We start from the raw sequence: 115,343 nt of genomic DNA, 5'->3' as shown, positions 1-115,343 counted from the left end.
CGCGGTCCGCGCTCCGCTCCGCGGACTGGCGCGCCTCCTCGGCCTTCCGGTAGAGGTAGGCGTTGTCGAGCGCCAGCGCCACGCGGTGCGCGAGCTCTGCCGCGAGCACGAGGTCGTCCGCGGAGTAGATGCGGTTCGACTCGGAGACGCCGAACGAGAGCACGCCGAGCTTGCGGCCGCGCGCGATGAGCGGCACCGCCATGGCCGAGCGCGTGCCGAGCTGCTCCAGCGCGGCGGCGCGCTCGGCGGCCTCCTCGCCCCGCTCGCCGTCGAGCTCGTGCAGGAGCTCGGACTCGCCGCTGTGCAGCACCTTGGCGATGCCGAGGCGCTCCTCGGCGTCGGGCGAGATCGCGCGGAGGAGCCCCTCGCGCTCGGGGTTCACGTGCTTGGCCGCGACCCGGCAGAACCGGTTCTTCGGCGCGCCCGCCTGCCCCGCGCGCCCTTCGCCCGCCGCCTCGGCCGCGGCGCGCTGGCGGCGCTGCGCGTAGATCCCCGGCGCGGGCGTGACGTCGAGCGCGCTCACCCCCGGCGCGAACGGCGGCCCGTCGGCCTCGGAGACCGGCGACGGCGGCGGCGGCGGCACGGAGCTGACCAGGCCCATCGCGTCGGCGGCGCCGCGCTCGATCAGATCGACCGTGCACCAGTCCGCGAGGAAGGGGACCGACAGACGCGCGAGACGCTCCAGGATCGTGTGCGGATCTAGCGATCCGGTGAGCTGCTCGCTCGCGTCCGCCAGGAACATCAGCTCATTATGGATCGCCCCGCCGCGGGGCTGCTTGAGGACCTGCCACGCCATGGCGGTCTCGGTGGGGTGGCCTTCACGCTCCATGATGGTCGCCGGCGGCCCGCATCGTAGCGAGGGCCGATCGCAGAAGCCAGCGGCGCAGGACCGGGGCCAGGCGCCTATACGTCGGCGCCGAGCCGCGCGCGGGCGCGGTGGACGAGCGCCTGGACGGCCCGATGCGACTCGTCGCGGACCGCGCCGACGTCCTGGCCTGCCGTGGCGATGGGCGCGCCGACCTCGATCGCCGCGGGGATACGTCGCGTACGGCTTACCCGGGCCATGTGCGCCGCGAACGACTCGTCGGCGTAGGACGATTCCGCGCCGCCGTACGCGAGCCCGACAGGGACGATCTCGGCGCCGACGCGGCAGGCCGCGGTGAAGCCGCCCGCGCGGAACGGCCGCACCTCATCCCCGGCGAACGTGGTCCCCTCGGGGTAAACCATCACACCACGGCCGCTCTTGAGCGCGGTGCACATCGCATGCACGACCGCGGAGCCGCTGCGCTTGCTCGATCGGTCGACGAAGAGCGTTCCGACGCGGCGCGCCGCCATGCCGATGACCGGCCAGCCGGCGAGGTCGGCGCGGCTCACGACGGTCGCCTCGAAGAACGCGAGCGTGACCATGATGTCGAGCGCGGAGCGGTGGTTCATCACGAAAAGCCGCCCGATTCCCCGCGGATCGCGCCCGGGGTAGTACGCCCCGCTCGCCACGGCCGGGTCGGCCGCGCCGCCGGCGGGGCCGCGCGTGGGCTCCGCCTGGACGAGACCCCCGGCGCGCACGTCGAGGCCGTACAACTTCAGGAGCGCGCGCCCGTAACGGCGCATCCATGTATGGAGGACCACCTCGCGATCGGCGTCGCTGGAGAGCGCGGTGTCGATCTCCAGCAGGCCGTACATGCCGAAGGTGAGGCCGACGAAGCCGGCGGTGCGGAGCGGAAAGCGGAGGGCGTCGAGGGGAAGAGCGCTGACCATGGTTCGGGTGTCCTGGTCGTCGGGCGGTTCAGGTGGCGCGGCGATCCTTGGCGCGGAGCTGCACGGAGAGGAAGCCTCGGCGCGACCGGGCGCCGCAGGCGACCGCATACGGGATGCAGATGACCGCGGCGAGACCGCCGCTCGCCAAGTTCGTGGCGAGCGCCCGGCGGGACGAAGGCCCGCGCGACGCCCGCGGCGGCAGCTCCCTCACGCGCCGGCGGCGGGGGCGCCCTCGAGCAGCCGCTTGAGGACGTCGTTCACGACGGCCGGGTTCGCGCTGCCCCCCGTCTTCTTCATGATCTGCCCGACGAAGAAGCCGAGCAGCGCGGTCTTGCCGGCGCGGTACGCCGCCGCCTGCTTCTCGTTCGCGGCGATGATCGAGGCGGCGATCGCCTCGATCGCGCCGGCGTCGCTCATCACGGCCATCCCTTTGTCGCGGACGATGTCGCCGGGCGCCCGGTCGGTGCCGGCCATCTCCATGTACACCTCCTTGGCCTGCTTGCCGCTGATCGCGCCCTCGTCCACGAGGCGGAGCAGCCCGGCCACCTGCGCCGGGGAGACCGGGAACGTCGCCGACAGGCCCGCCGTGCGGGTGTCGCGCAGCACCTCGCCCTGGACGAAGTTCGCGACCTTGACCGCGTCGCCGTGGAGGCGCGCCGCCTCCTCGAAGAACGCCGCGATCTGCGGGTGGCCGGTCAGCACCTGCGCCGCGTACGGCGTCAGCCCGAGCGACTCGGTCAAGCGGCGGCGCTTGTCGGCCGGCGGCTCCGGGAGCGCGGCGCGCACGTCGGCGAGGAACGCCTCGTCCACGACGAGCGGCGGCAGGTCCGGCTCGGGGAAGTAGCGGTAGCCGGACTCGTTCTCCTTGTCGCGGAGCAGGTACGTCTCCTTCTTCTCGGCGTTGTACCCGCGGGTCTGCTGCCGCACCCGGCCGCCCTGCTCGATGAGCGCGATCTGCCGCCGGATCTCGAGGTCGATCGCCTCGGCGACGAAGCGGAACGAGTTGATGTTCTTGAGCTCGGTCCGCGTGCCGAGCTTCGCCTCCCCGGCCGGGCGGACCGAGACGTTGGCGTCGCAGCGGAAGCTGCCCTGCTCGAGGTTGCCGTCGTTGACGCCGATGAACATCAGGATCTCGCGCAGCCGCTTCAGGTACTCGGCGGCCTCGGCGCCCGAGCGGAGGTCGGGCTCGCCGACGATCTCGATGAGCGGCGTGCCGGCGCGGTTGAGATCGACGACCGACAGGCCGCCGATGCCGTGGAGGTTCTTGCCGGCGTCCTCCTCCATGTGGACGCGCGTGATCCCCGCCCGCCGCTTGCCGGCCTCGGTCTCGATCTCGAGGGCGCCGCGCAGCGCGAGCGGCCGATCGTACTGGCTGAGCTGAAAGCCCTTCGGGAGGTCCGGGTAGAAGTAGTTCTTCCTCGCGAAGATGCTGCTCTCCTGGATCTCGCAGCCGAGCGCGAGCGCGGCGCTCACCGCCATCCGGACCGCCTCGCGGTTCAGCACCGGGAGCGCGCCCGGGAGGCCGAGGCAGACCGGGCACGTGTGCGTGTTCGGCGGGTCGCCGAAGCTGGTCGCGCAGCCGCAGAACGCCTTGGTGCGGGTGAGGAGCTGCGCGTGGACCTCGAGCCCGATGACCGCCTCGAAGGAGCCGTACGTCGTCGCCATGGCTCGCCGTTCTAGCAGAACCTCGCGCGGGCGAGGGGCCTCCGGCTTTACCTGTCGTGGTTCATCGCCCGGCGGGCAGGAGCCCGCCGTCTCATCGCCCGGCGGGCAGGAGCCCGCCGGGTGGGCGCGGCTCAGTGATCCGCGGCTTCGCGCGTGAGGCCGGGGTGCGTCGGGTCGCCCGGCTCGTGGCGCTTGTTCGCCGTCAGCCGCGAGCCCGAGCGATCGGTGAGGCTCATGAGGAGATCGCGCCGGTAGATGAACTGCTCGCGCGAGTCGTAGGGCACCGCGTGGAGGCCGGTGTCCATGCGGATGGCGTCGACGGGGCACGCCTCGACGCAGTAGCCGCAGAAGACGCAGCGGAGCTCGTCGATGACGAAGCTGCTCGGGTAGCGCTCGTAGCCGTGCCGCCGATCCCCCTCGGGGTACTCGGCCGGATCGATCGCGATGCACTGCGCCGGGCACGCGGTCGAGCAGCAGAGGCACGCGACGCAGCGGGGCGAGCCGTCCTCGCGCAGCGTGAGCCGGTGGATGCCCCGGAAGCGCTCCGGGTAGGGGCGCTTCTCCTCGGGGTAGCTGATCGTCGTGACCCCCGGCTCGAGCGCGTTGAGCACCGGGTCCGGCTTCTGGCCGAGCACCATCTCCTTCGTGTTCTTGAAGAAGTGCTTCATCGTGAGCCCCAGCCCCTTCACCATCTCGGGGATGTAGGCCTGCACGTCGGCGCTCCGGGAGGGGCGCGGGATCGGCTTGCCGGCGACGGGCCTGCCGGCCGGCTTCGTCCAGGGGTTGCTCGGGGTAGCCTTCGCCATGGGATCCTCCTCTACGCCTGCTGCGGCGTCGCCTTGGTGCCCCCCGCCGCGGCGGCGAACCGGGCCGAGGTGGAGACGATGATGCGCTGGCGCTCGACCGGCTCGAGGAGGCCGGCGATCATCGCCACGACCGCCGCGAAGCCGCCCACGGCGACGAGCGCGTGGGTGATGTCGGCGGCGACCTGGAGGCCGCCGCGGAGCCCCGCCGGCGCCGAGTCGACGGCCAGGATCACGATGCCCGTCACCATCATGTTGACGAGCGTGAGCGGCAGGAGCTTCGTCCACCCGAGCCGCATCACCTGGTCGTAACGGAAGCGCGGCAGCGTCCAGCGGAAGAAGACCTGGACCCACGACATGAGGATCGTCTTGCCGAAGAAGGCGATCACGTACGTCAGGCTCACGGCCCAGTGGGTCATCTTGTACTGGAACAGCGTCGCGTCGCCGAGGACGACGTTGATGCCGTCGCGGTCCAGGAAGGGCAGGTGGTAGCCGCCGAAGAAGAGCGTGACGAGGAGCGCGCTCGACGTGATGAGCTCCACGTACTCGCCCGTCATGAACATGCCGAACTTCATCCCGGAGTACTCGACGAAGTAGCCGGCGACGATCTCGCTCTCGCCCTCGGGCTGGTCGAACGGGATGCGCTTCGTCTCGGCCGCGAGGGCCGCGAGGAACAGGATGAACGCGAACGGCTGGACGAAGATCCCCCACGCGTGCTCGGCCTGCCACTGCACCATGTCGCCGAGCCGGACGCTGCCGTAGATCATGAAGAGCCCGACGACGCTGAGGCCCATGGCGACCTCGTAGCTGACCATCTGGCTCGCCGCGCGCAGGCCGCCGAGCAGCGAGAACTTGTTGTCGCTCGCCCAGCCGGCGAGCGCGGCGCCGATGATGCCGGTGCCCGCCATCGCGAAGATGTAGAGGATGCCGACGTTGAGGTCGGCGACCTGGAGGTTCACGACGTGGCCGGAGCACGTGAACGACTGGTCGACGGTCCGCTGGAGGAGCGGGAGGTCCGCGAAGCCGAAGATCCCGTCGCCGTTGTCCGCGAAGCAGAGCTTGTCGCCGAAGGGGATGACCGCGAACGTCACCAGCGCCGGGAACATCGCGAGCAGCGGCGCGAGCGAGTGGAGGAGCCGGTCGGCGTTCTTCGGGATGAAGTCCTCCTTCCAGATCATCTTGATCGCGTCGGCGGCCGCGTGGAGCGTGCCGAGCAGGCGCAGCGGGATCTTGCCCTCGGGCACGCGCAGCGCCGTGTACGCGCCCGTCACGACGAGCAGCGCGCCGAGCAGCACGCACACGACCCGCGCGGCCGTGGGCGCCGCCGCGACCGGGATCGCCTGCGTGACGAAGAAGGCCAGCACGTGGCCCAGGACGCCGGCGTAGAAGATGTTGCGCGGGTCGACGCGGGCGAGCGCCTCCTCGGCCCCGTTGATCGGGCCGCCCCGGCGGGCCGACGCGCAGAACACGAGCAGGCCGAGCCAGGTCACGAGCACCGCGAGCTGCGCGCCGATCACCAGCGTCTCGACGCCGGTCGGCCCGGTCATCTCGCGCGTCGCCGTGAACACGGCGAGCGCCCCGAGCAGCGCCGGCGGGAAGAACACGATGCCGCGCACGAGCATCGACGGCAGGTAGACGACCGCGCGGTTCGGGCCGACGCGGTCCTGCACCATCGCGCCCTGGCGCCGGTCGGCCCAGGTGGCGATCGCCGCCATGTTCAGCAGGAACAGGACGACGATGAGAATCTTCACGATCGCGAGAACGACCTCGACGAGAGTCATGCCGTGGCCTCCGTCTTCTTCGGCTCAACCCGCGCGCCGTCGGCGACGGCGGTCGCCGCCGCGGTGTGCGCAGGGGGCGCCGCGCCGAGCACCGCGGCGGGCGCCCCCGCCCCCGCGACCGCGCCGGGCGGCATGGCGCGGCGCAGCTCGGCGAGGGTCTTCCACCCGGTCTCGTACCCGAGCGCGCGCCCGAGCCGGCCGATGAGCTCCCAGGCCGGACGCGCGTCGCCGTGCGGGAGCAGCGCCCGCTCGCTCCGCTGCGCGAGGCCCTTCCGGTTCACGTACGTCCCCTCGGCCTCGGCCCAGGAGCACGCCGGCAGCGCGACGCGCGCCGCCTTCGCCAGCGGCCCCTCGTGGGCGGCGATCGTCACCACCCCCTTGAGCCGCGAGAGCGCCCGCTGCGCCTCGCCCGCGTCGACCTCGAGGTCCGACCCGAGGGCGACGACGTACGCGTACTGCCCCGACGCGATCCCCTGGAGCAGCTCCGCGACCGGGCGCGGCGGGGTCGCCGCCGCGATCTGCACGGCGCCGCGGGTGTTCGGGTTCTTGTCCTCGCTGATCAGGATGTCGTCGCCCTGACCGAGCGGCCTGCCCGACACGAAGAAGTCGGTCGCGCCGAGGTACGTCGTGGCGAGGTGGTAGAGCGCGAAGTTGTCCTCGTTCGAGTGCTGGGCCGACAGGACGATCGCGACCCGCGACGGGTCGTCGGCGTGGCCGCTGAGCTGCTCCTTGGCCGCGGCCAGGGCGTCCTCGACGCTCGCGTCGTCGTTGCCGACGAGCGCCGTGAGCAGCCGCCCCTCGACCGCGTGCCGGTACGACAGCATGCCGTCGTCGCACATCCAGTACGTGTTGACCGCCATGTTCTCGCGCGGGCGGTGCCGGTACGGCGTGTTGTTGCGCGGATCGTAGTCGAGGTAGGCGTTGCAGCCCGTCGCGCAGCCCTGGCAGACGGTCCGGGCGCTGCGGAGGAACCAGACCCGCGCCTTGAACCGGAAGTCGCGCGACGTGAGGGCGCCGACCGGGCAGACGTGCTCGGTCATCAGCGTGTAGTTGTGGTCGAGCTCGCGCCCGGGCGAGACCGTGATCTCCCCGAGGTTGCCGCGCTCGCGGACCGAGAGCACCGGATCGCGGGCGAGCTCGTTGCAGACGCGGATGCACCGCGTGCAGACGATGCAGCGCTCGGCGTCGTAGACGATGGTCGGCCCGAAGGTCACCGCCTTCGGCTTGTGCACCGGCTCCTGGTGCATCCGCTTGCCCTTGCGCTGGTGCTCGAGCCAGTAGTCCTGGAGGCGGCACTCGCCGGCCTGATCGCAGATCGGGCAGTCGACCGGGTGGTTCAGGAGCAGGAGCTCCTGCACCGCCGAGCGCGCCTCGGCCACGTGATCGCTGCCCTCGGACAGCACCTCCATGCCGTTCGCGCAGGCCATCTGGCAGGCCGGCTGGAGCTTCGGCTTCGCGGCCGGCACGTAGTCCTGCTTGGCCGGGTCCCAGCGGAGGATGTCGAGGCTCATCGCCGGGCGCCCGGGCGGCGGCAGCACCTCGACGAGGCACATCCGGCAGTTGGCGGCGACGCTGAGGCCCGGGTGCCAGCAGTAATGGGGGATGTCGATCCCGGCGCGGTGCGCCGCCCGGATGATCGTGTCACCGCTCTCGAAGGGGATCTCCCTTCCGTCGATCTTGATCGTAGGCATCGTGCTCTCGGTTCCCGGCGGGGCCGCGCGGCCCCAGCTTCCTTAGGTCGATGACGGGAGCGCCGTCGCTAGTGGTCGCACTCCCCGCCGATCATGTTGAGCGAGCCGAAGGTCGGCACGACGTCGGGGATCATCAGCCCGGTGATGAGCTGCGAGAGCCCCTGCGTCGTGGCGAAGCACGGCGGCCGGATGCGGACGCGGTAGGGCGTGCCGCTGCCGTCGGACACCAGGTAGAAGCCGAGCTCGCCGTTGCCGGCCTCGGTGTACGAGTAGCACTCGCCGGCGGGCACCTTGATGCCCTCCATGACGATCTTGAAGTGCTGGATGGTCGCCTCGATGGTCGTGTAGACCTCCTCCTTCGGCGGCAGCACGATGCGCGGATCGTCGATGTTGACCGGCCCCTCGTCGGGCATCTGGTCGAGCGCCTGCTCGATGATCCGCGCCGACTGGCGGATCTCCTCCTGGCGGCACATGAACCGGTCGTAGTTGTCGCCCCGCGTGCCGACCGGCACGTCGAACTCGAAGCGGTCGTAGACCATGTACGGGTTCGCGCGGCGCACGTCGTACGCCAGGCCGGTCGCCCGGAGCACGACGCCCGTCCAGCCGAGCGCGAGCGCGTCCTCCTGCGAGATCTGCCCGACGCCGTCGAGGCGATCGAGGAAGATGCGGTTCTTCAGGATGAGCTTCTCGGCGTCGTTGACGAGCGCGAGCACGCGCGCGAGGCCCACCCGCACCATCGACTTGAAGTCGGGCGTGGGCGGCCGCGCCATGCCGCCGACGCGGCCGAAGCTGTGCGTCAGGCGCGCCCCCGTCTCCTCCTCGAAGATCTCCCAGAAGATCTCGCGCGCGCGGCACAGGTAGAGGAACGGCGTGAAGGCGCCGAGCTCCATGCTCATGGCGCCGCTGCAGATCATGTGATCGCAGATGCGCGCCATCTCGCCGAGGATCACGCGGTAGTACTGGCAGCGCTCGGGCACCGTGACGCCGAGCATCTTCTCGACCGCCAGCGCGAAGCCGACGTTGTTGAGCATCGGCGAGACGTAGTTGAGCCGGTCGACGTACGGGAAGACCTGCGTCCACGTGCCGCGCTCGCACATCTTCTCGAAGCCGCGGTGCAGGTAGCCGATCTGCACGTCGGCCTTGTTGATCGTCTCGCCCGAGAGCTCGAGCACGATCCGCACCGTGCCGTGCATCGCCGGGTGGGACGGCCCCATGTTGAGGAGCATCGGCTCGCTCGGGAGATCGAGGTGGGCCTCGTCCAGGTCGCGATCCAGCGGTTCCATCGTTCAGCTTCGCTCCTGCAGCGCACCCACGCCGATGCCCTGCGGTTTGCCCTTGTCCGAGGCCTCGTCCCCGCCGGTCGACTCGAGCGACGCGCCCGCGTTCAGCAGCGCGAAGTCGTGCGTCTGGCGGCCGAAGCTCATGCCCTCGTCGGGGCCGAACGGCGGCAGCTTGCCGATGTTCGGCACCTCCCGGAACGGGATGAGCGGCTGGATGCGGTTGGCCGGGTAGTCCTTGCGCAGCGGGTGCCCCTCGAACTCCGGGTACATCAGGATGCGCCGGAGGTCGGGGTGCCCGCGGAAGACGATGCCGAGCAGGTCGTAGCACTCGCGCTCGAACCAGTTCGCGCCCTTCCACACCGGCACGATCGAGTCGATCTCGGCGCCGTTGCCCTCCTCGTCGCCCACGCGCGCCTTGATCCGGATGCGGTGGTTCTTCTCGAAGGAGCGCAGGTGGCAGACCACCTCGAAGCGGGGCACGTCGCCGCGCCAGAGGTAGTCGACCGCCGTGAGGTCGACGAACATGTTCATCAGCGTCCGCGGGTCGTTGCGGAGGAAGAGCGCGACGTCGCGCCACACCGCCGGGTCGACCACCGCGGTGTCGTCGCCGAACTGCGAGTGCGTCTCCAGGACGGCGCCCGGGAACTGGGCCGTCAGGATCTCGAGGACCTTCTTGCTCACGGCTGGCTCCTCTCCTTGCGCTGGAGGGTGACGAGGCGCTCCGCGGTCTGGGCCGGGTCCTCGCGCGGCTTCACGATCGCCGGCGTGCGGTCGCCGCGCGCGATCTTGTCCTGGAGGAGCATGAGGCCGTCGAGCACCGCCTCGGGGCGCGGCGGGCACCCGGGCACGTAGACGTCGCAGGGGATGATCTTGTCGATGCCGGCGACGGTCGTGTAGTTGTCGTAGAAGCCGCCGCACGAGGCGCACGTGCCGAAGGCGAGCACCCACTTCGGGTCGGCCATCTGCTCGTAGATGCGCCGGAGCGCGGGCGCCTGGCGCTGGCTGATGGTCCCCACCACCCAGAGCAGGTCCGCCTGGCGCGGCGAGAAGCGCGGCACCTCGGCGCCGAACCGCGCCATGTCGTAGCGCGGGCTCGCCATCGCCATGTACTCCATCCCGCAGCACGCGGTCACGAACGGGTACTGGAACAGGGAGTACTTCTTCGCCCAGTTGAGCAGCGCGTCCACGCGCGTCGTCGCGAACCCGTGCTCGGAGCCCTCCATCACCCGCGTCGAGGGCCCTCCACCCTTCATTTCTCCCATTCCAGAGCTCCCTTCTTCCACACGTACACGAGCACGACGACGAGCATCGCGATGAACGAGCTCATCGTTGCGAGGCCCGTCCACCCCAGGGAGCGGAACTGGACCGTCCACGGGTAGATGAGCACCGCCTCGATGTCGAACACGACAAAGAGGATCGCCGTCAGGTAGAACTTCACGCTCGGCTTGACGAATCGCCCGCCCGTCGAGTCGCTGCCGCACTCGTACGGGATCATCTTCTCGGGCGTCGGGTTCTTCGGGCCGAGGAGCGACGTCAGCGTGAACATCGCGAGCGCGATGACCGCGGCGACGAGAAACAGCAGGAACAAGGGGATGTAGGTGGCCATCGAGAGAGCACTCCTACGGGTCGGTCCCGGGAGGGTCGACCGCCTCGCCGCAGCGCGCGGCGCCTCGGGCGAGACCTCAGGGCCCGCGGCCCCGAACCATGCAGTCCAAAAGGTGAGAGCGACGCGGCGATTGCTGCCTGAAACAGCAAAAATCCGAGCGATCCCGGCTTAATCCGCGCCGGATCTAGTCGGCCGCCGCGGGGGTGTCAATGGAGGCGGCGGTCAACCTGCCCAGAGCCGGCGGGCCGCAATCCTAGGAGCGGCTCGCCACGAGGACCAGCCCTCTCCATGCGGTCAGGGCCGTTCCCAGGGTCGCCTCGATCTCCCGGATCTCCTCGACCATCTCGGCGTCCGGCACGCCGACGCTCCGCGCCTCGCGGACGCAGGCGAGGGCGGCGACGAACTTCTTGCGCTGCACGAACGCCCGCGCGAGGAGCGGCCAGATCTGCTTCGGCGGGGCGCCGAGGTTCGCGGCGCGCCGGAGGGGGCCGATGGCCTCGCCCGCCCGGCCGTCGTCGAGCATGGCCTCGCCCAGCCGGCGGAAGATGTCGCCGGCCGCGGCCCCGTCGTGCGCGTACTGGACCGCCAGGCGCATGACCTCCTCGCCCTGGTGCTCCTCGCCGAGCTTGACGCACGCGGTGCCGAGCAGGCCGAGCCCCTTGGCGATCAGGCTGCGGGCGTCCGGGGTGAGCATCTGCCCCTCGGGCGTGCGCAGGAAGATCGCGAGCGGCGCCGGCCAGGTGCCGAGCAGCTGGATCACCTTCGGGTAGTCGCCGCGCTGGGACGCGACCTCGGCCTCCGCGACCTTGGTGAGGTCGATGGCGGAGCGCGCGCCGGCCGAGGCGCGCTCGAGCTCGTCGCGCACGTGCGAGCGGATGCGGGCGCGGAACTCGTTCAGCTCGTGCGTCTCCTCGATGCCGTCGCGCAGGAGGAGGAGGCGCGAGGTCTTCCCCTCGACGGACAGCTTGCGGAGGCTGTAGCCGTAGAGGGGGGCGAGGAGCAGGTAGCGGACGCCGATGTGGAGCTGGATGCCCTCGAGGTCGGTGTCCCGCTCGGGGGCCTGCGGCGTCGTGTCCTCCGTGAGGAGGGCGCCGACGAGGCGGTGGCGGAAGTCGGCGAGCGTGAGCCGCTGGACGTCGCCGTCGATCTCCTCCTCGCCCGGCGGCGCGATCACGAAATCGACCAGCGTGTTGTCCGGGTTGCGGCGGTCGACGGTGAGCGCCGTGATGCGGGCGCCCGTAATCATCGAGAAGGCAAAGAACGCCTCGCCCACGATCTCGCAGAGCGCCTGGAAGCTGCCGATGCCGTCGCCTATGCGCTCGAACCAGCCGTCGGTCCGAACGGCATCGAGGGAGAACACGCGTTCCTTTGGCATGGTTCGACCCGGATCCGAAGGGCGCGTCCCGGATGGCGGACGCAAATCCCAGGGGGGCGAGACTCGCACGGTCGCGCGCGGCTCTCAAGAAAACTCCTAGGGATCGCGCGCATCGCCGTCGGCCTCGAGCGCGCCGCCGCCGTTCGCCATCGCCATCCATCGCGGCACGCCGGGCCACCTGCCCCCACCGCGCTCCGGGGGCCGCCCCTGCCCGCTCGTCCCCCCCGTCGACGAGGCGCAGCGGCCGGCCCGACCCAGCCCCGTGCCTCACGCCCCGCGCGAGCCGTCCGAGGGCGCCGCTGCCGTCGCCCATCGCACGAGCCTCCCCCCTGGCTCTACGCCACGCGGGCCAGAAGCGGCTCTCCGAGGCGAGGAAAAACAGACCGCCAAGGCATCGAGGACGCCATGAAGAGAATTTTTTGGCTCTCTTGCTTCCTGGCGTCCTTGGCGCCTTGGCGGCGTCTCCTTCGGGTCGACGCAGGCGGCCCGCCGGGCCTGGTCTACGGCTCGGGATCGGTCCCCGCATCCGGATCGGTCCCCGCATCCGGATCGGTCCCCGGGTCCGGATCGGTCCCCGCATCCGGATCGGTCCCCGGGTCGGGATCGGTCCCCGCATCCGGATCGGGATCGGGCGCGGGCGCGGCGCTGATGTGCAGCACGAGGTTGCCAGAGGAGGAGGGCCGGCTGTCGCCGACGATCGTGATCACCTGGCCCGCGGTGAGGGTGACCTCCACCCGCGAGGCGACCCCGCTCGCGTTGTCGTTGCACGCGAGCTCGGCGCCGGTGCAGCTGTCGCCGTCGTGCACGTGAAGGATGGTGTCGAAGGTCGAGGTCAGCGTGTCGATGATGTAGGTCCCGGCCACCGGCGCGGTGAAGCGGTAGACCCGGTCGTTGCCGCTCGACGTCGTGCAGCCCGGCGCGGCCGAGTTCGGCTGCAGCAAGGTCGAGCCAGTCACCCGCTGCGGGACCGTCGAGCCGAGGTTGATCGGGTTCGCGCAGGTGCCCTCGCCGTTCGACAGGGAGACGTTGAGCTTGAACGCCCCCGTGGCGGACGGCCCGGAGCCGTCGACCACGACGACCGTCGCCTGCCGGGCGACGAGCGGCACCGCGACCCGCGACTGGGGGCCGGCCGTGTTGTCGTTGCAGCCGAGCGACGGGCCGCCGCACGCGCCGTCGTGCACGTGGAGGACCGTGTCGAAGCTCGAGCCGAACGTGTCGAAGACATAGACGCCATCCTCCGGGGCGACGAACGCGTACGTCGCCTCGGCGCCGCCGGGCGCGCCGCACGGCGCGCTCACGAAGTCGCCGAGGCCGACGGTCGTCCCGTTCACGGTCTGCGGGACGGCCGACTCCAGCTCGTTCGCCGGGCACGGGGGCGCCGGGATGCCGCTCACGTTGAGCTTGTAGGCGCCGGCGTCGTCGTACGCGCCGTCGACGACCACGTACGCGGTCTGTCCCGCCGAGAGCGGCGTGGACACCACCGAGTGGGACGAGGAGGACGACGCGTCGTTGTTGCAGCCCAGCGTGGGGCCCGCGCAGCTGCCGTCGTGGACGTGCAGCACCGTGTCGAGGCTCGACCCGATCGTATCGAAGGTATAACGCCCGTCGACGGGCGCCGTGAAGCTGTACGTCGCCTCGGGGCTGTCGCTCGAGGCGCAGGGCGACTCGAGGACGTGGTCGAGGCCCGACGTGTTGCCCGTGACCGACTGCGGGTAGATCGAGCCGAGATCGATCATGGGGCACGAGGGCGGCTCCCACGCGGCGACGTTCAGCGTATAGCGCCCGCCCGCGGCCTCGAATCCATCGACGACCGCCACGATCGTCTGACCGGCCTCGAGCTCCACGACGGCGCGCGACTGCGACCCTCCTAGCGAGTCGTCGTTGCAGACGAGCACCTCACCGTCGCACTCGCCGTCCTGCAGCTCCAGGATGGTGTTGAACTCGGAGCCGAACGTATCGAATACATACTTCCCGTCCGCCGGCGCCGTGAAGGTATAGCTCACGTCGGGGCCGCCCGGGTGGCCGCAGGTCGGCGTGATGGCGTCGCCGAGCAGCTCGGTGTCGCCGGTGAACGTCTTCGGGAGCGTGTCGCCGACGTCCTCTGAAGGGCAGATCGGCGGGCCTGCCTTCGACAGGTGAAGCCTGAACTCGCCCTCCGATCCGTCGAAGCCGGTCACGACGATCAAGACCGGCTCGCCCGCGCCGATGACCGCGCGGACCTTGGACTGGAAGATGGTAGGGCTGATGTCATCGTTGCACGCGAGCTGAGCGCAGCTGGTCGCCGACACCACGCCAAGGGCCGTATCGAAGCCGGACCCCGAAGTGTCCAGCGTGTACGTCCCGGCCTCGGCGGGCGTGAAGAGGTAGACCCGCTCCGACGAGCCGGCCGCCACGCACGCGAGCCCGTAGTTCGTCTCTCCCGCGATGGTGGTCCCCGTCACCGTCTGCGGGAACGTGTCTCCGATCACGTCGTAGGTGCCGATGGCGCAGGTGCACGCGCCCTCCTGGCAGATGGCCCCGCGCTCGCACGCGACCTCGCAGGAGCCGCAGTGCAGCTCGCTCGTCTGCAGGTCGGCGCACGAGCCGTCGCAGTCCGTGAGGCCTTCGGAGCAGGAGCAGGCGCCCTCGACGCACAGCTGGGTCGGCGAGCAGCGGGTCTCGCAGTCGCCGCAGTGGGTCCCGTCGGTCAGCGCGTCCACGCAGGCGCCGTCGCACGCCGTGAGGCCCTCGGGGCAGGCGCACTCGCCGTCCGCGCAGACCTGCCCCTCCTCGCACGCGACGTCGCAATCGCCGCAGTTCCGCGGGTCGGACTCGAGGTTCACGCAGCGGCCGTCGCACTCGGTATGCTCCTCGCTGCACGCGCCGTCGGCCCCCCCTTGGCCCGGAGCGTCGATGCCGCCCTCGCCGCCCTCGCCGCCCCCGCCCTCACCGGGGTCTTCGCCATCGACGCAGGTGCCCGCCGCGCAGCGACGCCCCGCCGCGCAGGCGTTGCCGCATTCGCCGCAATGGTCGACGCTCGCCTGGGTATCGACGCATTCGCCGCCGCACTGCGACTGCCCGTCCGTGCACGGGTTCAGCGAGTTGGCGCTCTCGGCGCAGGACGACGCGAGGACAACCCCGGCGACCAGGAGCAACGCAGCGGACGAGAGGGTGGGCCTGAGGCGCAATCCGGATCGTTTCATATGCATCCTTGGGGGTACCTGGCCGTTGGGGCGGAGCGGATAACACGATACGCCCACGCCCGAGGTATCCGCAACCGGCGGGGGCGCTCATGGAGCGAGAAGTTCGCCTGGCCACGCGCGGCGCGAGCCGCGACCTGGACCGCGCTCGCGGCGCCTCGCGGAGGCGCCGCGGCGAGCTCAGCGCGACGGGCGGCGGCGCCGCCGGATCGGCGAGAGGGCGAGCGCGGCGTCCTCACGGAGCGGGGTTGATGTTCAGCGTGAAGCTTCCCGACAACGAGCCGTATCCGTCGACGACCACGGTGATGACCTCACCGGCGGTGAGCGTCAGCCTCACCCTCGACCGCGAGGTGCCGCCCCAATCGTCGTTGCATTTGAGCGTCTCGCCGCCGCAGCCGTCGCTGTGCACGTGAAGCACGGTGTCGTACGACGATCCGATCGTGTCGATGACGTAGTCGCCGTCGGCCGGCGCGGTGTAAGTGAACACCATGTCCGCGGCGGTCGAGCTGTACGTGCAGGAGGAGACGGGCGTCGCCGAGTTGGGCTGGCCCGACGTGGTGCCGGTCCTCGTGAGCGGCAGCTCCGAGCCGAGGTCGATCGCCGTCGAGCAGGTCCCCGGGCCGGTGAAGCGGTCCACCTGGAGCACGTAGTCGCCGGCGCTGGTGCCGCGGCCGTCGACGACGATGAAGACGGTCTGACCCGCGGCGAGGACGGTGGAGACGCGCGACTGCCGGCCGCCCGAAGAGTCGTCGTTGCACCCGAGCGACGCGCCCCTGCAGCTTCCATTCAAGACCTGGAGGACCGTATCGAAGCTCGAGCCGAGCGTATCGAAGATGAAGGTCCCGTTCTCCGGCGCGGTGAAGCTGTAGACCATGTCCGGAGCGGTCGAGGAGCCGCAGCTCGGGGTGACCGACCTGGGCTGATCCACGGTGCTCCCCGTGACGACCTGCGGGTAGCTGGACCCGAGCTCGATGGGCGTCGAGCAGGTGCCGCCGCCGTCGAACCGCTCGATATTGAGCGTGAAATCGCCCGACGCGCCCGCCGAATCGCCGTCGATGAGCAGGATGATCGTCTGCCCCTCCTCGAGATCCAGCGTGAGCTGCGACTGCTGGCTCCCTGCCGCGTCGGCGTTGCACGCGATCGCGGTCCCGGAGCAGGAGCCGTCGAGCGCGGCGAGGGTCGTGTTGAAGCTCGATCCGAACGTATCGATGAGGTACGTCCCGGCCTCGGGCGCGGTGAAGCTGTACGTCGTCTCGCGGCCGCCGGCGCCGCCGCAGGTCGGGCGCAGCAGGTCCACCGCGTCCGCGGTCGTCCCGGTCACCGTCTGAGGCACCGTCGTCCCGAGATCGATCAGCGGGCACGGGGGGACGAAGGTCTGGCTCACGTTGAGCGTGTAGGCGCCGGTGGCCGAGCTGCTGTAGCCGTCCACGACGACGATGACCGTCTGCCCCTCGTCGAGCAGCACCTTCACCTGCGATTGGAGGACGCCGGTGGCCACGTCGTCGTTGCACCCGAGGCTCGGCCCGCTGCACGTGCCGTCGTGGATGTGGAGGGCCGTGTCGAAGCCGGTGCCGATGGTGTCGAAGGTGTAGAGCGCGTCCGCCGGCGCGGTGAACGCATAGGTGGCCTCGGGGCCGGCGCCGGTGCCGCAGGGCGCCGAGAGGGCGCTCTCGCGATCCACGATCGCGGTGGTGCCCGTCACCCGCTGCGGAAACGTGGCGGCGTCGAGGACGAACTCCGGGCACGGCGGCGGCACGTACTCGCTGACGTTGAGCGTGAACGGCCCGTACTCTCCCTCGGCGCCGTCGACGATCGCCACCACCGTCTGGCCCGCGGTGAGGTTCGCGACGACGCGCGACGTCTTCTCCGATGCGTTGTTGTTGTTGCAGGAGATCATCGAGCCTGTGCAGGTCCCGCTGCGCAGCTCGAGGACGGTGTCGAACGAGGAGCCGGTCGTGTCGAAGATGAACCTCCCGGCGTGGGGCGCGGTGAACGCGTAGCTCGCGTCGGGGGTGTCGAGCGAGCCGCAGCTCGCCACGAGGGCGTCGCCGAGCGCCCAGGTGTCGCCGTGGACCGACTGCGGGAGGGTCGGCTCGAGGGTGCCCACCGGGCAGGCCGGCGGCGCCGCCCGGTCGATGCGGAGCACGAAGTCGCCTTGCGCGCCGTTGTACCCCGAGACGACGACGAGGACCTCCTCCCCTCCCTCGAGGATCACCGAGGCGGCCGCCTCGGGCCCCGCGCGATCGTCGTTGCACGCGAGCTCGCCGCAGACCGCGCGATCGAGCACGGCGATCGCGGTGTCGTAGCTCGACCCGGCCGTATCGAACCTGTACGTGCCGGGCTCGTCCGCCGTGAATGCGTAGACGACCTCGGACGAGCCGGCGGCCACGCAGTCCAGCCCGAAATAGGTGTCTGCGCCGAGCGTACTGCCCCTCACGACCTGCGGGGTCGTCGAGCCGAGGACCTCGTGCTCGCCGACGATGCAGGCGCACGTGCCCGCCTGGCAGACCAGCCCCCCGCCGCACGCCGCGCCGCACGCGCCGCAGTGCTGCGGGTGGCTCGCGAGATCGACGCACTTGCCGTCGCAGGCCGTGAGGCCCTCGTCGCAGGCGCACTCCCCGTCCACGCACGTCGCGTTGGGCCCGCACCGGACGTCGCAGCCCCCGCAATGCAGCGGATCTTTCGTCAGATCCGCGCAGCCGCCGCCGCACTCCGCGAGGCCGCCGTCGCAGCGGCAGGCGCCGCCCTCGCACAGCTGCCCGGCCGGGCATTCCTGGCCGCAGCCCCCGCAGTGATGCGGGTTGATGTCGAGATCGACGCAGCCGCCGCTGCACGGCTCGAGGCCGGGCGCGCAGAGCGCGCCGCCGGTCCCGTCCGACTCCCCTGGGGCCTCTATGCCCCCCTGGTCCCCGCCGCCCCCGCCGTTCCCCTTGTCCTCGCCGACGCACTCGCCCGCCTCGCACCGCTGCCCGCTCGCGCAGACGCCGTCGCAGCCGCCGCAGTGGTCGGGATCGACCTGCGTGTCGACGCACTCGGCGCCGCCGCACATCGCGAGGCCGTCATCGCACGTGATGCTCGAGGTGTCTCCCCGCGCGCAAGACGCAGAGCAGACGAGGAGGGCAGCTGCCGTCAGCCAGAGCGCTGTGAACGACAGCTCGAACCTGGAGCGCAATCCGGGTTGACTCATGAACTTCCTTTGGCGGATACGCCGGCCGCCTCGCGGCTCTTGGAGATTTCGCCGTTGAGGATACGCCTCTTCTCTTTCGCTCCGCAATCACGGATCACCGCGCATCGACTCGAGATCGTTCGACCTCCACGCACTCGGACACGCACTCGGACACGCGATCGTGAGATGGAGCGCAGGGACCGGCACGGAGGGGCGGTCCGGCGGAATGCGCGATACGGCCGCGCGGGGCGCACGCGTCACACGGCCGGGTGATCCGGCAGCGGATCGGCCTGGTCGGAGGTGGGTTGACGCGCCTGGACGGCCTCCAGCGCCGGAGCGCCCGTCTCGGGCCCCGGCGCGTCTTCGGGCTGCCGCTCCGGGCCGAGGAAGCGGGCGATCGGCTCGAAGAGCTCGACGCCGGTATAGGCGCCCACGGCGAGGTCGCCGTGGCCGTAATCTTCCCGCGCCCCGAAGTCACGACCGAGCACGAGAAACCGCTTCGGCGTCTCCGGGTGATCGCGCCCCCACGCGTCGAACGCGGCGCGCACCGACGGGACGGGGGCAATCCTGTCGGCGCTGCCCGCGATGAAGAGGGCCGGCGCCGCGACGGACGCGAGGCCGTCGAGGACGCGCTCGCCGTCCACGCGGATCTCTCCGTCGCTCGCCAGCCAGGCGGCGAAGTCCGCGTTCAGCGCAGCGGGGATGTCCTCGATGCAGTTGACGAGCGCGAGCCGCGTGACGCCGGGAGGCACGTTGCGCGGATTGGCGACGGCGTGGTGAATCGGCGTCGGCAGCCACTCCGAGGCGAAGGCGACGCTGCGCGCCATGAAGCGGAGCGGCACGCCCGGGAGCAGCCGCCCCGGCAGAAAGCGCATGAGCCGCGCCGGCGTGGCGAGGCGGCCCGGAGAGCCGACGATGACGACGCGGCGCACCCGATCCTCCGGCACGCTGCGGCCGATCGCGGCATAGAGGAGCATGCCGCCCATCGAGAAGCCGACATAATCGAGCGAGCGGGCGCCGGTGCGCTCCAGGATGGCGTCGAAGGCGCAGGGCAGGTCGTACTGGACCATGGCCGAGAAGCGGACGCTGCGGCGCTCGAGGCGGGTGAGGAGGCGGCCGCTCCGCAACGTCAGCAGCCACACGTCGCGTCCGAGCGTGGCGAGGTGGCGGGCCAGCGAGTAATCGGGGTGAATGTCCTGATTTCTATGGTTCGCGGCAATCCCGTGGACCAGGAGGATCGGTGGCAGATCCGGCTGCGCCTCCGCGCCGGGCGGGACCGGGACGCGGCGGATCTCGATCGGGGCGCCGTCCTCGGTCCGCAGGACCTCTTCGACGCTGTACTCGAGCGGCAGGGTCAGCCGCTTGACCCAGTAGAAGAGGTGCGCCCACAGCCCGATCGCGGCCAGCGCCACGAGAGCCAGCGCGACCAGGAGATAAGCCCCGAATGTCCAGACCATACGCCCAATCTACCTGATGGCGCCGTTTCCGCATGCGAGCGCCCTCGGCAATAGTGGCGCACGGACGGAGCGCGGGCCAGCCGCTCGCTGAGCTCGCTTACCGGCGCTCGGCGCCCGATGATCATGAATCCATGGGAACACGATGTTTCATGATCATTTCTACCAGCGCGCGAGAAAGTCACACAGCGCTGGCCGGTCGACTCCGCCGCTTCCATCCCACAGCGCGCTTCCGCGACTGCTCTCGACGGAAACGGACGTCGCGACGGCTCGCTTTGGGCCGCGTCGCATCGCGCGGTGGTGGCGGCGGGTGTCCGGGGCCACAGGGCTCGACGCGAAACCTTCGCTGCATGCGTGCACAAAGGTTCCATCGTGACCGGCCCGGGACGTGGCATGAGGGTCGCATCACGTCGGGGAGAGGAGAGACGTGGAAAGGGTCCCGTAAGCACCCCGGTGCACGGGGGCACACATCAAGGCGCCGCAGCGGAGCTCGGGGGGGCTCCGCTGCGGCGCGCTTCGTGTCACGCCGGTGGCAGCGCCGGGCGGGCGCCCTCTGGCGACCGTTGAAACAAAATGAAAAAAGCGCCTCGCGGACCTGGGGGGGGAAGGTCTCCGCGACGGCGCTCGCCCACCGATAGAGCAGGCTCTGTGCCGGCCTGTCTACCACCACGTTTCAGGCAGTTATCACGCAGCCCTCTCGCCACCGTTGCATCATTGCAAAACAAAATTGAAATCCGGTTCAAATTCGAAGGATTTCAAGGCGTTCCGCGGCACCACCTGCAGCTGTCCTGGACGAAACGACTGTGCACGGCGTGCTCACTCGTCCCAGTGGCGGCAGACGGGTTTCACGCCGCACCCCTGGCAGCGGACCGGATCGCGTCGCGACGGACACTGCTGGAGCATGCCGAGGTGGCAGAGGGCGAAGTCGTATTTGACCGGGTCGGCGGGATCGAAGCCGCGGAGGGCGGCGGTGATCTCCTCGGCCGTCTTCCAGGTGGCGCCCCTGCGGTCGGTGAGGCCGATGTTGTAGCCGAGCTTCTGGATGTGGGTGTCGACGGGGATCAGGAGGGCGGACGGCGGTATCGGCCACAGGCCGAGATCCACGCCGTCGGCGGGGCGGATCATCCACCGCAAGAGGAGCATGAGCCGCTTTGTGGCGCTGCCCTTCTCGGGGTCGGGGAGGATGTGCGCCGCACCCCGGTCGTCCGGGCGGCGGTCGAGCCCGCCGGCGCGCCGGATCGCCCGCACCCACGCGCCGAGGGCCTGGCGCAGGTCGCGGCTGCGCGAGAGCTCGGCCGCGAAGGCGGCGCCGAGCGAGCCCGAGGCGCGCTGCACCCGACGCGCGCCGACGAGGAGCGCTGCGAGGTCGCGGTCGCGGTAGACGCGGTGCCGGAAGCCGCGGAGGCGCGCCGAGACGGCCCGGGCGTCGTCCGCGGTGAGGGCGATCTGCGGGCCTAGCCGGTCGAGCGCCTCGCCGATCTTGGCGCGCAGCGCCTTCACGTTGCCGAAGGCGAGCGACGCGGCGAGGAGCGCCACGAGCTCCTGATCGGCCGGATCGGTGTAGCGATGGACGAAGGAGACCGGGTCCTGCGCGCGGCGCTCCTCGATGGCGCACCGCGCGCGCACCTCGTCCAGAGCCGCCTGCAAGGCAGCGCTCCGCGCATCGCTCCGCCGGGAGGTCGCATCGCTCCGCCGGGGCGCTGCATCGCTCCGCCGGGGCGCCGCATCGCTCCGCCGGGAGGTCGCATCGCTCCGCCGGGGCGCTGCATCGCTCCGCCGGGGCGCCGTCTCACCGCGCCCGTCACGCGTGCGCGCCGTCACGTCGCCCCCGCGCCGGGCGCCGCGTCGGCCGCGAGCGGCTCGGCCCGCGCGGTCCGCTCCGGCGCCTCGCGGTCGTGCTCGAGCGCGGGGAGCGACACGACGAAGGCGCTGCCCCGCCCGTCCTCGGTGACCGGGCTCTCGACCCGCACGGCGCCGCCGTGGCTCTCGGCGATGTGCTTCACGAGCGCGAGCCCGATGCCGCTGCCGCGCACCTGCCGCTCGCTCGCCCGCCGGCCGCGCGCGAAGCGCTCGAAGATGTGCTTCTGCTCGTCCGGATCGATGCCGGGCCCCCGGTCGCTCACCCGGATGGCGACGCGCCTCGCCGTGCGCGTCAGCGCGGAGAGGCGCCCCCCGCCCCCGCCCTCGACCTCGACCGCGACGGCGACGCGGCCGCCGTCCTTCGCGTACTTGAGCGCGTTGTCGAGCAGGTTCACGATGGCGAGCTCGAGCGCGCGCGCGTCGATGAGCGCCTCGGGCAGCCCGTCGGCGACCGTCAGCTCGACGGTCATCTCCTCGCGCTCGGCGCGGTAGCGGTACATGTCCACGGCGCGCGCGGCCACCTCGGCGACGCTCCCGCGCGCGAACTCGTAGGCGGCCTTGCCCCGCTCGACCCGGGCAAAATCGAGGACGTTCTCGATGAGCGCGGTGAGCCGCTCGCTCTCGCTCACGATGATCTGCAGGTACTGGCGGCGCTTCTCGTCGTTGGGCACCCGGTCGCCGAGGAGGAGCTCGCCGAACATGCGGACCAGCGAGAGCGGCGTCTTGAGCTCGTGGGACACGTTCGCGACGAAGTCGCTCTTCAGCGCCGCGAGCCGCCGCTCGTTCACGGAGGCGAGCACCACGATCGCGAGCCCGGCCAGGGCGACCAGGGCCGAGAAGCCGACCATCAGGATCTCGATGAGGCGCTGCCGCTCCACCTTCTCGCCGAGCTCCTCGGCGGTGGTGAGCGCCATCTGGAGGCGCCAGTTGTAGAGCGTGGTGGGGAACGGGCGCCCGACCGTGAACTCGCCGCCGATGATGGGCGGGCCGAACACGATGCGGCCCTCCTCGTCGATGACGTTCATCCGGCTCTTCTCTCGATCGAGGTCGCGGAAGAGCCGGGGCATCACCTCGTGGACCAGGCGCGGCACCTCGTGCCAGGCGACCACGAGGAACCGGCGCCCCTGGTGCTCGCGCTGCCAGTAGCTCACGAGCAGGCTCTGCTGGTCGATGACGTGGTGGAGGTGGCGCAGCTCGGCCGCGTCGCCGTCGAAGTTCATCTGGGGCAGGAGGCGGGCGAGCAGGAGCTTGCGGAAGGCGTCGTCCTCCCGGCCGGAGGCGCCGCGCGAGGCGAACGCGAGCACGTCGTGGGCCTCGTGGTCCATGTCGAGGACGAGGATGGCGCGCACCGTCGGCGTCTCGCGCGCCGCGGTGGGGAGCCACCTCCGCGCGATGACCGAGAGGTTCGCCACGTCGACGTGCGCGGCGACGACGTTGTCCTGCGCGATGATCAGCTTGTCGAGGCGGTCGACGCGCTCGTCGGCGAGGGTGAGGGTCGCGTCGAAGACGGTCTGCTGGCGGGCCTTCTCGATCTGCAGCGTGGTGCGCAGGGCGATCCCGCCGAGGACGAGCACGGCGACGACGATGGCGGGGACGAGGGCGAAGTACGGGACGCGATGGCGCTTCCCGACCGAGGGGAGGAGGTCCATCGCTGAGCTCCGCTAGCGGGCGGCCCTCTTCGCCCCCGCGGTCACGAGGCCGGGGTCGAGGACCACGCCGCGGGCCCCGACGAACTCCGCGAACTGCTGGCCGATGTAGGTGAGCGCGTTGCCGTCGCTCTCGGAGAACGGCTTGCCGTCGAGGGGGTTGCCGATCTCGAGGAGGCCGAGGTAGCGGCCCGCGAGCTCCACCGGCGCGCAGATGACGCTCCGGAGCTCGACGCCGATCGCCTTCCACCGGTCGTCCATGACGCGCTCGTCCCTGGACGCGTCGGGCACCACGACGGCGCGCCTGGACCGCATGGCGGCGATGGCGAGCGGCGCGCGCTCGGACAGCCTGGCGAGGAGCGCGCTCTTGCCGCCGTACTGCCGGACGACGACGAACTCGCGCCGGTTGATGTCGAACAGCGACACGAGCCCGAGGGCGCACGGGATCTTGTCGAGCGTGAGCGCGAGGATGAAGTCGGCGCCCGCGAGCGTGTCCTGGAGGAAGTGCAGGTCGCTGCACGCCTCGAACAGCTCGGCGATGAGGTCGTCGCCGGAGAGGCGCCCGTTCCTCGGCGGGAAGGAGGAGCGCCGCCGCGGCGGCTGGCTCGGCCTGGGCGCGGGGATCTCGCCCGACGCAAGAGCGCCTTCGGGCCGAGGCAGCGCGCTCGGCGCGCCGGGCGGCGCAGCGGCCGAGGGCGATGCGTCGGCCAGCGGCGCGGCGGCCGAGGGCGACGCGTCGGCAGGAGGCGCCGCGGCCGAGGGCGATGCGTCGGCAGGAGGCGCCGCGGCCGAGGGCGACGCGTCGGCAGGAGGCGCGGCGGCCGAGGGCGATGCGTCGGCAGGAGGCGCGGCGGCCGAGGGCGATGCGTCGGCCGGCGGCGCGGCGGCCGAGGGCGATGCGTCGGCCGGCGGCGCGGCGGCCGAGGGCGATGCGTCGGCAGGAGGCGCGGCGGCCGAGGGCGATGCGTCGGCAGGAGGCGCGACGGCCGAGGGCGATGCGTCGGCAGGAGGCGCGGCGGCCGGCGCGGAACCGTCGACCGACGGCGTGGCGGCCGGCAGCGCATCGACCGGCGGCGTGGCGGCCGGCGACGCATCGACCGGCGGCGCAGCGACCGGCGGCGCGGCGGCCGGCGGCGCAGCGGCCGCCGATGCGACGTCGGCCGCAGGCGACCCTTCGGCGGACGGCGCAACGAGCAGGAGAGCCCCCTCGGCCGGCAGCGCGGCGGCCAGAAGAGCTCCCCCGGTCGGCAGCGCGGCGGCCGGCGGCGCGGCGGCCGGCGGCGGCGAGGTGGCGCCGGTGCGCGGGCGAAACTGAATCTCGGGCTCCGCCGAGCGCCAGTCCTTCCAGGCGAGGGTCGCGAGCGGGCCGCGCTGAGGCCGGCCGCGGAAGACGTGATCGAACACCGCGATATGGATGAACTTGCCCGGGCGCGCGTCGTCGATGAGCTGCCGTGCCTTCTCGAGCCGGTCGAGCAGCAACGCGCTGACGAGATCGCGCGGGGTGCCCGTCGGGACCGCATAGACGAGCTCTCGGTACGTGAGCGGCGAGCGCTCGGACGGGTTCTCCTCGCGCTGCGACACGAACTCGAACGGCGGCAGCGCGCTCGGCTCAGGCGCGGCGCCCCGCTCCGGCGTGGCGTCCCGCTCCGGCGTGGCGTCCCGCTCCGGCGTGGCGTCCCGCTCCGGCGTGGCGTCCCGCTCCGGCGTGGCGTCCCGCTCCGCCGCGGCGCCGCCCTTGGCCGCCTGCGCGGCGGCGGCGGGCTCCGGCACGAGGAGCGCGGTCCCCATCGAGATGAACGGGACCGTGGCCGCCACCGGCCGTTTCCCCGGCAGACGAGCCCCCGGGTCGGCGGGCCTGGGAGACGCTGCGCCGGCCGGCGGCGCGCCCGCCGGAGGGTCCGCCCCGTCCGTCAGCGCCGCGTCGTCCGGCGCGCGCTGCACGACATACCGCACGCGCGTCGCCGGATCGATCGCTCGGTAGCCGCTCTCGAGCAGGTCCACGGAGAAATTGTTGAGCGGCCCGCCATCGCCGCGGAGCGCCCGGGCCTTCTGCAGCGCGGGCTGCCACTGCGGGGCCTCGACGCACACCTTCCTGGTCGGCGGCGCGTTCTGGCCCAATGACGAGATCTCGACGAACCAACGCATCGTTTGCGGTTCCAATCCGCGCTGGCGCTGACTGGGTCGCGCGCTCTGGCGCGAACATCGTTCTACTCGACGCGCGCGAGAGGGGTCAACGCGCAGACCGCACGGAGCGCGCGCGGGCTCCTTTGGCGCAGGGCCCGAAATATTCTCAACCGCGGACCGGAAGGGAAACTCCGCCCTGTCCTGAAGTCGCACCGCGCGCGGCGCGACGCCGCAGCCCAATCCGCTCGGTCACTGAACGGCCGCCGGGTATTCCTGTAGAGGCGGGAGATCCCGGCTGTCGCGCCGCCGGCGGTGTCGTGCGATGGGTCGCGCCGCCGGCGGTGTCGTGCGATGGAAGGGGCCACTCGGCCAGGTCGCCTCCAGGTCATCCGCCGCGCTGTCCGGTCACCCGCTGTGCTGTCCGGCAGCGAGAACCGCGTCGCGCATCCGCTCGCGAGAGGCGGAGCGCGGCGCCGGCCGTGCCGCGCCGGCGCCTGCGGCCCCTCGGGGCGGGCTCAGGCCGTCCAGCCGAGCAGCCGTTCGCCGAGGGTGAGCAGGCCGAGCCACACGGCCGCCGAAATCAACGGGGTCGCCGCTGTCAGCCACGGTCGGCTGCGCCGCACCCGAATGGCCATCACGAGCAGCGCAATCCAGATCGCCCAGAGCGTCGCGACCGCCCAAGGCGGCGCGAGGAGACCGGCGAACGCGTAAGCCGGACCGATCACGAGGTGGACGGCGATCCCGACCCAGGGGACGATCGGTGATGCTCGACGCTGCAACTTCACTCGTGCGCTGATCTACCCCGGAGGGCCCGCCGCTCGCTATCGCGTCCGCAGGATGATGTGAAAGCCGAACGCCGTCTCCACGACCCCGCGCAGCGAGCCGGCAGCTGCCCTGGTCCCCCGGGAGGCCGGTGGTGGCCCCATTTGCTCCGGAGTGGTTCACATGAAGGCGGGAAGGCAGGAAGATCATTGATCTTTTCTTCCCGCCTTCCCGCCTTCATGTTCAAATCTGGCCACCACCGGGAGGCTGGGCCGCAGCAGGCTGGGCCACCGCCATCGGCCCGCGCTGCAACCCCGATCCGGCGCATCGGTCCGCGTCGCGCCGGGGGTCACCAGCACAAAAAAAACAGAGCGCCCATTCGACGGCGGGGGGGGAGACCGTCACGGGCGCTCTGGCCTCTGTCCTGAGCAGGAGGCGGGCCAAGGTACATCTTTCCCGCTTTCGGGCACTTTCCCTACGAAAACGGCGTACGCCTTTCAATCCTGAAGCGGCCGCTTGCAAACGTGCTGGACAGAGCCGTCGGCCGCGGGCGTTCACCCGTCTGCCGGCCCCTCCCCCGCGCCAGCGCCCCTCGCGGACCGGGCTCCGCGGGCTCGGGCCGCGCGAAAGTCGTGTAAAAGAGCCGCGTGTCACCGTCCAGCGCCGAACCCGTGTCCTCCGCGCCGCCCGGAGGAGCTGCGCCTCCGTCTCGGCCGAGCATCGTCTCCCCTGGCGACACGGACGCCGCGGCCTCGCCGGGCGCCGGTCCGGCAGCGCCCCCCGGCCGGCTCGATTGCGTGGTCGCCGCATGGCCGCGCCTCGATCCGTTCCTGTTCGCCGTCTACGCGGGCGCGTGCGTCCTCTACGCCGCCACCGCGTTCTACCGCGCGATGCACGAGCAGACGGGCGGCATGTGGTCGGCGCCGCTCGATGACGTGTTCATCCACTTCGACTACGCCCGCGCCACGGCGCGCGGATACCCGTTCGAGTGGTCCGAGGGCAACGGCTTCTCGAGCGGGAACACCAGCCTGAGCTACCCGTTCGTCCTCGCGCTCGGCTACCTCATCGGCTTCCGCGGCCTCCTGCTGATGCAGTGGGCGGCGATTGTCGCCTGCGCCTCGACGCTGGGCTTCCTGCTCGTCGGCGCGCGGCTCTTCGAGCCGATCGGGCGCTGGGCGAAGTACCTGCTGCCCCCCGTGGCGCTCTCCATCGGCGCGCTCGACTGGTCGCTGTTCAGCGGGATGGAGAACGCCTTCCACCTCGGCGTCTGGGCCCTCGCCACCCTCGCCGCGCTCTCGGTCGCCGGCGCGGCCGGCGCGCCGCCGGAGCGCCTCGCCCGCCTCGGTTGGCTCGCCGGCCTCGCCGGGGCGCTCCTCTACGCCACCCGGCCGGAGTCGGTCGTCTGCGTCGCGGCCCTGAGCGTGTACGCGGCCGCCGCCGTGGGGCAGGCCCGCGGCCCGCGCGCCGCGATCGCGACCCTGCTCCGGACGTCGGTGCCCGGCGCGATCGCGTGCGTCGCCCAGGCGGTCGCCAACCGCGTGTTCACCGGGGAGTGGTCCGCGAGCGGCGCCATCGCCAAGCTCGCGCTGAACAACCCGTACATGACGTCGCAGGAAAAGTGGGACACCTACGAGTTCCTCGTCCGCTACGTCATCGCCCGCAACGCCAACCACCACTTCTCGGACGCCCTCCCCTGGGGTTGGCTCGTCCCCGCCCTCGCGCTCGTCCCCCTCGCCTCGCGCAGGACGCGCGGGATCGCGGCGATGCTCTGGGTCCAGGTCGTCGGCTGGCTCGCGCTCGTCGCCCTGAACGGCCAGGTGCGCTGGCAGAATGAACGCTACACCATGCCCGCGGTCGCCTGGCTGCTGGTGCTCGCGGCGATGGGGCTCGCGCTGCTCGTCGCGCGCGCCGCGTGGGCCGCGCCGGACGGCGGCGCTCCCGGCGGCCTCGCGGCCCGCGTCGGCCTCGCGGGCCGCTTCGACCTCGCGGGCCGCGGACTCTGGGCCGCCCGCGTCGCGCTCGCCCTCGCCCTCGCCGCGCTCTTCTGGGTCCACCAGCTGCCCAGGATGCGCGACCAGATCTGGTTCTTCGGCCGCGCGAGCCGCAACATCCGCGATCAGCACCTCGTCGCCGGCAAGGTCCTCGCGCAGCTCGACGTGCGCCGCGTCCTCGTCGGCGACGCGGGCGCGCTCCTCTACGCCTCGGACCGGCCCGGGCTCGACCTCATCGGGCTCGGCGGCTACCACGACCTCCCGTTCGCGCGCGCGGGCGTCCACGGCCTCGGCGCCTCGCTGGAGCTCATCGAGCGCATCCCCGCCGACGAGCGGCCCGACGCGCTGGCCATCTATCCGACCTGGTGGGGCGAGCTCCCGGCCATCTTCGGCAAGCGGATCGTCGGGATCCCCGTCGTCGGGAACGTCATCTGCGGCGGCGCCGAGAAGGTCATCTACCAGGCCGACTGGAGCCCGCTCGCGCACGGCGAGCCGCCCGCGTCGATGCGCGCCGGCGAGCAGGTGCTCGACGAGCTCGACGTCGCCGACCTCGTGAGCGAGCGGGCGCACGGCTACGCCTTCCCGCGGCCGCAGGCCGGCTTCGTCAGCTTCAGCGTGCTGCCGGACCCGCGCGGGTCCGGGCGCGATCGGTTCGACGCGGGGCGCGTCATCCCGGGCGGCAAGAGCGAGACGGCCCGCCTGCGGGCCCCGCGCTCGGGCCCGGGCCGGCTCGTGGTCCGCACCGCCGCGACCCGCCCCGCCAGGATCCGCGTGACCGCGGACGACCGCGAGCTCGGCCACCTCGCCATCCGCGAGAGCAGCGGCTGGACCGAGGCGTCGATCGACCTGCCCGAAGGGCTGCCCGAGACGTTCACGCTCGCGCTCACGCCGGTCGAGGGCGAGTGGGTGGATCACCACGTCTGGGTCCTCGAGCGCGCCGCGCGCTTCGAGGCGCGGCCGCTCGCCGGGCCGTGACGTGCGCGCCGGCCTGCCCCGCGACCCCGCGCAGTGGATCGCGCTCGCGCTCTCCCTCGCCGCGCTGCTCGCCGGCGCCTGGCTCCTCCGCCGCGGCCGCTCGCCCGCTGCCGCGCGGCCCGGCCCGGCGCCCCTGCGCCCCGGCGCCGCGGGCCTCGATCCCGCGCCGCGCTCCGGCGCGCCCCGCGGCGTCGCCGTGGCGGCGGCCCTCGGGCTCGCCGCGGCGCTGATCTCGGCCGCGTACGTCGCGGTCTACCTGCGGGGCGGCCCCCGGATCATCGACGCGACGAGCTACTGGCTCGAGGCCCGCGCCATGGCCGCCGGGCACCTCGCGTGGCCCCTCGGCGAGCCCGAGGCCTCCGTGCTCGGCCGCTTCCTCGTCCGCAGCGACGCCGCAGGCGACGCGGCTCGGCGCGGCGCGGCCGAGGTCGCGGTCATCTTCCCCCCGGGCTACCCGGCCCTCCTCGCGCTCGGCTTCCTCGCGGGCGCGCCGCTCGCGATCGGTCCCCTGCTCGCCGCGGCGCTCACCGTCGCCACGTACGACCTCGCCGCGCGGTTCGCGGAAGGAGCCCCGGCCTCCGCCGGGAGCGGCGCGCGGATCCCCCTCGCGCCGCTCCTCGCCGCGCTCTTCTCGGCGCTCTGCGCCGCGCTCCGCTACCACACGGCCGACACGATGTCGCACGGGCTCGCGGCCCTCTGCTTCACCGTCGCGCTCGCGTCGGCGCGCCGCGCGCTCGACGAGGCCCCCGCCGCCGCGGCGGGCGCGCCGCGCTGGTGGCGCGATCCCGCCGTCCGCGCCGCCGCGCTCGCGGGCGTCGCGGCCGGCTGGCTCGCGGCCACGCGCCCGCCGAGCGCGCTCGCCCTCGCCGCGGCGCTCCTCGTGGCGCTGCGGCCGGAGCGCCCGCCGGGCACCGCCGCGGCCGGCCCTCGCGACGGCGACGCCGCGCCGCGCCCCTCGCCGCGGCTCGGGCGGCTCGCCGCGGCGCTCGCGATCGGCGCCGTCCCTGGCCTCGCGCTGCTCGCCGCGCACCAGCGCGCCGCGACCGGCGCCTTCGCGTCGTCGCAGAGCGCCTACTACGCCGCCTCCGACGGCCCGCCCGGCTGCTTCCGCTACGGCTTCGGCGAAGGCGTCGGCTGCCTCTTCGAGCACGGCGACTTCGTCCGGCATAACCTCGCGGAAGGATACGGTTTTCTTGCCGCCGCCGGCACGACGCTGCGCCGCCTGAAGCTCCACCTGGTCGACGCGCTCAACGCCGAGCCGCTCGCGCTGCTCGTGATCGCCGGCGCCGCGATCGCCTTCCGGCGGCCGCGCTCGCGCGCCCTCGCGCTCGCGCCGCTCCTCCAGATCGCCGCCTACGCCCCCTTCTATTTCGACGGCAACTACCCCGGCGGCGGCGCTCGCTTCTTCGCCGACGTGCTGCCGGTGGAGCACGCCCTCGCCGCCCTGGCCTGCGCCGCGATCGCGGAGCGCGCGGGATCGACGGCCGCGCGCGGCGGCCTCGCGGGACGGCTCCGCGCGCTCTTTCCGGCGCCGCTCTTTCCGGCGCCGTTCGTCCCGGCGGCGCTCTTCGCGGCGGCGCTCCCCCTCGCCGGCTTCGCCTTCCGCGCGGGCTTCGACCACGCCGCGCTCCGCGATCGCGAGGGCGGCCTGCCGATGTTCGATCCCGCCGTCGTCGCGCGCGCGGGCGTCGCGCGCGGCCTCGTGTTCGTCGACACGGACCACGGCTTCAACCTCGGCTTCGACCCCGCTGCGGGCGACGTCGCGGTGCTGCGCTACCGCGGCGACGCGATCGACCGGATGGCGTGGGAGGCCCGCGGCCGCCCCCCGGCCTACCGCTACGGCTTCGCGATCCCGGACGGCGGCGGCCTGGCCTCGGTCTCGATCGCGCCGCTCGCCTTCGACGCCGCGCCGCCCCGCGAGGCGCTCATCGAGGGCGAGTCGCTGTGGCCGCCGCGCGCCCAGCGCGGCGCCTGGGCAGCGCCCGAGCACGCCGGCGGCACGTGCGCGTCCGGGGGGCGCCTCCTCGCGGTGCACGCGGCGGCGAGCGGCGAGGCCGTCGTCCGGGTCGGCCTGCCCGCCCCGTGGCTCCGCGGCTCCCGGATCAGCCCGCGCGTGGCGGTCTCGGGCGACGGCGCGGGCGAGGTGGTCCTCGCCGTCGACGGCGCCCCCATCCACGTCTGGCGGGTCGAGCCCGCCGCGTCGGGCGCCCCCGGCGCGCCGCTCACCTGCGTCGAGCTCCCGCCCTGCCCCATCCCCGAGGACGCCGTCGGAATCGAGCTCTCCATCGCGCGCGCGAATGCGCGCCAGCACGGAAAGTTGCGGCGAGACGCGCGCGACGAGGCCCGCGCCGCCACGCCGACGGCCGCGAATGCCGCCCGGATCCGCGTCGAGGCCGCCGCCGGGAGCGCTCCGGGAGGCCCGGGCGGCCCCGCGCCCGGAGGCCTCTTTGCGCTCGACGCGGTCGCGGTCGCTGGCGGGAATTCGGTTGACCGCTAGTCCCGTAACATGCGAGCTTTTCATAGGATTCTGTTGTCATGCGGCTCCTGGACCGGCGCATCTCCCGGGGCTCTGCGGTGGAAAGCGGCAAGTCGGGCGCCGGCGGCGGTCCGCTCGGGTGGGGGAGGTGGACCAATGACGAAAAGCGAGCTCATCGACGCGATCGCGGGACGGGGGGAGCTCACCAAGGCTCGAGCCGAGCTCGTGGTGAACTGCGTCTTCGACGCGATGACGCAGGCGCTCCAGCGCAACGAGGGCATCGAGATCCGCGGGTTCGGCAGCTTCACGGTCAGGCCGTACAAGCCGTACAGCGGCAGGAACCCCCGCACGGGCCAGCCGGTGCCCGTGCCCGCCAAGCGGCTCCCGTTCTTCAAGGTCGGCAAGGAGCTCAAGGAGCTCGTCAACGCGAGCCGCGCGTACGCGATCTCGGGCGATGACGACGACGAGGACGACGAGGACGAGGACACCGACGACGAATGAGGCGACGCGCCAGCGCACGCCCATAACGTCGTCGACGGCGCGACGCGCCCGCGCGCCTCGAGGCGCGCTCGCCCCCCTGGCGGGCAGTTCCGCTGCGCGGTAGAAGCGGGGCCCCATGGTCCCCGCCGAACGTCAGCTCGAGATTCTCTGCAAGGGTGCCGTCGACCTCCATGTGCGCGCCGAGCTCGAGGAGCGGCTCCGCGAGGGCAAGCCGCTGCGCGTCAAGGCCGGCTTCGACCCGACCCGCCCCGACCTCCACCTCGGCCACACCGTGGTCATGCAGAAGATGCGGGAGTTCCAGGACTTCGGGCACACCGTCATCTTCGTGGTCGGCGACTTCACGGCGATGGTCGGCGATCCGACCGGCAAGAACGAGCTGCGCCCGCGGCTCTCGCGCGAGGAGGTCGTCGCCGCGGCCGAGACCTACCAGGCGCAGGCGTTCAAGGTCCTCGACCGGAACAAGACCGAGGTCCGCTACAACTCCGAGTGGCTGAACAAGCTCGATCCGGCGCAGATGATCGAGCTCTGCGCGAAGTACACCGTGGCCCGCATGCTCGAGCGTGACGATTTCAAGAAGCGCTACGAGGAGGCGCGGCCCATCTACGTGCACGAGTTCATGTACCCGCTCCTCCAGGCCTACGACTCGGTCGAGCTCGAGGCCGACATCGAGCTCGGCGGCACCGATCAGCTCTTCAACCTGCTCGTGGCGCGCGACCTCATGCCCCGCTACGGCAAGCGCGCCCAGATGGTGATGACGATGCCGCTCCTCGAGGGCACGAACGCGCGGATCGAGGACGGCAAGGTCGTGGGCCCGAAGATGTCGAAGAGCGCGGACAACTACGTCGGCATCACCGAGCCGCCGTTCGACATGCTGCAAAAGCTGATGCTCGTCGATGACGGCGTCATCTGGCGCTACATGGAGCTCCTGTCGTCCCGCCCGCCCGAGGAGGTCGCCCGGCTGCGGGAGGCGGTCCTGCGCGGCGAGGAGAGCGTCATCGCGGTGAAGGAGCTCTTCGCGCAGGAGGTCGTCACCCGCTTCCACTCGGCCGACGACGCGCGCGCCGCCCTCGAGCGGCGCCGCAGCGTCGCGGCCGGCGGCCTGCCCGAGGTCATCGAGGAGCTCCACGTCGCGAGCGACCGCGACGCGATCCCCATCGGCAAGGCGCTCGCGCTGGCCGGGCTCGCCAAGTCGACCTCCGAGGCGCTCCGCCTCGTGAAGGGCGGCGCGGTGCACCTCGACGGCGAGGTGATCAAGGACGACCAGCTCAAGCTCGAGCGTGGGAAGCGATTTCTGGTCCGCGTCGGCTCGAAGAACCGCCGCTTCGCCTACCTCGTCGTTGGCTGACGCGCCCGGGCGGGGGCTCCGCCGCCGCGGCGCGCTCGGCGGCGTCCTGGGCTGCGTCCTCGGCCTCGCGCTGCCGTCGTGCGGCGGCGCGCCGCGGCCGCCCGCTCGGCCGGGCCCGCCGCTGCCGCCGCTCGACACGGCGGACCTCACGCGCCTCTTGCCGCAGGCGGGGCTCCGGTGGCTCGTCCTGGTCCGGCCCCGCGAGATCGCGACCGTGCCGTGGCTCATCCCCTCGATCGCGCTCGTGGCGCCCGAGGAGAACCTGGCCCGGCACGCGCGCGCGACCGGCGTCGACCTGCGGCAGGTGCGCGAGGCCGCGATCGCGTCGTACGCGGGGGCGTCGGGCGAGGCCAGGTTCTACGTGGCGCGTCACAGCGGCGACCCCCGCACCATCGAGCGCCTCTTCCGGCGGCGGCTCACGGGCAAGGAGCGGCGGGCGCTCGATCGCCCGGACGTCGTGCGCGTGATGGGCGACATCGGCACGGCGCCGCACGCGCTGGTGCTCCTCGGCGAGGACGTGGTCGGCGTGCAGGACGGCGGCAGCCCGCAGCGCGGGCCGGCGCGGGTGGCGTCGCTGTACGCGCTCGGCCGCCTCAAGCGCTCGCCGACGGCGCTGTCGGAGGGCCCGCTCGCGGCGCTCGCGGCCCGCTTCGGCCCGGCGCCCGCGCGCGCGTTCGCGCCGGGCCCGTTCGACGGGGAGCTCGCCCGCGGCGCGCGCGGCCTGCTCGCGGCGGCGACGGCCGTGGGCGCGGCCGCGAGGCCGAGCGCGCGCGAGGGCATCGCGCTCGCGATCGCGGTGGCGGGCGATTTCTCGACGAGCGGCGCGGCCGCCTCGGAGGAGCTGCTCGCGGCGTGGGAGGAGCTCGCGCACGGCTCGTTCGGCCACCTGCTCGGGCTCGACGCGCCGGTCGAGCCGCCGCTCGCGACGCACGCGGAGGACGCGGTGGCCGTCGCCGTCGAGCTGGACCCGCGCGCGCTCGCCCGGGGGCTCGCCGCGGCGACGGGCGAGAGGGTCGAGGAGATGCTTCGGTAGGCGCGGCCGCGCCGCGCCGGTAAACCTCATCGGAGCCATGCCCACCACGACCAGCGGCTACTTCCTGCAATGCGCCTCGCGCGGCACGCTCGAGCTCGTCGTGCCCGCCGCCGGGGCGCCGTTCGGCGTCGAGCACCACCGCCGCGAGGACGCCGCCGGGCCGTGGCGCCACGCGGCGACGTTCGCCGCGGACCTCGGCCCGGTCGGCGCGGTGGCGCTCATCCAGAGCAACTTCGGCGATCCGGGCCACCTCGAGGCGGTGGTGCGCGCCGGGGATCGGCTGGCCGCGTTCTGGTGCGCGCCCGCCCGCGAGCCGTCGTGGAGCGCGCCGCGCTTCTTCGCGGAGGGCGTGGCGGGCGACCCCGCGCTGATCCAGGGCGCCTTCGGCGGCCGGGGCAACTTCGAGCTCGTGGTGCCGCACGCGGGCGGCGGGATCGCGCACTACCACCGCGACAACGACACCGCGGAGCTCGGATGGCACGGCCCGGCGATCTTCGGCGCGGAGCTCGGGCGGTTCGAGGCGGTCGCGATGGTCCAGCGCGGCGCGGACGCGCCCGGCGCGCCGGGCGCTCTCGAGGTGGTCGCGCGCGCCGGCGATCGCCTGGTGATGTTCCGGCGCCCTGCCGGGGCCGCGTGGCAAGGCCCGGAGGAGGTGGTCTCCGGGGTCCGGGGGACGCCGGCGCTCTTCCGGAGCGCGTCCGGCGGAGAAGGCGCGCTCGAGCTGTTCGCGCCGCTCGCGGGCGTGGGGCTCGCGTGGTGGCGTCGCGTCGACGGCGCCCGGGGCGCGCGCTTCCGCGGGCCGACGGTGTTCGCCACCGCGCTGGGCCGGTGTGAGGCGGTGTCCGTCATCGAGAGCGGTCCGCTCGCGCGGATCGAGCTCGCCGTGCGCGCCGAGGGGCAGGTCGTCCACCTGGTGCGCGACGGCGAGCTCTGGTCGCGGCGCGCGGTGCTCCGCAGCGGGCTCGCTGCGGCGGACGCGGCCTCTCCGGCTGGGCCGCAGCCGCCCGCGTCCGCGGCGCAGCAGCCGCCCGCGTCCGCGGCGCAGCAGCCGCCCTCGCCCGCCCCTGCAGCGCCGCCCCCGACCGCGCCGCGCCCCGCCAGCGCTGCGCTGCAGCTGCGCGCCGGACCGCACCGAGCGGGGTTCCGGCGCATCGACGCGCTCTCGCTGTCGGAGGACGCCCGCTACCCCGATACCTGGCCGTTCCAGGGCACCCTCTACCGCTGCCCCGCGCAGGGCGCCGCGCTGCTCTATTACCCGGCGTCGGCGGACGGCGAGGAGGCGCCGCTCTCGCCGGGAGGCCCGTTCCCGGTCATCGCGATCGCCCACGATCGACGCCTCCTCACGAGCGCCGTCACGGGTGGGTCGCCCGCCGGCATCGGCCAGGACTATCGCCAGCTCGCGGGCGTCATGGCGCACCTCGCGCGCTGGGGCTTCGCCGTCATCGCGCCCGATCTCTCGTGGCTCACCCCGGACGACGCGCCGCTGCGCCGCGCCGCGGTCCTCCGGGACGCGCTCTCTTACCTCAGGGCCGGCTCGCGGGGCCCGCTCCTGGCCGACTTCGATCGCGTGGGCGCCCTCGGCCACGGGCTCGGCGCGCAGGCCGCCCTCGCGCTGGCGCTCGATCCCGCCGGCCCGTTCCACGTCCGCGCCCTCGCGCTGCTCGCGCCGGCGGGCGAGCCGGATCGAGCCCCGCCCATCGACGCGCTCGAGCCTCGCCCGGTGCTCGTCGTCCGCGGCACCGCGGACCCGATCTCCGCCTCGGTCCCGGCGGCGCTCTACGGCCGTGCGCGCGCGCCCAAGCACCTCGTGACCCTGCCGGGCGCGAGCCACTTCGGCTACACGACGTCGCTCGGCCTCGCCGAGCCGCTCGACGGCCCTGCCGAGCTCCCGCGCCGCGAGCAGCAGGCGATCGCGATGGGCTACCTCGCCGCGTTCTTCAACGGCTATCTCCGGGACGCCCACAGGTGCCTCGGCGCGCTCTCCGGCAAGGAGTCGCTCGAGGGGCTCGAAGCGAGGGAGATCCCGGTGAGCGCGGAGACGGTTGGCCGCGGCGCTGGGCTCTAGTCTCGACCTGGGCTGGCCGCGCGGCGCGCCGCCGGCGCCGCCGCTCCTCGTGGAGACTCCGCTCGCTCGTCCGGCGCCGGCGGCCGGACGGGCGAGCGGCGCGATGCTACTTTCGAGCGCGTGTTCCAGCTCGGCGGCCTCGTCGTCACGCTCGTCAACGCGCTCCTCGGCCTGCTCGTCTGGCGGCGGCTCCGCGCGGCGTTCCCGCGGCGCGGAGCGCTGATCGACGGGCTGTGCGCCGCGGGGCTGCTGCTTGTCGCGCACCCGGCGCTGCTCATGACCGTGGCGAGCTGGTCGGGGCTGCGCGCGATCCAGCGACACGTGCCCGAGCCGGTGTCGCTGGTCGCCATGGGCGCTCAGGTGGCCCTGCTGATGTACGGGCTGCTCCTCGGCATCACCGCGACCGCGACCGCGGCCGTCCGGGCGCTTCGCCGCGATCGAACGGCCCCGAACGCCGGGGCGGTCATGGGCGCTCGGGTCGACACGGACGCTCGGGCCGGTTCTGCCGCTCGGGCTGATTCAGCCGCTCAGGCCGCCGACGCACCAGCCGCTCAGGCCAACAGCGCTCCAGAAGAGGCCGAGACCGCGCCGGAGCCCGTCGACGAGATCCGCCGTCGGCTCGTCGTCGGCGCGTCCTGGGCGCTGCCGGCGGCGGCCGTCGCGGTCTCGATGGGCGGCGTGCTCGCCTCGCGACAGCGGCCGGTCGTGGTGAGGGTCGCGCTGCCCGTGCGGCGCGAGCTGACGAGCCTCCACGGCGTCACCATCGCGCAGCTCAGCGACGTGCACGTCGGCAGCTTCATGGACGCGGAGCGGCTCGACGAGCTCCGCGACGCCATCAACGCGGTCCGCGCCGACATCCACGTCGTCACGGGCGACCTGCTCGATCACCACGTCTCCCAGCTCGAGCTGTCCGCGCGGCTGCTCCGGGGCCTGCGCCCCGCCCGGGGGCAGCTCTTCTTCTGCATGGGCAACCACGAGTACATCGCCGCGCGCTCGGCCAGCATCCCGGCGATCGTGAAGGGCCTCGAAGAAGCGGGCGCCCAGGTGCTCGTCGACGAGGCGCGCGAGGTCCGCCTCGGCGGCGATCGCCTGTGGATGGGCGCGATCGACTACCCGAGCCGCGCGCGCCCTGGAGAGCCCGCCCGGCGCCCGACGGCCGACGGGCTGGCCCGCGCGCTCGGGCAGATGCGGGACGACGGCGCGCCGCGCGTCCTGCTCAGCCACCACCCGGGCACGTTCCGCGCGGCGCGCGAGCTGCCGTTCGACCTGATGCTGTCCGGCCACACGCACGGCGGGCAGATCTCGCTGGGCCGGATCGGCGATTACGCCCTCACGCCGATGCTGCCGGCCGGGCTCTATCACAATGGGCTTTACGAGCACCGCGGCCGGCGCCTCCACGTCAACGCGGGCGCCGGCGGCTGGCTGCCGGTGCGCATCAACTGCCCGCCGGAGATCACGCTCGTCGAGCTCGTGCCCGCCTGACGCGTCGGAGCTCGCCGAGCGCGGGCTCCGTGTGGACGCGCTCGGCGTCCTGGGTGAAGCTGAGGACCATGGCACAAGCCGCTGCGCGCACCGGCCTTTCGCCCCACGAATACCTGGCCTTCGAGCGCTCCTCGCCGCTCCGCCACGAGTATGCGGACGGCGAGATCTTCGCCATGGCAGGCGGCACGCTGGAGCACAGCGCGGTCGCCGCGAACGTCATCGGCGAGCTGCGGAACGCGCTCCAGGGTCGAGGATGCCGAGTGCTCACCTCCGACATGCGCATCAAGATCGCCGCGACGCGCCGCTACGTGTACCCCGACGGCGCGGTCGTGTGCTCGCGCCCCGAGTTCGAGGACGAGCAGCGCGACACGCTCCTGAACCCGCGCCTCGTGGTCGAGGTGTTCTCGGACTCCAGCGAGGCCTACGATCGCGGAGAGAAATTCGCGCAGTACCGGACGCTGCCGTCGCTCGAGGAGTACGTGCTCGCATCGCAGAAGGCGCCGCGAATCGAGGTCTTCACGCGCCAGCCGGACGGGGCCTGGCTGCTCCGGATCCACGGGCCGGGCGAGCGCGCGGCGCTCTCGTCTCTGGACTGCGCGCTCGACGTCGACCGGGTGTACCTGGACGTCTTCGATCGGAGCCCGACCGGCGATGGGCCGCCGGCCGCGCCCTGACCGAGGCGGAGCGCCCTCCGCGCGCTGTAGCCGGCGCGACCGCGCGCGGAGGGCGCGCCCCGGCTACAGCGTCACCTCGAACGGCGCGCGCGCGAGCTCCTCGCCCGTCTCCGACCGCACGACGGCCGTCCACTCCCCCGCCTTGCGCACCCCGCGCGTGAAGGCCCACGTCCGCCACCGCGGCGACGGCCCGACCCCGAGCGTCACGTTGCCGACCGGCGCCCCGCCGTCCGGTGGAACGAACGCCACGGTCACCTCGCCCTCCGCGTCGCCGCGATTCTCGATCTCCAGGAAGGCATAGAGCCGCTCCGTCTCCGGCGCGCGGAACGTCGTCCCCGGCGCCACCGGCTCGCGGTCCTTCACCCCCTCCGCGAGCACGAGCCGCTTCACCTTCAGCTCCGCCGCGCCCCTCCCCTTCTCCCTGCCCGCCTTGCCGCCCTTGTCCGCCGCGGCGCTCGCCTCAGGCGCCGGCGCCGTCATCGCCGCAGCCGGCGGGCTCGCGGGCGGCGCCGCCACGGCGACCGCCGGCTCGGGGCACTGCGTCGCCGCGGCGCTCGCGGCGGCGGCCGCCGCCGGAGGCCGCGCGTCGTGACGCTCACCGCAGCCAGCGAGCGAAACCGCGCAAAGCGCCAGAAACGTCATCCGTCGAGCCATCCTCGTAGCCATCGAAGCACTCCTCCGTGTTCCGGGGCGTCCCCGTCTCGCCGTCGATATGGCAAGCCGCGGACCGCTGCTGATCCATCGGAATCATTGAGGATTTCGTAGGCCCTGTGGGCGCCGGGCCGCGCCCTGTGTGTCCGGTGCGGCGGCGGGCCGCGCCGCCGCCGGAGCCTACGTCGAGGAGCTCACCCGCCCGACTTTCCTCCTCCGGCCGGGTCGATCCCGTCGGCCCGCATTCTCTCCGCGCTGGCCGGCCCCGCCACGGTGCCGGCGGGGTGCGCGTACCAGCCGGAAGGATCTGCCGCGTCCGGCGCGTCGCGGACCTTCAGGATGGTGAACATCCCGCCCATGTCGACGTACGAGAACGGCCCGGCCCCGCCGCGCATCGGCAGGCTGTTCGCGGGCACCGGCATGGGCATCTCGCCCATGCCGCCCATCCCCGTGGTCCCCATCGTCATGTAGTCGGGCATCACGCGGCTCATCCGGCGATCGAGCGCGCGGGTGTCGGCGCCGACCATGTTCGGGAGGCCGTGGCCCATCTGCATCATCGTGTGATGGGTCATGTGGCAGTGCACCGCCCAGTCGCCCGGCTCCTCGGGGACGAACTCGATGACCCGCGTGCTGCCGACCGGGACGAGGACCGTGGTCTCCGGGTACTGGGCGGACTCGGGGACATACCCGCCGTCGGTCGCCGTGACCTGGAACCACAGGCCGTGCAGGTGGATCGGGTGGTGATCCATGGGGCCGAGGTTCCCGAGGCGGATGCGCACGCGCTCGCCGCGGCCGACGAGGAGCGGCGCCGTCGCGGGGAACGCCTTGCCGTTGAACGTGAGGACGTTGAAGTCGTTCATCGCGTTCGGATCGGGCCGGCGCGCCCCGGCGTTGATCTTCCACTCCTGCGTCATCAGCACGAAGTCCCTGTCCACGCGCGGGCCGCGGGGCCTCCGCGGGTGCACGACGAACATCCCCACCGCGCCCAGCGCGATCTGGGTCATCTCGTCGAAATGCGAGTGATACATGTACGTCCCCGGGTGCCGCGCGACGAACTCGTAAACGTACGTCTCCCCGGGCGGGATCGGCCGCTGGTTGAGCCCGGCGACTCCATCCATGCCGTTCGGCACCACGAGCCCGTGCCAGTGGACCGTGGTGGGCTCGGGCAGCCTGTTCGTGACGTAGATGCGCAGGCGATCGCCCTCGACCGCCTCGATGGTCGGGCCGGGCGTGCCGCCGTTGTAGCCCCACACCTCGCTCTTCAGGCCAGGCGCGAACTCGTGCTCGAGGGGGCCCACGACGAGGTGGCCGACCTTCACGCCGTCCACGGCCCGCAGCGGGAGCGTGCTGCCGTTCGGCGTCACCACGGCGGGCTGCCCCCCGGGCGCCGCGATCCGGCGGGGCGCCGGCGCCGCGGCGCCGGGCGGCGCGGCCGGGCGCTCCTGCGCGTGCGCGAGCCCGCGCGTGAGCAAGGCGGCGCCGGCGGCCAAGCCGCCCGCGTGAATGAACGAACGTCGATCCATGTCAGTGCCCTCCTTCGCCCGTGCCCGTGGCCCTCGGCATCGCGGCGGGCGCCTCCGCCCCCGCCGCCTCGACGCGGCGCCCCGAGAGGAGCGCGTCGAACGCCGCCTTCGCCGTCCAGTGCTCGCGCAGCGCCTCGACCGCCGCGAGCTCGGCGTCGAGCTGCTCGCGGCGCGCCGCGAGCAGCTGGAAGACGCCGACCTGCATCGCGTTGTACTGGAGCAGCGTCTGCTCCAGGACCCGCTTGCGCGCGGGGAGGACGACGCGCTCGTAGTGCCGCGCCCGCGCGTGCGCGGACGCGAGCCGGTTCCGGGCGTCGCGGACCGCCGAGCGGACGTCGACGGCGCGCCCGTGGTAGCGCTCGAGCAGGCTGTCGAACTCCGCCGTCTGCGCGGCCTCGGCGCCGCCCCGCCGGTTGAAGATCGGGAGCGCGACGCGGAGCCCGGCGCCGAGGACCCACGGGTGCTCGTCGGCCTCGCCGCGCTCGGGGAGCTCCCGCTCGCCGCGCACGCTGATCGACATGTCCGGTACCCAGCCCTCGGCGCGCAGGGCGCCGGCCCGGCCGGCCGCGGCGTCGAGCCGGCTGCGCAGCTCCGCGAGCTCGAGGCTCGCCCGCACGGCCTGCGTCTCGGCGCGCGCGGGCGTCGCGACCGCCTCGGGCGCCGGCGGGAGCGGGCCGGCGATCGTCCACGCGGTCGCCGCCCCGGAGAGGCCGAGCAGCCGGTGGAGCCGCTCGCGCTGCGTGAGGAGCTCGAGCTCGATCTGCGCCGCCGTGACGCGCGCCTCCTCGTAACCGGCCTCCTGCGTCGCCACGTCGAGCTCCGGGACGTTGCCCGCCGCGAAGAGCGCGCGGGCGGCGTCGCGGGCGGCGGCGAACGCGTCGAGCGCGCGGTTCGCGATGCCGAGGCGCTGCTCCGCCGCCTGCGCGGCGTAGAACGCGGCGCGGACCTGGTAGCCGAGCTCGATGACGGCGCCGGCGGCGCGGAAGCGCGCCGCCTCGTGCTCCGAGCGCGCCGCCCGCGCGCGGAGCGGCGACAGGAGCGCCGAGGTCAGATCGATCTCGACCGCGAGCTCGACGTGCGTGTGCTCGAGCCCCTCCTGCCGCGGCATGACCTCGACCTCGATCTCCGGGTTCGGCAGCGCGCCGGCCTGCTCGAGCTGGCCCCGGGCGACGCCGACCTCTTTGAGCGCGGCGCGCAGCTCGCGGTTGTTGAGCAGGGCGAGCCGCACCGCGGCGTCCGCGGTGAGCGGCCGTCGGGGCGCCTGACCGGCGGAGCGCGCGTCGCCGGCGGGCTCCGGGTCGACGGCGTCGGACGTCGCGCTCGGCGGGAGCTCCGCGCCGGAGAGCGCGCGGATCCGCGCGACGTCGGCGGTGGCCGAGGGGGCGCCGCAGCCGGCCGCGGCCGCAGCGAGGAGGGCGAGGACCGCCGCGCGCGGCGCGAGGCGCGCGGTGAGCGGGCGCGGACGACGGGGTTCAGTGCGCATGGGCGGGCTCCTTGGGCCTGGGCGGGCCGGCCGGCGGCGTCGGCGCCGGCGCGGCGCCGTGGTCGTGGTGCTGGTGACCCCCCGGCGGCGTCGGAGCCGGCGCAGGACCGCTCGGCGGCGTCGAGGCCGGCGCGGCGCCGTGGTCGTGGTGCTGGTGACCGCCCGGCGGCGCCGGGGCCGGCGCGGCGCCGTGGTGATGGTGGTGATGGTGATGCTGGTGAGGATCGGCGCCTGGCGCCGACGCCGGCTCGAGCCCCACCCAGCCAGCGGTGGGCTCTCCGGGCAGCGGAGGGTCCTCCGAGAGGGCAACGCCGATCCGCGGCGCGGGCGCCTCCGCCGCCTGCGGTGAGGCGGCAGACGATGCGGGGAAGCTCGCGGGAACGCTGCGCGGCGCGCAGCCGGCGAGCGCAACGACGAGGATCAGCAGGGCGTTCGGCCCGGCGAGGTGACGTGGTTTCATGGAAGCCGCTCCAGCATCGGCGAGCGCGATCACTTGCGGCGCTCGACGACGATGACGCCCCGTAGCATGTTCATGCCGCATTTGAACTCGATCTCTCCCGGGCTCAGCGCGGGAAGATCGATCACCACCGGCACGTTCGTCGGCAGCTCGCGCCGGATCCCGAGGGAAGCGAACACGACCTCGCGCGAGCAAGGCGAGTAGTCCCGCCGGACCAGCTTCAGGCGGACCCGCTCGCCCTCGGTGACGACGATGCGGCTCGGCTTGTAACCGCCGTCCACCACGATCTCGATCTCGCGGACGGCCTGCGGCGATGGGGCGGGCGCCTCCTCCGCCGCGGCGCTCGGCGGGCGCAGCGAGGGGGCGAGGAGCGAGGCAGCGAACAAACCGGAGACGACAAGGCGACGCGTCATGACCATGGGTACCTTCGTTCGGGGTTGTGCCTGGCGGACGCGCGCGCCCCGGCGGCATTACACGGTGTTCGATCGAATCTCCCTTGGTTGCCGTGCGGGAGGCATGGCTCAGCCTGCCCGGCGGCGTGTTCGGGTGTCCCGTCCGTCGTCGGGCTGGCCAGCGTCGACATCGGCGCTCTCCGCGTGGTGCCCCCGGGGGACTGCCCACGTCGAGGCTAGGCGTGGATGTACACGAGCGTCCCGCCCTTGTCGTTGAACGCGGCGTGCCAGCCCTCGGGGACGGGGGGATCGGTCCACGCGAACAGCCACGCGGCGTCGGCGGGCGCGAGGTTCACGCAACCGCTGCTCCGCACCTTGCCGAACGCGTCGTGCCAGTAGACGCCGTGCAGCGCATAGCTGTTGTGGAAGTACTGGACATAGGGCACGTCGCGCAGATCGACCGACGTCTCGCTGAGATCGTCGCCGTCCATCGTCGCCGTGACGTGCTTCTCGCGGACGAAGAACGTGCCCTGCACGGTCGCGCTCGTGGTCGCCGGGTCGGCGAGCTCGCCCTTGCCCGTCGACACCAGGGTCGCGAAGACGGGGCGCACGCCCTCGTAGGCGACGAGCATCTGGAGCTCGATCGAGATGTCGATCCACTTCCGGCCGCGCGCCGCCTGCCCCCAGAAGTCGCGGCCCAGCCGCGCGACGCGCAGCGCGGACGCGGGGATCCACGCGCCCGCGTCCGTCTCGGCATAGGCGCCGCCGGCGGCCGTCTTGCCCGTGAGCACCCAGCCGGAGCGGTACGGCGCCCAGGCGTCCGGCTTGAGCTCGCCCGAGGCGTCCGGCTTCAGCGTGCGCACCCCGTGGTGCATGACGAACGCCGGGGTCCCCTCGGTCTTCACCTCGACGCCGCGCATCGCCGTGGGGACGACGGCGGAGGTGCGGTCGATCGGGATGAGATCGAGCTCGGTCGTCAGGCCGAAGCGCCGCCCGGTCCACGCGAAGGTCGAGATCAGGCCGAAGGCCGAGTCGGCCCGCGCGCGCCCGCGGTGCGCGGGGAAGCGGACCTTCTCGGCGGCGCCGAACGGCTTCGGCAGGTCGCGGCGGCTCGCGAAGAAGGGCGTGAGCGGCTCCGGCTCGCCGAGGAGCGCCTCGTCGCGGAGCGACCACGCCGGGGTGCCCTGGCTGCGCGAGCGCCCCTCGACGCGCCGCTGCTCCGCCTCGCTCGGCAGGTGGACATAGAGGTGCGGCGGCGGCTTCCGCGACACGACGTAGCGGTAGGGATACGGCTGCCCGCGGCGCGGGCCGGCCGGCGTTGCGGCGACGATCTCGTGGTTCAGGTCGAGCGAGGCGCCCTTGCCGACGCACACGAAGCCGCGGGGGTGCACGGCGTACCACCCGCCGGGGCACCCCGCGTCGCCCGACGGCGCCGCCGCGCGCTCGACGACCGCGCCGGCCCGCAGGTACCCCAGCTTGGCGGCGCCGCGCTCGGGGGACGCGTACACGAACGTGCGCATCGCGATGCTCGCGAGCTTGTCGCCGCGCCCGGGGCGCAACGCCTCCCGGGTCGCCGCGGGCTCGGCCTCGCCGCCGGCGCCCGCGTCGAGCGCGGCGAGCAGCTCGGAGGGGCCGGAGGCGGCCGGCGGCTGCTCGGGGGCGGCCTGCAGCGCGGCGGCCGAGCGCCCCGGCGGCTCCTCGCCCGGGCCGCAGGCGGCCGCGAGGGCGGACGCCGCGAGCGCCACGGCGCGGAGCGACCGACCCGGGCCACCGCGATGCCGCGCGCGCGTCTCCACGAAAGAGCAAGCCATCATCGACGACGGGCCTCGTCTAGCTCAGAGGCCGCCCGCCGGCCAGAGGACGTCGCCGCACGGCGCGCCGCGCGTGCGCCGGAGGAGGAGCGGACCGAGCAGCTCGGTGTCTGGCTCGGCTGCCAGCCCGTGTCTCCCATCGCGCGCTGGAGGGTGGAGGCCCGACAGCATGCGATCGAGCCGATCCTCGACCCACGAACTCGGAGGAGCCCTGGCGAGCTCGTAGCCGACCTCTCCGTTGACATCCACCAACTTAACCGGTACAGCGATCCGGGCAACGGAGCGCGCGCGAGGCAGCCGCGCCGATGGGACCATATCTCGGCGTACGCGACCTCAGCATTGAGCCGGGCGGGACCGCGACGCCGGCGGTCCGGCGCCGGCTCTTCTTGATGCGGCGCTCCCGTTAACGCGGCGCTCCAGACGGGACACGCCAGCCTTGTCCGTCGGTTTGAGGATAGTCGCCGGCCGGCCGATTCGGATTGACGCCTCCAAATGTTAACGTTAACAATATGGTGCTTCGGGTTCCCTTGTCGTGAAGGGAGAAGGAATTCCAAGCGCATGGAAACGTCAGTCCCCGACTGACGGCGCTGCCCCCTGGCCGGCAGAGCATTCTCGTGCGCTCCGAGGTTCCTCCTGCCGGTCCACCCTGCAGGAGCGACGCTATCTCAACAGGTCATCCATGCATCCAAGGCGCCGCCCTCACGCCGCCGCCTGCGGGAGCTCGTCCACAGCTGCCCCGCGAAGGAGCATTCCTGGCGAGGTCAGGGCCGCCGCAAACCGCCGAAATCGCTGATATCCGCTGTCCAATCTGTTGTTCGCGAGGAGCCATGCGAAACTTAATCCATCGATATCTTTACGTGGCGCTGATCGGACTCACGCCGCTCGGCGGCGCATGCTCGGACGGGACCGACCCCGCCCCCGATCCGGGTACCGGCGGCACGGCGACCGACGCCGCCAGCACGACCGGCGTGGGAGGCGGCGCGGGCGGCGCCGGCGCTGCGGGCGGCGCCGGCGCTGCGGGCGGCGCCGGCGGCGGGACCGGTGGCCAGGGAGGCGACGACCAGCTCGTTTGCCCACCTGCGCCAGCAGAGACCGGGGCTTATGCGATCGACGCGACCGGCGTCACCTTCACCGTGGGAACCGGTCTGCTGAAGCTGGAGGTTTGCAACGAGAGCATCATCCGCGTCCAGTACACCAACGCCGCTTCGCTCCCCGACAAGACCTCTCTGTCCGTCAACAACAAGTGGGACACACGGAGCTTTTGCGTCGAGGAAAATTCAGGGATCGTGACCATCACCACCACGCGCCTGAAGGCCAGCGTCGACACGGCCAGCGGCTTGGTCACCTACGCCGACTTGGACGGCAACGTCATCTTGTCGGAAGACAGCAAGACCGTGACCCCCGCGACCGTCGAGGGGGTCAGCACGAACCGCGTCGAGACCGTGTTCAAATCGCCCTCTGACGAAGCCCTGTTCGGCCTCGGCCAGCACCAGGACAACGTGATGAACCGCAAGGGCACGAAACGACGCATCGTCAACGTCAATACAGAGATCAACATTCCGGTACTGGTGTCCAACAAGGGTTACGGGATCTTCTGGGACAACTACTCCGTCTCGGAGTTCGACGGGACCGAGTCCAACAACACGAAGTACAGCTACTCGTCCGAAGCGGGCGAGATGGTGGACTACTATTTCTTCTATGGTCCAAGCATCGACCAGGTCGTCGCCGGCTACCGCACCGCGACCGGCGCAGCCCCGATGTTCCCCAAATGGGCCTACGGGCTCTTCCACTCGAAGGACAAATACGGCAGCCAGGCCGAGCTGCTGAGGGTCAAGGACGGCTACCGCGACAACAACATTCCGCTCGACTGCATCGTTCAAGATTGGGACTACTGGACCCCGTACGCGTGGGGCTCCCATCTCATGGATGAGAGCCGCTATCCCAATCCAGCGTCTCTCATCACCCAGATGCACGAAGACAATGTCCATACGGTGATATCGATCTGGCCATTGTATCAGCGCGTGAACACGGAGAGGAAGGCGGGGGAGCTGGACAACTATCGCGCGCTCGATAAAATTGGCGCGCTGTACGCCAGCGGCGGCTCACACCATTTCTATGACACCTTCAACCCCGCCGCCCGGGCTCTGGTGTACCAGCAGATCCATGATCGCCTGCTGGGGCCGCACGGCTGGGACGGCATCTGGGCCGACAACACCGAGCCGCAGGGCTATCCGGACGCCGTCAACGTGCGGGCGGCAAATACCGCGATCGGCAAGGGGGCGCTGTACGTGAACGCTTATCCCCTGCAACACTCCGCGGGGCTGTACGAGCATTGGCGCAGCATCGGCCCGAAAGGGAAGCGAGTCTACAACCTCACCCGCAGCGCCTTCGCCGGCCAGCAGCGATACTCCACGACGTGCTGGTCCGGAGACATCAACAGCGACTTTCCGACCTATGTCAAGCAGATCCCCGCGGGGCTCAACTTCTCGCTGGCGGGGATGCCCTACTGGACCACGGACATCGGCGGGTACTGGGGCCACAACGTGAACTGGAGCACCAGCGCGAACAACGAGCTCTTCACCCGCTGGTTCCAGTATGGCGCGTTCTCGCCGATCTTCCGGATCCACGGAGGCGGGTCGAGGGAGCTGTACGGCAACAGCTGGAGCGCCGCCACCAAGGCCAACCTCCTCAAGATCGACAACCTGCGCTATCGGCTGATGCCTTACATCTACTCATTGGCATGGAAGGTGACCAGCGAAGGCTACACCATCATGCGTCACCTGGTCTTCGACTATCCCAACGACGAGAAGGTGTTCGACATCAAGGATCAGTTCCTGTTCGGGCCATCCTTCCTGGTCAATCCAGTGACCGCCGCGGGCGCTACCAGCCGCTCTGTCTATCTCCCCGCGGGGACCTGGTACAATTTCTGGACAGGCGCGACGACGAACGGCGGGAGCACGATCACGGCCCCCGCGCCGCTGAGCGAGCTGCCGCTCTTCGTCAAAGCGGGCTCGATCGTCCCCATGGGCCCCAACATCCAGTATGCAACGCAGAGCATCGACCCGCTGGAGATCCGGATTTATAAAGGTAAAAACGGGTCCTTCACCCTGTACGAGGACGAGGGCGACAGCTATGACTACGAGGACGGTCAGCACTCGCAAATCCCGCTCACGTGGGACGAGGCCACCCAGGACTTGACCATCGGCGCGAGGGAGGGGAGCTATGACGGGATGCCGTCCACCAGGACGTTCAAGATCGTGTGGGTAGGCGAAGGTCATGGCGCCGGCGTCGACGTCACCGCCGCTGCAGATCAAACGGTCACGTACAACGGCTCGAAGGTGGTCGTGAGCGCAGACTGAGCGACGGCCCGCACCTCCACGACACCCCGCGGCCTTGCGTCGACGCGCGGGCAGACGGAGGCTCGGCCACGCGAAGCTAGGGCGCGCTCCACCGCGCGTCGCCCTCGAGCGCCCAGCCGAGCGCCCGCCGCGTCTCCTCGGCGACCGGCCCGTCGTACCGGTGCCCGGCCTCCTCGCTGCGCACCACCCGCGTGAGCACGCCCGCCTTCTCGAGGCGCGCGGCCGCCGCCTTCGCCGCGGCGCCGCACCCGGCCTGCGCGCAGACGAAGAGGACGCGCTGCCCGCCGCCGTCCGCGAACGCCCTGGCCGCCTTCGGCGTCCACTTGTCGTGTCCGCCCTCGACCAGCACGAGCCGCGGGAAGAGCGCCGCCCGCCGCGCGGCGATCGCGGAGCCCATGATCGCGCCCAGCGAGAAGCCGGTGTAGAGCACCGCGCCGGGGTCGACGTGCTCGGGAAAGCGCGCGCGCAGCGCCGCGAGCCCCGCGTCGATCTCCTGCTCCAGGCGGGCGTTGCTCTCGTACGTGAAGCGAACGTCGCTCGCCGACGGCGAGTCGGACCGCGCGACGCCGCGCGGGCACAGGATGAAGGCATCGCTCCCCGCGATATCGCGCCACACCTGGCACTGCCACTCGGGCCGGTCGTAGTTGCCGTGCGAGGCGATGAGCACCGGGCGCCGCGCCGTGGCGCCGATCGGCACCGACACCACCGCGCTCGCGAACCCGTCGACCGGGAGCTCCACGAACGGCGCGTCCGCGCGGAGCGGCGCGACCGACGCAGCAGCCGGCGCCGCGCCCTCCGCCGCGGAGGCGGCCACGGCGGCGTCCCCCGCGGGCGCCAGCGTCGCCCCGCCGTTCGCGGCGGGCGCCGCGCCCTCCGGCGCCGCGGCGGGCGCGGCGCTGGACGGCGCGGGCGAAGGCCCGGCGGCCCGGCCCGCGCGGTCGCACCCCGGCGGCGCCGCCGCGAGGAGCGCACAGCAGATGAACGGGCGGGAGAGCGAGGCGGCGGTGGGCGTCATCCGACCCAGGATGACGCATCGTCGCCGCGGAGACGACGCGCAGGCCGGCGGAGCTCGAGCGGACGAGGCGCGGCGACCTACGGCAGCGCGTCGGCGAGCTTGTCCGCGAGCGGAGCGCCCCAGCCGGTCGGATAATCCCAGCCGCGCCCCGCGCTGAACCCCTCGCCGTTCCCGTCGTCGGTCTTGCCCTCGGTGATGTCGCGGAAGGCCGCCTGCACCTTCGCGTCGGTGTAGAGCGCCCGGTTCAGCCACCCCACGACGGGCTTGTCCTGCGCGAGCCGCCGGCTGTTCACCGTCGCCATCAGCCCGGCGAACACCGGGGCGGCGAACGACGTGCCGCTGCGCCGCTCCCACTCGCCCAGGTAGTAGAGCCAGTACGTGGAGTCCCCCGAGGCGTTCAGCGCGACATCGGAGACGGCGCGCCGCCCCTGCGCGTCCAGGACGACGCCCTCCTGCCACCACGGGGTCTCGAACTGGCGCGATCGCCCCGACCCCGAGCCGCTCCACGCGACCTCGCGCGCGACCTCGCCGTCGCCGCCGAACTCGAGCCGGGTCCCGCCGACGCACGTCACGTACGGGCTCGACGACGGCACGTCGGGCCTCGCCGAGTCGCCGCCCGCGACGACGATCGTCATCCCGAGCGCCGCGCCCATCCGCGCCGCCTCGTGGTACTGGTGCCGGATCGGCGCCGCCTCGGTCTCCTCGCGGTGCGCGAACGACGTCGAGAGCACCGACACCTCGCCGGCCGCGATCGCCTCGTTCCACGCGTAGAGGATCGAGAGGGTGCGCGCGTCCGGCCCCTCGTACGCGATGAGCTCCGCCTCGGGCGCCATCGCGCCCGCCCACTCCGTGTCGAGCGTCGTCTCGAGGTAGCGGGTCGAGATCGGATCCGCCGTGGCCACGACCTCCGGGTTGTCGCGCGACGTGATGCCGAACGATTGCCAGAACGACTGGAGATCGCGGGTCTTGAACGTCGCCCCGACCACGATGCCGAGCTTCACGCCCTGCCCGCGGTACCCCTCCCCCTCGTTGTGGAGCTTGTCGATCGCGTAGGCGCGCGCGATCTGCGCGGGCGTGACCCCCTGCTCTTGCCCCTCCGGCGGCGTCTTCTCGATCGAGCCCGTCTCGCCGGGGAGCGGATCGGTGTCCGCCGGGACGTCGACCGCGATGACGCCCGACGTGAGGTCGATGATCTTCTGCGGCGGCCTGAGCGGATCGAGCGCGCCGAACGTGCGCAGCGGCTTGCCGCCCTTCGAGGGGTTCTCGCGCTCGAAGTCGCGCAGCTCGGTGTCGAAGGCGGTGTTGAACTGCTCCACCGTGCCCGCGAACTCGAGCAGGAGCCGGTTCTTGGACCGGCGCCGGATCTCCATCTTGTGCTGGGTGAGCCAGGCCTCGACGGCCGCGATATCGCTCTCGGACGGGGCGTGGCGCTCCATCCAGGTGTCGACCGACATGTACTTCCGGAACGTCTCCGGCTTCCCGGGGTCGTACATGTCCTCGATCGCGCTCTCGAGCCCGGGGACGTCCCGGGTCGGGAACCCGATCAGCGCGCGGAAGCGGTCCTCCTCCGGCGCCGGGCCGAAGTCGAGGTAGACCCCCGCGAGCGGCCGCGGGAGGCCGCTCGGGAGCACCGGTCCATCATCCCCGCACCCCACCGCGGCGAGGGCGAGCGGCGCGACGCACCAAACCGAGAGCGAACGCATCAACGAGGGCCTTGCCAGCGAGGGGGGAGGAGGTCGTCAGGCGAGGCTCAGCACCAGACGTGCTCGACGAGGTAGCAGGTGTACGTCCCCGGATACCAGGTCTCCGGGCGCCCGCCGGTGACGTTGTCGGTGCAGATCTCGCAGTACGCGTGGATGCACTCGGGGTCGGTGGTCTGCGGGCTCGCCCCCGGGGACTTCACGGGCTTCTCCGAGTAGAAGAACCCGTCGGCCTTCAGCTGGTCGAGCTCGCTCTCCGACAGCTTGCCGAAGGCGGCCGCGTCCGAGGCGATGCTGAACCTGTCGTCCGAGCCCTCCGTCAGCACGGGCGCCGGGTAGTCACCGTAGTCGGCGCTCTCCACCGCGGCCATCTGCTCCGAGAGCAGGATCTCCTTGCCGTCGCCGGTGGAGAGCTTGATGCGCGCGTAGTCGATCGGCGCCGCCGAGTAGTCGAAGGCATAGACCGTCTTCTGGTCCATCTCGAGGCTCAGGAACCCCGCCTCCGGGAGGTCGGCCTGCGTGATCCGCTCGTGCGTCACCGCGTCATCGACGACCGGCTCCTCCGACGCGCCGCATCCGGTAAAACCGGCCGCCGCGATGACGCCGAGCGCAACACTGAGAGCGAGCGATTTGGAAGAACGGATGGACTGTCGGATCATGTTGGGCGTTCCTTTCTTTAGGCTCACTGACGGAGGTCACCTGGCCTAGCGCTGACCAGAGGGAGCTCCACCCCTGTCGGTCCTTCGAGCGATGGCTGCCTGTTGGACCCCACGACTCCCGCGAGTCGAGCCGAATGAGGGGAAGATGATTTCAAACGGTGCCGCAGCCCCCCCATACCTGGCAAGCAAATTCCCGGCGCGAAAGAGAATTCCATCGTTCTTTCTGCGGCATAGTGGTCGGGACGGTGCGCTGTGCGGGCCCGGCGTACCTGCCGCAGTACAGCGGGCGCACTGCGGGAATCAGGGGTTGCCTTGAGAGCCGGTCACGGACATACCGGAGCCTACATGGTGGACGAGCAGCGCGCGCGGTCCAGGCGAGTCGAAACCACGGCTGAGGCCGACATCGTGGTGCTTGACGGCCCGCTCGGGACCGAGCTCGCCGCGCGGGGGGTCGCGACGCCGGCGCCGCTCTGGAGCGCGGCGGCCCTGCTCGACGCGCGCGGCAGCGACGTCGTGCGCGCGATCCACCGGGACTACGCGCGCGCCGGCGCCACGGTGCACACGGCGAACACCTTCCGCACGAAGCGCAGGCAGGCGGGCGCCGCGTGGGCCGAGCTCCTCGCGCGCGCGGTCTCGCTCGCGCGCGAGGCCGTCCGCGAGGTGGACCCGCGGCACCGGATCGCCGGCAGCATCGCGCCGCTCGAGGACTGCTACCGGCCGGATCTCAGCCCGGCCAGCGCGCGGCAGGAGCACCGCGAGCTCGCGCAGGCGCTCGCGGCGGCGCGCGTCGACGTCCTGCTCTGCGAGACGTTCCCGCACGTCGGCGAGGCGCTCGTGGCGCTCGAGGAGGCCGTCGCCACGGGCGTCGAAGCGTGGGTGTCGTTCACGGCGGGGCCGGGCGCGGATCTCCTCTCGCCCGAGGACATCGGCGCCGCCGCGCGGGAGGCGGCCGCCCGCGGCGCGCGGGCCGTCCTGGTCAACTGCACCCCGGCGACGCGCACGCTCGAGCACGTCGAGCGGCTCGCGGCGTGCGGCGTCCCGTTCGGGGCCTACGCGAACGCCGGCGCCGAGGCCGAGGGGCTCGGCTGGGCCGAGGGGCAGGGCCGCCCTTCGGCCGCGCGCTACGCCGACCTCGCGCGCGGCTGGATCGAGGCGGGCGCCACGATCGTGGGCGGCTGCTGCGGGACGGGGCCCGCGCACGTCGCGGCGCTGCGCGCGCTCGCCGACGAGGCGGCGCGCCGCCCCGCGGGGCCTCTGCGCTGAGGCGCCGATCGCCGGTTGCTCTCCCTGGGTCGACGTGCCACCGATGCCCGAGGCGCAGGGCGGCGCCGGCGCGGCGCCCTGCAGACGATCCAGGTCCCGAGATGACACGCAGTCGCGATCGGCGACACACCACGGAGACGGAGCGCACGATGATCGACCTCTATTACTGGCCCACCCCGAACGGCTGGAAGATCAGCATCATGCTCGAGGAGACGGGCCTCCCGTACAAGCTCATCCCGGTCAACATCGGGCGGGGCGATCAGTTCAAGCCGGAGTTCCTCGCGATCAGCCCCAACAACAGGATGCCCGCGATCGTCGATCACGATCCGCCGGGCGGCGGGGCGCCGATCTCGGTGTTCGAGTCGGGCGCGATCCTGCTCTACCTCGCGGAGAAGACGGGCCAGCTCATCCCCTCGGACGTCCGGGGTCGTTATGAGGTGACCCAGTGGCTCATGTGGCAGATGGGCGGCCTCGGCCCGATGAGCGGTCAGGCGGGGCACTTCGGCCAGTATGCGCCGGAGAAGATCCCGTACGCGATCGAGCGCTACACGAACGAGGTCCGCCGGCTCTACGGCGTGATGGACAAGCGGCTCGCGGATCGGCCCTACCTGGCGGGCGAGTACTCGATCGCCGACGTCGCGAGCTTCCCCTGGGCGATGCTGTACGATCGGTACGGGGTCTCCGCCGACGAGCTCCCGAACTTCAAGCGATGGATCGATGCGGTGCGCGCGCGGCCGGCCGTCGCGCGGGGGCTCGCGGCGGGGAGCGAGCTGCGGAACCAGAGCCAGTCGCTCGACGACGAGGCGAAGCGCTGGCTGTTCGGCAAGAAGCTCCAGGCGTGAGCCGCCCGTCCGCGGCGCGCGTGAGGCGCGGCCTCCGCGCCCCGCGGCGGTGCGCTCGAGCGTCGCGGGCGCGCAACGCCTCGTGAACGGGGCTGCGGCCTGGGCGGACGGCTCGACCTCGGACGAACCGTCCCGTCCCGGCGCCCCGGCGATGCACACGCGGCTCGAGCGACGCGCTTCCGAGCAGGGCGAGGCCGTCGCGCGACGCGCCTCGCGGGCGGATCATCGCCCTGCGCACCGGAGGAGCGGTGCGCCCTGGCTGGACCGGGACGCCGATCGCGCGCGCTGCATCTTCCGCCCCGCCAACGTCAAGCATGCCGGGAGCGGAAACGTATGCACACGTCGAACAGGCACACACTCTGCTCTGCGGTGAGCCGAGATGTCTGGGCCTGCTGGGCCCTCGCGGACATCGGGGGGAACCGATCATGTCGATGCATAGCAAGATGCTGGTGCCTGCAGTTCTTTTCGCTGCCCTCGCCGCCGGTTGCGCGGTGAGCGCCGACGAGGCCGATCTCGATCAAGCCGAGCTCGACGAGGCCTCGATCGCGTCGGCCGAGCAAGCGCTCGGAGGGGCGCGGGGCGGATACGTAGGAATGGGCACGTCGCAGCTCGGTCCCAGCCAGGCGGGGCTCATCCCCAGCCAGGCGGGGCTCGTCCCGAGCAAGGGCTCTTTTGGCCCGAGCAAGGGCTCTTTCGGCCCGAGCAAGGGCTCTTTCGGCCCGAGCAAGGGCTCTTTCGGCCCGAGCAAGGGCTCTTTCGGTCCGAGCAAGGGCGAGATCCCGTCGAAGGCTGGGTTCGGCTACGGCGCCCAGCAATCCGGCCAGGCGATGCTGGGCCAGATGGGCCAGTACGCCGGCGTCGGCCAGACCGCCGCCCTCGGCCAGACGGCCATCGGTCAATCGGGCGCTTACGGCCATGTCGGCCAGCTGGGCGTCGGCCAGCAGTCGGCCTTCGCGCCCGGCGCCACGGGCCAGACCGGCGGGTTCGGCCAGCAGCGCAACCCCTGATCTCCCCGCGCGCGAGCCCCTCCGGCTCACCGGAGCCGCCATGGGCCGCGCCCCGCACGGCGATCCGGAGCACGAGGCCGCCAAGACGCCAGGACCCGAGGAGACCCTTTGCGGCCTCCCCCGTGCCCTCGGCGTCTCGGCGGTCCGATCCCCTCTCGTCCGAGCCCCGGGGGGAGCCGCGCAGGGCAGGATCCGCCCTTGGATCCTCCGCGCCTCGGGCTGTCAGAACACGACGGTCCGGCGGCCCTCGACGATGACCCGCCGCTCCAGGTGCGCCCGGACGGCGCGGGAGAGGACGAGGCGCTCCACGTCGCGCCCCACCCGGGTCATCTCTTCCGGACCCAGCTGGTGATTCACGCGCGCGACGTCCTGCTCGATGATCGGCCCCTGGTCCAGGTCCCGCGTGGCGTAGTGCGCCGTCGCGCCGATGAGCTTCACGCCGCGCGCGTGCGCCTGATGGTACGGCTTCGCGCCCTGGAACGCGGGCAGGAACCCGTGGTGAATGTTGATGACGGGCGGCCCTTCATCGAGAATCTGCTCGGACAGGATTTGCATGTACCGCGCCAGGACGACGAGATCGACATGGTGCCTCTTCAGCAGGTGGAGCACCTGGCGCTCCTGCTCGCGCTTCGTCTCCGGGGTGATCGGGAGACAGAAGAAGGGGATTCGGAAGCTCTCGGCCACCGCCTCGAGCGTGGGGTGATTGGAGATAACGAGCGGGATCTCGCAGCGGAGCTCGCCCGCGCGCTGCCGGAGCACGAGATCGTAGAGGCACGCTGGATCCTTGGTCACGAGGATCGCCATCTTCGGGACGTGATCGCTGTAGTCGACCGACCAGCGCGCCGAGAGCGACGTGGCGAGCTCGCGAAAGGCGGCCTCGATCGCGCTGCGGGTGGCCGAGCCGCCCAGGGCGGTGACCGCGGCCGGCGACGAGAGACCGGACAGATCGACGACGAGGCGCATGAAGAAGCGCGGTCCCTCGTCCGTGAACGCATCCGTGTGATTGCTCGCGTCGATGATGTTCAGGCCGATGTTGTAGAAGAAGCCCGCGAGTCGCGCGACGAGCCCGGGCTGGTCGGGCGCGGCGACGAGGAAGGTTGCGTGGACAGGACCCGTCATGCGGGCCATGGTGCTCGCCCCGAGGCAGCGGCGCAAGCGCGGGGCGCGGCGGGCCGGCGGGGGCGCTAGCGCCCCTCGCCGCTCTCCGAGGACGGCGGCCCCGACGGATCCTCCGCGCCCCTGGGCGCCAGCGTGGAGAGCTCCGCCCAGGGGATGCGCACGGTGCGCTCGACGTCGCGCAGGTGGGCGCTGTCGTTGTAATAGATGAGGTGCCAGGCCTCCGCGCGACCCCAGCGCCGCCGGCGCTGCCAGTGGGTGAGCGACGTGTGGCGGGTGGCGAAGTGCGCCACCGGAAACGCGAGCGCGTTCATCTTGAAGAAATGGAGGAACGCGACGTCGATGAAGCCGCCGTGCGTGACGATCGCGATCGTCCGCCCCTCGTGCTCGCGGGTGATGCGATCGAGGGCGACGGAGACCCGCAGCATGAACTGAGCCCAGCTCTCCCCGCCGGGGCTCGCCGGGCGGTAGGGCTCGCGCTCGAAATCGATCGCATAGCGCACCATCGCCTCTCCGACGGGCATCCCGTCCGCCTCGCCGGGGCGGAGCTCCTGGACGTCGTCGTCGAGCGTGACGGGCAGCCCCAGGGCGGGGGCGACGATCTCGGCGGTCTGCTGCGCCCGGCGAAAGGAGCTCGCGATCAGGACGTCGGCGGCGAGCTCGCGCGTCGCGGCCAGGCGATCGCGCAGCCGCTCCGCCTGGAGGATCCCGAGCGACGTCAGCCCGGTGTCCCCGCGCATCCCGCCCACGATATGGTTCACGTTGACGAGCGCTTCTCCGTGCCGGATGAGATAGAGGTTCGTCACGATCTGAGCCTCCGAGGCGCGCGACCTGGCGAGGGGGACGGCCGCGCGGGGCGGTCCGCGCCCGCTAGGAAGAGCAAGGCCCCCCTCGAATGTCAAGGGTTTGTGCCGCGGCCGCGCGGGCGCTCAGGGGCAGCCGTGGAGGAGCGCGAAGAAGGCCGCGCTCTCCGAGCAGACCTGCTCGCCGCGCAGGGCGCTGCAGAAATCGTCGGCCGTGCGAAAGGCCTTCTCTCCCGTGCTGCCCTCGATGCAGGAGATCGAGTAGACGAACCGCGGGCCGCTCTCTCCAAGCTCGCCGGGGCTCCCCGGCTCGGACGCGCCGCCCACCTGGGCGCCGCTGCCGCCGGCGTCCTCCGGCGGATCGACGCCGAACGCCGGGAATACCACGATGGGCAAGAGGCCGAAGAGGCCTGCTACGAAATGCGGGACCATGAGCTCACCTCCAACGTCGATGAAAATGCATCCGCGTACGAGGTAGCGAGTGCATCTGTCGTATCGACATGCATTCGACAGGCCAGCTCGGCTCATGTCCGCCCATTGCACACGGCCGCGCGGCGAGCGCGCTCCCGAGCGAGGGAGCCGGCCCGTCCGGGCCGGAGGAGGCGCCGGGCCCGATCGCCGGGACCCCGCCGCGCCGCCGCCCGGGGCCCCGCCGCGCCGCCGCCCGGGGCCCCGCGCGCTGGCAAACGCCGCCCGCGAGCCGGTTTGCCGGCGCGCGGGGCCGCGCTTGCCAGCGCGCTCGGACATGGCCTACAAGGCGGGCCCCTGAAGGAGATCTCATGTACCGTCGCAGCTTCATCGCGGCCGCGCTGTTCGGCGCCGCGGCCCTCGTCGGGTGCGCGCCGAGCTGGCGCGTCGTGACCCAGGCGAGCCCCGCTCCGTTCGTGGGCCAGCGGTATTTCGCCCTGATGCCCATCGACTTCGTGGGCCTCCAGATCATCGACCAGTCCGAGGACCGGTACCTCGCCGGCAAGGACGGGGACGACTACCAGCGCTTCATGGCCGACAAGGACTCCATCAACGAGGAGTTCGCGAAGGCCCTGGTCGAAGACGCCAAGGAGGAGGGTATCGAGGTCGCGGAGGCCGCCGGCACGACCTCGGCGCCGTTCGTGCTCAAGCCCTATGTCGGCTACATGAACCCCGGCTTCTACGCGGTCGTCTCCTCGGCTCCCAGCCAGATCCGGCTGACCTTGCGGATCACGACGCGGGACGGCAAGGTGCTCGACGAGGTCCAGTTCTCGAGCCGCACGCCGTCGCCGATCCCGAACACGGCCCTGAGCGCGGCCGACGCGGACAAGCTGACGATGGGCGGCCGCTGGCGCGAGGACGCCCGCGTCATCGGCGCCTACGCGGCCCGCTACCTCGCGTCGCGCGTCGCCCCCTAGCGCGCGCCGCGGCGGAGCGCGCCCTCCCCTCCCCCCGGGCGCCTCCAGGCCCGGGGAGCCGCGCCCGCGCGGCGCCGCGCGGGCCCCGCGCGCCACGGCGGCCGCCCGCCCGCTTCACAGCAAGATCCCGCGGAGCAGGAGCTCGGCCACGCTGAAGTAGATCACGAGGCCGGAGACGTCGACGAGGGTCGCGACGAACGGCGCCGAGGCGCTCGCCGGGTCGAAGCGGAGCGCCCGGAGCGCGAACGGCAGGAGCGCGCCCGCCAGCGTGCCCCACGTCACGACGCCGACCAGGCTGATGGCCACGGTCAGCGCGAGCAGCACGTAGTGCCGCCCGTAGGCCCCGAACAGCTGCTCCCAGGCGAGGACGCGCAGGAAGCCGATCCCGCCGAGGATGCCGCCGAGCAGGAGGCCCGACGCGAGCTCCCGGCGGCTGACGCGGAAGAAATCGCCGATCCGGATCTCGCCGAGCGCCATCGCCCGGATGACCAGCGTCGTCGCCTGAGATCCGGAGTTGCCCCCGCTCGAGATGATGAGCGGCACGAAGAGGGCCAGCACGACCGCGCGGGCGATCTCGTCCTCGTAGTGCCCCATCGCGGTGGCGGTGAGGAGCTCGCCCACGAACAGCGCGGAGAGCCAGCCCGCGCGCTTGCCGAGCATCTTGAAGAGCGGGGTCCGGAGGTACGGCGCGTCGAGCGCCTGCATGCCGCCGAGCTTCTGGATGTCCTCGGTCGCCTCCTCCTCCACGACGTCCACGATGTCGTCGGCGGTGACGATCCCCTTCATGCGGCCCTCGCCGTCGACGACGGGGATCGCCACGAGATCGTGCTCCGCGAAGCGCCGCGCGACCGCCTCCTGGTCGGCGTCCTCGTTCACCGAGACGACGTCGGTCTTCATGACGTCGCTGATCCGGAGGTGGCCGGGCGCGATCATGAGCTGCCTCAGCGACACCACGCCGCGCAGCCGCTGCTCGGCGTCGAGCACATAACCGTAGTAGACGGTCTCGAGGTGATCCCGGGCCTGCCGCTTGAGGTAGCTGATCGCCTCGTCGACCGTCGCCTCCGGCCGCACGCGCGCGAACCACGGGCTCATGAGCCCGCCGGCCTCGTCCTCCGCGTAGGCGAGGAGGGCGCTCACCTCCCGGCGCGTCGGCTCGTCGAGCAGCGAGAGGAGCTCTTCTTGCGCGGCCGGGCACACCTCGAGGAGGATGTCCGCCACGTCGTCGGGCGCGAGCAGGCGGAGCCACAGCCTCCGCTCGCCCTTGGTGAGGGCGGCGAGGAGCGCGGCCTGGTCGGCGGTGGGGAGGCCCTGGAAGAAATCCTCCGCCTCCTCGCGCCGCAGGCGGCGATAGGCCTGCACCCGCTCCTCGTTCTCCAGGGCCGGCCACGACACGGACAGCTCGGCGGCCGAGAGCGTCTCGTTCGCCTGGATGGGCGGGCGTTCCATCATCGCCTCACCTCGTCGAGCGCCTGGCCCGCCCCGTCGGCGTCGCCCGGCAGAAGGTGCTCAGTCAGAGGGGCTGAGCGGCAAGCTCGACCCTCGATCCACGGTGATCAGCCGGTTAGCAACGCGCGCGCCACGGCCGCGCCGGCCACGCTGGCCGCGCCGCCCGCGGCGCCGCCCGCCTGCGCCAGCGGCCAGCGCTACGCGTCAGCGCTCCGCCTGGGGCGGCCCAATCGCCCTCCGGCGCATTCCGATATCCTCGAATTTTTACTTGGCCAATCAAACCGTGTCGACGCGCGGAGTTCGGTTTGACAGAAGCCCGCCGCGACGACTAGGATGGAAGCGCTTTCCTTCGGCTTGTCTTGCAATATGAAATCTTCGCCTGAGGCTGTCACGATGAACTCCGGCGCTCGGCCGACGGTGCGCATGGAGGAGGTGGCCCGGCACGCCGGGGTGTCGCCGGCGACGGTCAGCCGGGTCCTGAACGATCGGGGCAAGTGCAGCGCGAAGACGCGTGAGCGGGTGCTCGCCGCGATACGCGATCTCGGCTACGTGGCGAACGCGGCCGCGAGGAGCCTCGCGCAGGGCCGGACAGGCTCGCTCGGCTTTCTCCTGCCCACCATCGGCACCGAGTTCATGTCGAGCTTCCTCCAGGTCGTCGCGAGCGCGGCCACCGAGGAGGGGTATGATCTCCTCATCGCGTTGCGCTCGGAGAGCTCGCTGCGTCGGATGCTCGGCCGGCACAACACCGATGGCGTCCTGATCTTCGGCTCCGCGATGGGCGAGGCGAGCCTGAGGCGGCTCGCGGCCGAGGGGTTCCCGGCGCTCCTCGTCTATCGAACGCCGCCCCCGGGCCTCTCGTTGCCGAGCATCGCCATCGACAACGAGGCGGGCGTGCGGGAGTCGGTCGAGCACCTGATCCAGGCGCACGGCCGGCGTCGCGTCGCGTTCCTGCGGGGCCCCGCGGGGAACGAGGACGCGGGGCGGCGCGAGGAGGCGTATCGGGCGACCCTCGTGCGCCACGGCCTCCCGGTCGATCCGCGCCTCTGCCGCAGCGGGCTCAGCGCCGAGGAGGCGCGCGCCTCGACGATGGCGTGGCTCCGCGAGCAGGCGCCGTTCGACGCGGTCGTCGGCTGGTGCGACGCCGCCGCGATCGGCGCGATGGATGCGCTGCGGAGCGAGGGCCGCAGCGTCCCCGCCGACGTGTCGGTGGTGGGGTTCGACGACATCGGCCCCGCGCGGCACCTCGATCCGGCGCTCACCACGGTCCGCCCGCCGACGGAGCTCGTCGCGAGGCTCGCCGTCCGGGAGCTCGTGCGGCTCGTCCAGAGCGGCCAGCGCGGCGCCGGGGAGCCGCAGCCGCGGCTGGCCGTCGAGCTCGTCCTCCGTCGCTCCTGCGGCTGCTCGCGCTGACGAGCGCCGCTCCCGCGGCGGCGCGCGCCGCTCCCGCGGCTGGTCGCGCCGGCGCGCGCCGCTCCCGCGGCTGGTCGCGCCGGCGCGCGCCGCTCCCGGGGCTCTGCGCTCACGCGGGCGCGGGCAGGCCGAGCGGATCGACCCCGAAGCGGCGCAGGAGGCGGCAGAGCGGGACGAGCGGCAGCCCCACGATGGCGGTCTCGTCGGCGTGGCGCACGTCGTCGAACAGCCACGGCCCGTGCTTCTCGAAGAGGTACCCGCCCGCGCTGCCGATCGGCCGATCCAGCGCGACGTAGCGCCGGATCTGCGCGCGGTCGAGCGGCCGGACGCGGAGCTCCACCGTGACGACCTCGGCCAACGTCCGCGGCTCCCCGGGCGCGAGCGGCAGCCCCGGAGGCGCGTGCACCGCGACGGCGGTGTGGAGGGCGTGGGCGCGCCCGGCGAGCCGACCGAGCTGGTCCGCCGCCTCGTCGAGCGACGCCGGCTTGCGGAGGAGCTCGCCGTCGAGATCGAGCGCCTGGTCGGCGCCGATGATGAGGGCGCCCTCGTGCGCGGCCGCGAGGCTCAGCGCCTTCCCCTCCGCGAAAGCGCGGGCGCAGGCGACGGGCGGCAGCCCCTCGGGCGCGATCTCGTCGAACGCCGGCCGGGCGACCTCGTACGCGAGCCCGAGGCGATCGAGGAGCGCCCTCCGGAAGGGAGACGTGGAGGCGAGGACAATCCGGAACATGGCCGGATCCATGGCACGAAACGACGCCCGTGCCGAGGGGGACCGGCTCCCCTGCCCCGCGCGCCGCTCGAACGTCGCCGACTGCATTCATTCCATCGAATCTGCCTGCGGACACGGAGAGTCAGCAATGGCCAAAACCCCGGGGATCCGCGAAAGAACGGCGTACATTGACCGCCGTAAGGTGTCGCCTGAATTACCCATCATGCATTTCATTAAAAAGCAGCTTGCAATTCGACTCCTCAGGACGTGAGATTGCGGCGATGCAGCAACTCAATACAAGACACCTCGTCACGCTCTCTCTCGTCGCGCCGGGCATCGGGCTCTCCGTGCTGCTCGCGGCCTCGCCGGCGAGCGGAGCGACGTACGAGGTGGGTCGAGGCAAGCCGTATTCGAGCCTCGCGGAGATCGCCCCTCGCCTCGCTGCCGGGGATGTGGTCGAGGTCCAGGGCGACGCGACCTATCCAGGGGACCTGATCTTCAAGAAATCCGGCACCGAAGCGCAGAAGATCACCATCCGCGGCGTCCGCGTGAACGGCCGCCGCCCCGTCCTGTCCGGAGGGACGAACACGGTGGTCTTCGGTGGCAATCATTACACCTTCGAAGGATTCGAGATCACCGGCGGCGCGAGCCGCTGCGTGTTCAACCGCGCGCACGACGTCACCGTCCGCGACGCGGTGGTGCACGATTGCCCTGGCCACGGCATCCTAGGCGCCGACTCCGAGTCGGGCTCGTTCACGCTGGAGTACGTCGAGGTCTACGCGTGCGGCTCCGGCGACACCAGGCACCCCATCTACATCGCGACCGACGAGGAGACGCGCCTCGGCTCGGTGTTCCGCATGCGGCATTGCTATGTCCACGACGGCAACGGCGGCAACAACGTGAAGAGCCGCGCCGAGCGGAACGAGATCTATTACAACTGGATCGAGGGCGCGAAATACCACGAGATCGAGCTCATCGGGCCCGACGGCCAGGACGAGGGGCTCGCGCGCGAGGACTCGGACGTGGTCGGCAATGTCTTCGTCAAGACCGGCCAGCACTTCGTCGCGCGCGTCGGGGGCGACGGGACGGGGCAGACGTTCGGCCGCTTCCGGTTCGTCAACAACACGTTCCTGCTCGCCCCCGGCTCGAGGCCGGCGATCCGGATGTACGACGGCATCGAGAGCGTCGAGATGAGCAACAATGTGTTCTATCGGCGCGGCGGCGGCGGCGTGGAGGTCTACGTCGACAGGTCGGCGAGCTGGGTGACGGGAGCGGCGCTCATCGCGGGCGCGAACAACTGGGTCCCGTCCGGCTCTTCGGCCATCCCCGCGGCGTGGACAGGCACGCTGCAGGGCGCCGATCCCGGGTTCGCCGACGTCGGCTCGATGGACCTCCGCCCGTCGGCGGGCAGCCCGCTCGTCGACGCCGGCGCCCGGTGGACGCCGAGCCCGGCCGGGCACCCGTTCCCGAGCCCGCTCGCCGCGCCGCGGTTCGCCCCCGCCAGGGGCGTGCGCGCGGCCAGCGGAGCGCCGCAGCGGCCGACCGCGGGCGCGATCGACATCGGCGCCTACGAGTTCGGGCCCGGCCTCGCCGACGCGACGATCGCCATGAGGGCTGCCGCCGCCGACAGCGGCGCCCCGGCCGAGAGCGACGGCGCGGACAGCGATGACACCGGCGGCGACGGCGCGGAGATCGACAGCGGCGCCGCGGACGGCGCGGACGCCGAAGACCGCGCCGCGGCCGCCGACGAGGAGGCCCTCGAGCGCGCCGGCGCGTGCAGCGCCAGCGGCGCGCTCGCAGGCGCCCCGCTCGCCGGCTCGGGCGCGGCCGCCGCCGCGGCGACCGCGCTCCTCGGCGCCGCCCTCCGGCGCCGCGGCCGCCGCCCGAGGGCGTGACCCGCAGCGCGGGCGCTCACGCCACGAGCGCGCGCAGGAAGCGCCGCGCCGCGGCCGGATCGGGCAGCTGAAACGCCGCGGAGCTCTCCCCGCCGCCCACGTGGACGGTCAGGGCCGTCGGGGGGAGCGCCGCGAACAGATCCTCGTCCGTCCGGTCGTCGCCGAGCGCGACGACCATCGCCTCGGGCGGCACCGTCGCAAGCACCCGCGGCACGATCGCCCCCTTGTTCACGCCGCGCAGCCGCACCTCCAGCACCTTCCGGCCGGGGATCAGCTCGAGATCGCGCTCGCGCAGCACCTCCTCGAGCTTCGCGGGCACCTCGCGCGCCATCTGGCTGGCGAGCTCCGGGTCGGCCGACCGGTAGTGCCACGCGATCGACGCCACCTTCTCCTCGATGAAGCTGCCCGCCGTGCGGTCGACGAACCCCTGGAGGATGTCGCGGACCCGCGGCTTCCAGTCGAGCGACGCCTCGCGGAGCGCGACCCAGGGCTCGCCGGGGGCCGCGCGGGAGTAGAACCCGTGCTCCGCGTGCAGGCTGATGGGCAGCTCGCCCAGCCAGCGCTCGAGATCCTCGCGCGGCCGGCCGCTCACCACGTGCACCTGCGTCCGCGGGCGCGCCGCGAGCTCGCGCAGATCCGCGATGAGCTCCTCGTCCGGCGGCGCGAGCTCGGGCATCGCCGCGAGCGGGACGAGCGTGCCGTCGTAGTCGAGCATCACGACCAGCGAGGGGGCGCTGCGGGCGCTCGCGATCGTGTTCAGCTGGGGCGCGTCGGTGCGCCGCCGGACCGCCCCGACCTCCGGCGCCGCGCTGCACGCGCGCTCGAGATCGTTCAGGAAGCAGTGCGCCCAGCGGTGCACGTCGTGCGTGACGACGCGGCGCCGGAGCGCCTGCATCCGGACGCGCTGCTCGGACGGCGGCATGACGAGCGCCCGCTTGATCGTCGCGGCCACCGAGTCGATGTCGTACGGGTTGACCGGGAGCGCCTCGATCAGCTCGGCGGCCGCGCCCGCGAACTCGCTCAGCACGAGGGCGCCGGTGTCGTCGATCCGCGAGGCCACGTACTCCTTGCAGACCAGGTTCATCCCGTCGCGCAGCGGCGTCACCATCATCACGTCGGCCGCGAGGTAGAGCGCGACGACCTCGGACATGGGCATCGACCGGTGCAGGAAGTGGATCGGGACGTCGTCGAGCGTCGCGTAGCTGCCGTTGATGCGGCCGACGAGCTCGTTCACGGTGCGCCGGAAGTCGGCGTAGGCGTCCACCTTCTCGCGCGTCGGCACCGCGAGCTGGATGAACCGGACCTTGCTCCGGAGCTCGGGCTCGCGCTCGAGGAAGCGCTCGATCGCGAGCATGCGCCGCGGGATCCCCTTCGTGTAGTCGAGCCGATCGATGCCGAGCACGATCTTCCGCCCCTGGGCGCGCTCGCGGATGCGCCGCGCCTCCGCGCGGACCTCCTCGTCCCGGGCGAGCCGCACGAACTCGTCGACGTCGATGCTGATCGGGTGGACGCCGAGCCGCACCTTGCGCCCCTCGACCGCGAGCGTCTCGAGGTCGGGATCGAGGCCGAGCACGCGCGCGGCGGAGTAGACGAAGTGGTACCGATACGACGCCGTGTGAAACCCGACGACGTCCGCGCCGAGCATGCCGCGCAGCACCTGCTCGCGCCACGGCAGGCTCCGGAAGACCTCGGCCGCGGGGAACGGGATGTGCAGGAAGAAGCCGATCCGCGCGTCCGGGATGCGCTGGCGCAGCATCGCCGGCACGAGCGTGAGCTGGTAGTCGTGGATCCAGACGCGGTCGCCGGGCCTGTACTGCGCGACGATCGCTTCGGTGAAGCGCTCGTTCACCTCGCGGTAGGTCTCCCAGTCGCGCCGGGCGTCGAGGTGGACCTTCTCGGTCAGGTAGTGGAACAGCGGCCACAGCACGCCGTTCGAGAAGCCGTCGTAATAGCGCCTCACCTCGGCCGGCGTGAGGTGCACCGGGACGGTGCCGAGCTGCCGGAGCTGCTCCTCGAGCGCCGCGCGCTGCGCCGCGCCGAGGCGCGAGACGTCGCCCGGCCAGCCCAGCCACAGGCCGCCGTGGCGCTCGTGGGGGCTCCGCATCGCGGTGACCAGGCCGCCCGCCGACGGGACGACGGAGACGTCGCCCTGATCGACGTGGACGGTCACGGGGAGGCGGTTCGAGACGATGAGCAGGCGGGACATGCGCGAGCGAAAAAGCTAGCGCATGGCGACGGCACCGCGCCCTCGCGGCGGCGCGAATCCAGGACGAGCCGATACGGATCGTAGGGCTCGTCCTGAACGTCAGCGGTCGATCCGGATCGGGGGCGCCGTGTTCTCGGGGGTGGAGGGCTTCGTCGTGGGCGGAGGCGCGGCCGGGCGAACGGTGCGGCCCCAGTTCCTCTTGCTGCCCGAGGTGGAGGGCTCCTCCGTCTTCGCCGGCGCCGCCACTTGCGCGAGCCTCGCGACGGTCTGGACGGACATCTCGGACGGCCCCTGCACGATGGAGTAGGGCTGGAAGCCTTCCTTCTGCAGCGTCAGCCGGCGCGGCGCCGCGCGCACCTGCTCGTTCTCGATCGAGAGCTGGAGCGGCGTGAGCCCGAGCGACTTGCCGTCCTCGAGGACCTCGGCGCCCGGCGGGATCGACTCGATGATGAGCATGAACGACGGCGCGCCCTTGTGATCGGTCGGCGTGGTCGCCGGCGGGGGCGCGGCGGCGGGCGGGGGATCGGTCGTGGCCTCGCTCTGCGCGGGGCTGCGGGTCAGCACGAACACGACCGCCGCCACGACGACGGCGCCGATGGCGGCGAGGATCGCCGCCTTGCGTCCGCCGCCGGGGCGCGCCTCCTGCGCGCCGGCGGCGCCCTTCGACGCGTCCGCCGTGGTCGCCGCCGAGACGCCCGTGCCGACGCCGGAGGTGCGGCCGCTCGCCTCGTCGTCGGTCGACGGCGCCGGGAGCGTCACGGCCTCCTTGAGCGCCTGCACGGTCGACGAGCGCGACGAGATCTGCACGCCGGGCAGCGACTCGAACGAGGTGATCTGCGTGCCGCCGAAGGCGGTCGTCACGCCCATGCCGCGGGCGCACTCGCCGAGGCCCTGGATGAGCGCGTCCATCGTCGCGGGCCGCCCGTCCGGATCCTTCGCCAGACAGCGCATCACGAGCGCCTCGAGCGGCTCCGGGATGTCGACGTCCGGGTTCCGATCCTTCATGCGCGGCACCGGCTGCTGGAGGTGCGCCATCAGGATCTGGATCGACTTCTCGGACTCGAACGGGACCTTCCCGCAGAGCATCTGGTAGAGGATCACGCCCAGCGAGTAGATGTCGGTCCTGAGATCGACCTTGCCGTGCGAGATCTGCTCGGGCGACATGAAGCGGGGCGATCCGAGGAACGCGCCCTGCTGCGTGAGCTCCTCCGAGTCGTCGCCGAGCTGCTTCACCAGGCCGAAGTCGAGGATCTTGACCGCCTCCTCCGAGTCCTCGTTGGAGACGAGCATGACGTTCGACGGCTTGAGGTCGCGGTGGACGACGCCGTGCTTGTGCGCCTCGCGCAGCCCGCGCGCGATCTGCCGCGCGATGCGCATCGCCTCGGGCGGCGGCAGGCGCCCCTGCCGGCGCACGCGCCGGAAGAGCGTCTCGCCCTCGAGGAACTCCATCGCCATGAAGAACCGGTCCTGATCGTCGGCCTCGATGCGGCCGTAGTCGAAGACGGTGACGATGTTCGGGTGCTGGAGGCGCGCGAGGATGCTCGCTTCGAGGAAGAAGCGCTTGTGGAAGTTCGGGTCGAGCTGCCGCGACGCCTGGTTCGGGATCAGGACCTTGATCGCCACCGGGCGCCCGAGCGGGATCTGCTCGCCGCGATAGATCGTGCCCATGCCGCCGGTCGCGAGCATGGACAGGATCTTGAACTTGCCGTTGAGCACCTTTCCGAGCAACGGATCGATCGGCTCGCTGCGCGCTACTTCATCGACGACGTTTTCGTTGGCACTCATATGAACTCCGTCGCCTTCCCCGTGCGGGCGCGGGCGAGCCCTCCCCTCGGTAACGATGCCTCGCGATGCGTGAGCTTGGACCTCATGATCGTGGGGGGCGTCGGTGCGTGGGGCCGTCGGGGCAGTCTAAACGGAAGAAAAGTCCTTGGCGACCTTTCCTCGATCGCCCCGTCCGCGAGGCCGAGTGTCCCCTGCCGGGGGCCCTTCCGGAAGCCCTGCCCGAGGCCGGGCGGGAGGCGCTGCACCATGCGCCGAGCGCCATAGCCCCGATCGACGAGGACCGCCAGTTGCTGGCACCGAGCGTCTGCATCCCACCTGCGCACCACGAGACCCTGCGAGCAGATTACACTGCTCCGCGCCGGCGCAACGCTCTTCCGATCGTCCCCGCCTCGCGGCGCCGCCGCCGGCGCCGGACGTCCCTGCCGGCCCTCTCGCCCCCGCGGGTGGGGACGAGGTAGTAGAGAAGGATGCGACCCGATCGCGCCCTGCGGCGCTGGTGGAGGGGGAGAGAGTACCGGCGCCTACTCGACCAGGCGGCGTCCGAGCTGGCCGGCTCCCGCCACGCCGAGGCCGAGGCGACGTGCGCCCGGGCGATCGCCATCGCCGAGGAGATCTACGGCCCCGGGGACGCCGAGCTCACGGGGCCGCTCTACGCGCTGAGCTCGGCGCAGCTCGCGCAGGGGCGGCTCTCCGAGGCGCGCGCGAGCTCCGCCAGGGCGATCGCCATCGCCGAGGCGGCGGGGGCGGGCGCGGACCCGCCGCTGCCGAGGCTGCTCGAGCAGCTCGCCGCCATCCTGGAGCGCCAGGGGGCGGCCGAGGACGTCGAGGCGCTGTTCCGCCGGATGCTGGCGGGCTACGACCGGATGCGCGACCCCGATCCGCTCGAGCTGTCCGCGCTGCTCAACCGGCTCGGCCTGCTGCTCGGCCGGAAGGGGGCGCGCGCCGAGGCGGCGCCGCTCTTCCAGCGGGCGGTCGCGCTGCGCGAGGGGGCGCTCGGCGCCCGCCACCCGCTCGTCGCGGAGGCGCTTTACAACGCGGCCACGTTCTTCGAGGAGGACCGCCCGGCGGCCGAGCGGGAGGCGATGCTCCGGAGGGCGCTCGAGATCGCCGAGGCGGACCCCGCCGTGGAGGGGGCGCTGCGCGCGTCGATCCTCCACAACCTGGGCGCCGCGCGGGAGGCGCTCGGGGACGCGGCCGAGGCGGCGGCGCTGTACGAGCGCGCGCTCGCCGCGCGGGAGGCGATCGTCGGGGACGCCCACCCGTCGCTCCGGCCGACGCTGGTCCGGCTCGCGCAGGTCCACCACGCCGCCGGGCGGCCCTCCGCGGCGCTGCCGATCTACGAGCGGGCGCTCCGGCTGGCCGAGGCGGAGCTCGGGTCGGATCACCCGGTGGCCGGGGCGATCAAGGCGTGGATGGACGAGGCGCGGAGCCGGAGCTGACGGGGGTGGCCGCGCTCAGGGCGAGGGCGGCGCGGGGTCGCCGCCCTCGCGCCAGCGCTCGACGAGCTCGGGGAGGACGGTCGAGGCCATCTGGAGCAGGTGCGCCATGTGGTGCTCCGGCGTGTTGCCGCGGAACCCGCGGACGCGGAGCTCGCCCACGGTCGCCTCGGTGGTCGGGATCATCTGCTTCTCGAGCTTCCTCGAGACGGCGCCCTCGGCCGCGCGCAGGCGCAGGTGCGGCGGGGCCTCGAGCGCGGGCGACCGCTCGACGGGGTGCCCGGCCGCGGCGCCGAGCAGGTAGTTGGCCGTCGCGCTGGAGCTGGCGTACGCGATCGGGTCGATCTCCGAGTGCGTGATCGTGAACAGCACCTGCCCCGCGGCGGCGAGCTGCGCCGCGCGCGCGAACGAGGCGAGCTGGAGGGTGTTGAGCCCGCTCGGGTGGTCCGGGACGAAGCCGCAGTGGATGCCGTCCGTGACGAGGATCGCGTCGAGCGCGTCGATGCCGCGGCGGAGCTCCAGGATCTTCGCGATCGCGCCGTAACCCGCGCTCCACGAGGAGAGCGCGAGCCGGCGGAGGCGCGGGGTCGGCAGGCCGCGCTGCGCGAGCGCCCGGTCGATGTCCGCGAGCAGGCTCTCGTAGACGCCCGGCTGCGCGTAGAGCTCCTCGTAGGCGCCCGAGCCGATGCCCAGGTTGATGACGGCGACCGCGGAGTTCAGCCCGGCGACCTCGGCGCTCTCGCGAACGAGCTGGGTGTTGCCGTGGAAATGGATCACGAGATCGTAGCTCGATCCGGTGGGCCTGAACGTCTCGGGCGTGAAGAGCACGCCGCCGCGGATCGACGCGTAGCCGTCGTGCCGGATCTCGGGCGGCGGCGTCGCCCCCTGCCAGCGCGCGAACACCTCGGGCGCGACGAGCACCCTGGCCGCGGCGCCCTCGGCCACGGAGCGCGAGGCGAGGAGCAGGGCGCGGCTCACGGGCGTCATGGCGCGGAAGGCCTCGCCGTTGACCGGCATCCTCGCGGCGATCCCGCGCGCGGTGAGGAAGACGACGGCGATCACGGTCGCCGCCGCGAGGACGAACGCGCCGAGCGCGCGCCACGTGCGAGCGCGGCGCTCGCGCGGCGACGGCGCGGAGAAGGAGCCGTACGGCCCGACCCCGGCGAGGTGGAGCGGCGCCCCCGACGGCGCGGGCTCGACGAGGCCGGGCGCGAACCCCGGCGGGAGCGGGCCGGGCTCGGCGCCGAGGGGCGGCGGATCGAAGAGCAGCCCTTGCTCCAGCGGACCGGACGCCGCGCCGAGGGGCGGCGTGTCGAGGGGGAGACCGCGATCCGGGGAGCCCTGGACCACGGTGACGGGCGGCGGCGTGGGCGTCGTCGAGAGGTCCGCAGGCGACCTGCCAGCGCTCACGTTTCCCTTCATTTTGATACGCCTCCTCACATCGGGGACGTAGCGCTCGGCCTTCGCTGCCAGGCGCTGCTTCTGTTCGGTGAGCGCGTTGCACGTGCGGCGCCGCGCTGCGTTTCTGCTCCTGCCATGAGCCTGGAAGGCGCCGTGGCAGCGGGAGGATCGACCAGCACGGCCACAAGCTCAAGCGGCAACCGTGCCGTACGCGCAGATTTAAGCGTGACCGTAATACGATGTGCCCTGCTGGATCACGCATGGGTGAGCCCGCCGGGCGGCGAAGCGGGGGAGCGAGAGCGATGTGCTCGCGGCGGCGCGGGTGAGGTGCGCGCCGTGAACAGAGCACGGCGGCGATGAAACGCGCACTTGCACCCCTCCCCGTCAGCCAGCAAGGTGCTCCGCGCTTGCTCCCCCGTGAGGCCCGCTTTCTGCTCGCAGCGACGCTGCTCCACGCTGCCATCCCGTGGGTCTCGCGGATCGCGGACCGCCCGACGCCGGCGCTCGTGGCCCGATCGAGCGGCGCTTACCCCGAGGTCGAGATCGAGGTGGAGCCCGTCGCGCGGCTCGCCCCGCGGCAGGACGAGCCGCGCGCTCCGGACGGGGCGCGGCCGCGCGAGGACGCGGCGCCGGCCCTCGCGCGGACGGCGCGCCGCGATCGCCGCGGGCCGGAGGCGCCCCCGCCGCCGGAGGCGCCGGTCGAGCCGCGGGAGGGCCCCGCCGCGGCCCCGGCGCCGGCGCCGCCTTCCGAGTACGACGGGCCGCCGAGCGCCGAGGCGCCGCCGGGCGTGGCGGGGCTCGGCGGCGTGCCGGTGTGGCAGCTGCCCGGCGTGCTGCCGGACCGCGCGCCGCCGCCGCCGGCGCCGACCGCGCCCCCCGCGCAGCGCGAGGTGTCGATGGACAGGGGCGGCGAGGTGCTGCGCGAGGCGATGCGCGATCGGGACAAGACGCTGGGGCTGGATCTGCCCGCCGCCGGCACGGTCGCGTCCGTGGTGGCGGACGCGGTGCGCGCCGCCGAGACGCCCGAGACGGCGCGCGCGGTGTTCGAGGTGCAGCTGAGCGGCGCCGGCGCGGTGCTCGGGGTGCGCGCGCTGTCGTCGACGGCCGGAGCCGCCGCGCTCTGGGCGCGGGTGGCGCGCGAGGCGGCGGCGCAGCTCGCCGGGCGTGTCCTCGCGATGACCGCCGCGTTCGCCAAGGGCGCGAAGGTCTACGTGACGGTGAGCTCGTCGGTGAAGATGCCGAGCGGCGCCACGTCGGGCGGGATCCACCACCAGGGCGCGGGCTTCGGGTTCGACGTGGCCGACATCGGCGCGGGGCGCCACCGCCTGGTCCAGTCGAGCTTCCGCGTCGAGGCGATCGACTGAGGCGCGCGGGGGCGCGGGCGCTCGGCGGCCGGCGCGCGGGCGATCAGCGGGCCCGGCGCGCGGTCCAGCGCCGGTAGCGCGCGGCGCTCGCGGCAAGGCCGATCCCGAGCAGCCCGAGCAGGCTCAGCGCCGCGGGGACGCCGGCGAGCCACACGAGCGCCGGCGGCGAGGGGCGCGTCGGGCAGGCGCGCCGCGTGGCGAAGCGGCAGGCGTGGTGCTGCTCGAGCGCCTCGGCCGCGGCGCGGACCTCGGGCGCGTCCTCGGGCAGGCCGCGCAGGGCCGCCGAGGCCATCATGTAGGCGGCGGAGGCCGAGCGGTCGTGCGCCGGATCCGGCGGCACGCGGTCGCGCACGAGCTCGAGCAGCCGGGCGGCGCGCTGCGCGGGCGCCTGCTCGGCCAGCGCTCCGGCGAGGTGGCGGGCGAGCGCCTCGTCGAACTGCAGGGCGCAGGCGACGGCGCGGTCTTCGCCGGGCGTGAGGTGGACCGTCTCGCCCGACGCCGTCTGGCGGGGCTCCGTGCCGGACACCGCGACCGGCCTGCGCAACGCGACCCGCGCCCCACGGACGCAGCGGGGGACCTTCGGGAGCTCGCGCAGGTGCACCGCGGCGTAGCGCTGGTACGCGACGCCGGCGATCGCGCCGAGCGAGAGCGCGAGCGCGAGGAGCGCGGCGATCCAGCGCGCGCCGACGCCGGGACGCGCGGCGCGCCCCTCGCTCGCATCCGGCGCGGCGCGCCTCTCGCGCGTATCCGGCGCAGCGCGCTCGTCGCTCGCATCCGCCGCGGCGCGCTCCTCGCCGGTCCCCGGCGCGGAGGAAGGCTCGCCGGAGGGCTCTCGAGACGACATGGCCGCGGGTATGGCCAGCCGCGACGACGCTGTCAATCGATGCGCCGTCAGGCAGGGGGCGCCGCGCCGGCGAGGCGCGCCACCTGCGTCCACGTCCGTGCCGCCTCCTCGTGCCCGGTCGCGGCCGCGAGCCTCGCCAGGAACTGCGCGCACGCCTGCTCGCCGCGGCGATCCGCGGCCTCGCGGGCCCGCGCCAGGGCGCTCAGCGCCTCGAGCAGGGCGCCCTCCGTGCGGCCCGCGGCGGCGAGCGCGATCCCGTAGGCGAGCAGCGCCCTCGCCTTCTGCGCGGGCGACGCCTCGGCCTCCGCCGCGCTCCGGAAGCGCCGCAGCGCCTCGTCCTTAGCGCCGCGCCCGAGCGAGATCAGCCCGGTCATGCGCTCCACCAGCTCCGGGTGCTCGCCGGTGCGGCGGAGCTCGTCCACGAGCCGCTCCAGCGTGCGGAGCTCGCCCTGCACGAGCGCCTGCTTGGCGAGCTCGGCGAGGCGGACCGCGATGTCGTTCATCGACAGGACGGGCGACTCCGAGGTCTTCGCGAGCGGATCGCCCGAGGCGTCGGCGAGCGGAAAGTCCTCCTCCAGCGGCGCCACGTCGGGCAGCGGCGCCACGTCGGGGAAGCCCGCGGGCGCCACGTCCCGGGGCGCCGCCGCGCCCTCCGGCCGCAACGCGCGGGGAGCGCCGTCGCGCGCGCCGCCGCTCTCGACCGGCATCGTGGAGCCCCGCCGGCGCGCGGCGCTGTCGGCCGCCTCGCGCGACGCGTCGGCGGCGGAGCGATCCGAGCCAGGCGCGCCGCGCTGCGGATCCGGCGCGTCGCCGACCACCTCGATCGGCGTGCGGAAGGTGGGCGGCTGGCTCGAGGTGCTGTCCGGCGCCGCGTCGAGCCGGTGCTCCCTCGCGGTCTCCTGCTCGTCCGCGAACGCGAGCAGCTCGGCGGCCGACGACTCGAGCAGCGCGTCGCCGGCGGCGCGCGCGGCGCGCCCGGCGAGATCGGCCGCGGAGCGCCGGTCGCCCGCCTTCGCGGCGTGCCACGCGGCGTCGGCCAGGCCGAGCACCCCCGCGTGGTCCTCGACGACGCGCGCCGCGGCGAGGTGCCACGCGGAGCGCTCGCCCGGCGGGACGGCCGCGAGCAGGACGTCGCGCAGCGTGCGCGAGGAGAGCTTCAGCCAGCCCGGCTCCGGCCGGACGACCCAGCCGGCGCCGAGCAGCGCCGCCTGGACCGCGGCGACCTTCGGCGCGCCCGTGCCGTCGCACAGGGCCTCGATCGCCGACTCCGACGCGTCGCCGCCGAGCGTCGCCAGCGCGGTGAGGACCGTGCGCGGGCCGATCGGGAGCAGGCGCAGGCGGCCCTCGATCGCGCGGGACGCGGGCGGCGCCGCGAGCTCGGCCCCGGTCATGGTGCGCGCGGGCCCGCCCCGCCCGGCGCTGCGCCGGCGCGGCGCGACGCTCCTGCCGATCCAGCGCAGCGCGCCGCTCTCCAGCGCCTCGCAGATGAGCTCGCGCAGGGCCAGCGGGAAGGCCGGCGCGCGCGCGGCCCACCTCCGCGCGCCCGCGTCGTCGATGCAGCCGTCGAGGAGGCGGCGGACGAGCTCCTGGGCGCCCGCGGCGGAGAGCGGCCCCAGCGCGGCCGTCGCGGAGACGGTCATCGCGTTGAGCGGCGCGGGGAGCGGCTCCGAGCGCCCGAGCCGGACGACGGCGCGCAGGCCGCCGCCCATCTCGAGCGCGATCGCGAGCGCCTCGAGGCTCGCGGCGTCGACCTCGCCGGTGTCGTCGACCAGGATGAGGCCGGAGCGGGCGCCCTCCGGGGCGAGCCACGAGGCGACGACCTCGGCGGCGGTCCACGGCTCGACGCCCTCGCCTGCGATGAGCCGCGCAAGCGCGGGGCTCAGCCGATCCGGGAGCGAGGGCGCGCGGGCGCGGCCCTTCTCGGCGCGGACCGCCGCGCGCGCGAGGGCGCGGCGGAGCGCGCCGAACGGCTCGCGCGAGGCCCCGATCGGCGCGACGAAGAGGCTCCGCGACGGGGCGAGGACGCGGCTCAGCTCGAGGAGCAGCCGCGAGCCGCCGGCGCCGGGCTCGGCGCGGACGAGCGCGAGGGAGCCGGGGGGCACGGCGAGCGCGGCGAGCTCGCCGTCGCGGCCGATCAGCGGCGGCCGAGAGAGGCGCGCGACGCTCTCGGCGACCTGCCGGCGCAGCGGCTGCTGCGCGTCGAGGCGCAGGCCGCGCACCCGGCGCGCGCCGTCGACGCCGCGGTGGGCGCCGAGGGTCATGAGCTCGCCGGCGAGCACGGCGGACAGCGCGGGGTCGAGGAGCACGTCGCCCGGGAGGGCGATGCGGGCGAGCATGACGGCGACGAGCAGCGGCTGCCCCCACGAGAGCGCGGTGAAGCGCCCGGCCTCGCCGACGTACGTCATCTCCCCCTGCGCGATGCCGACCGCGAAGCGCGCGTCGGGGTGCACGGACGCGTCCTCCGCGGCGAGCGCGGCGAGCAGCACCGCCTCCTCGATGTCGTCCGGCGTGAACTCGAAGGAGAAGGTCTGCGCGCTCCAGGCGCACAGGGTGGCGCCGAGCGCCTCGGCGCGCTTCTTCAGCGCGAGCGCCCGCGCGAGGTAGCTCTCCTCGCCGCGCGCCGCGGCGCCCGCGTCGCGCGGCGCGCCCCGGTGGCGCGAGGGCGGCGCGGCCGCGCGCGCGGCGCCGCGGCGGCCGAGCGACGGCAGGACCGCGTCGGTGCTGTCCGGTCGCGAGAGGGCCGCAGTACCTCGAAAGGACACGACGATGCGCTCCGGCATTGGCGGCGAGTGTAGCGGGGCGCGGAGAGCGCGTGGGCGGTTCTTGGCGTGCGCGCGCCCGCCCCGCGGTACGATGGATCCTCGATGCGATCGCCCCCCGCGCGCGCTGCAAAGGCGCGCTCTCGCCGCGCGCGCGCCGCCGCGCTCGCCGCCGCGGCGCTCTCGGCGCTGCCCTCCCCTGCCGCCGCGAACGGCGTCTTTCCCTCCGCGGACCAGATCGTCTTCGACCCGGCGGACCCGGCGCGCGCCGTGGCCCGGATGACGTACGGCCTGCTGACCACGCGGGACGGGGGCGCGAGCTGGCATTGGATCTGCGAGGGCGCGGTCGGGTACGACGACACGGGCGGCGTCGCTCCGCCCATCGCGGCGGCGGAGGGCGGCAGGGTGCTCGTGGCGCTGAGCGACGGGATCGCGATCGGCGTCGAGGGCGGCTGCGCCTTCGCGCGCGCCGCCGAGCTCGAGGGGAAGGCGGTGCTCGATCTCTCGGTCCGGCAGGGCGACCCGTCGCACGTCGTCGCCGTCGTCGCGGGGCAAAGGCACGGCCTGTGGGCGTCGCGCGACGGCGGCGCGCGCTGGGCCAGCGCGGGGGCGCCCCTCCCGGCGGGCTTCCAGGCGCGGACCGTCGACGTCGCGCCCTCGGATCCGCGGCGCATCTACGTGAGCGGCCTCGCGACCGGAGGCGGCCCCGTCAAGGGGGAGCTCGCGCGCTCGGCCGACGGCGGAGAGACGTGGGAGACCTCGGTGGTGCCGGGGAGCACGACGTCGCGCGAGCCGTACATCGCGGGGGTCGATCCGCGCGACGCCGACGTGCTGTACGTGCGGATCGCGAGCGCGCCGGGGCGCCTGTTCGTCTCGAGGGACGGCGGCGCGACGTTCGAGCCGGTGTTCGACACGCAGGGGTTCGTGCGCGCGTTCGCGATCTCGCCGGACGGCGCGGAGGTGGCGGTGGGCAGCGACATCGACGGCGTCTTCCGCGCGCCCTCATCGACGCTCTCGTTCGAGCGCGTCTCGAGCGTCGCGCCGCGCTGCTTCGCCTGGACGGAGGCGGGACTCTACGCGTGCGCGAGCGAGTTCCTGGACGACTTCACGATCGGCCGCTCGCTCGACGGCGGCGCGACGTTCGAGCCGCTGCTCCGGCAGGCGTGCATCCGCGGCCCGCTCGACTGCGCGGCGAGCACCTCGGTCGGGGCGCTCTGCCCGCTCGACTGGCCGCGCATCGCGATGATGACGGGCCACGAGGGCTGCGCGCCGGACGCCGGCTCCCCCGCGGCCAGCAGCGGCGCGAGCGCCAGCGCGACCGGCGCCGGCGGAGCGACGGCGCCGAGCGGCGGCGGCGCGGCGAGCGGCGGTGGCGGCGCGGCGAGCGGCGCCGGGGGCACGGGCGGAGCGCCGGAGGTGTCCACCGGCGGGGCGCAGCCTGCCGGCGGGGCGCGGCCGAGCGACGGCGGCTGCGGCTGCCGCGCGGGCGGCGGGAGCGCGGGCTGGGCCGGCGCGCTCGCCGCGGCGTGCCTGGCGGCGGCCGCGGCGGCGCGGCGGCGGCGCGCTTAGCGCCGCCTGCCGCCTGTCCCGGTCGCCAGCTCCGGCGGCATCGGCTCGGTCGCCGCGTCCGGCGTGTCCTCGCGCCGCACCTGCCCTTCGGTCCGGACCTCGGCCTCCTCGCGGCGCACGGTCGCCCTCGCCTGCTCCTGCTCGCGGACGACCTCCTTGCTGATCCGCAGCTCTTCCTTCACCACGGGCCGCTTCGAGATCTCCACCTGCTCCTCGCGGACAGGGATGCTGATCGATCCCTCCTCGATCGTCGTGCCGGACGCGATCGGGCGCGCCTCGCTCGCGGGGACGCGCTCGACGTGCACGACCTCGCGCGCCACGGGCACGGTGACCTGCTTCTCCTCGGTCACGACCTCTTTCCTGACCTGGACCCGACCGACCTCCTGCACCGTCTTCCCGGCCGTGATCTCCTCCTCCACGAGCGGGACGCGGATCTCGTCGCTCGCCGCGATCGCGCCGTCGGCCCCGCGCTCCTGGTCGCGCGCCCCGGCGAGCTGGTCGCGGGCGTGCGCGAGGATGATGTCCCCGTCCCGGATGCCGAGCACCTCGTCGTAGCGCACGGCGTACTCCTTCGGGAAGAAGAAGCCCTTTTCGATCTCGAACGCGTCCACGTCGATCCGCGTCACCTTGCCCAGCTTCTCGCCGTCCGAGCTCCGGACGACCATTCCACGCGCGATCTCCTGTTGCTTCACCATGGTCTACCCCCAACCCCGGAATCCTCCGGACCTGCATCGCCAGCGGGCGCCGTCGGCGCGGGCCGCTCGGCTCCCCGCTGAGCGGCGCCCGCTCGGCCCATCGATCTCGGGCGGCCGCTCGCTCGCCCCGTCGCGGGTCGCGGCGCCCTCCGCTGTCCTTCCGCGCCATGCAGCCATGCAATCGCCATGCAATCGCAGCGTCGGCAGAGCGTCGGTGGTCCTGGCCTCGCCGTCGCTCCCGAGAGCGACGTCGCCGGGAGCGCGCCGCCGCGCCCGTTCGGCTCCGTGCGCCGCGGTGACAGCGGCGCGAGGCGCCAGGTGTCAGGGAGCGATGACGACCCGCCGCGCCGCCGTCGCCGCGTCGCCGTTCGGGTCCTCCAGGGCGACCTCGACGTCGAGCGCTCGACCCCGGACGGCCTCGACCGAGAGGCCGCGATCCACCTGGAAGCGGATGCCGTAGATCTCGCAGCGGCCTTCGCCTGCGCGGCGCAGCGTGACGAGCGCGGTGAAGGGGAGCAGCTCGCGCTCGAGCTCGGGGAAGTAGCCCCCCACCCGCAGGCGCGAGCCCATCTGCCTGAGCCCGGTCACGCGCAGCGCGAGCCACACGTGGTGCCCCCCTTGAGGGCCCGCCTCGATCGGCACCACCTCGCCCTCGTCCAGGGGGGCAAACGCGCTCTCCCCCTGCCCGATCACGATCGCCGGCTCGCCCGACGACGGCGTCTTGCACGCGTCCTTCGCCGAGGCGATCCACATCGGATCGTGGTCGTCGAGGGCGGACGGGGCGACGAAGGGATCGACGCATGCCCCCGCCGCGCAGGTCGCGCCGGCGGCGCAGGCCAGCCCGGAGCACGCCGCGTCGATCGAGACGGGCAGGAGCAAGCTTCGCCCGAAGGCGGCGCGGGTCGCCGTCGTCCGCGTCACGATGGGCGCCGCCTCGCCGTCGCGGAACGCCGCGATGGACAGCTCGATCTCGGCGCCGTCTCGCGCGCTCGCGATCGGGAGCTCCGCCGGGAGCGACAGATCGCCGCTGCCGTACGAGAGGCGCTCGGCGCGCGTGATGACGCCATCCACCGTCGTGGTGCTCTCGATCGCGTGGATCTCGAAGCCGATCGCCATGTCCGTCGTCAGGCCGGCCACCACGCGCGCGTCGGCCTCCTCGCCCCCGCAGGCCGAGGGGACGAGGGCGAGCAGCGCGAGCAGCGCCTGCGGGGCCGGCCGCATGACCACGCGGGGCCGATCAGCGCGACGCGCGCCTGCGCCGCCGCGCGAGCCAGCCTGCCGCCGCGGCGAGCGCGGCGAACGGCGCGGCCAGGGGGGCCTTGCTCCCCGGGCTCACGGCGCACATGCCGGCGGACAGATCCCCGGTCACGCCGTCGGGACCGATGGAGACCTCGGCCTTGGCCTCGACGGAGATGCCCTGCGCGAGCAGCGCTCGCACGCACGCCGGGACCTGCGATCCGGAGATGATGTACTTCCCCCCGCAGAAGAGCGCCCCGTCCCCGCTGCAGGAAGCATCGCAGTTCGCGCGGAACTCGTGCTCGCAGTCCTCGAAGATCTCGTCCTGGCAGGTGGTCTGGCAATCCATGTTGGCGTCGGCGGTGCACGAGCCGCCGCAGCACTCGATACAGTGCTGATAGCAGCCTCCATCCACCGTCACGCACTGGGCGTCGCACTCGCTGTCGCAGTTCGCGTCCCACGTCGCGGAGCACCTCCCGGCGTCGGCGGCGGCGGCGCACTCGGCGTCCCGCTCGGTGGTGCACTCGACGAAGCAGTTGTGGGAGCAGATGACGTTGACGCCCCTGTCGCAGTCCGTCTGGCACTGTGTGGTGCAGCTGTCCGTGCAGGTCGCCTCCGCCGACAGGGAGCACTCCGTCTTGCAGACCGGCACGAGCTTCGTGGCGCACGCGGTCTCGTAGATACCGAGCTCGCTGCAGCTCGCGTCGCACTCGGCCGAGACGCGCACCTCGCAGCCCGAGAGCTCGTCGAAGCGGATGTTGCCGCACTCCTCGATCCCCGCGCGCGCGGGGAGAGCGGCCGAAAGACCCACGGCGATGCTCGCCAACCCAAGAATTCTGGATGCTCTCACGATGAACTCTCCTTCTCGAACGGCCGCAAACACAGGATGGTACACAGGGCAAATCTCGTCAGGGAAGCGCTATTTGCGCGGCTCGGGCCCGCGGCGTGGGGAGCGTCTCAGGGCGCGTCGGTGCGCGTCGGTGCGCGTCGGTTTCAGGACGCCTTCAGGACATCGGGCGCGCCTGTGAACGCCAGTTGATGGGCTCCATGTGAATGCCGGGCGACGGTTCGGCCGTCCCGCGAGGCCGCCGCGGCGCGTTCTCCGACGCGGCGGCCTCGCGGGAGGAGCGCGGAATCAATCGGCGGGCCAGGGGTTCGGCGGCTCGGCCGGCGTGTAGGGCTGCACGCTCGCCTCCGCCGTGATGAGGTTCTCGATGAACAGCTCGACGTAGCGCAGGTCGTCCTCGACGTCCGGGTCCGGGTGCTCCTCGAGCCACGCCTCGACGTTCGGGCGCAGCGCCTCGAGCGTGCGCCGCGCGGTGCGGGGGTCGGCGTCGGCGGCGAGCTGGGCGGCGAGCTTGAAGCCGGCGTAGAGGTTCAGCATCACGAAGCCCTTCTCGACGGTATCGCCGGAGAAATAGCCGCCCTCGGGCGGCGCGTCGGGCGTGCTCGGCGCCTCGATCTCCACCTCTTGCGCGTGGATCTCGCCGGTCAGCGGGTGCCTCCACGACAGCGCGAGGGAGCCCACCGCGCGCGGGTCTTCGACGCCTTGCTGGTCGGGGTTCGGCACGAGCTCGATCAGGATGGCGCCGCCGCCGCCGCGCCGGCCGGAGCCGACGGGCTCCGCGGCGCTGGTCCGGCCGGCGAGGAAGAGGCTCGGGATGTTCACGGCCCCGCCGCGCTCGCCGCCCTGCCAGCCGTTCGTGCCGTAGGCGCCGCGCACGACGTAGCCGTCGCCCACGGCGACGTCGAGCTCGACGTCGAGCGCCAGGGGCACGAGGAACGTCTTCACCTCCTCCGTGAAGACCTCCTCCACCGCCGTCGGGTCCTCGAGGAAGTAGAAGTTGCCCGCGCCGACCTGGCTGATCCCGCGCATCGCGTCGACGTCGAACTCGGCGCCGACGCCGACGGCCGTGACGCCGATCCCCATCTCCGCGTACCCGCGCGCGAGCGAGACGAGCCGCTCCGGGGAGGTGAGCCCCGCGGTGGCCACGCCGTCGGACAGGAAGATCACGCGGTTCTGCCAGCCCGGATCGAGGTGCCGCTCCGCGACCGCGAACGCGGTGAAGAGCCCCTCGTACAGGTTGGTCGACCCGGCGGCGACGAGCCCCTCGAACGCCTCGGCGAGCGCCTCCCGATCCGAGCCCTCCGCGTGCTCCAGGACGACCTCGGCGGTGTTCGAGTAGCGGACGAGCGAGATCCGGTCGGTCGGCCCGAGCGCGTCGATCATCTCGACGAGCCCCGCCTTCAGGTAGTCGATCGGGTCGCCCGTCATCGAGGCGCTCGTGTCGACCGCGATGACGAGGTGCAGCGGCGGCCGCTCGAGCGCGCCGAGATCCACGGGCGAGTTCATCCCGACCTGGATGAGCGTGCAGGGCGACCCGCTGATCATGTTGCCCATGATCCCGAGCAGGCCGTGCATGCACACGTCGTCGCCGCAGGTCGCGGCCGGGTAGTCGAGCTTGTGCTCGGCGAAGAAGCCGACGTCGTCGAGCGTGTCCGGCCCGGGGATCTCGCCGTCCTCCAGGATCTGGCGGAACAGGCCGAAGTCCTGCGAGCCGCCCTGGGAGACGCCCACGCTGCCCGGCGGCGTCCCCGGCGCGATCGGATCGGCGAAGCCGCCGGAGTCGCTCGCGTCGTCGCTGCTGCAGCCGAGCGCGCCGAGCGCCGCGGCGGCGCAGAGCGCGAGGAGAGGATGGATTCGAAGCTTCATGGCGTGACCTCCTAGGGCGCCGGCGCGGCGGCGATCCAGATCGACTCGAGCAGGCGGGGTTGATCGATGGGGGCGGTGAAGCACTCCGCGTTGCGGACGGGCATGTCCTCGGCGCGCACGACGAGGAGCGTCTCGGCGCCCTCCGCGAGCGCGGCGCTCTCTCCGGCGCGCAGCGAGACGACGCCGGAGACGCCGTCGCCGAGGAGCGACACCTCGAGCGGCTCGACCAGGCTGCCGCACGCGTCGTGGAACCCGCGGCAGCCCTTGAGCGGGGTGAGCTCGGCCCGGAAATCGACCGGCGGCTGCCGGCCGATCATCGATCCGCGGGCGAGCACGTTGCCGCGCAGCACGAGCACGGCGTGCGTCTCGCTCTCGATGTGGATGCCGCGCGCGAACGCCCGCTCGTTCTCGGGGCGCTCCGGGTAGACGCCGCCGTCGATCTCGACCGGGCTCAGGTGGAGGAGGTCGCCCGCGCTGAACGGGATCGCCTCGGCGGGAGCGCAGAGGAAGAAGATCTCGCCGCGATCGAGCGCGAGGGCGTGGCACCCGTCCGGGGACGACATGATGCCGGTGAGGACCGCCGTCTCGGAGACGGGCACGGTCCAGTCGAGCCGGCTCCCTTTCACCGAGACGCCGCACGCCTCCGCGGGCGGCCGGCGCTCGGCGGGCGGCGCGTCGAACACCGCCGGGTGCTCGGCGAGCGCGAGCCGGGCCCCGTCGCGCTGCAGCGCGATCATCCGGCCGGGCAGCGAGTTGTCCGTCGTGGTGACGAGGAGATCCTCCGGGAACTGCTCCGCCGACCACGCGAGCAGCGTGAGCGGCAGCCCGTCGGCGTCGATCAGGTAGGCGTCGCACCCCGCGTTGTCGAGCGGGAGCGCGCGGCCGGGCGCGATGAGCCAGGTCTCGGCGTTCTCGAACAGATCGCGCGAGAGGGCCCCCTCCGGATCGGCGAGCATGACGCTGCAGTCGACCCGCGCCGACGCGCGGAGCCGGCGCACGCGGAGGAGCTGCTCGGCCTCGGTCGCGTTGCCGATCAGGAGCGACGCGACCTCCTGCGGCGGCGGCGGCGCCCACGTATCGCACCCCGGGTCCTCGTCGCCGCCGCACGGCTCGTGCGGGGAGCTCGTGGCCACGCACGCGAGGCTGCCCGCCATCAGCGCGAGCCTTCGCGCGATCGGGCGCTGCGCGGGCTCGGGCCGCCGCGCGGCCTCGCCGAGCACGCGGTACGACACGACGAGCATCGGAAGGGCGATGAGGTCGGTCGGATCGACGGTGATGCGCCACGGGAGCGGCGTGAGCGCCATGAGCGCCTCGACCGCGCGGGCGGCCTCCGGAGCGAGCTTGATGGCCGAGAAGACAGCGCCCGTGGCGACGTGCGCCCCGAGGAAGCCGCGGCGCGAGGTGAGGCGGAGCAGCGAGGCGAGGACCGCGGGCGCGACCAGGAGACCCGCGAAGTCGCTGAGCTTTCCGGTCGCCCACCCGGGGAGCAGGCCAGACCCCTTGAGGGCGTGATCGTTCAGGACGAGGAGCGCCAGGGCTCCTATCCATAAAGGGTGAAGGAGCGATCGATACGAGCGCAGATCTCGAGGCATCGGGGCTGTCCTTCCGTGCGATGAGGGCCAGCACGGTGGCCAAGCAAGCGAACGAGGGGCTTGCCGAGGACCGGCCCAAAGCAAGGGCCATACCCCACAAAAATATTCATGGAATCAATCACTTATGCGTCTACTCCCCGGCGCGCCCCCTGACGCGGATGTCAGGCAGCCGGGCTGCGCGCCGCGCGGCGCGGGCGCCGGGGCGCCCGGGGCCGCGGCCTCGGGTCGCGCCGACGGGCGAGCGTCGTCGGGGTGAGCTCGGGGAGCGACCGCGCCGGCGGCGGGGCGGCGGCGCGGCGCGGCGGGCGCGCGGAGAGCGGGGGAGTCCGGGTCAGGGCGTGAGGACGACCTTGACGCAGTCTTCGAGCTTCTTGTTGAAGACCTCGTAGCCGTGCGGGGCGCGCGAGAGCGGCAGGCGGTGGGTGATGATGTCGTCCGCGCGGAGGTGGCCCTCCTGGATGTGCCGCATGATCTGATCGACGAAGTTGTGCGCCGGGGCCTGGCCGGCCCTCATCCTGAGGCCCTTGTCGAAGAACTGGCCCAGCGGGAAGTTGTCGTACGGCACGCCGTAGACGCCCACGATCGGCACGACCCCGCCGCGGCGCACGGCGCTGAAGGCGAGCTTCAGGGTCGATATCGTCCCGACCTGGCCGTGAAGCACGTTGGCGGCCTTCTCGAGGACGGTGCGGTGCGCCTCCATCCCGACCGCGTCGACGCACACGTCCGCGCCGCGCCCGTCCGTCATCGAGCGGATCGCCTCGACGACGTCGACCTTGTCGATGTTGATCGTCTCGGCCTGGGCGACGTCGCGGGCCTTCTTCAGGCGGTACTCCTCGCGATCGACGCCGATGACGCGCCCGGCGCCGCGCAGCCAGGCGATCTTCATGGTCGCGAGCCCGACCGGCCCGCACCCGAACACCGCGACCGTCTCTCCGCCCTTGAGCTCGGCCCACTCGATCGCCGTCCACCCGGTGGGCAGGACGTCGGTCGTGAAGAGGACCTGCTCGTCGGTGAGCCCCTCGGGCACCTTCCGCGGCCCGAAATCGGCGTACGGGACGCGCACGAGCTCGGCCTGGCCGCCGTCGTAACCGCCGTAGATATCCGTATACCCGAACAGGGCGCCGCCCTTGCTCTCGATCACGCCGCCCTCGGGGCCATAGTGCTTGGGGTTCGATCGCTCGCAGTGGCCCGGGAGCTCCGCCTGACAGAAGAAGCAGTGTCCGCACGCGATGGGGAACGGGACGATGACGCGATCACCCTTCTTCAGCTTCGTGACCTGCGGGCCGGTCTCCTCGACGACGCCCATGAACTCGTGGCCGAGCACCATGGGCCGCGCCTGCGGAAAGAAGCCGTTGTAGATATGGAGATCGGAGCCGCAGATCGCGGTCGCGGTGACGCGCACGATGGCGTCGGTGGGCTCTTTGATGCTGGGATCCGGGACGTCTTCGACGCGGACGTCGGAAGGTTTGTGGAAAACAAGCGCCTTCACGATGCCTCCTCCTCTGGTGAACCCTCGGTACAGGGCGATCGACGGCTCTACCCGGTCGAGCCCACGCACGAACAGCTGGACACGAGCGCTGGGTCGCATAAAGCGAGCCACGGCGGGAATGCGCGCCCGAGGACGGAATCTGGAGGGCTGCGGAGAATCCGAATGTGGCGCGGTGCCCCAGGGTGGCGCTTTGTCTCGGAGCCGCCCGGCGGCAGCGGGCCGGGCCCGCCCGCCGCCCTCGTCGACGCCGCGCGCGCGGGCGGTCGTTCCTCCGCGACGCCACTGGCCCCTTCGCCGGCGACGAGGTCTACTCGTCTCCGATGCTCCCCTCGTCTCCTTCCGGTTCCGGTCCCGGTCCCGGTTCCGCGCCGCTCCTCGGCGCGAGCTTCGTCCGCGAGCTCGAGGTCCTGCAGCGGCGGCTCGAGATCCGCGCCCGCTCCGGGGGCGCCGGCGAGCACCTCGCGCGGCGCCGCGGCGGGTCGGCCGAGTTCAAGGAGCACCGCGCCTACGCGCCCGGCGACGACCTGCGGCGCATCGACTGGGCCGCCTACGCCCGCACCGGCGAGCCGGTGCTCAAGCTGTTCCGCGCCGAGGAGGACGTCATCGCCCGGCTCGTGTGCGACGCGTCGGCGTCGCTCGACTTCGGGGAGCCCACGAAGCTCGACGCCGCCCGGCGGCTCGCGGCCGCGGTCGGCTACATGTCGCTCGCGCGCTCCGAGCGCGCACAGCTCTTCGTGGCGGGCGACGGCATCGCCCGCGAGCACGCGCCCGTGCGCGGGCGCGCCGGGCTGGCCGCGCTCCTCCGCGCGCTCGACGGCGTGAAGGCGGCCGGCGGGACGCACCTCGCCCGGGCCATCGACGCCGTCGTGCGGCGGAGCGCCCGGCCGGGCCTGCTCTGCGTCGTCTCCGATTTCTTCGATCCCGGCCCGGTCACCGCCGCGCTCGGCCGCGCGGCGCAGGCCGGCCACGACGTCGCGCTCCTCCAGGTCGTCGCCGCCGAGGAGCTCGCGCCGAGCTTCGAGGGGGACCTGACGCTCGAAGACGCCGAGACCGGGGCGCTCATCGACGTCACCATGGACGCCGCGGCCCTCTCCGCCTACGCGGCGCGCTTCGCCGGGCTCTGCGAGGCGCTGCGCGGCTGGGCTCGCCGGCACGGGGCGACGTACGTGCGGGCGCGGAGCGACGAGCCGCTCGAGGGCGCCGTCCGCCGCTTCGTCGCGAGGAGCGTCGACTGACGTGGCCGCGCCGCTCGCCCAGGCCTCCGCGGGGGCCCCGCTCGCGCTGCTCTCCCCGAGCGGCCTGTGGCTGCTCGCGCTGCTCGGCCCGCTCGTCCTCCTCTACATCCTCAAGATCAAGCGGAGCCGCCGCCGCGTCCCCTCGACGTGGCTCTGGGCCGCCGCGCAGCGCGACCTCATGGCGCGCGCGCCCTTCCGGAGGCTCCTCGCCCAGCTGCCGCTCCTTCTGCAGGCGCTCGCGCTCGCGCTGCTCGCGCTCGCCCTCGCGCGCCCCGCCTCGCGCGGGCGCGAGCTCACCGGCGATCACGTGGCGATCATCCTCGACGCGAGCGCCTCGATGTCCGCGGTCGCGCGGGGCCCGTCGGGCGAGGCGACGACGCGCATCGAGCTCGCCAAGCAGCTCGCCAGGGATCTCCTCGCCGGCCTCGCCCCGGGCAGCGACGCGCTGATCCTCGAGGCGGGGCGCGACGCGCGGCTCGTCGCGGCGCTCGATCGCGATCTCGTCCGGCTCAGGGCGGCGATCGATCCCGTCGCCGCGCGCGACGTCGAGGGCGATCTCGGCGCCGCGGTCGCGCTCGCGGTCGACCGGCTCCGCCAGCTCGGCGGCGCCCGCCGCATCGTCGTGATCACCGACGGCAACCTGGCCCGCCCGGGCGCGCTGCGCGGGGTGTCGCTCCCGCTCGACGTCATCACCGTCGGCGACCCGATCGACAACGCCGCCATCGTCCGCGTCGACGTGCGCTCCGGCAGCGCCGGCAGCGCGAGCGGCGAGCCGCCGGAGGCCAGCGAGGAGGTGCAGGCCTTCCTCGTGGTCGCGAACTTCGGGGCGCAGCCGCGCGACGTCTACGTGACGATGCGGCAGGACAGCGCGCTCGACGTGCTCGGCTCGCGGCGCGTGCTGGTGAAGCCGGGCGAGCGCCTGCCGGTCGTGCTCACGTTCCGCCCGTCGCCCGGCGACTACCGCAAGGGCCTCGTCTTCGAGCTCTCGCCGCGCGACGCGATGCCGCTCGACGACGTCGCCTACGGCCGCGTGCCGGCCGGCGACAGGCTCCCGGTCTTCCTCGCGTCGGCCGGCGCGGGCCGGGGCGATCCGGGCGCGGGCGCGCAGCCGGGCGCGGCCTCCGGCGGCGCCGCCTGGCTCGAGCGGGCGCTCGCGTCCGACCCGATGACCTCGGTCACCTCGGGCGGGCTCGCGGATCTGCTGGGCGCGCCCGGGCTCGATCCCGACACGTTCGTGGTGATCGACGGCGCCTGCCCGCCCGACCCGCCGGGCGGCGATCTGCTGATCGTGAACCCGCCGCCCGGGCGCTGCTTCGGCACGGTGGTCGGGCCGGCGCTCGAGCGCCCCACCCTCACGTCATGGGACACGGCCGATCCGCGGCTGCGCTTCCTCACGCTGGACGGCGTGCACCTGCGCGCCGCCTCGTCCCTCACCCCGGAGGCGGCGGCGCAGGCGCTGATCCGCGCGCAGGAGGGCACGATCGCGACCGACATCTCCACCTCGTCGCGGACGGGCACGCTGCTCGGCTTCGACGTGGGCGAGAGCGACTGGCCGCTCAAGGCGTCCTTCGTGCTCTTCGTGCGCAACCTGCTCGAGCAGGCGCGGGCCCACCGCGCGCACGGCATCACCGGCCCGGCGCGCACCGGCGAGCCGCTGCGCGTGAGCGTCCCGGCCACGGCGCGGGATCTCCAGGCGAGCGGCCCCGCCGGCGAGCGGCTCGACGTGGCGCAGCGGGCCGGCGTCGCGGTGGTCGCGGAGACGCCGCGCGCGGGCCTGTACCGCCTCGCCTGGCAGGGGCCGCAGGCGGGGTCGGTCGTCGTGCCGGCGAACCTCACGAGCGTCGCCGAGAGCGATCTCACGCCGAGGCCGGTCCTCGCGGAGGGCGGCGGCGAGGTCGCGGTCTCCAGCGCGGCGGGGGAGCCGGACGCCCACACCGAGTGGACGTGGCTCGTCGCCCTCGCGGCGCTCGCGTTCGTGGTGTTCGACGTCTGGTACTTCACGCGCGTGCCGCGGCGAATGCAGGGCACGACAGCGCTGCCGCCTGAAGCGACAGACGGGTCAAAAGTGGAAGAAAGAGCGAGAATTTAACGCAAAGGCGCAAAGGCGCGGAGCTATTTCTTGCGTCCTTGCAACGCAGCGGCGCGAAGGCGCATGGCGGCTCGCTCCCCGGCCCGACGTCCCGCGGGAGCCAGGCTCCTACCCGACCACCCTGGCTGATATGGTCTTGGTCTCGATATCGACCCACAACCGAGATCTTCGAGCCTCGAGCTCCTTCGCGTAGAAGATCTTCGGGTAGAGCTGACCGTTGAGCGTCACCCCTTGTTTGCAGGCGGCCGCGATGGCCGCCTTCGTCGCGGCGAACAACCTGGCCACGTTGGTCTTCCTGGCCAAAGGGCGGATCGTGACCTGCTCGAGATCCTCACCGCGCTGACGCGCGCCGGCGAGCTCGAGCAGATCGGCGGCCTCACGGTCGACGAAGCTCCAGTCCTGCTCGCTCGCGGGCACCTTTCGCAGCGCCAGATACACAACCCCATAGCCGCCGCACAAGTACTCGTCAGCCGCGAGGGGGGTTGCTTCGACGACGGAGAGCGCCGCGCCATGATGCGCGGTCTCGAAACGCTGGAGCACGAGACGCGCCTTGTGAGGACGAGCGACGTCGGCGATCATCTGAAAGAGCATCGCTGTCGGAACAAACGCCTCTATCCTGGTCATGCGGTGTTCTAGGCCTCCTCGTCGAGCCCCTCCCACCACTCGGCCAGGTCGATCTCCACGTCCTCGAACGGCGCCGCGCGCACCTTCTCGTCTTGACCGTGGAGCCCCAGCTCGATCCACCGCCCGTTCTCGAGCTGGCTGACCAGCAGCGTCCGCCGGACGGGATCCACGTACCAGAGGTGAGGCACGCCGATCTCAGCATAGAAGCGGCGCTTGACGAGGTTGTCGTAGCCCGCCGTGCGCGGCGAGAGGATCTCGCAGGCCCAGTCAGGAACGAGCCGGATGGGCTCCCCGGTCCGCGGGGGCCTCGGCATGCGCGCCCGGCGCCAGCCTGCGACATCGGGCGAGATCTCGGGCGCGCGATCGAGCTGGATGCCCGGCTCGGGGAGGATCCACCACCCGCCCGGTCCGCCCTTGCCTCGCTGGTAAGGGTTCTTCAGGTCGGCCGTGATCAGGCCCTCGATGTTCGCGTGAACGAAGCGCGGGCGTGGAAAGGCGTACAGCGTGCCGTCGATGATCTCGCCCCGCCAGTCGGGCGGAAGCTCGTCGAGGTCGGCGAGCGTGGCGGGCTGGACGAGTTTGTCGGCGAGGTTCATGCGCGACCTCTCGCGAGCATACCTCGCGGCGGCAGCGGTGGCTGGGCTCCCGAGAGCGCGGTACAGCCGAGCGAGCGCCGGCCGTCTGGCCGGAACGCCCGCCTTGACGGCGCGCCCGGCGCAGCGCCTACGCGCTTCGGCCAGGCGATGGCTCTGCTGCGGGAAGGCTCTGGAGCCAGGTGACAGCCTCGTCCCAGCGCAGGGCGCGACTCGGCTCGGCCTCGCGAAGCCACCGCCATTCCTCGCCCTCGTCCTGGGTGATGATCCGCGATGCAGCGTCGTCCTCCACGGGGGTTGCGTGCCGCGTTGGTATCGATCCAGAGGCGCACTTCAAGTGTCCTTGGAGGACGTGGCGAGGTCGAGCCATCCTCCGCGGTGCCGCGCTTCCGCCGGCCCGCAGCGCACTCACCCCCGCCCGCCTCCGCCGAGCCCGGACCGCTCCTCAGCGTCCGCCGCCCTCACGGGCAGGCCGCCTGCTCCGCGTGAGGCCGCCCCCGGTGCAGCCGGTGCCCCCGGCGGCGCGACGACCACCGGCGGCTTGGCCGGCCGCGCTCTTCCAACCATGAAAGGCGTGGCGTTACGCCACAACTCACGGGCGCGCAGGCCTCCTCGCGCGGGAGCCACTCGCCCTCGAGCGACACGCCCCGCACGTCCTCCCGGACGCCCCGCGCCCTCAGCCACGCGGCGAGCGCCTCGCCGAGCTCCCGCATGCTCGACCAGCGCAGCGACGGCTCCTTCTGCAGCCCGCGCGCCACGATCGCCCAGAGATCCGCGTCGAGGCCGCACGCGTCGACCAGCGACGGCACCGCGTCCTGCAGGACCGCGCGCAGGCCGTCCAGCGCGTTCTTCGACGAGAACGGCGTCCGCCCCGAGAGCAGCTCGTACAGCATCGCGCAGAACGACCAGACGTCGGCCCGGCGATCGACGTCGGGGACGGCGAGCGCCTGCTCCGGCGGCATGTAGTCCGGGGTCCCGAACACCTCGAGGCCCCCCGTCGACTGCCCCTCCTCGCGCTCGGCGACGAGCTTCGCCACGCCGAAATCGACGACCTTCGGCTGCAGCCGGCCGCCGCCGCGGCGCACCAGCATCACGTTGTCCGGCTTGAGATCGCGGTGGACGACCCCCTTCTCGTGCACCGCGTGCATCGCCGCCGCGACCGGCAACAAGAGCGCGATCGCCCGCTCCGGCGCCATCCCCCCCTCGCGCGCCAGCACGCTCCTCAGCGACTCGCCCTCGATGAGCTCCATCACCAGGTACGGATCGCCCTCGGCCGTCTCGCCGAGGTCGAAGATCCGGACGATCTCCGCGTGGTTCAGCCTTCCTGCGGCGCGCGCCTCGCGGAGGAAATACTCGTTCAGCTCCGCCGACCGGAGCTCGGGCCGCATCAGCTTGATCGCGACCTCCGATCCGACCACGACGTTGGTCGCGACCCAGACCGTGCCCATCGCCCCCTCGCCGATCTTGCGCACCAGCCGGTACTTGCCCGCGACGAGATCCCCCTCCTGGTAATGCACGCTGCACGGGGCCTCACCGAACCCCTCGTCGAGGTCCCATGAGCTGTCGTCCGAGGTGCTCCAGGCGTCCGTGGTCTCGATGCGCGACATGATCTCTCCTGCCCCCTGCTGCGCGGCCCCGCCGCACCGTGCCCGCGCTGAAGCAGACAACGTGCCATCTTTGACAAACATGGAAATGTGAACAGGCGGGGCCAAAATGCCGCCCGTAACCCGCTTGAAACCGACAGGGACGCCGCACGGCTGCCCCGATGAGGCACTCGGCCACACCCACCGAAGCGGCATCCCCGGAGCGCCGCAAAGATGATTTACTGCGGCACGACCGCATGCGGACCGAACGGAGGCCTCCCTGATCCCGGCGGCCGCGCTGCGCGCCCTGCCCCATGTCGCCACGCTGGCCGGCGCGCTCCTCTTCGCCGCGCTGCTCCGCCTCGCCCTCCGACAGGGCGCGCTCCGCCGCCCGATCCTGCTCGCCTGGATGCTCGCGGGCGCGCTTCCGGCGCTCTACGTGGGGCTTGTCTGGTGCGGGCTGCTCTCGGGCGCGCAGCTCCGGCTCGCGCGGCCCTGGGGCGCGCTGCTCGCCGCGGGCGCCACGTCGTTCGTCGCGCTCCGGGTCCTCGCGCTCGCGCTCGCGTCGCCGTACGCCCGCAGGCAGGGGGCGTGGCGCACGCGATTCGGGGATCTCCTTACGCCCTTCGCGGCGTTCGCCGCGGCCATGGCCGTGGCCGGCCCAGAGATCGGCCGGCCACTCGACCGGCTCACCGTCCTGCTCGCGATCGATCGCAGCCGCTCGATCGACCTCGTGCCGAACGCCGACAAGCGCGTCGCGCAGGAGCTCTCCGTCGCCGAGCTCGGCATGCGCGACGACGACCGGATCGCCACCATCGCGTTCGCCGCCGGCGCCGCCACCGAGGATCCGCCGCGGCCGCGCTCGCAGCTCCCCGCGCCGCAGCGGGTCGCGCTCGGCCGCGACGGGACGGACCTCGCCGCGGGCATCCGGCGCGCCCTCGCCGAGGTGCCGCCGGACTCCGCGGCGCGCGTCGTGCTGCTGACCGACGGGGTCGCCACCCGCGGCGACACGATGGCCGCGGCCGCGGCCGCCGTCGCCGCCGGCCTGCCGATCGACGTGCTCCCGCTGGAGCAGCGCCTGGTCCCCGACGTCCGCGTGGTCGCCCTCCGCGCGCCCGCGCGGGCCGACGAGGGCGAGGCGCTCGATCTGCGGCTCGTCACCTCGTCGCCGTCGCCGGCCGAGGTGGAGATCCGCCTGCGCCGCGACGGCGAGCTCATCGCCCGCGCCGACGCCTCGATCGCCGCCGGGGAGGACGTGCTGCGCATCCGCGAGAAGGCGCCGGGGCCGGGGCTGCACCGCTACGACGTCGAGGTCACCGCGAAGGATCCGCGGCTCGACGAGGCCGCCGAGGACAACGCGGCGAGCGCGTTCCTGCGCGTGCGCGGGGCGGCGGCCGCGCTCGTGCTGGAGGGCGACGCCGGGCAGGGCGCGTTCATCGCGCGGGCGCTCGCGGACGGCGCGTTCCGGGTGGACGAGGGGGGCCTCGACCGCGTCCCGGCCGACCTCGGGGAGCTCGCCGGCTACGACGTGGTGGTGCTCAGCGACCTCCGCGCGGCGGACCTGTCGCCGAACCAGATCGAGGCGCTCGCGAGCTACGTGCGCGACCTCGGCGGCGGCCTGATCCTGATGGGCGGCGACCGGAGCATGGGGCCGGGCGGCTACGCGCGGACGCCGCTCGAGGAGGTCTCCCCCGTCTCGTTCGACCTGAAGCAGGAGCGCCGGCGGGCGAGCCTGGCCGAGGTGATCGGCATCGACATCTCCGGCTCGATGGCGGCGAGCGCCGGCGCGCACACGAAGCTCGAGCTCGCCAACGAGGCCGCCGCGCGGTCGGCGTCGCTGCTCGGCCCCGGCGACCGGCTCGGCGTCGCGCACGTCGACACGGCGGTGCGGTGGAGCGTGCCGCTCGGGCCGGTGGCGGACAAGGCGGCGATCGACAGGGCGATCCGCGCGGTGGGGCCGGGCGGCGGCGGGATCTACGTCGACATCACGCTCGACGCGGCGTACCGGGCGCTCGACCGGGAGGCCACGAACCTGAAGCACGTGCTGCTCTTCGCCGACGGGTCGGACGCGGAGAACATGGGGCCGTGCCGCGCGATGGTGGGGGCGGCGATGCGCCGCGGGATCACGACGAGCGTCGTGGCGCTGGGCCAGGGCGGCGACGTGCCGGAGCTGGAGACGCTGTCGCGCCTCGGCGGCGGCCGGTTCTACCTGGTGGAGGACGCGGGGCGGCTGCCGGCGGTGTTCACGCAGGAGACGATCCTCGCGGCGCGGAGCGCGATCGTGGAGGAGCCGTTCCAGGTGGCGCTGGGCGCGCCGTCGTCGATCACGGCCGGCGTGCCGTTCGGCGAGGCGCCGCCGCTCGGGGGCTACGTGGTGACGGTCCCGAAGGGTCGGTCGACGGTGCTGCTGTCCGGGCCGGAGGGGGATCCGGTGCTCGCGGCGTGGTCGGCGGGGCTCGGCCGGGCCGCGGCGTTCACGAGCGATCTGAAGGGCCGCTGGGGGGCGGCGTGGACGCGCTGGCCGGGCGCGGCGCGGATGATCGCGCAGGCGGCGCGCGACGTGGCGCGCAAGGCGGAGGATCCGCGCGTGCGGCTCGAGGCGGACGCGTCGGGGGGCGAGCTGTCGGTGCGGGCGAGCGTGATCGGCGACGACGGGCGGGCGCAGTCGTTCCGCCGGCTGGTCGTGCACGTGGCGGGGCCGGACGGCTTCGCGCGGGAGCTCCCGCTCGAGGCGACGGGCGCGGGGTCGTACACGGCGACGCTGCCGCTGTCGCGGCCGGGCACCTACGTGGCGGTGGCGCGGGACGAGCTGACGGGGGAGGCCGTGGGGACGACGGGGGCGGCGATGACCGCGGGCGAGGAGCTGCGCCCGACGGGCAGCGATCTGTCGTTGCTCGGGCGGATCGCGGAGTTCACCGGGGGCAAGCGGCGCGACACGCTGGCGGGCATCTTCGAGGACCGGGCGGCGAGGCGGTTCGCGTACCGGGACGCGACGGCGGGGCTGGTCGGCCTGGCGGCGCTCGCGCTGCTGCTCGCGGTGGCGGCGCGGCGGCTCGCGCTGCCGGAGGCGGCGTGGGCGTGGGCCGCGCGGGCCGGGGAGCGGCTGCGGGCGCGGCGGTCGGGAGCGGCGGTGGAGGAGGCCAGCGCGGGCGAGACGGTGGGGGCGCTGCTGTCGGCGCGGGAGCGGGCGAGGACGGCGCGAGAGGGGGGGCAGGCGCGGGCGGCCGGGCCGAGGGCGGCGGCGAGGTGGACGGCGCAACCTGGGTCGACGGCGCAACCTGGGTCGGCGGCGCAACCTGGGTCGGCGGCGCAACCTGGGTCGGCCGCCCAACCTGGGTCGGCCGCGGCGGTGCAACCTGGGTCGGCCGCCCAACCTGGGTCGGCCGCCCAACCTGGGTCGGCCGCCCAACCTGGGTCGGCCGCCCAACCTGGGTCGGCCGCCCAACCTGGGTCGGCGGCGCCGCAACCTGGGTCGGCGGCGCCGCAACCTAGGTCGGCGGCGCAACCTGGGTCGGCCGCCCAACCTGGGTCGGCCGCCCAACCTGGGTCGGCCGCCCAACCTGGGTCGGCCGCCCAACCTGGGTCGGCCGCCCAACCTGGGTCGGCTGCGGCGCCTCGCTCCGCGCCGTCACAGGGAGCGCACCAGGCTCAGGCGCCAGGAGCGACGCCGGAAGGACGGCCGCTCACCGCCGCGGAGAAGATCCTGGCACGCCGCCGCGGGCGCCAGTGACATGGCCTGTACTTCGGGCGCGCGATCGACACGTCTGGAAGGCCGATGACGTTACAATCCCGCACCATCGATCCATGGGAAGCGTCGCGCAGACCCGCGTCGTGAGCTCTCGTCGGGGGCTCGACCCGCTCGTGAAGGCGGAGGGCGAGCGCACGCTCAGCGTCGGCGTGAAGGCGCTGCGGAGCGTGCTCGGCGCCGCGGAGGCTGCCGGGATCGACGCGAGCTCGATCGCCCGAGCGCACGGGCTCGCGCCGGAGGAGCTGCGCAACCCCGATTTCCGACTCTCCTATCGCCGGTGGATCGCGCTCTGGGACGATGTCGTCGAGAGGGCCGGCGATCCGGGCGTCGGGCTCCGCGCCGCGGAGGCGCTCTCGATCGGCCACTGGGACGTGATGGACTTCGTCGTCGCGTCGAGCGACACGGTGGGCGACGCCTTCCAGAGGTTCTCGCGGCACTTCGCCGTCATCAGCACGGCCGTGCGCCATGTCCTTCAGGTCGATCGCAAGGAGGCCCGGCTCGTTCGGGAGCACGTCCCCGGCGCGGCCCCGCACCGGGTCGCGACCGAGTTCGGCTTCGCGAACATCGTCCTGCGCTTCCGCGCGCTCGCCGCCACGCCGTGGTCGCCTTCCTCGATCCAGTTCCGTCACCCGCGCTGCGCAGAGCTCGAGACGTACACCCGGATCTTCGCTTGTCCGATCCGATTTCGAGCGCCCGGCGACGCGATCGTCCTCCCGCGCGCGGCGCTCGCGACGCCGATGAAAGGGGCCGCCCCCGAGCTCTGCGCCGTCCTCGATCGCCACGCCGCCCTCCTCGTGCAAAAGCTCCCCCCCGCCCAGGCGAGCCTCGTGGAGCGCGCGCGGCACGCGCTCGCCCTCGAGCTGCACGGCGGCGCTCCCAGGCTGGCGACCGTGGCGAAGCGGCTCGGGCTGAGCGCGCGCACGCTGCAACGACGCCTCTCGGAGGACGGCTTTCCCTTCCGAGCGCTCGTCGAGAAGACCCGCGAAGAGCTCGCGCTGCGCTATCTGGAGGATCCCGCCATCGGGCTCGCGGAGATCGGCGCGCTGGTGGGCTTCTCCGATGTGAGCGCGTTCTACAAGGCGTTCCGGCGGTGGACGGGGAGCACGCCGGGCCAGCTCCGCGACCGCTCCGTGGCGTAGCCGGAGGCGCCGCCGGACAATCGATTGGCGTGGCGGCACAATGCCGAGGGCGGCCCGGATCCGTACGCTCCGGTCATGCGCTCCTTCGCCCGCCGCTCTTGTCTTGCGTGCCTCGTGCTCGCCTCGGGCTGTCTGGATCCGGACGCGCCTGGAAACCTCGTCCCGAGGACGGTCGCGGAGGACGACGCGCTCCCTCGCTTCACCCTCCGCGACGGCGCCCGCATTCACCTCCGCACGCAAGGGGACCCGAAGAACCCCACCCTCGTCACGCTGCACGGCGGCCCTGGCGGCGACATGCGCGGCATGCTCGGCCTCGGCGCGCTCTCCGAGCGGTACTTCGTCGTCCACTGGGATCAGCGAGGCACCGGTCTCTCGGAGCGTGTCCCTTCATCGGACTTCACCGTCGAGACGTACGCGGCGGATCTCCACGAGCTCGTCCAGCGCTTCTCCCCCGACGCGCCGGTCACGCTGTTCGGGCATTCGTGGGGCGCCATGTACGCGGCCCTCTATATCCAGCGGCACCCCGACCGCGTCGGAGAGGCCGTCCTCAGCGAGCCGGGCTTCCTGAACGCGTCGATCGCGAACGAGACCGAGCTCTTCACGTTCGGCCTCACCGCCGAGGGGCTGAACGATCTCGGTTGGTCGGAATGGGCCATGAGCCCCGACGGAGACGCGCGCGCAGACTTCCTCCTGTCCTTGGGGCAAGGCTGGTCACAGCCAGGGTATTACGAAGACCCGGACGACCCCGACAACCTCAAGGCGTTCCGCCTGGGCGCGCGCGCGATGCGGGACCTGCAGGGCTCGGCGAAGACGGACGGAGCGTGGGACTTCGATTTCTCTTCCGGCCTCGATCGCTTCTGCAAGCCGGTGACCCTGATCGGAACGACGATCAACACCGTCATCGGGTTCGAGCAACAAGAGCGCCGCCACGCCCCTCTGTTTTGCGACGTCGAGCTCGTCCGCGTCGAAGGCGAAGACCACGGCTGGGTGAACAAGCACCCCGATCGTGTCATGGAGGTCCTGCGCGCCCATCTCGGCGCCTACGAGGGGGCGAGATGAGGGCCGTCGCCCTCGCCGCGGCGATCGCCGCGACGGCGGTCTCCGCGGTCGCGTCGGCCGCGCCCATCAGCGGGTATCAAGGGGAGCAGGAGAACGCGACGCACGTCAATCTCGGCTGGAACTCCGCGCCTGCCCTGGAGCTCGCCTACGGGCGCGCGATCCCGATGGAACGGCTCGTGCGCCGCCTCGATCTCGAGATCGGGCTGGCGCTGCCGGTCTTCCTCGTGCCGGAGCTCGACTCCTTCCGCCTGGAGCCGGCGGCGCGCGCGATGCTCGTGCAGCGCGGCGGCTGGGGGCTCGCCGGGCGCCTGGGGCTGCCGGTGCAGACGGGCGACAACCAGACGTTCCAGTTCGTGAGCGTGGGCGCGCACCCCGGGCTCGCGGGCGGATATTTCGAGCGCGGCTGGTTCATCGCGCTGGAGGTGGAGTACACGGCGATCCTGAGCACGTACATCGCGGCGAGCGATCGCGCGCGCGCGACCTACGCGGGCATTCGCGACGGCTTTTATGCGCCCGCGGGGGGCTACCTCGACGCGAGCCTCGCGCTCGGGTTATCGATCGGATCGAGCGTCGAGCTCGGGCTGCGCGCGGGCTATCGCTCCACCCACGCCCTCGAGCCGCCCCCGTTCGTCCCCTTCCGCGCCGAGGTGGGCGTGTCCTACGCGTTCGGAGCGCCGGCAGCGGCGCCACCCCGAGCGATCGAGCCGTAGCGAAGGCGATCGCGCGCCTCGGCCAGGTCGACTGCCAGCAACGCCCCGAACGCCGCCAGCACCTCCCGGCGACTCCCCAGCAGCCCCGGGAGGCCTGCCGGCACCCGCTGGTACGGCTCCTCGGCCCTGCTGGTACGGCTCCCCGGACCTGCTGGTACGGCTCCCCGGACCTGCTGGTGCGGCTCCTCGGAACTGCTGGTGCGGCTCCTCCGACCTGCTGGTACGGCTCCTCCGACCTGCTGGTACGGCTCCTCCGACCTGCTGGTACGGCTCCTCCGACCTGCTGGTGCGGCTCCTCGGACCTGCTGACACGATTCCTGGCCGTCTCGCCGCGTGCTGGCCGCGCTCCGGGCCCGCTGGCCGCGCTTCCGGCCCGCTGGGGTGCTCCGCAACTTCATTGTGACGTAGGATGGTGGCCCCCTTCGACCAGACCTGGTTTCACTCGGTCGGCAACATCGAATCTCAGCTAGGAATCACCGTTGCCTTTTGACTGCAGCCTCGCCGCGGCCCGACCGCTCGCCGCTTCCCTCCTCCTCGTGGCCGGGTGCAACGCTCGTACACCGGGGAGCGGCGGCGATGCAGCGACCACCGACGCGAAACCACGGGGAACCCCGGCCTCGACGTCGGCCGCGCCATCGTCCTCGAGGCCGGAGGCCCCGGCGGCAAGTCGGTCGAGCGGTGTCCCTCCCGCCGCGGATCGAGCGGCCTTCAGCCCGGTCACCCTCGAGACGATCCAGCGCGCGCAGCACAAGATCACCGAGGGCCACGCGGCCGGCGTGAACCTGCAGCCCTACTGCGAGCCGGAGGTTCAGGCGCCCGGCAGCACGAGCCCGGTCGGCGAGATGGCATGGCCAGAGCTCCGCGTGACCGACTACCAGCCGCTGCACGACCTGCTCTCGAACCACCCGTCGTTCATCGGGGTGGTCCCCGAGCGGAAGCGGCGGTCGATCGTCGTCGTCTTCGAGCCGGGCTTCCACGATTGGGCATCGATTCAGGCCCGGATCCCGGTTCCACGGCGCGTCCGGGTCGAGCTGCGTCCCGGCTGTCACACGCGGGAGCAGAGGGAGCTCGCGCAGCAAGCTCTCGAGGCGCTCAGGAGAGAGCCGGCGGTCGGCCCGGCGTTGCACGCATGGGCGCCCGATGCCTCGATCGCCGGCTTCCGTGTCTTCGTGCTGCGGGGAGACACGGCGACGGCGGCGCTCGTCGTCGAGCGGCTCGGCTCGATCGCGAACGTCTGGTTCAGCAGGCCCTTCGGGGAGCACTGAGCTCCCGCTGCTCGACCGGGTGGTGGCCCCATTTGCCCCGGAGTGGTTCACATGAAGGCGGGAAGGCAGGAAGATCATTGATCTTTTCTTCCCGCCTTCCCGCCTTCATGTTCAAATCTGGCCACCACCCTCGACCGGGGCGCGGACCGCCCGGACGTGACGCGCCCGGGCAAACGCGCGCGGCGCCGACCGAGGTGGATCAAGCGGCGACCCAGGAGCTGCGCGCTCTCTCCTGCGCGCTGAACGCCCCGCTTCAGGCTCACGTCATCTTCACGCCCAGCGGGCGCTACGCCGCCGTCCTGGAGTAGCCATCGCGGGCCATATCCACGACCACGTAGAACCCCTCAGGCTCGCAGAGGCCCGGCGAGGAGCGCAGCGAGGAGCGTCTGGTCCTTCGCCGCCAGGACCGGCGCGGCCGGCGTCGCATTCGCATCCGCGTCGGGCGGGTCCCGATTGTATGCCCGACAGGGCGTGGGCGAAATTGCTGCTGCCATGAGCAAGGTCACGGCGCTGGGGCTGGATACGGTCCACGAAGGTTCAGGCCACCAGATGACCGGCATGGCCGTCAGCGTGTGCACGACGCCGGCGGCGCCCAGCCCGCTGCCGGTTCCTTACCCCACGATGGGCACGGTGGCCGAAGGGGTCATCGACGCGCCGATGCGGACGAAGATCGAAGGGAAGAAGATCCTGACGGTCGGCGGGTGCATGAAGGCGTGTCACGGCAACGAGCCGGGCACGTTGAAGGAGACGTTGAGCCTCAACACGGGCGGTCCGTGCTTCCCGTGGCTCGGCGCGCCGAACGTGCTCGTCGAGCTGGGGATGGCCGGGATCACCGGCAGCATGGGGCAGATGAACAAGTCGGTCACCGCCGGCGCCGGGACGAGCGCGAGCGGGGCGGGGGGCGCCGGGGGCCGGGGGCGGCGGCGGCGGCGGCGGCGGCGCGGGGGCGCCGGGCGGGAGGAAGCCGAGCACGCCGGGCGGCGGCGGGGGCGGCGGCGGCGGGAAGAGCCACAAGGGGGCGACGGCGGGCAAGTCGTCATCGCCGCCGGTGGACCAGTGCACGACCGAGGGGCATCCGGTCGACGTCACCGACGGCGCGGTGGTCGACGCGGCGACGGATATCGAGGTGGCGGGCATGATCCCGCTCACGTGGGCGCGGCACTACCGCTCCTCTCGGTATGGGGAGCGCGACGCGGCGCTCGGGCCGGGGTGGGCGTTTTCTTACGAGCAATGGATCGAGGAGGGAGAGCAGGTCCTCGCGCTGCGGGACGGCCAGGGGCGGTGGATCTGGTTCGAGAAGGTCGGGCCCGGAGAGCGCGCGTTCCACCGGCGCGAGCGGCTGGAGCTGCACCGAGACGGAGCGCGGGCGTACCGGGTGGTGGAGCTCGGGTCGCGGCAGGTGCGGGTGTTCGCGGCGGAGGGCGGATCGGCGAGGGCGCTGTTGCGCGCGATCCGGGATGCGCACGGCAACGAGATCCGGCTGGACTACGAGGGAGAGCGGCTCGTCCGGATCGTGGATACGGCGGGGCGGGAGCTCGGGGTGCGGTGGAAGGACGGGCGGATCACGCGCCTGGAGCTCTGGGCGGAGCGGCGGCTCTGGCAGTGGGTGGACTACCGGTACGACCGCGCGGGGTGCCTGCTCGCGGCGGTCGATGCCGTGGGCGGCGTCGAGGCGTACGAGGTCGACGCGCGCTGCCGGATGACGGCGGCGACGCTGAAGAACGGCGAGCGGTTCTGGTATGCCTACGAGAATCCCCACGGGCACCGGTGCCGGAAGACTGGAGGGCGGGACGGGCTCTACGAGGTGGAGCTCCGCCGCGACGAGCGGGCGAGGACGACCGAGGTCCGTGGCGAGGAGCCGCGGGTGTACACCTGGAACGCCGACGGCCTGGTCACGCGCGCGGCGCTGCCCGACGGGACGGTGCTGTGGGAGCGGGCGTACGACGAGGACGCGCGCCTCGTGGCCGAGGTCAACGGCGACGGCGAGGGCGTGCAGACCTGGCACGACGCCCGCGGGAACGTGATCCGGGTGATGGACGCGCTCGGCAACGAGACGCGGTGGGAGCACGAGGGCGACCTCGTGGTGCGCGAGATCAGCCCCGAGGGGCTGGTGACCCAGGTGATGCGCGACGCGCGCGGCGAGGTGAGCGCGGTGCTGTTGCCGACGGGCGAGGCGGTCTCGTTCGCGCGCGACGATCGCGGGCGGGTCACGGGCGTGTACGCGCACCGCGGTGGGCAGGACGGGCTGCTGTTCGGCTACGAGCACGACGCGCGGCACAACGTGATCGCCGAGATCGACGCGCGCGGCGCGCGGACGACGTACGCGCACGACGGGGTGGGGAGGCCCGTGGCGAGGACCGACGCGCTGGGGCGGACGACGCGCGTGACGTACGACCCGATGGGGCGGCCGAACCGGGTGGAGCGGCCCGATGGGACGAGGACCGTCGCGACCTACGATCGCATGGGCAATCCGGTGCGGCTGGTCGACGGGCTGGGGCAGATCACGCAGCTCGCCTACCAGGGCACGGGCGTGCTGGCGCAGGTCGTCGAGCCGGGCGGGGGCGTGTGGCGCTTCGAGTACACGAGCAAGGAGCGGCTGCACGTCATCACCAACCCCAAGGGCGAGACGTACGTCTTCCGCTACGACGATGCAGGACGGGTGACGCAGGAAGAGACGTTCGACGGGCGCAAGCTCCGCTACGGCTACAGGAGCTCGGGGCGGCTCGGGCGCATCGAGCTCGCGGCCGACCGGACCTGGTGGCGCAACCTGTTCTACGACCGCGCGGGCAACCTCACCGGCGACGAGACGCCCGACGGGGTGATCCGCTACGCGCGCGACCGGATGGGGCGGCTGCTCGGGGCCGCGCTCGAGGAGGCGAGCGGGCTGCGCGTCGAGACGTGGTTCGAGCGCGACGGGCTCGGGCGCGTGGTGTGCGAGCGGCAGGGCGACCATGCGGTGCGGTACGTCTACGACACGCGCGGCCGGCGCATCGAGCGCGTCATGCCGAACGGGGCGAGGACGAGGTATGCCTACGACGCGCTCGACGCGCTGAGCGCGGTCGAGCACGACGGGTATCGGGTGGTATTCGAGCGCGACGTGCTGGGGCGCGAGGCGCAGAGGACGAGCCACGCGCCGGGCGAGGACGACGCGGCGGGCGAGGCCGCGGTGGTCACGGTGCGGAGCAGCTACGACGCGATGGACCGGCTCATCGAGCAGCGCGCGACCGCGCCGGCGCCGGGCGTGCCCAAGGTTCTCGTCGCGCGGCAGTGGCTGTACGACGCGCGCGGTCGTGTCGAGCGCATCGACGACGCGCGCTGGGGCGCGACCGCGTACCGCTACGACCGCGTCGACCGGCTGCTGTCCGCGCAGCGGGGGACCGTGCGCGAGGTGTTCACCTACGACCCGGCCGGCTCGATCACGCGCGTGCTCGAGGAGCTCGCGGGCAACGACGATCTGGGGCCGCTCACGCCGGCGACGCAAGCGCAGCAGCCCCAGGGCTGGACGCAGCCGTCGTGGAAGCTCGAGCCCGGCGGCGTGCTGCGCAGGACCGAGACCGCGGCCTACGAGGTCGATGCGCGCGGGCGCCGCACCGCCAAGGTCGAGCTGGCGCGCTACCGCGAAAACCACCCGAGCGGCGGCGCCGCGACCGAGCAGGACATGACCCGCTACGTCTGGGACTGCCGCGACCGGCTCAGGGAGGTGCGCCTGCCCGATGGCACCCGCGTCGTCATGACCTATGACGCCTTCGGAAGGCGCGTGAGCAAGGAGGTGCTCCGTGAGGCCGTCGTCGGTCTGCCGCGCAGGATCGAGTTCGTCTGGGATGGCGATGTGCTGGCGGCCGACGTCGACGACGAGCGCGGGGCGAGGACGTTCGTGCACGCGCCGGGAACCTTCGTGCCGCTGCTCCAGCAGCAGGACGGGCGCGTGCTCACCTACGTCAACGACCACCTCGGCACGCCCAAGGAGCTGCTCGACCCGCGCGGGCTCGTCGCCTGGTCGGCGGCCCACTCCGCCTGGGGCAAGGTCGCCGACGTCTGGCGCGATCCGGTCAGCGTCCTCAACCACGGGACCCCCGTCGAGTCGCCGTTCCGGCTGCTCGGCCAGTACGCCGATGACGAGACGGGGCTCTGCTATACGAGGTTCAGGTTCTTCGATCCCGAGACGGGGGGATGGTGCAGCCCGGATCCGCTTGGAACGGCCGGAGGCCGGCACTTGTTCATGTTCGACGGCAGTCCAACCCTCCACATCGATCCCCTCGGCCTCGCGAAGGGCAAGGTATTGGGCGAAGCAGGGAAAGCTTGGGAAGATGATGTCCGAAGGGTTAGCGGAGGGACATCTCAAATAATCGACGACCGAGAAATTGACTCAGTGACGTCCACCGAGCTCATCCAGGCGAAGGACTCACCGAGCGCAGTCACCAAGCCCAAGAACTTCCTCAGCAAGAGTACTAGAAATCAGATCAAGGAGACAGTCCGCCTCGCGGGCGAGCACGGCAAGAAGCCGGTCTACTGGTTCAAAGAGGAGCCACATCCTGAAGTTCGCAGCTACATCGAAGAAAAGGGAGCGGAGGTACGCGTTGGCCTGCCCCCACCAACAAAAGGAAGCTGCTCCTCCTGATGTCTGCGCACGAGGCGCAGCGCCGACCCAACCATAAATCAACGAGGCGATACACATGTCGTACTTCTATTCGGTCCGCGGCTGGCTGGAAGTGTCGCCCGACATTTTTTCCAGCATAACATCCACCATCTCAACAATTCGAGAGCGCTTGCACAACAACGAGAAAGCACGTCTCTACATGAAAGGCTGGTGCTGGAGCAACGACTCGATCAATTGGACGCGCTACCTATTCTACGGAGCGGACGTCACAGAGGAAGGTCTAACGATATTCCGCAGCGTCATCAACGATCTAATTCTTCTTAAAGCCGATCTATCCGGATATTTTCACGCTCAGGGCGAAGACGGCGAAAAGAGCATAGTCTTCAGGGTCGAGAACGACGTTCTGTTCGAAGAGGCGCGATTTGCGTGTTGATGCCGACGACCTGGTGACGCGCGCGGCGCTGCCCGACGAAACGGTGCTGTGGGAGCGGGCGTACGACGAGGATGCGCCCCTCGTCGCCGAGGCCAACGGCTCGTGCCAGCGGATGCAGCGTGGGTCTGACGCGCGCGGCAATGCGATCCGCGAGATGGATGCGCTCGGCAACGAGACGCGGTGGAAGCACGAGGGAGACCTCGTGGTGCGCGAGATCGACCCCGATGGCGCTCGGTGATCGAGGTGGTGCGCGGCGCACGTGGCTGGTTCGCCAGCTGCCTTGCGCCTCAATCGCGGTACGGATGCCTCGGCGCTCGAGCGCCGTCGCAGCTCCTCTGCCCGGCGATCTCCCGGAGGGCGCGCCGGACGGCCGCGGCCCCGAGCGCGATGCCTGCTTCGGCAGCGGCATCCTGGATCGCCTGCGCCATCGCATCGCCGTCCGCGGGGCGCCCGGCCGGGTCGCGCGCCATGCTGCGCTGGACGAGCAGATCCACGCTCGCGGGGAGATCGGGCCGCAGCGCCCGCAGCGGAGGGATGCGCCCCGCGGCGATCCGCTGGAGACACTCCATGGGAGAGCCGGCCTCGTAAGGGCTCGCCCCTGTCAGCAGGCGGTACAGCACCGCGCCCAGCGACGCCACGTCGGCGGCGGGGGAGAGCGGCAGCCCCAGGACCGCCTCGGGCGACGGCGTGCCGAGCTCCGGCGCGTCGAGCGGGCGCCCGTACCCGAGCTTGCGCGCCACCGGGACAGGGCGCAGCAGCGCCCGCCCTCGGGCGGAGACGAGGATGCTCTCGGCGCCCAGCGCGCCGTGGACCGCGTTCATGGACGCGCCGTTCAGCGTCCAGCCGTGCAGCGCTCCCAGCCCGAGCGCAGCGTCCCGGGCCAGGGAGAGCGCCGCGCCGACCGGCCAGGGCAGGCCCGATCCCGCCTCGTGGCACGCGCGCAGCGAACGGGCCGACCGCCACGGAAGGACCATGTAATAGCGCCGCCCCTCGATACCCAGGCCCTGCAAGCGCAGGAACGCCGCGTGGTGAAAGAGGGTGAAGACCGCCGCCTCGTCCCAATAGAGCTGCATGAGCTGGTCGTGCGGCTGCTCCACCCAGACCTCCAGCCGGACGAGAGGGCCGGCCGGCTCGGCTCGATCCACCGCCTGATAGAGCTCGGTCCCCGGAGGGCTGCTCAGCCGGCGATGGATGCGATAGGGCCCGAGGTCGTCGCCCATCCCGAGGGGCACGAGAGGCGGGTCGTCGAACGGCTTCATGACACGCCGGGCGACCGGCGCGGAGCCACGCGCTGCGCCATCGCGGTAGGTCGCTCAGCGCGTCGCGTGGAACCTCCGGATTCGCCGGCGCGCGTAGCCCGCTCCGGGCTGGCCGGCGCGGGCTCTATGCGAATGCTCCCCCGGTGTGCGCCGGCGCCCTCGGGTGCCCGGGCGGGAGCCCGAGGCGCTGCCGCACCTGCGCGATGCCGACGCCCACGCCCCCGGCCGCGAGGGCGACCGGCCACGGCTTCCCGGTCGTCTGCCCGATGAACGCGCGCACCCGCCCCACGTCCTCGAGGACCGGCGTGAGCTGCGCCGGATCGTTGAAGTTGTTCACGAAGGCGTTCGCGAGCGCCTGCGGTCGGCTCGCGTTGTCCGCCCGCCCGTCGCTGCCGTACTGGGCGAAGAGGAGGTGGAATATCCCCGCGGACGCTCCGGAGAGGAGGAGGTTGTTGAACCGGTCGGTGGGCCCGCCGTGCCGCGCGTAGAAGCGATCGAAGGTGCGCGTCATCCATTCGGCGTCGAAGGGGCGGTCGCCGTGCTGCACGACGCACTCGATCAGGTTGCGCGCCATCTTGTTGCCGCTGTTGGCGCCCTGGCCGCCGATCGGGTCGAGCGACATCGCCGTGTCGCCCAGCGGCGTCACGATGCGGCCGGAGGGCAGCCGCCCCACGGGCTTGCGCACCGCCGGGACGACCCGGCCTTTCTGCCATCCATGCTTGTCCGACAGCTCGGCTGTCCTGAACCATTCGTAGTCCCAGGGGATGAGCTCCTTCACCAGCTCCTTCGTGATCGCGACGATCTCCTCGCCCGTCGTCGCGCTCTGGAACCGGTCGAACGCCCCTCCGGGCACCGCCTCGACGATGCAGTTCCAGCTCGGTCCCACGTCCTTGTGGTAGTAGGGCACCCAGAACGCCTCCCCGAGGCCCGCGAACAGGTTGAACTTGACGGGAATCAGCGGGACGCCGTCGAACCCGAGCTTCGGGCCCGTCACGCAGATCATGACGAGGTTGCGCTGCGCTTCCGTGTGGACGCTGCGCGCCGGGTCGCGCTCGAACAGGTTGCACAGGTCGCCTCGTCCCGCTGCGACGATGGTGAGATCGTTCTCCGCCGCAATGGCGTCGAGCCGCGGGATGGTGACCGGCTCGATCGCGATCTTGCCCCCGCGCCGCTCGAGCTCGAGCATCCACCGGTGGCTCTGGAGCCGGAGATCGATCGCCCTGAAGGGCCGCTCCAGGCGCCCTGCCAGGGTCAGGAGGCGGTTGCCCGGCGCGGGGCACGCGGTCAGCTGGACGCCCTCGCCCGGGGGCGCGGCGTCCTCCCAGAAGGCGAGGCCGAGCTCGCGCTCGAGCTGGAGCGCCCTGTCGAACCGGGCGGCGCTGCCGGTCGGCTTCGATTCTTGGAGCCACTGCTCGGGTGTCCGATCCGAGTAGAGCGTCACGCCGTAGCCGGCCTTCACCAGGCCGTGCGCCGCGAGCAAGCCAGCCTGTCCAGACCCCACGATAGCGATCTTGCGCATGAGGAAACCCCCGGGTTGGGTTGGTCTGCGCTCGCCTCACGGCGACGCGCGCCGAGCCGTCCGAGTCGGTTCGCCGTCAGGGGCACCGGAGGCGTCGCGAGCAAGGGAAGCCCAGTCAAAGGAGACCGTATCACCTCCGCCAGGAGCGCCGGAAGCCTCCTACGAGGTGCTGGACGACCGACGACCGGAGAGGCCCCCTCCTCCCCCGAGAGAGCCCTCGGGGGGAGGGGGTGTCGCGCGGGGGGCCGAGGGGGAGGGCCCCACGAGCCCGAGCGCCGGCCCGCATCGCAGCGGGTCGCCCATGAACTCGGCACCTCCGCACAGGAGGCCATAGCCACCACAAGGCGCGAGTTCGTGGGAGGGCCCCCCTCGGCCCCCCGCGCGACACCCCCTCCCCCCGAGGGCTCCGTTGCATCGCGCGGAGGCCGCCCTGGACCGAGCCCGCCCTGGACCGAGCCCGCCCGCCGGTTGCGAGGCGCAGCGCCTTGGAGTAGCGTCCGCGCCGCCGCAGGGCCGGGCGACGCCGATCGCCCCGCCCGAGCGGACGAGCCGGGCCTCGAGTGCGCGCCCCGGCTCGCGCGGCCCCCCTCGCGCACTGGACGCGCACTGGAGACGAGAATGGCCCGAGGCTCGACAACCACGCACCGCGAATCGGACGCCGCCGAGTCGCTCATCGGAAGGGGCTCCCGCATCCGCGGGCGCGTCCACGGCGACGGCTCGCTCCGGGTCGAGGGGAGCGTCGAGGGGAACATCCAGCTGACCGGCGATCTCGAGATCGAGGACGGAGCGTCGGTCACCGGGGACGTCGAGGCGAGCTCGCTCGTCGTCGCCGGACAGCTCACGGGAGACGTGACGTCGCGCGGCCCCGTCACCATCCGGGCGACCGCGCAGTACGCCGGGAACGTGGGCGGCAGCGAGGTGATCCTCGAGGAAGGCGCGGCGTTCGCCGGCCGCATCGAGGCGGAGTTCGACCTGCCGGCCGAGCTCTCGGAGCGGACCGGCGGGCGCGCGCAGAGCCCCCGGCGCGAACCGGCGGGGCGGTAGCGCGCGTTGACGGACGGAGAACCGCGCCGCGACGGCGCGACGAGGAGCACGAACGTGGCGGGTACGATCATCGGAAACGGGCTCACGATCGAGGGCGAGATCACCTCCGACGACGAGGTGATCGTCGCCGGGACGGTGCGCGGCAAGCTCACCGTCGAGGGGCCTCTCACCATCGACGCAGGGGCGCTGGTCGAAGCGGACATCGGGGCGGCGTCGCTCCAGGTGGGCGGCAACGTGACCGGCAACGTCACGGCGGCCGACCGCGTGGACCTCCTCGCGGGCGGTCGCCTCGTCGGCGACGTGAAGGCGTCGCGGCTGACCATCGCGGACGGAGCCTCGTTCAAGGGCAACGTCGACATGGACGTGTAGCCGATGGCCGCCCAGTCCTCGATCGGGCCGACGACGGCCATCCGCGGCAACGTGCAGGGCGACGGGGATCTCGAGATCCTCGGCCGCGTCGAGGGGAGCGTCGTCATGACCGGCGACGTGACCATCGGCGAAGGCGCGCTCATCCAGAGCGACGTGCGGGGGCGGCGCGTGGTCGTCCGCGGCGCGGTCGCCGGGAACATCTCCGGCGAGGAGGCCGTGATCCTCGAGCCCGGCGCGCGCGTCGTCGGCGACCTCGGCGCGCCGCAGATCGGCATCCACGCCGGCGCGCTGGTGCGCGGCAACGTCACCACCGGCGCGCCGCTCGCCGCGACGCCCGCCCCGGTCCGGGCCGCCGCCCCGGCAGCTGCGCCGCGCGCCGCGGCCGCCCCCGCGGCGGCGCGGCCGGCGCGAGCGCCCGCGGAGCGCGCTCCGGCGCCTGCCGCGCGGCCCGCGGCCCGCCCCGCGCCGGCGCCCGCGCGCCCCGCGCCCGCGGCCCGCCCGGCCCCGGTCGAGGCGAGGCCCGCGCCCGCGCCCGAGCCGCGCCTCGCGGCGGCGCAGGACGAGGACGAGGCCGATCTGTCGGCCGCCTCCGCGGGCGGCGAGGGCGACGAGGCCGACGCGGCCGAGGGCGCCGGCGGCCCGCCGCCGCCCGTCGTCCCCGCGCTCCGGAAGGGGGCCGCGAAGGCGTCGCTCCGCAAGCGGGGCGGGCGGTGAGCGCCGCCGGCACGTCCGAGCGGGAGCGGCTCGTCGCGCTGCTGCGCGAGCGATCGTTCGAGCAGAAGCGCGTCGTCCTCGCGTCCGGCCGCGAGAGCGACTTCTTCATCGACTGCAAGCAGTCGGTGCTGACGGCCGAGGGCCACGCCCTCGTCGGCGCGCTGATGTTCGAGGCGCTCGACGCGCTCCCCCGGTGCGAGGCCGTCGCCGGCGTCGAGCTCGGCGGCTGCCCCCTCGCGAGCGCGGTGTCGCTCACGAGCTTCCTGCGCGGCCGCCCCCTCCCCGCGCTGTACGTGCGCAAGGAGGTCAAGGACCACGGCTCGCGCCGCCTGGTCGAGGGCGATCGCGGGCTCGCGCCCGGGATGCCCGTCGCGATCCTCGAGGACGTGATCACGACGGGCGGCTCGACGCTGAAGGCGGTCGAGAAGCTGCGCACCGCGGGCGCCTCGGTGGTCGGCGTGATCGCGCTGGTCGACCGCCTCGAGGGCGGCGCCGAGGCGATCCGCGCGGCGGGGCTGCCGCTCGTCGCGATCTGCACGCGCCGCGATTTCATCCCCGACAGCCCGCTCGGCTGAAGCGGGCGGCCCGCCCGGCGAGGCGGCGCGCAGCGGCGCCGCCTCGGCCTGCGCCGCTCTGTCGCCTCGGCCTGCGGCGCTGCTCTGCCGCCTCGGCCTGCGGCGCTACTCCGCCGCCTTCGCCTGCGGCTCGCCGAGGAGCGGGTAGCCGAGCGCCTCGCGCTGCGCGAGGTACGTCTCGGCGACCGCCCGCGCCAGCGCGCGGACCCGGCCGATGTAGCGCTGCCGCTCGGTCACGCTGATCGCGCCGCGCGCGTCGAGCACGTTGAAGCGGTGCGCCGCCTTCACCACGAAATCGTACGCCGGCAGCACGAGCGCCTTCTTCGGATCGATCGCCGCCCCCTTCGCCGCCGGATCCGCGCCCCGGGTGAGCAGCCGCTTCACCTCGGCCTCGCACACGTCGAACGCCGCGAAGTGCTCGGGGATGTCGGCCTCCTCGAAGTTGTAGGTCGACCACTCCCACTCGGCGCGCTGGTAGAGGTCGCCGTAGCGCACGATCTTCCCGCCGCTGTCCGAGTAGACGACGTCGTAGATGCTGTCCTTGTCCTGCAGGTACATCGCGATCCGCTCGAGGCCGTACGTGAGCTCGCCGGACACGGGGCGGCAGTCGATCCCGCCGATCTGCTGGAAGTAGGTGAACTGCGAGATCTCGAGCCCGTCGATCCACACCTGCCAGCCGAGCCCCCACGCCCCGAGGGTCGGCGACTCCCAGTCGTCCTCGAGGAACCGGACGTCGTGCTCGAGCGGGTTCGTGCCGATCGCCCGCAGCGACTCCAGGTAGAGCTCCTGGATGTCGATCGGGCTCGGCTTGAGGATCACCTGGAACTGGTGAAACTGCTGCATCCGGTTCGGGTTCTCCCCGTAGCGACCGTCCGCGGGCCGCCGGGAAGGCTCGACGAAGGCCACATTCCAGGGCTCGGGGCCGAGCGCGCGCAGGAACGTCGCCGGGTTGAAGGTGCCAGCGCCGACCTCCGAGTTGTACGGCTGCACGACGAGACAGCCGCGATCGGCCCAGAACTTCTGCAGGGTGAGAATGAGGTCTTGGAAGGTCATGGTGGGAGGGCCGGTTCTTAGCCTGGATCGCCCGCGCAGGCGACGCCCCGCGAAGGATCGCCCGCACCGTCCCGCCGCGGGGCGGCGCTCGGTCCGCCGGCGCGGCGCGCCGAACGCCGCGCCGGCGGACCGCCGCCGCCGGTCGCCCCTCCGGGCGTAACCCCGTCGAGGACGGCCCCGCCTCGGGCCACGCCGGCCCGCCCCGGCCCGCCTCGACCCGCGCCGATCCGCGAGGCGCCGCCCGCGCGGTCCTGCCGGCCGCTTGCGCTTGCCCGGCGCGTGGCGTAGCTTCCGGCGCGTTGTATGGGGTCCCATGCATCTCCAGCGGCGCGGCGGAAGGCCGCCGCGCGGCAGGCCCAGGGCGGGCCGGACGCGCAGCGGGTCATGGACGCGATCCGCGCCATCGTGCAGCGCCTGCGCGTCTCCTCGCGCGCCTGCGAGCGGCAGCTCGGCCTGAGCAGCGCGCAGCTGTTCGTGCTGCAGCAGCTCGATCAGGCGGCCGCCGCGTCGGTCGCCGAGCTCGCGCAGCGCACGCTCACCCACCAGAGCTCGGTCTCGGTCGTGGTGACGCGCCTCGCCGAGCGCGGGCTGGTCGCCCGGCGCGCCTCGCCGGAGGACGCGCGCCGGACCGAGATCTCGCTCACCCCCGCCGGCCGCGCGCTGCTCCGCCGCGCGCCGCGCACCGTGCAGGCCGAGCTCGTCGCCGCCGTGGACCGCCTGCCGGAGGACGAGCGCCGCGGGCTCGCGCAGAGCCTCACCACCCTCGCCCGGGCGCTCGGCGCCGGCGACGAGGCCCCACCCCTGTTCTTCGAGGGCGAAGACGCCCTCGCCGGCGCCGCGGCGGCAGACCGCGAGGAGAGCTGACATGTCCAGCGTGCACGCCCCAAATACCGCGGCCGGCGAGAGCATCCCGGTCGCCCCCTCCATGAGCCCGACCCTCGAGGACCTCCGCGTCCCCGCCCCGGGCGCCGCCGTCGACCGGCGGGTCGTCCTCGTGAGCGGCCTCGCGATCGCGATCGCCGGCGCCGCGTTCCTCGCGGCGGAGCTGCTCACCGCGCTCATCGCCGTCATCACGAACCTCGCGTTCTTCGGCCGGCTCTCCGCCGCGCCCGCCTCCCCTGCCGATCACCACGCGGGCGCGCTCGTGCTCGTCATCCCGATCGCCGGCGCGCTCGTCGTCGGCCTCATGGCGCGCTTCGGCTCCCAGGCGATCCGCGGCCACGGGATCCCGGAGGCGATGGAGCAGGTGCTCTTCAACCAGAGCCGCATTCCGCCGAGGATGACGCTGCTCAAGCCGCTCTCCGCTGCGATCGCGATCGGCACCGGCGGGCCGTTCGGCGCGGAGGGGCCGATCATCGCGACCGGCGGGGCGCTCGGCTCGCTGGTCGGGCAGCTGCTCCGGATCACCGCGGACGAGCGCAAGACGCTGCTCGCCGCGGGCGCGGCGGCGGGCATGTCGGCGACGTTCGGCAGCCCGGTGGCGGCGGTGCTGCTCGCGATCGAGCTCCTGCTCTTCGAGTATCGCCCGCGCTCGGTGATCCCCGTCGCCCTCGCCGCCGCCACGGCGGCCGCCGCGCGCCTCGCCGCCGGCGCGACCGCGCCGGCGTTCGAGATGGCGGCCGTGGCGCCCTCGACCGGCCCCGCGCTCGCCTTCTACATCGTGCTCGGCGCGGCGCTCGGCGTCGCGGCGATGGGCGCGACCCGCGCCATCTACGCGATCGAGGAGGCGTTCGAGCGGCTGCCGCTGCACTGGATGTGGTGGCCCGCGATCGGCGCCGTCGCGATCGGCGCGGTGGGCTACGTCGCGCCGCAGACGCTCGGCGTGGGCTACGACAACATCGACGACATCCTGAGCGGCCGCCTCGCGCTCGCCGCGCTCGTGTCGCTCTCGGTGCTGAAGTTCGTCTCCTGGTCGATCGCGCTCGGCAGCGGCACCTCGGGCGGGACGCTCGCGCCGCTCTTCACCATCGGCGGCGGGCTCGGCGCGATCCTCGGCCTCTCCGCCGCCGCGCTCTTTCCCTGGCTCGGCGTGGACGCGCGCGTCGCCGCGCTCGTCGGGATGGCGGCGATCTTCGCGGGCGCCTCCCGGGCGCTCCTCGCCTCGGTCGTCTTCGCCTTCGAGACGACCCGGCAGCCGATGGGGCTCCTCCCGCTGCTCGGCGGCTGCAGCGCGGCGTTCCTCGTCTCGAGCCTGCTGATGCGGCACTCCATCATGACCGAGAAGCTCGCCCGCCGCGGCGCGCGCGTGATGGTCGAGTACGCGGCCGACCACCTGGCGCAGATCCTCGTGCGCGACGTCGCCTCCCGCCCGGCCGTGACGCTCGCCGCCGACGACACGGTCGAGGCCGCCCGCGCCTTCCTGCTGTCGCGGGCGGAGGGCTCGCGCCACCAGGGCTTCCCCGTCGTGGACAGCGGCGGCGAGCTCGTCGGCGTGGTCACCCAGCGCGATCTGCTCACCGAGCAGCCCGGCGCGCTCTCGGTCCGCGACCTCCTCCGGCGCCCGCCCGCGGTGGTGTTCGAGGACAGCTCCCTCCGCGAGGCCGCCGATCACATGGTCACCGAGGGGGTCGGCAGGCTCCCGGTCGTGTCCAGGGAGGCGCCGCGCAAGGTGATCGGGGTGCTGACGCGCAGCGACCTGCTCGACGCGCACCGGAGCCGGATCGAGGCCGGGCAGCGCCGCGAGCTGGCGTTCGCCGCCGCGAGGCGGTTCGGCGACCGCGCCGCCGTCGCCGGCCTGACGGCCGACGGCTCTGCCGGGCGCAGCTAGCGGCGAGGGCCGGCGGCGAGGGCCGCGCTAGTCGACGAAGTACTCGCGGTCGCCCGCGAGGCCCTGCTCTAGCGCGGCCATGCCCTTCGAGACGTCGAGCTTCACGCCCTCGCGCTGGAAGCTCATGCCCATCGCGTAGAGCGTCTTGAACAGGTTGTGCGAGCGGCACTGCTCGCCCATCTGCCCGACGCGCACGATGTTGAGGCCGAAGGCGCCGGAGATCTCGACGCGGAAGGCCTTGGTCATGTACTCGCGGATCCGGGCGCTGTCGATGCCGCTCGGCAGCTTGATCGCGAGCACGCTGTTGAGCCGCACGTCCTTCGACGCGAACAGCTCGAGCCCCATCGCCTCGAGGCCCGCCTGCATCGCCAGCGAGCTCATCTCGTGGCGGCGGAACCGCCGCTCGAGCGTCTCCTCGCAGACGAGGCGCAGCGCCTCGTGCAGCGCGAGCACGCCGGGCACCGGCGCGGTGTAGTGGTATTGCTGGTAGCCCCAGAACCGCTGCGCGCGCGTGGCGTCGTAGCACCAGTGCGGGCGCGGCGAGGGGCGCTCCTCGACCGTCTTCCACGCATCCTGCGAGAACGCGCAGGCCGACACGCCCGGGATCGACGACAGCGCCTTCTGCCCGCCGACGATGCCGACGTCGATGCCCCACTCGTCCATGTGCACCGGCATGGCCGTGAGCGTGACCACCGCGTCGACGATCGTGAGCGCGCCCTGCGACTTCGCGAGCTTGCAGATCTCCGGCAGCTCCACCATGCGGACGCCGCAGGACGTCTCGCCGTGCGCCATCGTGACCACGTCGTAGCGCTGCTTCTTCATCGCCTCGCGCGCGTCGGCGAGCGTCACGGGCCGGCCGGGGGGCCCCTCGAGGAAGGTCACGTCGGCGCCCACGCCGAGCGCCATCTCGCCGAGGCGGCCGCTGAACGTCCCCACCTTCAGGCAGAGGACCTTGCGCCCGGGCCAGCACAGGTTCGAGACGGCCATCTCCATCGCCGCGGACGCGGGCCCGGCGATGCCGATGATCTTGTCGCTGCGCGTCTGGAACGCGTAGGCCGCCATGTACTTCACGTTCTGGATGACGCGGTCCATGGTCGGGCCGAGGTGATTGATGATGACCCCGTTCGCCTGCGCCACCGCCTGCGGAATCGGCACCGGACCGGCGCCCATGAGGAGCAGCGGCTCGGACGGCAGGATCGCGGCGAGGGGCGTGATCGGCGGGGGCAGGATGGAAAACGACATGGCCAGGACCTTGGGCGAGAGCGCGGAGCGCGCTAGCAAGCCCAATGCATCCTGCGGCGTCAAGCGCTACCGGGCAAGTTGGCGGGGCCCGCGGCGGACCCGGGCATCGCGCGGGACGGCCTGGGAGCGCGCCGGACGCCGGGCCGACGCGCCATCTCGCGCCGTCTTCATTTCGCTCCGTCCCGGGTCTCCCGGGGGGCGGTTCGCGGGCTGCCGGCCCGAAGGGACCCGGCTCGTCGCACGGCCCTGGGGGGCGAGCCATGCGACGAGCGAGGCCCCCTCCAGCCTGCCGAGGAGGCCCTGCTCGTCGCACGGCCCTGGGGGGCGAGCCATGCGACGAACAGGGCCCCCTCTGGCCTGCCGCGAGGAGGGAGGAGAGCGCCGCGGCGCTCGAGCCCGAGATCGAGCTCATGCACAGCGGCGCCTCATCCCCCGCTCCTCGTGCGGTCGGCCAAGGCGATCCCCGACGTCACGGGGCGCGGCAGCGGAGCGAGAGCTCCTCCTCGTCGCGCCCTGAGACGGTATCGGGCGTAGCGCCTCACGAGAGGGTCAATCGACCCTTTCATACCACCGAGCGGCGGCGCGAGATCGCCTGATAGGCGGCCGTGAGCAGGATGGCGCCGATCAGGGACATGAAGAACCCGGCCGGCTCACCCTCGCGGTACATGAAGAGCATGCGGCCGAGCAGCCCGCCGACGAACGAGCCGACGACGCCGATGATCATCGAGACGACCCACCCGCCAGGCTCACGCCCCGGGACGATAAGGCGCGCCAGAGCACCGACGACGAGGCCAAACAGGAGAAAGAGAATGAACGACATGATGAACCTCCCAGAGTGGAGCGAAGCGCTCCTGGTTGCTATGCAGTCTGTTCAGCAAGCGCCGCGCCATGCCGTGGAGTCCGGCCTCTCCACAGGCCATCAGGCGAGCTGAACGGCCTGGACAGCGGCGCCGGGTCACCTTTCCATCGCGAAATCCGACCGCGGCGGGGAATGCGCCCTGGAGAGCCGGGACGGTCGGATCAGG

Annotated in this window: 86 protein-coding genes and 1 pseudogene (1 of these 87 cut by a window edge); 35 read left to right on the top strand and 52 right to left on the bottom strand. The window is 73.1% G+C overall.

Annotation, left to right across the window (positions count from 1 at the left end):
- The 18 genes from WMF26_RS03775 to WMF26_RS03690 form a co-directional block, all read right to left on the bottom strand.
- Nucleotides 1–829: the start of a GAF domain-containing protein gene (locus tag WMF26_RS03775; RefSeq protein WP_437999169.1), read on the bottom strand. It extends 2,612 nt beyond the left edge of the window; only the first 829 of its 3,441 coding nucleotides appear in the window; it begins with the start codon at nucleotides 827–829; its stop codon lies beyond the left edge, outside the window.
- Between the two features lie 74 nt (nucleotides 830–903).
- A complete protein-coding gene (locus WMF26_RS03770) occupies nucleotides 904–1,755 on the bottom strand; it encodes a lysophospholipid acyltransferase family protein (RefSeq protein WP_437999168.1) in 852 nt (283 codons plus the stop codon).
- A 207-nt stretch (nucleotides 1,756–1,962) separates the two neighbouring features.
- Complete coding sequence (gene gatB / locus WMF26_RS03765; protein ID WP_061623963.1) at nucleotides 1,963–3,420, bottom strand: Asp-tRNA(Asn)/Glu-tRNA(Gln) amidotransferase subunit GatB; 1,458 nt, start codon at nucleotides 3,418–3,420, stop codon at nucleotides 1,963–1,965.
- A 131-nt stretch (nucleotides 3,421–3,551) separates the two neighbouring features.
- Nucleotides 3,552–4,226, bottom strand: a complete 675-nt coding sequence (locus tag WMF26_RS03760; RefSeq protein WP_061623964.1) for a NuoI/complex I 23 kDa subunit family protein — start codon at nucleotides 4,224–4,226, stop codon at nucleotides 3,552–3,554.
- An 11-nt stretch (nucleotides 4,227–4,237) separates the two neighbouring features.
- Nucleotides 4,238–6,004 carry a complex I subunit 1/NuoH family protein gene (locus WMF26_RS03755; RefSeq protein ID WP_437999167.1) on the bottom strand — a complete coding sequence of 589 codons (1,767 nt, stop codon included), beginning with the start codon at nucleotides 6,002–6,004 and terminating at the stop codon, nucleotides 4,238–4,240.
- The gene (locus WMF26_RS03750) at nucleotides 6,001–7,695 is read right to left on the bottom strand and encodes a 2Fe-2S iron-sulfur cluster-binding protein (protein ID WP_437335823.1); all 1,695 of its coding nucleotides are present in this window, start codon (nucleotides 7,693–7,695) and stop codon (nucleotides 6,001–6,003) included. The genes WMF26_RS03755 and WMF26_RS03750 overlap by 4 nt, the downstream gene beginning before the upstream one ends.
- Before the next feature lie 68 nt (nucleotides 7,696–7,763).
- On the bottom strand, nucleotides 7,764–8,978 hold the full coding sequence (locus WMF26_RS03745) for an NADH-quinone oxidoreductase subunit D (RefSeq protein WP_437317909.1): 1,215 nt from the start codon (nucleotides 8,976–8,978) through the stop codon (nucleotides 7,764–7,766).
- A gap of 3 nt (nucleotides 8,979–8,981) precedes the next feature.
- Nucleotides 8,982–9,656 carry an NADH-quinone oxidoreductase subunit C gene (locus WMF26_RS03740; RefSeq protein ID WP_061625326.1) on the bottom strand — a complete coding sequence of 225 codons (675 nt, stop codon included), beginning with the start codon at nucleotides 9,654–9,656 and terminating at the stop codon, nucleotides 8,982–8,984.
- A complete protein-coding gene (locus tag WMF26_RS03735; protein ID WP_148313284.1) occupies nucleotides 9,653–10,237 on the bottom strand; it encodes an NADH-quinone oxidoreductase subunit B in 585 nt (194 codons plus the stop codon). Before WMF26_RS03735 ends, WMF26_RS03740 begins: the two co-directional genes overlap by 4 nt.
- The gene (locus WMF26_RS03730) at nucleotides 10,225–10,581 is read right to left on the bottom strand and encodes an NADH-quinone oxidoreductase subunit A (RefSeq protein ID WP_020732728.1); all 357 of its coding nucleotides are present in this window, start codon (nucleotides 10,579–10,581) and stop codon (nucleotides 10,225–10,227) included. The genes WMF26_RS03735 and WMF26_RS03730 overlap by 13 nt, the downstream gene beginning before the upstream one ends.
- Nucleotides 10,582–10,834: 253 nt before the next feature.
- Nucleotides 10,835–11,941: a hypothetical protein gene (locus tag WMF26_RS03725; protein ID WP_437317906.1), complete on the bottom strand. Its 1,107-nt coding sequence runs from the start codon at nucleotides 11,939–11,941 to the stop codon at nucleotides 10,835–10,837.
- A gap of 515 nt (nucleotides 11,942–12,456) precedes the next feature.
- Entirely contained in the window at nucleotides 12,457–15,138 is a 2,682-nt protein-coding gene (locus WMF26_RS03720) for an MXAN_6577-like cysteine-rich protein (protein ID WP_437999166.1), read from the bottom strand.
- A gap of 232 nt (nucleotides 15,139–15,370) precedes the next feature.
- A complete protein-coding gene (locus WMF26_RS03715; protein WP_437999165.1) occupies nucleotides 15,371–18,322 on the bottom strand; it encodes an MXAN_6577-like cysteine-rich protein in 2,952 nt (983 codons plus the stop codon).
- Nucleotides 18,323–18,558: 236 nt separating this feature from the next.
- Nucleotides 18,559–19,758 carry an alpha/beta fold hydrolase gene (locus tag WMF26_RS03710; RefSeq protein WP_437999164.1) on the bottom strand — a complete coding sequence of 400 codons (1,200 nt, stop codon included), beginning with the start codon at nucleotides 19,756–19,758 and terminating at the stop codon, nucleotides 18,559–18,561.
- A gap of 813 nt (nucleotides 19,759–20,571) precedes the next feature.
- Complete coding sequence (locus WMF26_RS03705) at nucleotides 20,572–21,402, bottom strand: TIGR02757 family protein (RefSeq protein ID WP_063823778.1); 831 nt, start codon at nucleotides 21,400–21,402, stop codon at nucleotides 20,572–20,574.
- A gap of 170 nt (nucleotides 21,403–21,572) precedes the next feature.
- Entirely contained in the window at nucleotides 21,573–23,264 is a 1,692-nt protein-coding gene (locus WMF26_RS03700; RefSeq protein WP_437999163.1) for a sensor histidine kinase, read from the bottom strand.
- Between the two features lie 12 nt (nucleotides 23,265–23,276).
- A complete protein-coding gene (locus tag WMF26_RS03695) occupies nucleotides 23,277–25,406 on the bottom strand; it encodes a GAF domain-containing protein (RefSeq protein WP_437999162.1) in 2,130 nt (709 codons plus the stop codon).
- Between the two features lie 494 nt (nucleotides 25,407–25,900).
- Nucleotides 25,901–26,170, bottom strand: a complete 270-nt coding sequence (locus WMF26_RS03690) for a hypothetical protein (protein ID WP_063823907.1) — start codon at nucleotides 26,168–26,170, stop codon at nucleotides 25,901–25,903.
- Between the two features lie 774 nt (nucleotides 26,171–26,944).
- Between WMF26_RS03690 and WMF26_RS03685 the strand changes: the two genes are divergently transcribed.
- The 8 genes from WMF26_RS03685 (at nucleotide 26,945) to WMF26_RS03650 (ending at nucleotide 38,689) form a co-directional block, all read left to right on the top strand.
- The gene (locus tag WMF26_RS03685; RefSeq protein WP_437999161.1) at nucleotides 26,945–29,113 is read left to right on the top strand and encodes a hypothetical protein; all 2,169 of its coding nucleotides are present in this window, start codon (nucleotides 26,945–26,947) and stop codon (nucleotides 29,111–29,113) included.
- Nucleotide 29,114: 1 nt separating this feature from the next.
- Complete coding sequence (locus tag WMF26_RS03680; RefSeq protein WP_437999160.1) at nucleotides 29,115–31,610, top strand: hypothetical protein; 2,496 nt, start codon at nucleotides 29,115–29,117, stop codon at nucleotides 31,608–31,610.
- A gap of 135 nt (nucleotides 31,611–31,745) precedes the next feature.
- Nucleotides 31,746–32,090 (top strand): HU family DNA-binding protein, encoded by a 345-nt coding sequence (locus WMF26_RS03675; RefSeq protein WP_020732714.1) that lies wholly within the window; start codon nucleotides 31,746–31,748, stop codon nucleotides 32,088–32,090.
- 115 nt (nucleotides 32,091–32,205) lie between these two features.
- Nucleotides 32,206–33,435 carry a tyrosine--tRNA ligase gene (gene tyrS, locus WMF26_RS03670; RefSeq protein ID WP_437999159.1) on the top strand — a complete coding sequence of 410 codons (1,230 nt, stop codon included), beginning with the start codon at nucleotides 32,206–32,208 and terminating at the stop codon, nucleotides 33,433–33,435.
- On the top strand, nucleotides 33,428–34,468 hold the full coding sequence (locus WMF26_RS03665; RefSeq protein WP_437999158.1) for a hypothetical protein: 1,041 nt from the start codon (nucleotides 33,428–33,430) through the stop codon (nucleotides 34,466–34,468). Before tyrS ends, WMF26_RS03665 begins: the two co-directional genes overlap by 8 nt.
- 37 nt (nucleotides 34,469–34,505) lie before the next feature.
- Nucleotides 34,506–36,533, top strand: coding sequence for an alpha/beta hydrolase (locus WMF26_RS03660; RefSeq protein ID WP_437999157.1), 2,028 nt, complete (start codon nucleotides 34,506–34,508; stop codon nucleotides 36,531–36,533).
- A 120-nt stretch (nucleotides 36,534–36,653) separates the two neighbouring features.
- Entirely contained in the window at nucleotides 36,654–38,015 is a 1,362-nt protein-coding gene (locus WMF26_RS03655) for a metallophosphoesterase (RefSeq protein ID WP_437999156.1), read from the top strand.
- A gap of 68 nt (nucleotides 38,016–38,083) precedes the next feature.
- Nucleotides 38,084–38,689 (top strand): Uma2 family endonuclease, encoded by a 606-nt coding sequence (locus WMF26_RS03650; RefSeq protein WP_437999155.1) that lies wholly within the window; start codon nucleotides 38,084–38,086, stop codon nucleotides 38,687–38,689.
- Between the two features lie 63 nt (nucleotides 38,690–38,752).
- On the opposite strand, the gene WMF26_RS03645 is transcribed toward WMF26_RS03650, so the two are convergent.
- From WMF26_RS03645 to WMF26_RS03615, 7 genes are all read right to left on the bottom strand, one after another.
- A complete protein-coding gene (locus WMF26_RS03645) occupies nucleotides 38,753–39,331 on the bottom strand; it encodes a DUF2914 domain-containing protein (protein WP_437999154.1) in 579 nt (192 codons plus the stop codon).
- Between the two features lie 203 nt (nucleotides 39,332–39,534).
- Nucleotides 39,535–40,863, bottom strand: coding sequence for a multicopper oxidase family protein (locus WMF26_RS03640; protein WP_437999153.1), 1,329 nt, complete (start codon nucleotides 40,861–40,863; stop codon nucleotides 39,535–39,537).
- A 1-nt stretch (nucleotide 40,864) separates the two neighbouring features.
- Complete coding sequence (locus WMF26_RS03635; protein WP_437999152.1) at nucleotides 40,865–42,346, bottom strand: TolC family protein; 1,482 nt, start codon at nucleotides 42,344–42,346, stop codon at nucleotides 40,865–40,867.
- On the bottom strand, nucleotides 42,336–42,806 hold the full coding sequence (locus WMF26_RS03630; RefSeq protein ID WP_437999151.1) for a hypothetical protein: 471 nt from the start codon (nucleotides 42,804–42,806) through the stop codon (nucleotides 42,336–42,338). Before WMF26_RS03630 ends, WMF26_RS03635 begins: the two co-directional genes overlap by 11 nt.
- A gap of 29 nt (nucleotides 42,807–42,835) precedes the next feature.
- The gene (locus WMF26_RS03625) at nucleotides 42,836–43,216 is read right to left on the bottom strand and encodes a cupredoxin domain-containing protein (RefSeq protein WP_437999150.1); all 381 of its coding nucleotides are present in this window, start codon (nucleotides 43,214–43,216) and stop codon (nucleotides 42,836–42,838) included.
- A 215-nt stretch (nucleotides 43,217–43,431) separates the two neighbouring features.
- Nucleotides 43,432–45,009 (bottom strand): L,D-transpeptidase, encoded by a 1,578-nt coding sequence (locus tag WMF26_RS03620; RefSeq protein WP_437999149.1) that lies wholly within the window; start codon nucleotides 45,007–45,009, stop codon nucleotides 43,432–43,434.
- Between the two features lie 21 nt (nucleotides 45,010–45,030).
- The gene (locus tag WMF26_RS03615; protein ID WP_437999148.1) at nucleotides 45,031–45,255 is read right to left on the bottom strand and encodes a hypothetical protein; all 225 of its coding nucleotides are present in this window, start codon (nucleotides 45,253–45,255) and stop codon (nucleotides 45,031–45,033) included.
- Nucleotides 45,256–45,833: 578 nt separating this feature from the next.
- Between WMF26_RS03615 and WMF26_RS03610 the strand changes: the two genes are divergently transcribed.
- Entirely contained in the window at nucleotides 45,834–48,365 is a 2,532-nt protein-coding gene (locus WMF26_RS03610) for a glycoside hydrolase family 31 protein (protein ID WP_437999147.1), read from the top strand.
- 76 nt (nucleotides 48,366–48,441) lie between these two features.
- Here the strand turns inward: WMF26_RS03610 and WMF26_RS03605 are convergent, their stop codons facing one another.
- The 3 genes from WMF26_RS03605 to WMF26_RS03595 form a co-directional block, all read right to left on the bottom strand.
- Nucleotides 48,442–49,380 (bottom strand): hypothetical protein, encoded by a 939-nt coding sequence (locus tag WMF26_RS03605; RefSeq protein ID WP_437999146.1) that lies wholly within the window; start codon nucleotides 49,378–49,380, stop codon nucleotides 48,442–48,444.
- 77 nt (nucleotides 49,381–49,457) lie between these two features.
- The gene (locus WMF26_RS03600; RefSeq protein WP_437999145.1) at nucleotides 49,458–51,083 is read right to left on the bottom strand and encodes a S53 family peptidase; all 1,626 of its coding nucleotides are present in this window, start codon (nucleotides 51,081–51,083) and stop codon (nucleotides 49,458–49,460) included.
- Nucleotides 51,084–51,130: 47 nt separating this feature from the next.
- Nucleotides 51,131–51,739, bottom strand: a complete 609-nt coding sequence (locus WMF26_RS03595) for a hypothetical protein (RefSeq protein WP_437999144.1) — start codon at nucleotides 51,737–51,739, stop codon at nucleotides 51,131–51,133.
- Nucleotides 51,740–52,144: 405 nt separating this feature from the next.
- Between WMF26_RS03595 and WMF26_RS03590 the strand changes: the two genes are divergently transcribed.
- From WMF26_RS03590 to WMF26_RS03580, 3 genes are all read left to right on the top strand, one after another.
- The gene (locus tag WMF26_RS03590) at nucleotides 52,145–53,002 is read left to right on the top strand and encodes a homocysteine S-methyltransferase family protein (RefSeq protein ID WP_437999143.1); all 858 of its coding nucleotides are present in this window, start codon (nucleotides 52,145–52,147) and stop codon (nucleotides 53,000–53,002) included.
- 149 nt (nucleotides 53,003–53,151) lie between these two features.
- Nucleotides 53,152–53,844, top strand: a complete 693-nt coding sequence (locus tag WMF26_RS03585) for a glutathione S-transferase N-terminal domain-containing protein (protein ID WP_438002373.1) — start codon at nucleotides 53,152–53,154, stop codon at nucleotides 53,842–53,844.
- Nucleotides 53,845–54,269: 425 nt separating this feature from the next.
- Nucleotides 54,270–54,851 carry a hypothetical protein gene (locus WMF26_RS03580; RefSeq protein ID WP_437999142.1) on the top strand — a complete coding sequence of 194 codons (582 nt, stop codon included), beginning with the start codon at nucleotides 54,270–54,272 and terminating at the stop codon, nucleotides 54,849–54,851.
- Nucleotides 54,852–55,073: 222 nt separating this feature from the next.
- On the opposite strand, the gene purU is transcribed toward WMF26_RS03580, so the two are convergent.
- The 3 genes from purU to WMF26_RS03565 all read right to left on the bottom strand — a co-directional run bounded on the left by purU (nucleotide 55,074) and on the right by WMF26_RS03565 (nucleotide 57,202).
- A complete protein-coding gene (gene purU, locus WMF26_RS03575) occupies nucleotides 55,074–55,970 on the bottom strand; it encodes a formyltetrahydrofolate deformylase (RefSeq protein ID WP_061628066.1) in 897 nt (298 codons plus the stop codon).
- 65 nt (nucleotides 55,971–56,035) lie between these two features.
- Nucleotides 56,036–56,773, bottom strand: a complete 738-nt coding sequence (locus tag WMF26_RS03570; RefSeq protein WP_061628065.1) for a histidine phosphatase family protein — start codon at nucleotides 56,771–56,773, stop codon at nucleotides 56,036–56,038.
- 123 nt (nucleotides 56,774–56,896) lie between these two features.
- The gene (locus tag WMF26_RS03565) at nucleotides 56,897–57,202 is read right to left on the bottom strand and encodes a hypothetical protein (RefSeq protein WP_061628064.1); all 306 of its coding nucleotides are present in this window, start codon (nucleotides 57,200–57,202) and stop codon (nucleotides 56,897–56,899) included.
- A gap of 347 nt (nucleotides 57,203–57,549) precedes the next feature.
- Between WMF26_RS03565 and WMF26_RS03560 the strand changes: the two genes are divergently transcribed.
- Nucleotides 57,550–58,155 (top strand): hypothetical protein, encoded by a 606-nt coding sequence (locus WMF26_RS03560; RefSeq protein ID WP_437999141.1) that lies wholly within the window; start codon nucleotides 57,550–57,552, stop codon nucleotides 58,153–58,155.
- A gap of 114 nt (nucleotides 58,156–58,269) precedes the next feature.
- Here WMF26_RS03560 and mgtE read toward each other — a convergent pair whose 3' ends face one another.
- Nucleotides 58,270–59,604: a magnesium transporter gene (gene mgtE, locus WMF26_RS03555; protein ID WP_437335794.1), complete on the bottom strand. Its 1,335-nt coding sequence runs from the start codon at nucleotides 59,602–59,604 to the stop codon at nucleotides 58,270–58,272.
- Between the two features lie 390 nt (nucleotides 59,605–59,994).
- Here mgtE and WMF26_RS03550 point away from each other — a divergent pair, with 390 nt between their 5' ends.
- Nucleotides 59,995–61,011 carry a LacI family DNA-binding transcriptional regulator gene (locus WMF26_RS03550; RefSeq protein ID WP_437944651.1) on the top strand — a complete coding sequence of 339 codons (1,017 nt, stop codon included), beginning with the start codon at nucleotides 59,995–59,997 and terminating at the stop codon, nucleotides 61,009–61,011.
- Between the two features lie 109 nt (nucleotides 61,012–61,120).
- On the opposite strand, the gene WMF26_RS03545 is transcribed toward WMF26_RS03550, so the two are convergent.
- Nucleotides 61,121–61,738, bottom strand: coding sequence for a Maf family protein (locus tag WMF26_RS03545; protein ID WP_437999140.1), 618 nt, complete (start codon nucleotides 61,736–61,738; stop codon nucleotides 61,121–61,123).
- 260 nt (nucleotides 61,739–61,998) lie between these two features.
- On the opposite strand from WMF26_RS03545, the gene WMF26_RS03540 reads away from it, so the two are divergent.
- Nucleotides 61,999–63,612 carry a right-handed parallel beta-helix repeat-containing protein gene (locus WMF26_RS03540; RefSeq protein WP_437999139.1) on the top strand — a complete coding sequence of 538 codons (1,614 nt, stop codon included), beginning with the start codon at nucleotides 61,999–62,001 and terminating at the stop codon, nucleotides 63,610–63,612.
- Between the two features lie 16 nt (nucleotides 63,613–63,628).
- On the opposite strand, the gene WMF26_RS03535 is transcribed toward WMF26_RS03540, so the two are convergent.
- Complete coding sequence (locus WMF26_RS03535) at nucleotides 63,629–65,818, bottom strand: bifunctional alpha,alpha-trehalose-phosphate synthase (UDP-forming)/trehalose-phosphatase (RefSeq protein WP_437999138.1); 2,190 nt, start codon at nucleotides 65,816–65,818, stop codon at nucleotides 63,629–63,631.
- Between the two features lie 99 nt (nucleotides 65,819–65,917).
- Nucleotides 65,918–67,603 (bottom strand): serine/threonine protein kinase, encoded by a 1,686-nt coding sequence (locus tag WMF26_RS03530; protein WP_437335789.1) that lies wholly within the window; start codon nucleotides 67,601–67,603, stop codon nucleotides 65,918–65,920.
- Nucleotides 67,604–68,070: 467 nt separating this feature from the next.
- On the opposite strand from WMF26_RS03530, the gene WMF26_RS03525 reads away from it, so the two are divergent.
- Nucleotides 68,071–69,042: a tetratricopeptide repeat protein gene (locus WMF26_RS03525; protein ID WP_437999137.1), complete on the top strand. Its 972-nt coding sequence runs from the start codon at nucleotides 68,071–68,073 to the stop codon at nucleotides 69,040–69,042.
- Nucleotides 69,043–69,057: 15 nt separating this feature from the next.
- Here the strand turns inward: WMF26_RS03525 and WMF26_RS03520 are convergent, their stop codons facing one another.
- A complete protein-coding gene (locus WMF26_RS03520) occupies nucleotides 69,058–70,449 on the bottom strand; it encodes a hypothetical protein (RefSeq protein WP_437999136.1) in 1,392 nt (463 codons plus the stop codon).
- A gap of 398 nt (nucleotides 70,450–70,847) precedes the next feature.
- Here WMF26_RS03520 and WMF26_RS03515 point away from each other — a divergent pair, with 398 nt between their 5' ends.
- The gene (locus WMF26_RS03515; RefSeq protein ID WP_437999135.1) at nucleotides 70,848–71,804 is read left to right on the top strand and encodes a hypothetical protein; all 957 of its coding nucleotides are present in this window, start codon (nucleotides 70,848–70,850) and stop codon (nucleotides 71,802–71,804) included.
- A 43-nt stretch (nucleotides 71,805–71,847) separates the two neighbouring features.
- Here the strand turns inward: WMF26_RS03515 and WMF26_RS03510 are convergent, their stop codons facing one another.
- Both WMF26_RS03510 and WMF26_RS03505 read right to left on the bottom strand, forming a co-directional pair.
- The gene (locus WMF26_RS03510) at nucleotides 71,848–72,648 is read right to left on the bottom strand and encodes a hypothetical protein (protein ID WP_437999134.1); all 801 of its coding nucleotides are present in this window, start codon (nucleotides 72,646–72,648) and stop codon (nucleotides 71,848–71,850) included.
- A 47-nt stretch (nucleotides 72,649–72,695) separates the two neighbouring features.
- On the bottom strand, nucleotides 72,696–75,428 hold the full coding sequence (locus WMF26_RS03505) for a hypothetical protein (protein WP_437999133.1): 2,733 nt from the start codon (nucleotides 75,426–75,428) through the stop codon (nucleotides 72,696–72,698).
- Between the two features lie 84 nt (nucleotides 75,429–75,512).
- On the opposite strand from WMF26_RS03505, the gene WMF26_RS03500 reads away from it, so the two are divergent.
- Nucleotides 75,513–76,976, top strand: a complete 1,464-nt coding sequence (locus WMF26_RS03500) for a WD40/YVTN/BNR-like repeat-containing protein (RefSeq protein WP_437999132.1) — start codon at nucleotides 75,513–75,515, stop codon at nucleotides 76,974–76,976.
- Here WMF26_RS03500 and WMF26_RS03495 read toward each other — a convergent pair.
- From WMF26_RS03495 to WMF26_RS03470, 6 genes are all read right to left on the bottom strand, one after another.
- The gene (locus WMF26_RS03495) at nucleotides 76,973–77,671 is read right to left on the bottom strand and encodes a DUF2382 domain-containing protein (protein WP_437999131.1); all 699 of its coding nucleotides are present in this window, start codon (nucleotides 77,669–77,671) and stop codon (nucleotides 76,973–76,975) included. The genes WMF26_RS03500 and WMF26_RS03495 overlap by 4 nt on opposite strands.
- A 321-nt stretch (nucleotides 77,672–77,992) precedes the next feature.
- Complete coding sequence (locus tag WMF26_RS03490) at nucleotides 77,993–78,892, bottom strand: hypothetical protein (protein WP_438002372.1); 900 nt, start codon at nucleotides 78,890–78,892, stop codon at nucleotides 77,993–77,995.
- A gap of 16 nt (nucleotides 78,893–78,908) precedes the next feature.
- A complete protein-coding gene (locus WMF26_RS03485) occupies nucleotides 78,909–79,757 on the bottom strand; it encodes a hypothetical protein (protein WP_437335780.1) in 849 nt (282 codons plus the stop codon).
- A gap of 285 nt (nucleotides 79,758–80,042) precedes the next feature.
- Nucleotides 80,043–81,620 (bottom strand): vWA domain-containing protein, encoded by a 1,578-nt coding sequence (locus tag WMF26_RS03480; protein WP_437999130.1) that lies wholly within the window; start codon nucleotides 81,618–81,620, stop codon nucleotides 80,043–80,045.
- A gap of 11 nt (nucleotides 81,621–81,631) precedes the next feature.
- On the bottom strand, nucleotides 81,632–83,212 hold the full coding sequence (locus WMF26_RS03475) for a hypothetical protein (protein WP_437999129.1): 1,581 nt from the start codon (nucleotides 83,210–83,212) through the stop codon (nucleotides 81,632–81,634).
- Nucleotides 83,213–83,543: 331 nt separating this feature from the next.
- Nucleotides 83,544–84,701, bottom strand: a complete 1,158-nt coding sequence (locus tag WMF26_RS03470; RefSeq protein ID WP_437944635.1) for a zinc-dependent alcohol dehydrogenase — start codon at nucleotides 84,699–84,701, stop codon at nucleotides 83,544–83,546.
- A gap of 320 nt (nucleotides 84,702–85,021) precedes the next feature.
- On the opposite strand from WMF26_RS03470, the gene WMF26_RS03465 reads away from it, so the two are divergent.
- Together WMF26_RS03465 and WMF26_RS03460 are read left to right on the top strand one after the other, a co-directional pair.
- Complete coding sequence (locus WMF26_RS03465) at nucleotides 85,022–85,936, top strand: DUF58 domain-containing protein (protein ID WP_061625121.1); 915 nt, start codon at nucleotides 85,022–85,024, stop codon at nucleotides 85,934–85,936.
- A 1-nt stretch (nucleotide 85,937) separates the two neighbouring features.
- Nucleotides 85,938–88,025, top strand: coding sequence for a vWA domain-containing protein (locus WMF26_RS03460; RefSeq protein WP_437999128.1), 2,088 nt, complete (start codon nucleotides 85,938–85,940; stop codon nucleotides 88,023–88,025).
- 108 nt (nucleotides 88,026–88,133) lie between these two features.
- Here the strand turns inward: WMF26_RS03460 and WMF26_RS03455 are convergent, their stop codons facing one another.
- The 3 genes from WMF26_RS03455 to WMF26_RS03445 all read right to left on the bottom strand — a co-directional run bounded on the left by WMF26_RS03455 (nucleotide 88,134) and on the right by WMF26_RS03445 (nucleotide 90,849).
- The gene (locus WMF26_RS03455; protein ID WP_437999127.1) at nucleotides 88,134–88,649 is read right to left on the bottom strand and encodes a hypothetical protein; all 516 of its coding nucleotides are present in this window, start codon (nucleotides 88,647–88,649) and stop codon (nucleotides 88,134–88,136) included.
- An 8-nt stretch (nucleotides 88,650–88,657) separates the two neighbouring features.
- Nucleotides 88,658–89,245, bottom strand: coding sequence for a Uma2 family endonuclease (locus WMF26_RS03450; protein WP_437999126.1), 588 nt, complete (start codon nucleotides 89,243–89,245; stop codon nucleotides 88,658–88,660).
- 458 nt (nucleotides 89,246–89,703) lie between these two features.
- A complete protein-coding gene (locus WMF26_RS03445) occupies nucleotides 89,704–90,849 on the bottom strand; it encodes a serine/threonine-protein kinase (RefSeq protein ID WP_437999125.1) in 1,146 nt (381 codons plus the stop codon).
- 385 nt (nucleotides 90,850–91,234) lie between these two features.
- On the opposite strand from WMF26_RS03445, the gene WMF26_RS03440 reads away from it, so the two are divergent.
- The 9 genes and pseudogenes from WMF26_RS03440 (at nucleotide 91,235) to WMF26_RS03400 (ending at nucleotide 104,014) form a co-directional block, all read left to right on the top strand.
- Nucleotides 91,235–94,555 (top strand): VWA domain-containing protein, encoded by a 3,321-nt coding sequence (locus WMF26_RS03440; protein ID WP_437999124.1) that lies wholly within the window; start codon nucleotides 91,235–91,237, stop codon nucleotides 94,553–94,555.
- Nucleotides 94,556–94,629: 74 nt separating this feature from the next.
- Nucleotides 94,630–95,712: an AraC family transcriptional regulator gene (locus WMF26_RS03435; protein WP_437999123.1), complete on the top strand. Its 1,083-nt coding sequence runs from the start codon at nucleotides 94,630–94,632 to the stop codon at nucleotides 95,710–95,712.
- 75 nt (nucleotides 95,713–95,787) lie between these two features.
- Nucleotides 95,788–96,771 carry an alpha/beta fold hydrolase gene (locus WMF26_RS03430; protein WP_437999122.1) on the top strand — a complete coding sequence of 328 codons (984 nt, stop codon included), beginning with the start codon at nucleotides 95,788–95,790 and terminating at the stop codon, nucleotides 96,769–96,771.
- On the top strand, nucleotides 96,768–97,481 hold the full coding sequence (locus tag WMF26_RS03425; protein ID WP_437999121.1) for a hypothetical protein: 714 nt from the start codon (nucleotides 96,768–96,770) through the stop codon (nucleotides 97,479–97,481). The genes WMF26_RS03430 and WMF26_RS03425 overlap by 4 nt, the downstream gene beginning before the upstream one ends.
- Before the next feature lie 776 nt (nucleotides 97,482–98,257).
- Nucleotides 98,258–98,746, top strand: a complete 489-nt coding sequence (locus WMF26_RS03420; RefSeq protein WP_437999120.1) for a hypothetical protein — start codon at nucleotides 98,258–98,260, stop codon at nucleotides 98,744–98,746.
- A 492-nt stretch (nucleotides 98,747–99,238) separates the two neighbouring features.
- Nucleotides 99,239–99,556: pseudogene (locus tag WMF26_RS03415) on the top strand (PAAR-like domain-containing protein); the annotation flags it as partial.
- A 238-nt stretch (nucleotides 99,557–99,794) separates the two neighbouring features.
- A complete protein-coding gene (locus WMF26_RS03410) occupies nucleotides 99,795–103,364 on the top strand; it encodes a restriction endonuclease fold toxin (protein ID WP_437999119.1) in 3,570 nt (1,189 codons plus the stop codon).
- A gap of 55 nt (nucleotides 103,365–103,419) precedes the next feature.
- Nucleotides 103,420–103,776 carry a hypothetical protein gene (locus WMF26_RS03405; RefSeq protein ID WP_437999118.1) on the top strand — a complete coding sequence of 119 codons (357 nt, stop codon included), beginning with the start codon at nucleotides 103,420–103,422 and terminating at the stop codon, nucleotides 103,774–103,776.
- Complete coding sequence (locus tag WMF26_RS03400) at nucleotides 103,766–104,014, top strand: hypothetical protein (RefSeq protein ID WP_437999117.1); 249 nt, start codon at nucleotides 103,766–103,768, stop codon at nucleotides 104,012–104,014. Before WMF26_RS03405 ends, WMF26_RS03400 begins: the two co-directional genes overlap by 11 nt.
- 49 nt (nucleotides 104,015–104,063) lie before the next feature.
- Here the strand turns inward: WMF26_RS03400 and WMF26_RS03395 are convergent, their stop codons facing one another.
- Entirely contained in the window at nucleotides 104,064–105,035 is a 972-nt protein-coding gene (locus WMF26_RS03395; RefSeq protein WP_437999116.1) for a serine/threonine protein kinase, read from the bottom strand.
- Between the two features lie 124 nt (nucleotides 105,036–105,159).
- Nucleotides 105,160–106,554: a styrene monooxygenase/indole monooxygenase family protein gene (locus WMF26_RS03390; RefSeq protein ID WP_437999115.1), complete on the bottom strand. Its 1,395-nt coding sequence runs from the start codon at nucleotides 106,552–106,554 to the stop codon at nucleotides 105,160–105,162.
- A 618-nt stretch (nucleotides 106,555–107,172) separates the two neighbouring features.
- Here WMF26_RS03390 and WMF26_RS03385 point away from each other — a divergent pair.
- The 4 genes from WMF26_RS03385 to pyrE are packed head-to-tail and all read left to right on the top strand — an operon-like array spanning nucleotide 107,173 to nucleotide 109,256.
- Nucleotides 107,173–107,598 carry a bactofilin family protein gene (locus WMF26_RS03385; protein ID WP_061623199.1) on the top strand — a complete coding sequence of 142 codons (426 nt, stop codon included), beginning with the start codon at nucleotides 107,173–107,175 and terminating at the stop codon, nucleotides 107,596–107,598.
- A 54-nt stretch (nucleotides 107,599–107,652) separates the two neighbouring features.
- Nucleotides 107,653–107,967 carry a bactofilin family protein gene (locus tag WMF26_RS03380; RefSeq protein WP_020732660.1) on the top strand — a complete coding sequence of 105 codons (315 nt, stop codon included), beginning with the start codon at nucleotides 107,653–107,655 and terminating at the stop codon, nucleotides 107,965–107,967.
- Nucleotides 107,968–107,970: 3 nt separating this feature from the next.
- A complete protein-coding gene (locus WMF26_RS03375) occupies nucleotides 107,971–108,681 on the top strand; it encodes a bactofilin family protein (RefSeq protein WP_437999114.1) in 711 nt (236 codons plus the stop codon).
- Entirely contained in the window at nucleotides 108,678–109,256 is a 579-nt protein-coding gene (gene pyrE, locus WMF26_RS03370) for an orotate phosphoribosyltransferase (protein WP_020732659.1), read from the top strand. The genes WMF26_RS03375 and pyrE overlap by 4 nt, the downstream gene beginning before the upstream one ends.
- A 105-nt stretch (nucleotides 109,257–109,361) precedes the next feature.
- On the opposite strand, the gene glyQ is transcribed toward pyrE, so the two are convergent.
- On the bottom strand, nucleotides 109,362–110,309 hold the full coding sequence (gene glyQ, locus WMF26_RS03365; protein WP_061628501.1) for a glycine--tRNA ligase subunit alpha: 948 nt from the start codon (nucleotides 110,307–110,309) through the stop codon (nucleotides 109,362–109,364).
- Nucleotides 110,310–110,612: 303 nt separating this feature from the next.
- Between glyQ and WMF26_RS03360 the strand changes: the two genes are divergently transcribed.
- Both WMF26_RS03360 and WMF26_RS03355 read left to right on the top strand, forming a co-directional pair.
- Nucleotides 110,613–111,173, top strand: coding sequence for a MarR family winged helix-turn-helix transcriptional regulator (locus WMF26_RS03360; protein ID WP_437335767.1), 561 nt, complete (start codon nucleotides 110,613–110,615; stop codon nucleotides 111,171–111,173).
- 1 nt (nucleotide 111,174) lies between these two features.
- On the top strand, nucleotides 111,175–113,076 hold the full coding sequence (locus WMF26_RS03355; protein WP_437999113.1) for a chloride channel protein: 1,902 nt from the start codon (nucleotides 111,175–111,177) through the stop codon (nucleotides 113,074–113,076).
- 27 nt (nucleotides 113,077–113,103) lie between these two features.
- Here WMF26_RS03355 and WMF26_RS03350 read toward each other — a convergent pair whose 3' ends face one another.
- Nucleotides 113,104–114,318 (bottom strand): pyridoxal-phosphate-dependent aminotransferase family protein, encoded by a 1,215-nt coding sequence (locus WMF26_RS03350; RefSeq protein ID WP_437999112.1) that lies wholly within the window; start codon nucleotides 114,316–114,318, stop codon nucleotides 113,104–113,106.
- Nucleotides 114,319–114,880: 562 nt separating this feature from the next.
- Entirely contained in the window at nucleotides 114,881–115,138 is a 258-nt protein-coding gene (locus tag WMF26_RS03345) for a GlsB/YeaQ/YmgE family stress response membrane protein (RefSeq protein WP_020732654.1), read from the bottom strand.
- Nucleotides 115,139–115,343: the final 205 nt, after the last annotated feature.

The organism is Sorangium sp. So ce185, assembly GCF_051526825.1.
Taxonomy (GTDB): domain Bacteria; phylum Myxococcota_A; class Polyangia; order Polyangiales; family Polyangiaceae; genus Sorangium; species Sorangium cellulosum_D.
This window is presented reverse-complemented; position numbering and strand designations above follow the sequence as displayed.

What these genes read in the sequence shown, in the direction of transcription:
- WMF26_RS03540 (WP_437999139.1), top strand. Translation starts at nt 61,999, where the DNA reads ATGCAGCAACTCAATACAAGACACCTCGTCACGCTCTCTCTCGTCGCG.
- WMF26_RS03455 (WP_437999127.1), bottom strand. Translation starts at nt 88,649, where the DNA reads ATGACCAGGATAGAGGCGTTTGTTCCGACAGCGATGCTCTTTCAGATG.
- WMF26_RS03760 (WP_061623964.1), bottom strand. Translation starts at nt 4,226, where the DNA reads ATGGCGAAGGCTACCCCGAGCAACCCCTGGACGAAGCCGGCCGGCAGG.
- WMF26_RS03435 (WP_437999123.1), top strand. Translation starts at nt 94,630, where the DNA reads ATGGGAAGCGTCGCGCAGACCCGCGTCGTGAGCTCTCGTCGGGGGCTC.
- WMF26_RS03525 (WP_437999137.1), top strand. Translation starts at nt 68,071, where the DNA reads ATGCGACCCGATCGCGCCCTGCGGCGCTGGTGGAGGGGGAGAGAGTAC.
- WMF26_RS03450 (WP_437999126.1), bottom strand. Translation starts at nt 89,245, where the DNA reads ATGAACCTCGCCGACAAACTCGTCCAGCCCGCCACGCTCGCCGACCTC.
- WMF26_RS03635 (WP_437999152.1), bottom strand. Translation starts at nt 42,346, where the DNA reads ATGCGCACTGAACCCCGTCGTCCGCGCCCGCTCACCGCGCGCCTCGCG.
- WMF26_RS03500 (WP_437999132.1), top strand. Translation starts at nt 75,513, where the DNA reads ATGCGATCGCCCCCCGCGCGCGCTGCAAAGGCGCGCTCTCGCCGCGCG.
- WMF26_RS03695 (WP_437999162.1), bottom strand. Translation starts at nt 25,406, where the DNA reads ATGCGTTGGTTCGTCGAGATCTCGTCATTGGGCCAGAACGCGCCGCCG.
- WMF26_RS03465 (WP_061625121.1), top strand. Translation starts at nt 85,022, where the DNA reads ATGCTCCCCTCGTCTCCTTCCGGTTCCGGTCCCGGTCCCGGTTCCGCG.
- WMF26_RS03405 (WP_437999118.1), top strand. Translation starts at nt 103,420, where the DNA reads ATGTCGTACTTCTATTCGGTCCGCGGCTGGCTGGAAGTGTCGCCCGAC.
- mgtE (WP_437335794.1), bottom strand. Translation starts at nt 59,604, where the DNA reads ATGATGGAACGCCCGCCCATCCAGGCGAACGAGACGCTCTCGGCCGCC.
- WMF26_RS03710 (WP_437999164.1), bottom strand. Translation starts at nt 19,758, where the DNA reads ATGGTCTGGACATTCGGGGCTTATCTCCTGGTCGCGCTGGCTCTCGTG.
- WMF26_RS03475 (WP_437999129.1), bottom strand. Translation starts at nt 83,212, where the DNA reads ATGCCTCGAGATCTGCGCTCGTATCGATCGCTCCTTCACCCTTTATGG.
- WMF26_RS03735 (WP_148313284.1), bottom strand. Translation starts at nt 10,237, where the DNA reads ATGGGAGAAATGAAGGGTGGAGGGCCCTCGACGCGGGTGATGGAGGGC.
- WMF26_RS03720 (WP_437999166.1), bottom strand. Translation starts at nt 15,138, where the DNA reads ATGAAACGATCCGGATTGCGCCTCAGGCCCACCCTCTCGTCCGCTGCG.
- WMF26_RS03755 (WP_437999167.1), bottom strand. Translation starts at nt 6,004, where the DNA reads ATGACTCTCGTCGAGGTCGTTCTCGCGATCGTGAAGATTCTCATCGTC.
- WMF26_RS03345 (WP_020732654.1), bottom strand. Translation starts at nt 115,138, where the DNA reads ATGTCGTTCATTCTCTTTCTCCTGTTTGGCCTCGTCGTCGGTGCTCTG.
- WMF26_RS03700 (WP_437999163.1), bottom strand. Translation starts at nt 23,264, where the DNA reads ATGGACCTCCTCCCCTCGGTCGGGAAGCGCCATCGCGTCCCGTACTTC.
- WMF26_RS03395 (WP_437999116.1), bottom strand. Translation starts at nt 105,035, where the DNA reads ATGAAGCCGTTCGACGACCCGCCTCTCGTGCCCCTCGGGATGGGCGAC.
- purU (WP_061628066.1), bottom strand. Translation starts at nt 55,970, where the DNA reads ATGACGGGTCCTGTCCACGCAACCTTCCTCGTCGCCGCGCCCGACCAG.
- WMF26_RS03620 (WP_437999149.1), bottom strand. Translation starts at nt 45,009, where the DNA reads ATGATGGCTTGCTCTTTCGTGGAGACGCGCGCGCGGCATCGCGGTGGC.
- WMF26_RS03480 (WP_437999130.1), bottom strand. Translation starts at nt 81,620, where the DNA reads ATGAAGCTTCGAATCCATCCTCTCCTCGCGCTCTGCGCCGCCGCGGCG.
- WMF26_RS03600 (WP_437999145.1), bottom strand. Translation starts at nt 51,083, where the DNA reads ATGCGTTCGCTCTCGGTTTGGTGCGTCGCGCCGCTCGCCCTCGCCGCG.
- WMF26_RS03545 (WP_437999140.1), bottom strand. Translation starts at nt 61,738, where the DNA reads ATGTTCCGGATTGTCCTCGCCTCCACGTCTCCCTTCCGGAGGGCGCTC.
- WMF26_RS03645 (WP_437999154.1), bottom strand. Translation starts at nt 39,331, where the DNA reads ATGACGTTTCTGGCGCTTTGCGCGGTTTCGCTCGCTGGCTGCGGTGAG.
- WMF26_RS03495 (WP_437999131.1), bottom strand. Translation starts at nt 77,671, where the DNA reads ATGGTGAAGCAACAGGAGATCGCGCGTGGAATGGTCGTCCGGAGCTCG.
- WMF26_RS03650 (WP_437999155.1), top strand. Translation starts at nt 38,084, where the DNA reads ATGGCACAAGCCGCTGCGCGCACCGGCCTTTCGCCCCACGAATACCTG.
- WMF26_RS03770 (WP_437999168.1), bottom strand. Translation starts at nt 1,755, where the DNA reads ATGGTCAGCGCTCTTCCCCTCGACGCCCTCCGCTTTCCGCTCCGCACC.
- WMF26_RS03715 (WP_437999165.1), bottom strand. Translation starts at nt 18,322, where the DNA reads ATGAGTCAACCCGGATTGCGCTCCAGGTTCGAGCTGTCGTTCACAGCG.
- WMF26_RS03640 (WP_437999153.1), bottom strand. Translation starts at nt 40,863, where the DNA reads ATGGATCGACGTTCGTTCATTCACGCGGGCGGCTTGGCCGCCGGCGCC.
- WMF26_RS03595 (WP_437999144.1), bottom strand. Translation starts at nt 51,739, where the DNA reads ATGATCCGACAGTCCATCCGTTCTTCCAAATCGCTCGCTCTCAGTGTT.
- WMF26_RS03750 (WP_437335823.1), bottom strand. Translation starts at nt 7,695, where the DNA reads ATGCCTACGATCAAGATCGACGGAAGGGAGATCCCCTTCGAGAGCGGT.
- WMF26_RS03605 (WP_437999146.1), bottom strand. Translation starts at nt 49,380, where the DNA reads ATGACGCCCACCGCCGCCTCGCTCTCCCGCCCGTTCATCTGCTGTGCG.
- WMF26_RS03350 (WP_437999112.1), bottom strand. Translation starts at nt 114,318, where the DNA reads ATGTCGTTTTCCATCCTGCCCCCGCCGATCACGCCCCTCGCCGCGATC.
- WMF26_RS03560 (WP_437999141.1), top strand. Translation starts at nt 57,550, where the DNA reads ATGTACCGTCGCAGCTTCATCGCGGCCGCGCTGTTCGGCGCCGCGGCC.
- WMF26_RS03390 (WP_437999115.1), bottom strand. Translation starts at nt 106,554, where the DNA reads ATGCGCAAGATCGCTATCGTGGGGTCTGGACAGGCTGGCTTGCTCGCG.
- WMF26_RS03360 (WP_437335767.1), top strand. Translation starts at nt 110,613, where the DNA reads ATGGGGTCCCATGCATCTCCAGCGGCGCGGCGGAAGGCCGCCGCGCGG.
- WMF26_RS03425 (WP_437999121.1), top strand. Translation starts at nt 96,768, where the DNA reads ATGAGGGCCGTCGCCCTCGCCGCGGCGATCGCCGCGACGGCGGTCTCC.
- WMF26_RS03745 (WP_437317909.1), bottom strand. Translation starts at nt 8,978, where the DNA reads ATGGAACCGCTGGATCGCGACCTGGACGAGGCCCACCTCGATCTCCCG.
- WMF26_RS03630 (WP_437999151.1), bottom strand. Translation starts at nt 42,806, where the DNA reads ATGAAACCACGTCACCTCGCCGGGCCGAACGCCCTGCTGATCCTCGTC.
- WMF26_RS03610 (WP_437999147.1), top strand. Translation starts at nt 45,834, where the DNA reads ATGCGAAACTTAATCCATCGATATCTTTACGTGGCGCTGATCGGACTC.
- WMF26_RS03580 (WP_437999142.1), top strand. Translation starts at nt 54,270, where the DNA reads ATGTCGATGCATAGCAAGATGCTGGTGCCTGCAGTTCTTTTCGCTGCC.
- tyrS (WP_437999159.1), top strand. Translation starts at nt 32,206, where the DNA reads ATGGTCCCCGCCGAACGTCAGCTCGAGATTCTCTGCAAGGGTGCCGTC.
- WMF26_RS03535 (WP_437999138.1), bottom strand. Translation starts at nt 65,818, where the DNA reads ATGTCCCGCCTGCTCATCGTCTCGAACCGCCTCCCCGTGACCGTCCAC.
- WMF26_RS03430 (WP_437999122.1), top strand. Translation starts at nt 95,788, where the DNA reads ATGCGCTCCTTCGCCCGCCGCTCTTGTCTTGCGTGCCTCGTGCTCGCC.
- WMF26_RS03510 (WP_437999134.1), bottom strand. Translation starts at nt 72,648, where the DNA reads ATGTCGTCTCGAGAGCCCTCCGGCGAGCCTTCCTCCGCGCCGGGGACC.
- WMF26_RS03385 (WP_061623199.1), top strand. Translation starts at nt 107,173, where the DNA reads ATGGCCCGAGGCTCGACAACCACGCACCGCGAATCGGACGCCGCCGAG.
- WMF26_RS03505 (WP_437999133.1), bottom strand. Translation starts at nt 75,428, where the DNA reads ATGCCGGAGCGCATCGTCGTGTCCTTTCGAGGTACTGCGGCCCTCTCG.
- glyQ (WP_061628501.1), bottom strand. Translation starts at nt 110,309, where the DNA reads ATGACCTTCCAAGACCTCATTCTCACCCTGCAGAAGTTCTGGGCCGAT.
- WMF26_RS03375 (WP_437999114.1), top strand. Translation starts at nt 107,971, where the DNA reads ATGGCCGCCCAGTCCTCGATCGGGCCGACGACGGCCATCCGCGGCAAC.
- WMF26_RS03445 (WP_437999125.1), bottom strand. Translation starts at nt 90,849, where the DNA reads ATGTCGCGCATCGAGACCACGGACGCCTGGAGCACCTCGGACGACAGC.
- WMF26_RS03530 (WP_437335789.1), bottom strand. Translation starts at nt 67,603, where the DNA reads ATGAGTGCCAACGAAAACGTCGTCGATGAAGTAGCGCGCAGCGAGCCG.
- gatB (WP_061623963.1), bottom strand. Translation starts at nt 3,420, where the DNA reads ATGGCGACGACGTACGGCTCCTTCGAGGCGGTCATCGGGCTCGAGGTC.
- WMF26_RS03675 (WP_020732714.1), top strand. Translation starts at nt 31,746, where the DNA reads ATGACGAAAAGCGAGCTCATCGACGCGATCGCGGGACGGGGGGAGCTC.
- WMF26_RS03440 (WP_437999124.1), top strand. Translation starts at nt 91,235, where the DNA reads ATGCTCGCGGGCGCGCTTCCGGCGCTCTACGTGGGGCTTGTCTGGTGC.
- WMF26_RS03550 (WP_437944651.1), top strand. Translation starts at nt 59,995, where the DNA reads ATGAACTCCGGCGCTCGGCCGACGGTGCGCATGGAGGAGGTGGCCCGG.
- WMF26_RS03585 (WP_438002373.1), top strand. Translation starts at nt 53,152, where the DNA reads ATGATCGACCTCTATTACTGGCCCACCCCGAACGGCTGGAAGATCAGC.
- WMF26_RS03490 (WP_438002372.1), bottom strand. Translation starts at nt 78,892, where the DNA reads ATGCGGCCGGCCCCGCAGGCGCTGCTCGCGCTGCTCGCCCTCGTCCCC.
- WMF26_RS03625 (WP_437999150.1), bottom strand. Translation starts at nt 43,216, where the DNA reads ATGACGCGTCGCCTTGTCGTCTCCGGTTTGTTCGCTGCCTCGCTCCTC.
- WMF26_RS03660 (WP_437999157.1), top strand. Translation starts at nt 34,506, where the DNA reads ATGCCCACCACGACCAGCGGCTACTTCCTGCAATGCGCCTCGCGCGGC.
- WMF26_RS03730 (WP_020732728.1), bottom strand. Translation starts at nt 10,581, where the DNA reads ATGGCCACCTACATCCCCTTGTTCCTGCTGTTTCTCGTCGCCGCGGTC.
- WMF26_RS03565 (WP_061628064.1), bottom strand. Translation starts at nt 57,202, where the DNA reads ATGGTCCCGCATTTCGTAGCAGGCCTCTTCGGCCTCTTGCCCATCGTG.
- WMF26_RS03355 (WP_437999113.1), top strand. Translation starts at nt 111,175, where the DNA reads ATGTCCAGCGTGCACGCCCCAAATACCGCGGCCGGCGAGAGCATCCCG.